A 115343-nucleotide genomic window follows, 5' to 3' on the forward strand; every position below is an offset into this window, starting at 1 on the left:
GCACGGCCTTGTTGAACTCGTCCACGTGCCGGAACCCCGACGCCGCCAGGTCGTCGTAGCGCCGGTCCATCTCGCCCACGACCCATTCGAGGGCCTCGGCGGCCTTCTTCGGGTTCGTGATGATGGGGGTGATGAGGTGGGGGATGCCCTCGTACACGCTGAGCTCGACGCGCTTGGGGTCGACCAGCACCATGCGCACCTCGTCGGGGGTGGCGCGCATCAGGATGGACGTGATCAGGCCGTTGACGCAGACCGACTTACCGGCGCCGGTGGCGCCCGCGATGAGCAGGTGGGGCATCTTGGCGAGGTTCGCGACGATGGTGCGGCCCTCGACGTCCTTGCCCAGGCCGACGATCATCGGGTGGTGGTCGGCCTGCGCCACCTGGGAGCGCAGCACGTCGCCGAGCGCCACCAGGTCCTTGTCCGCGTTCGGGATCTCCACCCCGATCGCCGACTTGCCGGGGATCGGGGACAAGATGCGGACATCTGCGGATTTGACGGCGTAGGCGATGTTCTTGGTGAGCGCGGTGACCTTCTCCACCTTCACCGCCGGCCCGAGCTCGATCTCGTAGCGGGTGACCGTCGGGCCCCGGGTGAACCCGATCACCTGCGCGTCGATGGCGAACTGCTCCAGCACGCTGGTCAGCGCGTTCACCACGGTCGTGTTGGCCTTGGTCTGCGGCTTCGGCGCGGTGCCCGGCTTGAGGTACTGCAGGTCGGGCAGGCTGTACGGGCCCGCCTGCGGAGACAGGACGAGCTGCTCGACCTTCCGTGGCGCGGGCGTCGGCTCCGGCGGCTCAGGACGCCTCTCAGCCTCGGGAGCGGGCGCCTCCTCCTCGTCGGCCAGCCCGGGCACGATCTCCGGCGAATGATCGCTCTTCTTGTCCTTCTCCGCGATCACCGGGGTGTCGTACGGCTTGACGCTGTCTTCGCCCTCTTCCGGCTTCTTCGCCCTGACCCGCTTCCTGGCGGCGGGCTTGGCCGCGGCGTCCGTCTCGGAGTGCCGCTCGAACAGCATGTGCTTCAGCTCGGACAGCCGCTCGGGGATCCGGTGCACGGGCGTGGCCGTGATCACCAGCACCCCGAACCCGGACAGGAGCAGCAGCAGCGGGATCGTCACCCACGGCGGCAGGATGCTCATCGGCGGCGCCGACACGATGAACCCGACCATGCCGCCGGCCTGCGACACCTTGTCCATGCCCTGGCCCTCACCGGCCGGGTACGGCGTGCCGTTGGCCACGTGGATCACCCCGAGCACGCCCACCATCAGCGCCGCCCAGCCGATCACCATCCGCCCCGTGTCGGCGTTCTGGTCGGGATGGCGCAGGTAACGCCAGGCCAGCAGCCCGAGCAGCAGCGGCAGCGCCCACGCCAGCGAGCCGAACACGCCGCGCACGGTGGCGTTGACCACGCCGGCCACCGCCCCCTCGGAGTTGCGCCACGTCATGGCCGCCAGCACGATCGCGCCCGCCAGCACCGTCAGGCCCACCCCGTCGCGCCGGTGCGCCGGATCGAGCTCCTTGGCGTTCTTGCCCAGGGCCCGCGCCGCGCTGCCGACGCCGTTGGCGAACAACATCCACAGCCCGACGATCAGTCTGCCGATCATGGTGAAGACCCAGCTGATCGGGTCCTGGTGGGTCATCGAGGGCTTGCGGCCGGAGGCGGCTCCCTTCGCCCTGGGTCGTCCCGCCGACGCGGCCCCGCGCTTGGCGGGGGTCGAACGGGACGAGGTCGACCGCTTCGCCGGCCCCTTCGATGCGCTTTTCGGCGTACGGGTGGCCATGATGCCAAAGGTACGACGGAGACACCGCGGTACGCGCGGAGGCTCGCCGATGTCCTGACGGACGGGAGGGTCATTCCCTGGCGCGGACCGTCGAGACCGCCTCGAAGGCGGTCTGCATGGCCGCCACCCGGTCGGTCAGGTCCTTGACCGCCTCCCGCACCCCCTCGTCCCCGGCGGCGCCCTCCGACAGCCCGTCCAGGCGCGCCTCGACCGCCCCCAGCCGCCGCGCGAACCCGGACAGGGCCTCGTTGTCGCTGACGAGCTGGGCCAGCAGCGCCGCCTGCTCCATCAGCACCGCGCTCTTCCTGAACAGCTCCATGAACACCGCCACCTTCGAGCGCAGCACCCACGGGTCGAACGGCTTGGTGAGATAGTCGACGGCGCCCACCGCGTACCCGCGGAAGGCCGCGCCCGAGTTGGGCTCGGTGCCCGTCAGGAAGATGATCGGCACGTCGCGGGTCTGGTCGAGCCGCTTGATGTGGGTGGCGGTCTCGAAGCCGTCCATGCCGGGCATGAGCACGTCGAGCAGGACGACCGCGAAGTCGTGGCGCAGCATCAGCTTCATCGCCTCCGGCCCCGACCTGGCCTTGAACAGCAGCTGCTGCAGCGGCCGCAGCACCGCCTCCAGCGCGACCAGGCTCTCGTCGTTGTCGTCCACCAGCAGGATCTTGACCTGTCGGTTCATCCGTCCCCCTTCCGTTCGCCCGCGAGCCACCCGCGCATCACCTCCAGGAGCTGGTCGAGGTCCACGGGTTTGGGCACGTAGTCGGACGCGCCGCAGGAGATCGTCTTCTCTCGGTCCCCCGGCATCGCCTTGGCCGTGAGCGCGATGATCGGCAGGTCGGCGAAGCGCGGCAGCTGCCGGACGGCGACGAGGGTCTCGTAGCCATCCATCTCGGGCATCATCACGTCCATGAGGACCAGCGCGATGTCCTCCTCCCGCTCCAGCGCCTCGAGGCCCTCCCTGCCGTTCTCGGCGTAGACGATCTCCATGCCGAGCCGGCCGAGCACGTGGGTCAGGGCGTAGACGTTGCGGATGTCGTCGTCCACGATGAGCACCCGCCGGCCCGCCAACGCCGCGCCGAGCGGGCCCTGCCTGAGCCTGCTCAGCTTGGAGGAGGAGTGCCACGGGTCTTCGCCGTCGGCCTGCCAGCCGGGCGGCGGCGTGCTGGGCTCGGCGGGCTCGGGCGGCGGCTGCTCAGGGCCGCTGGCGGCGCATCCGCCCGGCACGTACAGGGTGAACGTGCTGCCCTGGCCGGGGGTGCTGATGGCGTGGATCTCGCCGCCGAGCAGGCGGGCGATCTCGCTGCTGATCGACAGGCCCAGGCCGGTGCCGCCGTACTTGCGGCTGGTGGTGCCGTCGGCCTGCTGGAAGGCGCCGAAGATGACCGGGAGCTTGTCGGCCGCGATGCCGATGCCGGTGTCGTGCACCGCGAAGCAGAGCATCGGCCGGCCGTCGGGGTCGGGCCTGTCCTCGGCGACGGAGACCGTCAGGCGCACCTCGCCCACGGAGGTGAACTTGACCGCGTTCGACAGCAGGTTGCGCAGGATCTGCTGGAGCCTGCGCTCGTCGTTGAACAGCTCGCGGGGCGTGCCGGGGGCGACCTCGATCTCGAACGTCAGCCCCCGGTCCACGGTGAGCGGGCGGAAGGTGGCATCGACGTAGTCGAGCAGCTTGCTCAGCGGCAGCTTCTCCGGGCGGACGTCCATCCGCCCGGCCTCGATCTTGGACAGGTCGAGGATGTCGTTGATGAGCTGGAGCAGGTCGCTGCCCGCGTTGTGGATCGTGCTGGCGAACTCGACCTCCTGCTCCGACAGGTTCCCCTCGGGGTTGTCGGCCAGCAGCCTGGCCAGGATGAGCAGGCTGTTGAGCGGCGTGCGCAGCTCGTGCGACATGTTGGCCAGGAACTCCGACTTGTAGCGGGAGGAGGTGGCCAGCAGGTGGGCCTTCTCCTCCAGCGCGGCATTGGACTTGCGCAGCTCGGCCTGCTGGCGCTGCAGCTCGTCGGAGCGGCCCTGGAGCTGCTGCGCCAGGCGCTGCGACTCCGACAGCAGCGCCTCGGTGCGGGCGTTGGCGATGATGGTGTTGATCGCCACGCCGATGGTGACCACGAACTGGTCGAAGAAGGCCAGGTGCACGTCGCTGAACCGGCTGAACGAGGCCAGCTCGATCACGCCCAGCACCTTGTCCTCGAAGACGATGGGCAGCACCACCACGCTGGCGGGCGCGGCCTCGCCCAGCCCCGAGTGCACGGTGATGTAGCCGGGCGGCACGTCCTCCAGCAGGATGCGCTTGCGCTCCAGCGCGGCCTGCCTGATCAGGCCCGGCCCCGGGGTGGCGGGGCCGGGCAGCACGTCGTGGGCGGCGCCGTAGCCGGCGATGTAGGCCAGCGAGCCGTCGACCGAGTCGGCGTCGGCCAGGAAGAAGGCGCCGTACTGGGCGCTGACCAGCGGCGTCAGCTCGCGCAGGATCAGGTCGGCGACCTCGACGAGGTTGCGGTGGCCCTGCATGAGCCCGGCGATGCGGGCCAGGTTGCTCTCCAGCCAGTCCTTGGCGCGGGTGGTCTCGCGCAGGTTGGCCACCATGAGGTTGACGTTGTTCTTCAGCTCGGCCACCTCGCCCTTGGCCTCGACGCTGATGGCCCGGCTCAGGTCGCCCTGGGCGACGGCGCTGGCGACCTCGGCGATGGCGCGCACCTGGGTGGTGAGGTTGCCCGCGAGCTGGTTGACGTTCTTGGTGAGGCGCTCCCAGGTGCCGTAGACGCCCTCGACCTCGGCCTGGCCGCCCAGCCTGCCCTCCGAGCCGACCTCGCGGGCCACCCTGGTCACCTCGGAGGAGAACGACGAGAGCGTGTCGACCATGGTGTTGATCGTGGTCTTGAGCTCCAGGATCTCGCCCCGGGCGTCCACGTCGATCTTCTTGGACAGGTCGCCGTTGGCCACGGCGGTGGCGACCTGGGCGATGTTGCGGACCTGGCTGGTGAGGTTGGAGGCCATGAAGTTCACGTTGTCGGTCAGGTCCTTCCACACCCCCGACGCACCCCGCACCTGCGCCTGGCCACCCAGCCGCCCCTCCGTGCCCACCTCACGGGCGACCCTGGTCACCTCGTCGGCGAACGCGGACAGCTTGTCCACGGTGGTGTTGATGGTGTCCTTGAGCTGCAGGATCTCCCCGCGCGCGTCCACGGTGATCTTCTTGGACAGGTCGCCGTTGGCGATGGCGGTGGTGACCATGGCGATCGAGCGCACCTGGCTGGTGAGGTTGGAGGCCATGAAGTTCACGTTGTCGGTCAGGTCCTTCCACACCCCCGACACCCCCCGCACCTGCGCCTGACCACCCAGCCGCCCCTCCGTACCCACCTCGCGCGCCACCCGCGTCACCTCGTCGGCGAACGCCGAGAGCTGGCCCACCATCGTGTTGACGGTGTCCTTGAGCTGCAGGATCTCGCCCTTGACGTCCACGCTGATCTTGCGGCTGAGGTCTCCCTGGGCGACGGCGGTGGCGACCTGGGCGATGTCGCGTACCTGCTCGGTGAGGTTGGAGGCCATGAAGTTCACGTTGTCGGTCAGGTCCTTCCACACCCCCGACACCCCCCGCACCTGCGCCTGGCCACCCAGCCGCCCCTCCGTACCCACCTCGCGCGCCACCCGCGTCACCTCGTCGGCGAACGCCGAGAGCTGGCCCACCATCGTGTTGATGGTGTCCTTGAGCTGCAGGATCTCCCCGCGCGCGTCCACGGTGATCTTCTTGGACAGGTCGCCGTTGGCCACCGCGGTCGTCACCTGGGCGATCGAGCGCACCTGGGTGGTGAGGTTGGAGGCCATGAAGTTGACGTTGTCGGTCAGGTCCTTCCAGGTGCCGAGCACACCCTTGACCTCGGCCCGGCCGCCGAGCTGGCCCTCGGTGCCGACCTCGCGCGCCACCCGGGTCACCTCGCTGGCGAACGACGAGAGCTGGTCCACCATGGTGTTGACCGTCAGCTTCAGCTCCAGCAGCTCGCCGGTGGCCTCGACCGTCACCTGCCTGGTCAGGTCGCCCCTGGCCACGGCGGTGGTGACGACCGCGATGTCGCGTACCTGCGCGGTCAGCCGCCCGGCCATGGCGTTGACCGCCTCGGTCACGTCGCGCCAGCTGCCCGACATGCCCTGCACCTTGGCCCGCCCGCCGAGCCGCCCCTCGGTGCCGACCTCGCGCGCCACCCTGGTCACCTCGCCGGAGAAGAGCGCGAGCTGGTCCACCATGCGGTTGACCGCCTTGCCCATCAGGCGCAGCCCGCCACGCAGCGGCCGGTCGTCCTCCTGCAGGTCCACCCGCTTGGACAGGTCGCCGTCGGCGACCGCGTTGAGCACCCTGGTGGCCTTGGCCATCGGGATGACCAGCGCGTCGACGATGGAGTTGACGGCGGCCACGTTGACCGCCCAGCCGCCCGTGCCGGGGCTGGGGTCGAGCCGCTCGTCGAGCCGCCCCCGCCTGGCGACCTCGGTGCGCAGGCGGGTCAGCTCGTTCGACAGGTGCTCGTTGCGGTCGACGACCTGGTTGAAGACGATCGCCAGCTCGGCGAGGAACGGGTCGTCGGGCGGATCGAGCCTGCTGCGGAAGTTGCCGTCGCGCAGCCCCTGCAGGGCCACGAGCAGCGGACGGAGCTCCGCGGGGTGGAGCGATCCAGCACGGTGGGGGGAGTCCAACTGCGCGACCATGGCGGCCTTCTTCACAACTGGAGGTATCAACGGCATCAGTCTGCCACCCTGAGAGTGACCGAACTGCCACATCGAGTGATGTTCTAGGACGCAGAGTGGACACGACCAGGGTGTCGAGCACGGCCTTCGACGGCACTCCCCATGCACCGGCGCACGCGCGCAAGTTCGTCCGGCAGGTGCTCGGCGAATGGCGCCTGAGCCATCTCACCGAGGACGCCGTGCTGCTGACCAGCGAACTCGTCACCAACGCCGTGGTGCACGCCGGCACCGGCGTCGAGCTGACCTGCCGCCTGGACATGGACGCGAGCCCGCCCAAACTCGAGATCGAGGTCGACGACCACCACCCCACGCGCGCCCTGCCGACCGGCGAGCCCGCGCCCGCCGACGGCTCGCTGCCCACCTCGGGCCGCGGGCTGGCGCTGGCCGGCATGCTGGCCGACGCCTGGGGCGTCACCTACACCAGGACCACCAAGCGCGTCTGGGTGCGCATGGAGCTGGGCGAGGGCTGCGACATGCAGGACCACGTGTCGTGCCCGCCCTGCCTGGTCCCTGGACCTGTCGCGCCGCCCCTGGAGACCCTGCACGTCGGCGTGGTGATCTGTGACCTCGACGGGGTCGTGGAGTCGTGGAACCCCGAGGCGGAGCGGCTCCTCGGCTGGCGGGCCGAGCAGGCCGTCGGCCGGTCGCTGAAGGAGCTGGTGGCCTGGCGCGGCCACGGCCCGTACGCGCTGTCGCTGACCGACACGCTCAGCCTGGGCCGCTGGCGGGGCGAGGCGCGCATGAGGCACCGCGACGGCTCGCTCGTCCCCGTCTACGTCTCCCAGCTGCGCGCACGCGGGCACGCGGGCGAGCGCCGGGCGATCTGGATGGTGGTCTCCAGCGACCACCGCTACGTGCTGACACCGCCGTCGGCGCCGCTGCGCAGGGAGGCGGGCCGGCGCATCAAGGACCTGCTCGACCGGGACATGCCGCTCACCGAGCTGCTGGCCACGATCGCGCAGATCGTCCAGGTGTCCAGCGGCGGCGACGCCGCGTACGTGCTGCTGGCCACGGAGGGCGGCAGCCGGTTCGGCGTGGCGGCGGGCGTGGGCGCGACGGCGGGGCTGGTGGGCGTGCTGGCCACCGGCGTGTTCGGCGCCGACAGGAGGTCCCCGATGATGATCGAGGATCTGCTGGCCGGCGACGTCGAGCTGGCCCAGCAGCTACGGGCCAGGTCCTTGGCGTGCGCGCCGCTGCTCGTGGCGGGCGAGGTGGTGGGCTATCTCGTGGTCACCGACGCCCAGCCGAGCCGGTTCGACCAGGAGCTGACGGTCAGCCTGCAGCACATCGCCGACCAGGTGGCGGTGACCGTGCAGCGCGAGCGGCTGGCCGAGCAGGACCGGGCGCACCGGGGGCGGCTGTCGTTCCTGGCGGAGGCGGGCGAGCTGCTGGCGGGCGTGCACGACGAGGAGCTGATCGCGGCGCTGACCGCGCAGCTCGTGGTGCCCAAGATCGCCACGTGGGCGGCCGTCTACCTGACCGATCTGGCCGGCATGACGAGGCTCGCCCACGTCTGGCACAGCGAGGAGCGCCACAACGCCGACCTGCGCAAGTCGCTGCCCGCCATCCCCCGCACGGCGCTGACCGAGGTGAGCTGGCCGGTCGGCCAGGAGAACGTGCTGGCCTTCCCGCTGCTGACGCAGGGCAGGTCGCACGGCGCGCTGGTGATCGGCCGGTCCGAGCCGACGCTGCCGCTGGAGCTGGCCGACCTGCTGGCGGACCTGTGCCGCCTGGTGGCGCTCAACCTGCACACGGCCATGCTCTACACCCGGCAGGCCACCACCTCCCGGGTGCTGCAGCGCAGCCTGCTGCCCATGCGGGTGGCGCCCATGCCGGGCCTGGAGTCCGCAGTGGTCTACGAGCCCGCCGAGGAGGGCGCGGACGTCGGCGGCGACTTCTACGACCTGTTCACGGTGGCCGACCACTGGTGCTTCGCGCTGGGCGACGTGTGCGGCAGCGGCCCCGAGGCGGCGGCCGTCACGGGGCTGGCCAGGCACGCCGTCCGCCTGCTGGCCAAGGAGCACTACACCGTGGCCGACATCTTCGACCGGCTCAACCACGCGCTGCTGGAGGAGGGCGAGGAGGGCAGGTTCCTCAGCCTGCTGTGCGGGGAGCTGACCCCGCTCCCGCAGGGCGGCGCGCTGTGCACGATCGCCTCGGCCGGCCATCCGCCGCCCCTGCTGCTGCGGCCCGGCGGCGAGGTCCAGGCCGTGGCCACGCCGCAACTGCTGCTCGGCATCGAGTCCGGCGCCAGGTTCTACGTGGAGTCGTTCGAGCTGGCGCCGGAGGAGGTGCTGCTGTGCGTCACCGACGGCGTGACCGAGCGGCGCGACGGCGACCGGCTGCTGGACGACGGCGACGGGCTGTCGAAGCTGCTGTCCACCTGTACGGGGCTGAGCGCCCACGCGGTGGCCGAGCGGGTACGGCACGCCGTCGAGACGTTCGCCGCCGAGCCGTCGCAGGACGACGTGGCCCTGCTGGTGATCAAGGCCAACGCCGGGCTGCGGACGGTCAGATGAACCTGTACGTGGTGGTGGACGTGCGGCGCTCGCCGGGGCGCAGCACCGTGGAGGGGAACTGCGGCTGGTTCGGCGCGTCGGGGTAGTGCTGCGTCTCCAGGCACAGGCCGGCGAACGGCCCGTACGGCGTCGCGACCCCGTCCAGCATGCCACCGGCGTAGAACTGCACGCCCGGCTCGGTGGTGGTGACCTCCATGGTCAGCCCGCCCGCCGTCACCTTGACGGCGCCGCCGTCGAGGACGAAGCAGTGGTCGTAGGCGCCGTCGTACCGCTCGCCCACCGCGTGCGGCTCGGTGAAGTCGAACGGCGTGCCCTTGACCGGCGCGGGCTCGCCCGTGGGGATCTTGTCGTCGTCCACCGGCAGGTAGTGCTCGGCGTCCATCTGGACGACGTGGTCGAGCACGTCGCCGCCGCCCTTGAGGTTGAAGTAGGAGTGGTTGGTCAGGTTGACCACGGTCGGCGCGTCGGCCTCGGCGGTGTAGTCGATGCGCAGGGCGTCGTCGGCCAGCGTGTAGGTGACCGAGGCGGTCAGCGCGCCGGGGAAGCCTTGGTCGCCGTCGGGGCTGGTCAGCGTGAGCGTCACCGACGAGCCGGTGCGCTCGGCGATCGTCCACACCTTGCTGTCGAAGCCCTCGACGCCGCCGTGCAGGCAGTTGGGGCCGTTGTTGGCCGGCAGGGTGAACTCGACGCCGTCCAGGGTGAAGCGGGCGTTCGCGATGCGGTTGCCGTACCTGCCGACGACGGCGCCGAAGTAGCGGCTGCGGGTGCGGTAGTCGTCGAGCGTGTCCAGCCCGAGCACGACGTTGACCCCGGACACCTCCAGCGTGCGGATGATGGCGCCGTAGGTGAGCACCTCGGCGCGCAGCCGTCCTGACGACAGCTCTACGCGCTCGACCTGCTGGCCCGATGGCAGCGTTCCGAAGATCATGTCTGTGCCCTTCCCGTGGACTCGCGGACAATGAGGGCGGTGTCGAGGGTCACTGTCGCGCCCTCGCCTCCCGACTGCAGCAGCAGATCGACGGCCATCCTCCCCGCCTGCACGGCCGGCATGGCCACCGTGGTCAGCTTGGGCCGGTTGAGCCGCCCCGGCAGGATGTCGTCGAACCCGATCACACTTATCTGGTCTGGTACCCCTATCTCCATCGCCGCCAGCCCCTCGACGAGGCCGAGTGCGACGAGGTCGTTGTAGGCGAGCACCGCGGTCGCGCCGCAGGCGGCCACCTCGGGGGCCACGGCCAGGCCGCCTGACTCCGTGGGCTGGTTCGGGCCGAAGAAGACCAGGTCGAGCCCCGCCGCCTCGGCGGCCACGCCCTGCATCTCGTTGCTGGTCCACGAGCCGATCGGCCCGGACACGAGCGCGATCCTGCGGTGGCCGAGCCCTGCCAGGTGGTCGAGGGCGAGCCTGGCGCCCTGTGCGACGTTCATGAGCACGGCGGGCATGCCCTTGATGCGCCGGTTGACCACCACGAAGGGCACGTCCTCCGCCAGCCGCTCGATCATCTTGTTCGACAGGCGCGGGCTGCACAGCAGGACGCCGTCCACCTGCTTGGTGAGCGTCCTGATGAGCTCTTCCTCGACCCGCGGGTCCTCGTCGGTGTCGGCCACGAACACGTGGTAGTCCCGCCCCCTGGCCTGCGCCTGCGCGGCCTTGATGAGGGGCGGGAAGAACGGGTTGGAGATGTCGGCCACGATCAGGCCCATGTTGAACGTGCGTCCGGTGGTCAGCGCCCTGGCCGCCCGGTTGGGCCGGTAGCCGAGATCGTCGGCCGCGGCGAGCACGCGGCTCCTGGTGGCAGGATTGACCAGGTGCGGTGCGGAGAAGGTACGGGACACGGTGGACACATGCACGCCGCAGGCGCGCGCCACGTCCTTGATCGTCGCCGCCATCGCCGCCCTCCCTTGCAAACGGTTGCCAGACTAAACCTTGACCTTCGGGGGTCGTGCCGTCAAGGTTCTTGCAACCGGTTGCCGAGGGTTCAGCTCACCATTTCCCGCCGAGTTCGTTCAGCGTGAACACCCCGCCGGCGCGGTCGTGCAGCGGCTGCGACAGGTCGGGCTCGCCCTGCTCCGCGATGAGGGCGGCGGCGAAGGGCTCGGAGGAGTCGCGCGAGTCGTACCCGATGGACTTGGCCTCCTCCAGCGACCACCAGCGGCGCGGGCTGTCGGAGACGCCCCAGACGACGTGGTAGCCGGTCGCCGCGAGCCCGGCCTCGACCAGGCGGGTCAGGTCGTCGGCGGAGATCCACGTGGCCAGCCCGCGCGTGTCGGCCGGGCCCTCGTTGCAGGTGCCGAGCCGGATGACGGTGACGTCCATGCCGAACCGGTCGTGGTAGAGGCTGCCGAGCGCCTCCATGACGACCTTGCTGACCCCGTAGAACGTGTCGGGGCGCGGGAAGGCGTAGTCGGGCAGGTCCGCGCCGCCCTCGGGCCTGGTGTGGAAGCCGGCCGCGTGGTGGCTGCCCATGAGCACGACGTGCTGGACACCCTCCTTGTACGCCGCCTCCATCAGCACCTGGGTCCCGTTGATGTTGGCGTGCACGATGTCGGCCCACGGATGTTCCCGGCTCTGGCCGCCGAGGTGCAGCACGGCGTCCACGCCCTTCATCGCCTCGGCCATGGCGTCGGGATCGGCCAGATCGGCCGTCACCCACTCCTCGCCCGGCCCGGGATCGACCGGATGAATATCGGAGAGCCGCAGCGTACGGCCCTCCTGTGCGAGACGCGGGCGAAGCAGCGTCCCGACCTTTCCCGAGGCCCCTGTCATGAGAATGCGCATGCATCATGATGTACACGAATCTGGGCGACTTTCACATCCTTGAATATTGACCGTGAGCCATGCCACTCGTTACGTTCGCAGGCACACATCCAAGTCTTCGACTCACGTCCATGTATGTGAACAGGAGGCGGTCTGATGTCACGTCGTCTGCTGGGAGTCGCGATCATGACGACTCTGGCCGTTGGACTGACAGGCTGCGGTTCCGGTGATTCATCAAGTTCGGACAACACTCTGGAGATCTGGATCAGGCAGGCGCCCGATTCCGACTCCGCCAAGACCGCCAAGAAGCTCGCTGACGCCTTTACCAAGGCCAGCGGGGTGCCGACGAAAGTTGTAGCACTTTTCGACGACTTCGAAACCAAACTGAACCAGCAGGCGGCACAGAAACAGCTTCCTGACATCGTCATCAACGACACCGCCCAGCTCGGCAACATGCAGACGCAGGGCTGGCTCCAGGAAGTCGACAAGGCTTCCCTGGCCGGCGGCGACGCGCTGGCCGAGACCGCGTGGAAGGCCGCCACGGGCAGCGACGGCAAGTACTACGCCGCGCCGTTCTCCGCCCAGGCGTTCGCGCTGATCGTCCGCAAGGACTGGCGCGAGAAGGTGAAGATGGAGCCGCCCGCCACCTGGGAGGACCTGTCCAAGCTGGCCGTCGCGTTCACCGAGCAGGACCCCGACGGCAACGGCCAGAAGGACACCGCCGGCTTCGTCGCCCCCGCAGGCACCAAGCGCGGCTACGCCTCCTGGTACGCCTCCTCGCTCATCTACGCCAACGGCGGCGACTTCATCAAGGCCGCCGGAGGCGGCAAGTACACCGCCACCGTCAACGACCCCAAGACCGTCGAGGCCGTGCAGTACCTGCAGGACCAGTTCTGCAAGACCAAGACCGTCAACCCCGGCGCCGTCAGCAACGACACGACCGTCACGCACGAGGTGTTCGAGAAGGGCCAGGGCGGCATCTACCTGGTCGGTCCGTACGTGCTGGCCCGCTTCGTCAACAGCATCGGCGCCGACAAGATCGAGGTCCTGCCCGTGCCCAAGGGCCCGTCCGGCGGTCCCGGCACGCTCGGCGAGGGCGAGAACGTCTACCTCATGGCCGGGTCGCAGAACAAGGACGCGCAGAAGAAGTTCGCCGAGTACGCGATCTCGCCGGAAGGCCAGCGGATCGGCATGAACAAGGACGCCAACGGCGCCATCGTCCGCCTGCCCGTGAACACCACGGTGGACATGTCCGCCGAGCGCCAGGACCCGCGCTGGAAGGTGTTCCAGGAGTCGTACGCGCACGCCGTCTACGCCCCGCCGGTGCCCAACTGGGCGCCCATCCGCCAGACCTCCGCCGACACCATCAACGCCGTCTGGGCCGACTGCACCGCCAACGTCAAGACGGCGATGGATGAGCTCAACACCAAGCTCACCCAGGAACTGCAGAGCCAGAAAGCGTCATGACCTCCACCCTCGCCCCGGCGTCGCGCCGGACGGCGTCCCCCGGCCACCCGCCGAAATCGGTGCGGTGGCGGGGGCCGCTGATCGCCTGGCTGTTCCTGGCGCCAGCGCTGCTGCTCTTCCTGTACTTCAAGTTCATCCCGATGTTCGTCGGGTTGTGGAAGAGCCTGTTCAAGGTCCAGACGTTCCTCGGTGACGAGTGGGTCGGGTTCCAGAACTACGAGACGATCATCTCCGACTCCGAGTTCGGCGCCGCCATCTGGCACAGCATCGTGCTGGCCCTGGGCACCACGGTCGGCTCCATCGTGCTCGGCCTCGCCCTGGCGCTGCTCATCGAGGGCCCCGCCCGCTACCTGTGGTTCGTCAGGACCGCGGCCTTCCTGCCGGTCGTCACCACGATGGCGGCCGTGGCCGAGGTGTGGCGCATCATGTTCCACCCGGCCGACAACGGCATGCTCAACATCGTCATCGGCTGGGTCGGCGTCGATCCCCAGCCCTGGCTGGCCAGCGAGAACTCCTCGCTGTGGTCGATCATGCTGATGAGCATCTGGCGCGGCACCCCGTACGACATGATGATCTTCCTTGCCGGGCTGGTGGGCGTGGATCGCACCCTGTACGAGGCCGCCGCCGTGGACGGGGCCTCGACCTGGCGGCGGCTGCGGCACATCACGCTGCCGGCGCTGCGGCCGGTGTTCTGGATCCTGTTCACGCTGGCCGCCATCCGCGGGCTGCGGGTGTTCGTCGAGGTGTACGTGCTCACGAACGGCGGGCCGAACGGGTCGTCCGAGGTCCTGATGACGTTGATCTACAAGCTCGGCTTCCAGAAGAACGAGCTCGGGGTGGCTTCGGCGGGCGGCATCGTGCTGTTCCTGGCCACGCTGGCGCTCACGGTGATCGTGCAGGTGCTGCGGAAGAGGCAGGCGTCATGAGGTTCGACAGCGCCCTGGGCCTGGAGTCACGGCGCGGCCCGCTGGCGACCACCGGAAAAATCATCATTTATGGCCTCATGGTGGTCGTCTTCACCGGTCCCCTGGTCGGCCTCCTCATGAGCGCCTTCAACAAGACCCTGGACCCGACCTCCTTCTCGCTGTGGCCGGACGAGTTCACCCTGGAGAACTTCGTCCAGGCCAAGGACAAGAACGTCTACCTCTACCTGCTCAACTCCTTCATCGTCGTGGGCTTCGGCCTCCTGCTGCAGATGCTGGTGAGCGTCTTCGCGGCCTACTCGCTGGCCCGCAAGAAGTTCCGCGGCATGACGTTCGTGATGCTGCTCATGCTCACCACGATGATGCTCCCCGAGGAGATCATCGCGATCCCCCTCTCCCTCGTCCTGGCCGACCTGCCGGTGCTGCACCTCAACCTCATCGGCACCTACGCCGGCATGATCCTGCCGGTCGGGGCCTGGGGCTTCTCGATCCTCGTCATGACGGAGTTCATGAAGGAGGTGCCGGTCGAGCTGGAGGAGGCGGCCCGCATCGACGGCGCCGGCGAGCTGCGCATCTTCGCCACGATCATCGTGCCCCTGTGCCGCCCGGCCCTCGGCGTGATCGGCGTCTTCGGGTTCACCATGATCTGGGACCAGTACCTGCTCCCCTTGATCGTCGCCCCGGAGTCGGACATGTGGACGCTGCCCATCGCGCTACGCTCGCTCCGGTCGGACGAGGAGGTCGGCATCGGCGTCCTGCTGGCGGCCTCGCTGCTGGCGCTGCTGCCGTCGATCATCGCCTTCCTGGCGTTCCAGCGGCAGTTCATGCGCGGCCTGACAAGCGGCGCGGTCAAGGGTTAGGCGTCCATGTATCTGGACGGTATCCCATATCCTGGATCATCGAAGCCGCCGAAGGATACGAGATGGGATGAGCATGGAGCAGCCCCCGCTGGTCAAGTCCGCGGAGCGGACCGTACGCATCCTGGAGACGCTCGCCGAGTCGCACGACCATCTGACCCTGTCGGAGCTCCAGCAACGGACCGGCTTCCCCCGCAGCAGCCTGCACGCCCTCATGCGCACGCTGGTCGAGCTCAACTGGGTGGAGACCGACTCGGCCAGGTCGGCGTTCGGCATCGGGCCGCACGCGTTGCTGACCGGCACGGCGTACCTCGACAAGGACCCCGCGCTCCCCTTCGCCCAGGACTGCCTCGAGGACCTGCGGGACGAGATCGGGCAGACCGTACATTTCGCTCGGCGCGACGGCGCGCACGTGCTCTACCTGGCCACCAGGGAGTCGCGCGAGGCCGACCACATCATCCCCCGGGTGGGCCGGCGCCTGCCCGCCCACGTCACCGCGCTCGGGCAGGTCCTGCTCGCCCAGCTCACCGACGACGAGGTGGAGGCGCTGCTGCCCGCGCCACTGTCGGCGCTCACCGAGCACACCATCACCGACCTCACCAAGCTGACAGGCGAGCTGGACCAGGTACGCACCCGCGGCTGGTCCTACGAGCGGGAGCAGGGCACGCCGGGCGTGGCCTGCGTGGCCGTGGCGGTCGACTACCGCATCCCGGCCACCGACGCGATCAGCTGCTCGATGCCGGCGGCACTCGCCCCGGCCGACATCGAGCCGATCACCGAAGCGATCATCAAACACACCCGAAAGCTGGCTGCCACGCTCCGCAGGGAGGGCATCCGCTAGGAAGGATCCGTTGATGCGGCTAGACGGCGTTCTCTTCTTCCCGGTCACCCCGTTCGGCCCCGATGGCGGCCTCGCCGAGCCCACCCTCGCCCGCCACGTCGCGCAGGGGGTCGCGGCCGGGGCGGGAGGAGTGTTCACCGCGTGCGGCACCGGCGAGTTCAACGCCCTCGACCCCGAGGAGTACACCCGGGTGGTGTCGACCGCGGTCACGGCCACCGCCGGCCGGGTCCCCGTCGTCGCCGGCGCCGGCGGCCCCCTGCCGACCGCCAGGGCCCTCGCCCGCGCCGCGGCCGCCGAGGGCGCCGACGGCCTGCTGGTGATGCCTCCCTACCTGGTCACCGGCCCCGCCTCCGGCCTGGTGCAGTACGTCCGCGAGGTCGCGGAGGCCGGCGGCCTGCCCGTCATCGTCTACCAGCGCGGCACCGCCCGCTTCACCCCCGAAGCGGTGGCCGAGCTGGCCGCCCAGGTGCCGAACGTCGTGGGCTTCAAGGACGGCCTGGGCGACTTCGACCTCCTGCAACGCATCATCCTCACCGTCCGCGCCACCACCGGCAAGGACTTCACCTTCTTCAACGGCCTGCCCACCGCCGAGCTGACCGTCCCCGCGTACCGCGGCCTCGGGGTGAACCTGTACTCCAGCGCCGTCTTCGCCTTCTCCCCAGAGATCTCCCTCGCCTTCTACAAGGCGGTCACCGGCGGGGACGAGGTGCTGACCCAGCGCCTGCTCACCGACTTCTACCTCCCGCTGGTGCGGCTGCGCGACCTCGTCCCCGGCTATGCGGTGTCGCTGGTCAAGGCCGCCGTACGCATGCGGGGGCTGGACGTGGGCGGCGTCCGCGCGCCGCTGGTCGACCCGGCCCCCGAGCACCTGCGAACGCTGGAGCGCCTCATCGGCACCGGCCTGGAGATCGCCGGCACCTGACTCCGGCGGCCGGCGCGCCGCCGGAGTGCGGGATCAGGCCGGTTCGGCCACCTTCTTCAGGCTTTCCGGCCAGGCCGTCAGCGCGGCGTCCAGCGCGGCGCCCCTGTTCCCGGCGCCGGCGCGGACGGGCTCGCCGTCCCAGGCCCTCTTCGGTGCGCACGTGCAGCCTCGGTATCACCAACAGCACGCGCTCCCCCACCAGGCCGGCATCAGCACCAGCGCGGGCCACGTCACCCAAGACCCCGCGCCCCCTGCACGATGCCCTTCCATTCACCCGCATGGCCACCAACAGCAGGAGACCAGGCCCGCTCAATCCACCCACGGCACGATCCCGAGCCCGCTCACCCAAGGCATCGCCGGCCTGGCCCACGGCGACCGGTCAACCCGTCCAGCATCACCGTGTCACCGCATCCCCAGGCCGGCGACCCCCCTCTCGGCTCGGATAACCCGTCGTTCAGTCGCTCACGCCTGGAGCCGACCGTCCACCCTCTGCGGAATGGACAACGGGTTCGCGTCCTTGAGCTCCTCCGGCAGCAGCTCCTCCGGCCAGTCCTGGTACGCAGTCGGCGCCAGCCACCGCCCGATCGCCGTAGCCCCCACGGACGTGTAGCTCGTCGTGGCAGCGGGCCACGGCCCACCGTGATGCATGGCCCAGCACACGGCCACCCCGGTCGGCCACCCGTTCCAGATGAGCCGCCCGGCCCTCCTGCCCAGCACCTCGGCGACCTCGCCGGCCTCTCCCGGCTCGGTGCCGTGGACGGTCGCGGTCAACGACCCTTCGAGCCGCTCGAGCACCGGCCGCAGGTCCGAGACGTCCCGGTACGTCACCACGATCGACGCCGGCCCGAAGCACTCCTCACCGATCTGCGGCAGCTTCGACGCGAACGTCTCGAGATCGGCGGTGAACACCTTGGGCGTGACCGCCAGGCTTCCCTGCCCGGGCTTGCCCTCGGCGAGCAGCTGCAGCTGCCCCAGCCGCTCGACGCCGCCGAGGTACCCGTCCCTGATCCGCTCGGCGAGCATGGGCCCGCCGGCGGTCCCCTCGACGGCCTCCACGAGAGCCTTGCGCAGCTCGTCGCCTTCGGGCACGAACATGAGCCCCGGGTTGGTGCAGAACTGCCCGACCCCGAGCGTCAGGGAAGCGGCGAACCCGGTCGCCACCTCCTTCACCGGCGCGGACGGCAGCACGACGACGGGGTTGACGCTTCCGAGCTCGCCGTAGAACGGGATCGGCACCTCCCGCTCGTCGATCAGCTTCTGGATCGCCTTGCCGCCGGCCACGGACCCGGTGAACCCGGCCGCCACCACGCTCGGGTGCTGCACCAGGTCGACACCGGCCTGCATGCCCTGGACCAGCCCGAGCAGGTCAGGGTAGGGCAGCGCCTCCCGTACGATCTTCGCCACCCGCTCGGAGGTGTTCGGGTGCCCGGGGTGCGCCTTCACGACCACGGGGCAGCCGGCCGCGAGCGCGGAGGCGGTGTCGCCGCCGGCCACGGAGAACGCGAACGGGAAGTTGCTGGCCGCGAACACGGCCACGACACCCTGCAGCGCATGCTTCATCCGGCGCACGTCCGGCCTCGGCGGCGTGAGGGAAGGGTCAGCGTGATCGATGATGGCTTCCAGGTAACCGCCGTCCCTGATCACCTCGGCGAAGAGCCGGAACTGCCCCGCCGTACGCGCCACCTCGCCCCGCAGCCGCACCTCGCCGAGCGCGGTCTCCTGGTCGGCGAGCTGCCACAGCTCGTCCACGTGCGCGCTCAGCGCATCGGCAACGGCTTCCAGCGCGACGGCTCGCTCGGCGGCCGGGGTCGCCCGCCAGGCCGCGCCGGCGGCGGCCGCGGCAGAGACGATCATGTCGACCCCGGCGCTGTCGGTCTCGGGCAGGGCGGCGCCCACGGTCTCGCCGGTCCTGGGGTCGTGTCCGTAGATCATCGAATGGCCCTTCGGAGTCTTGACACTTCTTCAATCTGATTCTTACAGTTGCGGCTACTTGTCCACAAATCTGGCTATCGTTCACATATATGGACGGCATGCGATGATCATCAGGCAGATCCACGTCACACCTGTCGCCTTCCGGGATCCGCCTCTTCTGAACGCCGCCGGCGTCCACGAGCCCTGGGCCCTCCGTACCATTGTCGAGGTCGTCACAGACGAAGGCCTGACCGGGTTGGGTGAGACCTACGGCGATCTGGAACACCTCGGCAAAGTACGCGAATGCGCCCAGGCCCTGATCGGCCTCGACGTCCACGCCCTGAACACGATGTACGCCCGGATAGCCGCGCTCGTCGGCGGAACGATGCACGACCTGCACGGCCTCACCGGCGCCGCCACCACGGAGAAGAGCATCGACCGCGTCTTCTCCGCCTTCGAGGTGGCCTGCCTGGACATCCGCGGCAAGGCGGCCGGCGTCCCGGTATCCGACCTCCTGGGCGGCAAGGTCAGGGACGCGGTCCCGTACAGCGCGTATCTCTTCTACAAGTGGGCCGGCCACCCGGGCGAGGACCCGGACAGGTTCGGCGCCGCACTCGACGAGGCCGGCCTCATCGAGCAGGCGAAACTCCTGATCAACGAGTACGGCTTCCAGTCCGTCAAGCTCAAGGGCGGCGTCTTCCCGCCCGACCAGGAGATCGCCGCGATCCGAGCCCTGCACGAGGCGTTCCCGGACACGCCGCTCCGCCTCGACCCGAACGCCGCCTGGTCGATCGCCACCTCGATCCGCGTCGGCAGAGAACTCGAGGGCATCCTCCAGTACCTCGAGGACCCGACATCCGGCATCGACGGCATGGCAGAGGTGGCGGCCGACGTCCCCATGCCGCTCGCCACCAACATGTGCGTGGTCACCCCTGAACACTTCCCCCCGGCGATGGCCTCCCGAGCCATCGGCGTCCTCCTCCTGGACCACCACTACTGGGGCGGTCTCGTACGCTCTTCGCACATCGCCGCCATGTGCGACACCTTCGGCCTGGGCATGTCCATGCACTCCAACTCCCACCTCGGAATCAGCCTGGCCGCCATGACGCACCTCGCCGCCGCCACGCCGAACCTCACGTTCGCCTGCGACACGCACACCCCCTGGCAGGACGGCCAGGACGTGGTCCTGCCCGGCGCCCTCCGCTTCGTGAACGGCGCCGTCCCGGTGCCCACCACCCCGGGCCTCGGCGTGGAGCTGGACAGGGACGCCCTGGCAGTGATGCACGAGCAGTACGAGAAGTGCGGCATCCGCTCTCGCGATGACACGTCGTACATGCAACGCTTCGACCCCTCCTTCTCACCGGACAAACCCCGCTGGTGAACGCCACCCATCCACGCCGCCGCCGAATGCGGCAACCAGGAACTTCGCCCGGCGGCGTGAAAGGGGCGGTGGCGTGAAGGGGCCGGCGGCGCGGTTGGCCCCTCGGCGTGGCTGGCCCCGCGGCGTGAAAGGGCCGGCAGCGTGAAAGGGGCGACGGCGTGAAAGGGTCGGCGGCGTGGCTGGCCCCTCGGCGTGAAAGGGCGGCAGCGTGAAAGGGCGGCAGCGTGAAGGGGCCGGCAGCGTGAAAGGGCCGGCAGCGTGAAAGGGCCGGCAGCGTGAAAGGGCCGGCAGCGTGAAAGGGCCGGCAGCGTGAAAGGGCCGGCAGCGTGAAAGGGCCGGCAGCGTGGATGGCCCCGCGGGCGAGGACCTGCATGACCGGCAGCGCCCCCGGCCAACCTCAGCGCAGAATCCCCGAGCCGGAGGGCTATCAGACGAACACCTGCAGCCATCCACCCATCACCGCCCAACTTCAGAACAGCGACCCACCCCACACCCCCACAAACGAACCAGTCTCGCCCGCAAGCCCTCTGATCAGCCCACCCCTGGGCGCTCCCGGCAAACACCGACCAGGAGACTTGCGGTAACACCTCAACACGACAGCTCGCTGGTAAATGCCGGCGAGACGACCTACTGATGACCATCGGCAAGGAGACCCCGTTGATGAACGTCGCCTACCTCTACCCCTGGGACGTGGTCGGAGACCCATCAGCCCCCGGCCGCTTGGCAGACCTCGGCGTCCAGACGGTCGCCCTGGCAGCCATGTATCACTCAACGAGGGCAGCCACGCCGTACCATCCCGCTCATCGCGTCCTCGACGTCCCGTACCCGGCCTTCTACCTTCCGATCCGCCCGTCGTCCTGGTCTCGCCTGGTTCCCGCCTCCCCCACGTGGACCCCTGCCGATGCCTATCTCCAGGCCAGGGACGCCCTGAAGGCCGTCGGCCTCCAGGTGCACGCCTGGACCGTCCTCACGCACAACTCGCACCTGGGCTCGGCCAACCCCGACCTCGTCGTACGCAACGCCTTCGGCGACCCGTACCCCTACGCCCTGTGCCCGGCCCACGAGGACGTCATCGAGTACTGCGAACGCCTGGTCCAGGAGATCCTTGAGGTAGGCGAGCCCGACGGCCTGATCCTGGAGGCCTGCGGCCCCATGGGCTTCGGCCACCAGACCGTCCACGAGAAGACGGCCGGCGCGGACTGGACCCCCGCAGACATCGACCTCCTCTCCCTCTGTTTCTGCACGAACTGCACCCCCCGCTACCCAGAACCGACAAGGGCCGCTGTCCGCGCCGCCATAGACCGCACCGCCGCGACGCCCACCACCACGGGCACTTCCCACGCCCCCAGCACCATCGAAGAGGCCCTCGGCTCACTCGCCGACGAGGTACGCACCATCCGCGTCGCCCAATCGACGACCCTCCGCCAGCGCCTCATCTCCGTCGCCAGAAGCACCGCCGCCAACACCCCCATCACTCTGCACGCCAACCCGGACCCCTGGGCCACGGGCGCCTTCGCCCCACTTCCATCGGGCGAGCCGGGAGCAGACGTCCTGGTGGCCAACTGCTGGGGCGACCCGGCCACGGACGCCACCCGCCTGGCCCGCCTCAAGGACCTGTCGACCCCTGGCCAGCGAATCGGCGCCTACGTCCTGGCCCTCCCGCCCCGTCCCGCCGACCCGGACGTCCTGGCGGACCAGCTCAGCACCTATTCCAAGGCCGGCGCATCGGAATTCCACCTCTACCACCCAGGCCTGGCCTCCCCCCAACGCCTGGCCGCCCTCACCAAGGCCCTCCGCCTCCACGGCTAATTGGCCATCGAGCCCAACGCCTCCGCCGCGAACCCAACCCACTTGCCGCAGACCCCAACGCCCCCAACTGAGCAAGCCCTGCTCCCGGGTCCCAACCCAACGAGCCGGGGGCCGTGCCACGGGCCCTGAACCCAACGGGCCGTGCCCCACCACGCTCACAATCTCCGCCTCACCGGTCCGACGGATACCTACGCGCTCTCCGCAAGCCAATCCAGCCAACCGGTGAGGCCCTCTGAGCCTCTCAACGCACCTTCCACCAACCGGCGAGCCCTCCCTCCGCCAACACGCCCACCTAACCGGTCCAACGAGCCCACCACCCCACTCATCAGCCCAACCCCACCGCACCACCGCACCACCGCACCGCCGCAAACCGCCGCACCGACCAGGTACTCACAACGCCACACGTGCTCATCGCCCCGACCACAGGCACCGCCACCTCAGACCTCGTGCCTCGTCACACCCCGAAGGGTCGCAAGCCACCGCACGAGCCCGCGCCAGCGACCTGGCCAGCCCCCATCGCCAGCCCTGCGTGTGACAACCATCCAGCATGGATAGGTTTATTCATATGACTGATGTGCGAATCGTCTTCAGAAAATACGGCGGCGCATTGCACTGGAACCATCCCGCTCGGCTACTTGGTGAGGACGAGCACGGCGTCTGGGTCGAAGTCCCCGGTGGGACGGTCGCCCGGAAGGGCGAAGGCCCGCCTGTCAGGTGGGAAACGACCGCGATCATGCTGTTCCCCCGGGATGCCTGGTGGACAGCATCCTTCAACACTCCACCCCACAAGAGCGAAATCTACGTCGACGTCACTACCATTCCGGAATGGAAAGACGATGAGGTCACCATGCTCGACCTCGACCTAGACGTGATCCGCATGAGAGATGGACGACTCATCCTGGACGATGTAGACGAATTCGCAGAACATCAGATCTTGCTGCGTTATCCACCCGAATTAGTCACACAAGCAGAAGAAACCGCACAATGGCTACTCGACGCAGTAGGTCAAGGAATAGGCCCGTTCGGCGGCGCACACTTGGACTGGCTATCAAAGACGTTCTAAACTCAACATAAACTCTAGCACAAAGTCAACCGGCAGCAAGTTGAACTAGTGAGCGCCATCACGCGGCAGCCGAAACCAGCCCACTCTCATACGCCACAATAACAAGCTGAGCCCGATCCCGGGCCTCCAATTTTGCCAGCAGTCGCGTGATGTGCGTCTTCACCGTAGCCATGCTGACCTGCAGATGCGCAGCGATCTCGCGATTCGACAGTCCGCGCGCAATCAACAGCAACACTTCCCGTTCCCGCTCCGTGACGCCCTCCAACCCCTTCACCTGAGGCAGAACGGGGGTCCGCGTGAACTCTTCGATCAGTCTACGCGTCACAGTGGGCGCCAACAGCGCCTCTCCTTCAGCGACCACTCGTATGGCAGCGAGCAGATCGGCAGGCGGAGTATCTTTCAACAAGAATCCACTTGCTCCGGCCCGAAGCGCATCATAAACATAGGCATCGAGATCGAACATCGTCACCACGAGAACCCGAGCAATATCCCTGATATGGCGGGTGGCCTCTATCCCATCCATGCCGGGCATTCGCACATCCATGAGCACCACATCCGGCCGCCGCTCCAATACGACCTCAACAGCCTCGGCCCCGGTCCCCGCCTCTCCCACCACCTCCAAATCGGGCTCGGAGTCGACCAGCACCTTGAAGCTCCCCCTGAGCAACGCCTGATCATCGGCGATGACCACTCGGATCACGGCACCTCCTCGTAAGGCAACTTGGCGAACACTCGAAAACCCCGCCCAGGCAGGCTCCCGGCCTCGAACGCACCGCCGTACATCACGACCCGCTCCCGCATGCCGATCAGACCGTGCCCAGCACCATCACCCGGCAACGTACGCCGCCCCGGCCCGTCGTCGACCACCTCGATCCGTACCTCCTCGCCGTCGTCCACGACGGACACACGGCAGCGAGCAGGCGCAGCATGCTTGACCACGTTGGTGAGCGCCTCCTGCACGATGCGGTAGGCCGCCAACCCCACACCCTCAGGAAGCCGCCCCCAGGCGTCTTCCTCTTCTTGTCGCGCGGTTCCTCCTCCCAGCGGCATGTCCCCCGGCGGCTCTGCCCCTGCCCGCCGCAAGGCTTCCGCCCCTCCCGGCGCCACACCTCCCCGCGTCGCATCCGCACGTACGGGGGGCGCCCCTTCTCGCACCGCCTCAGCTTGTCCTAGCACTGCCCCTTCAGACGGCAAGGCTTCCGCGCACCTCAGCACTGCCTCTTCTCGGAGAATCTCCGTTCTTCTCCCCGCCTCCCTCTCCTGCGGCGCCGCCCCGGGTCCTCTCTCATCACCGCTCCCCACGCGAAGATCGAGCTCCACCTCCACCCCAGCCATCCGAGCCTGCCCCACCAGGCCTTGGAGCCCCACCAGGCCGGGTGTAGGCACACGGTCAGGCACAGTCGTCGACCTGAGCACACCGAGCAGGTGCCGCATCTCGACCAGTGCGCTGCGGCTGGCAGTCTCGATCACGCGCAAGGCGTCGTGCGCCTCTTCGGGTTTGGTCGCCATGACATGATTGGCGACCCCGGCCTTGACCGCGATCAGCCCCACGCTGTGCGTGACCACGTCATGCAGCTCCCGAGCGATCCTCAACCGCTCCTCGGCCACCGCCTGCGCCGCCAGCCGCTCGGCGTCACGCACGGCGTAGGATCTGCGTTCCTGTACGGCCCGCCCGATCGTCCAGGCTCCTCCCAGCGCCGCGATACCCATGAGCGGCTGATCGAGGTGCAAGAGCCAGTCGGGGGCCCGGTCACGAGGTGTACCCGCCACGGTCATGCCCACGACGGTCACCAAGCTCACCAAGCCGATGGCCGATGTCGGGATCGCCGGGCCTCGTCTGTCGGACAGCGCGACGATGTACAGGGCGTACGCGGGCGCGAGGTACACGAGCCCCACGGCGCCCACCAGCGCGGTGTAGACGGCGAGCAGAAGCGTGAAACAGAAGACGGGCACCGGCCAGAGCCTGCGCAGCGCCAGCGGCAGCCCCAGGCCGGCAGGAAGGGCGAGCCGCATCCACGGCGGCAGCGGCTCGGCATGGACCGTCACCGTGAAGAAGACGAATGCCGCACACACTCCGGCAGCCACATCGAGCATGACCAACTCGTGGCGGCTCATGCGTCTGGCGAAGAAGGGGTGCGTGTCGTTCACGCGTTGAACCGTAGCCGCTGCGGCGGGCTGAGCACGTCAACCCAGGGTCTGACCTTGAAGTTCGAACCGTGGTCCGACGCGCCGCCGCCCGACCACCCCGCATCCTTTACGGCGTGATCGAACTCCACCACCTCACCAAGCGCTACGGCACTACTATCGCCGTGGACGGCCTCTCCTTCAGGGTCGAGCCTGGCCATGTGACCGGGTTCCTCGGCCCCAACGGAGCCGGCAAATCCACCACGATGCGCCTGATCCTCGGCCTCGACGCGCCGACGTCCGGCCAGGCACTGGTCAACGGCCGGCGATACACCTCACTGCGTGAGCCGATGCGCGAGGTCGGCGCGCTCCTGGACGCGAGCGCCGTCCACGGCGGCCGCAGTGCCTACAATCATCTGCTCTGCCTGGCCCGCACCAACGGCATCGGCCCCACCCGCGTCGCCGAGGTGCTCGAGCAGGTCGGCCTGGCGGGCGTGGCACGCAAACGAGTGGGCGGGTTCTCTCTGGGCATGAAACAGCGGCTCGGCATTGCGGCCGCGCTGCTCGGGGATCCCGGCATCTTGATGTTCGACGAGCCGGTCAACGGCCTCGACCCCGATGGTGTGCGCTGGATCCGCGACCTCATGCGCTCGCTGGCCGCCGAGGGCCGGACGATCCTGCTCTCCAGCCATCTCATGAGCGAGATGGCCCTCACCGCGGAGCGCATCGTCATCGTCGGCCGTGGCCGCCTCATAGCTGAGGCCACCGTCGCCGAGCTGACCGCCCGCCATCCAACCCTTGAAGACGCGTACATGGCCTTGACCGCCGACAGCGTGCAATACGGAGCGGCCCGATGAAGACGGTCCTGTCTTCCGAATGGCTGAAGCTCCGCTCGGTGAATTCGACGTACCACGCAATCGGCGCAGCGGCCCTGACGGTGGTCCTCGGCATCGCGTGGACCCTCTATGTGGCCGCTCTCGCCGACGAGCGCGGGACGCTACGCGCAGCCGCCCCCGAACAGGGCTTCCTGCCGCTCGTCCAGATGAGCCTGGCAGTGCTCGGCGTGCTGACGATCACTTCGGAGTACGCCACGGGCATGGTCCGTACCACCCTGGTCGCCGTTCCGAAGCGGAGTACCTTACTCCTGGCCAAGGCAGGGATCATCGGCATGGCCACGTTCGTGGCCGCCAACGCGATCCTCCTGCTCACGTACGCCACGAGCCGCCTGATCGCGAACGGCCGCCACCTGGGCTTCAATCAGGTTTCGTTCACCGACGACCTGCCGATGCTGCTCGCCTCGGGCCTGTCGGTGACCGCCCTGGCGCTGGTGGGTGCCGGGCTGGGCACGGCCATCCGGTCCACAGCCGGCGCCATCATGTCGGTGGTCGCCTTGTTGTTCGTGCTCCCTGGTGTGGTCACCTATCTGCCGGCCCCGTGGAACACCCGCGTCGCCACCCTCCTCTTGCCGAATCTCGTCCCGCAGATGGCAGGCGAACGGCTCTCGTCCCGTCTGGGCGACGGCTTCCTACCGCCCTGGGCAGCACTGGCCGTGCTGCTCGCCTATCCACTCGTCGCCCTCGCGGTCGGGTACTACGAGCTCAGGCGAAGAGACGCATGACCGTACGCGCTTCCAGCCGTCCGATCCCTACGGGCACGACGATGCAACCTGACGTGGCGCGCCGGATTCGGACGTGACACCGCCCCACTCAGGCACGGCGCCTCACCCAGGCCGGGCGCATCCGCACAACCCCTCCCCACCCGGCCGTGCGCATCCCGCACAACCTCTCCTCATCCGGGCCGGACGCATCCGCAGAACTTCTCCTCTCCCCCGCCGTACGCATCCATCCACCCCCACTGACCGAGCGTTCGAACCTCTCTCTGCCCCACCGGCGCCGTACGTGCGACGAAGCCTCTTGCCCCACACATGTACCTGGCCGTATTTCTTGCCCGGAAGGACTCAGGCATGACCGTCCTCACCTCCGAGTGGCTGAAGATCCGCTCGGTCCGTTCGACCTACCTGGTCCTCGGGCTCAGTATCAGCACCGTCTTCCTGGGCCTTGCCCTCGCCGCGGCGGCGGCCGGCATGTACGATGCCGCTCCTCCCGAACAACAAGCACGCGCCAGGATCGCGGACTTGGAGGAGGTCTTCACGATCATCCCTCAGCTCTGCATGGGCATCCTGGGCGCCTTGACCATAACGTCCGAGTACACAACGGGCTTGATCAGAACGAGCCTGGCCCTCGTTCCGCGTCGCTGGCCCGTCCTCGCCGCCAAGGCCGTGATCATCGGTGGCCTGGGTCTGCTCGTCGGCGCCATATCGGTCTTCGGCACCTACTTCGCGGCCCGCGCTGTGCTCGGCGACCGCTTCTCCGGCGCCTACACCGCCGCCTTCGGTGACCGGGTGCCGCTTCTGATCGCGCTCAGCCTCACTGTGCCGGTGTTCGCGCTGCTCGGCGTGGGTGTCGGCGCGATTCTGAGATCGGTGGCGGGCACCACGGCCGTCATCGTCGGCCTCGCCTACGTGCTTCCCATGATCATCGGCAATCTCCCCGAGCCATGGAGCGAACGCCTCGGCTCGCTGATGATCGGCGCCCTACCTCGCGAGATGACCGGCGACACCATCACCACCTCGGTGTACGGCTCGCTCCTGTCGCCCGCAGCTGCCGGCGCAGTCATGATCGCGTACGCGGCCGTTCCCGTATGCACCGCCATGTGGCTGCTACGCCGAAGGAACGTCTGACATGCAGCATCTGGAGATCGCACCGCCCCCACTCCATCAGCGCCACGCTGTAGTCCACCGAGGCACCGCCGTTCGACTCCAGCAAGGCCAGCAGTTCGTCCCCCGGCGGTGGGCAGCGGAACGGGACAACACGCAACCGGCCAGGGCGGCGTCGTCGCACCCCATGGGGAGCGGAGCGGAGACATTTGCCGATCATGAGAATGCCCAGCCGAATCGTCAGTCCCGCTGGCGGGAGACGGCAGATGCACAGCGGCACGGGGAGGTGACAACATCCGTGACGGCCATCCGCGCGATCACCATCGCACGCACAGGCATGATCACTGTCACGTGCAGGTACAAGATCACCGTAATCGGCGATCGTAAGAACAGCCTCGCCCGCACACGCGCGAGCACCCTTGTGTGTACCGTCGCGGGCCACGAGCACCACAAAACACTCCGGGTGGTACAGCAGGCCAAGCCACCTGCCGTACCACCCGAAGGCTCAGACCTCGAGCACCACAGGGATGATCATCGGTCGGCGGCGATAGGTGTCGCTCACCCAGCGCCCCACCGTCCGACGTACGACCCTGCGGATCTCCTGCATGTCCACCACACCGTCCGCGGCCTTCTCCTGCAAGGCCCGCTCGATCTGCGGGATGAACTCCTCGAACTGGAGAGGATCGATGCCGGATCCGCGGGCGTGGATCTCCGGGCCGGCCGTGAGCTTGCCCGTGTTCGAGTCGACCACGATGACGACGGAGATGAATCCCTCGTCCCCGAGAATTCTGCGGTCCTTCAGGGAGGTGTCGGTGATCTCACCCACCGACGAGCCGTCGACGTAGACGTACCCGGCGTGGACCGCACCGACAATCCGCGCACGGCCGTCGACCAGGTCCACCACGACGCCGTCCTCGGCGATCACGATGTGGTCTTCTGGCACGCCGGTGAGGGCGGCCAGCTTGGCGTGGGCGCGAAGGTGGCGCCATTCTCCGTGCACGGGCATGAAGTTCGAGGGGCGCGTCAGGTTGAGGACGTACAGGAGCTCGCCCGCGGCCGCGTGTCCAGAGACGTGCACCTTGGCGTTGCCCTTGTGCACGACTCGGGCGCCCCACCTGGTCAGGCCGTTGATGACCTTGTTGACCGCGGTCTCGTTGCCCGGCACCAGCGACGATGCCAGCAGGACGGTGTCGCCCTCGGCGATGCGGATCGGATGATCGCGGTTGGCCATCCTCGACAGCGCCGCCATCGGCTCGCCCTGGGAGCCGGTGCAGACCAGCACCACGTCCTGAGGCGGCCACTCCTCGATGTCACGCGAGTCGACCATCAACTCCGGCGGCACCTTCAGGTAACCCAGGTCCCGGGCCACCCCCATGTTCCGCACCATGGAGCGGCCGACCAGGGCCACCTTGCGGCCGTGCTTGGCTGCGGCGTCCAAGACCTGCTGGATGCGGTGGACGTGCGAGGCAAAGCTCGCCACGATGACACGCTGTTCGGAGGTGCGGATCACCTCGTCGATGACCGGCCCGATCTCCCGCTCGCTGGTGACGAATCCCGGCACCTCGGCGTTGGTGGAGTCGGACATCAGCAGGTCGACGCCCTCGGTACCGAGCCTGGCGAAGCCGCCGAGGTCGGTGAGGCGGCCGTCGCTCGGCAACTGGTCCATCCGGAAGTCACCGGTGTGCAGGACTATGCCCGCCGGCGTCCGGATGGCGACAGCCAAGGCGTCGGGGATGGAGTGGTTGACCGCGAGGAACTCGCAGTCGAAAGGCCCGAATACGTGCCTTTCTCCCTCGACGACCTCGTGCTTGGTCGGTTGGATCCTGTGCTCGGTCAGCTTGGCCTCGATCAAGGCAAGCGTGAGCTTGGAGCCGATGAGCGGAATATTGCGCCGCTCGCGCAGAAGGTACGGCACCGCCCCGATATGGTCTTCGTGGGCGTGCGTCAGTACCACGGCTTCGATGTCGTCGAGCCGGTCCCTGATGTATTCGAAGTCGGGCAGGATGAGGTCGACACCCGGCTGGTCGGGCTCGGGGAACAGTACCCCGCAGTCGACGACCAGCAGGCGACCGTCATATTCGAAGACGGCCATGTTCCTGCCGATTTCCCCCAACCCGCCCAGCGCGACGATGCGCAGGCCGCCTTCAGGCAGCACCGGCGGGGGGCCAAGCTCAGGATGCGGATGGCTCATGCCTGGCCCCCACGGTCAGATCTTGTTCTCAAAACTCCCGGTTCCTCCCCGTTCCTATGCGTCTGTCAACTTCACCCCGCCGGCTACCAGGCAAGCACGCAGCTCGGCGATTTGCTTCTCTGTGGCGTCCACCAGTGGCAGCCGTACTGGACCGACCGGCACCCCCACCATGCTCAACGCGGCCTTCGCCATGATCGCGCCGCCCGCACGCAGCATGATCCCGTCCACCACGGGGGCCACCTGGCTGTGTACGGCCAGGGCCTGGGCGACGTCGCCGTTCTTGTGCAGGTGGATCATGCGTGCCAGCTCGGCACCTACGACATGTCCGACGACGCTGACGAACCCGGCCGCGCCGAGAGAGAGCCAGGCCAGGTTGAGCAGGTCGTCGCCGGAGTAGAAGGCGAGATCGGTCGCGGCCATCACCTGGCTGGCTGCGAACAGATCGCCCTTGGCATCCTTCACGGCCACGATGCGCTCGTGCTGCGCCAGCCGGAGCAGGGTCTCGGTCTTGATCGGTACGCCGCTACGTCCGGGAATGTCGTACAGCATCACCGGAAGGTCGGTTGCATCGGCCACCGCGGTGAAGTGCTGGTACAGCCCTTCCTGCGGAGGCTTGTTGTAGTAAGGCGTCACCACCAGCAGGCCATGGGCACCGGCACGTGCCGCCTGCTTCGCGAGCTCGACGCTGTGGCGGGTGTCGTTGGTGCCGGCCCCGGCCACCACGGTCGCGCGGTCGCCGACCGCATCGAGGACGGCGCTGACGATGCGCTGCTTCTCCTCGTCCGAGGTGGTGGGCGACTCGCCGGTCGTCCCGTTGACGATCAGTCCGTCATTGCGCTGCTCGTCCACCAGATAGGTGGCAAGACGCCGCACAGCCACATAATCGACCTCGCCGTCGGATGTGAACGGCGTGACCATCGCGGTCAGCATACGGCCGAAGGGTGCGTCGGTGGTTCCAGTTGGCGATGCCATAGTGCGAACGCTACCTGGATTCGGAAATCCGTTGGACGTCGCCACCCCGCTTCGCCTGCCTGGAGCCGCTTTTTGCCCGCCTCCACCAGTCTCCGGATGCCCGGCCGGACCACACGAACCGACTCGCGTGAGCTGGATGGATCAAGCCGATGCGGGTGTCGTCGGCCCGATGGGGCGATCGGTTTCGGCTTCAGGGACGCCTCGCATGGCCCAGACGCCCGAATTCCTTGTCGCCGAGGTCACATAAACCCCACGGGTTCGACTCGGATGCGGCCGAGACCGGCTCGGCCGCCTCCGGAGCCCATCGAGCGCCACCTGGCGATCCCGGTTAGCGCAGTTCGATCTGGTAACGGATGAAGCCACGGTTCTCCGCGACCTTGTCGTAGAGCTGCCGTGCCGTGCTGTTCGACTCGTGGGTGTTCCAGTACACGCGCGAGCAGCCGCGCTCCCCGGCCCAGTCGGCGACGGCCGCGATCAACGCGCGCCCGACACCCTTGCCCCGGACGTCCGGAGCGGCGAACAGATCTTGCAGGTAGCAGACATCGGTATCGGGCGCGGAAGTGCTCCCGTGGGTCAGGAAGTGGGTGATGCCGACCAGCCGGCCGTCCAGCCTCGCCCCCAGAGCGTGCAAGCGGGTATCCGCCTGGAATTCCTGCCACGCCCGGTCGTACATCTCGTCCGGCTCGACGCGCTCGTAGAAGTCGATGTACGCGCGGAACAAGCCCTCCCATGCGTTCCGGTCAGTGGGGAGGAGCTTGCCGATGTCGATCATGGTGTCCTCTTGGTGGTGCATCCCGGCCCGACACGAGACAGGCCTGGACTTGTACGGAATGGCAGGGATCTGGTCTGGCGGGCGGGAGGAACGGGGTCGAGGTCACAACTTAGGGAGGGATGGCTGGACGAGGTACGGCCACTCGGCTGCGATATCAGGTGACCACTTGCGCGCCTCGCGCACTGCCGGTGTTGGCCAGGGGCGTCGCAGAGGGCAGAGACATCAGGAGACGGGAGCTTGGTGTTGATCACAGGCGGTTTCCGACCGGGAACAGCGCGCCCAGGAACGTGCTGCGATCCGAGGATCGGATATTGATCACGAGCGTTGTCACGCGACCGCAGCGGCCGCTCACAGTGGCGAGGCCAGGGGCTACGCGACTGATGCGGAGGCATGGCGCCGCAAGGAGCGAGGCGACGGTACGGAGAACCGGCGGCGCCAGGGCAAGGCCGCAGCGCGTGGCGCCACCAGGACGAGGCGACGATGCGGAAGCCGGCAGGGCTCTACCGGGTGGTGACTGAAGGGAAAGCGCGACAGGGCCAGAACGAGGCGACTGGCCGCAGCGCGTGGCGCCACCGGCAAGCGGCGACGATGCGGAAGCCAGCAGGGCCAGAGCGGGGGTGACTGACGGGAGAGTGCGGCGGAGGGACGGGGCGAAGCGGCTGGTGGCGGTGTGGTTCGCACTTGAGGATGCTTCGGATTCCTCAGCGAACCGGGCCTCCGACCTGGGCCTTCAGAGCCGTCGCAGGCGGCGGTCCAGGTGGGCGGACGTGGAAGAGGTCGCCGATATGTGCTCGGGGGTACACACATCGACGACCTCTACCGGAGAATCGCCACCCCTTACATCGGCGTTACAAGGTTTCTCCGATAATTTTCCGCCATCGCAAAGTTGGGGCTCCAGCGGTCATCGATGACGGTCGGTTACCTGCCGAATACGGCAACATGGGGCAACGCCTCACACGAACCCCCAGGGATGGACTAGTGGCCACCTCAGATCCGGTCTACCTGCGTGTCGTCGAAGACATCCGGCGTCAGATCACCGACGGCACCCTTCCCCCCGGCGCGCCTATCCCCTCACGCGCGCAGCTGACCCGCAAGTATCAGGTCGGCGAGACCGCCGCCCGCCACGCGCTACGCGTGCTCGCGGGCGAAGGCCTCATCATCGGCCGCGTGGGCTCGGGCCATTACGTCAGGGAACGCCCCGACCTAACACCGCTGCACCGATGGCGTTTTCTCGATCACCCTGCCCCGTTCGCCGCCGACCTGCAATCCCAAGGCAGGCGAGTGACATGGGACTGGCACAGCGAGCCCACCGAAGCAGGCCCCGACATCGGCAGACGGCTGCGGCTGCCCGAGTCGGCCACGCTGACCAAGACGCATTACGTCTTCCGCGGGGACGGCAGGCCGCTCCAACTCGCCACGTCCTATGAGCTGCGGGAGTTCACTCCTCACACGGAGGAGGAGCGGCGGAGCCTGGTGGCGCGCATGTACGCGCACGGCATAAAGATCACGGAGATCGTGGAGAGCGTTCACACTCGCATCCCCCGGCCGGTGGAGAGCGATGCGTTGGATCTGGCGGCGGGTGTGCACGTTCTGCATGTGGAACGTACTCATTGGGCGGGCGATCGCCCGGTGGAGACCAGCGACATCGTGATCCCGGGCGACCGCTTCCGGATCATGTACAGCATGCCCGTCTAGGGCGGAAAGCTCCGGGTGAGCACAACTTGCCCGGAGCTTCCCAGCCCGACGAACCCGTACCGTTCGAGGTGTGGAAACTGGCCGCTCGGGCTTGGTGATGGGTGTGCGCGGCCACCTCGTCTCACCCGGCGGCGCGTAGGGCTCCGAGACCATCCGGGTCGCGTTCAACGGCACACATCCTCACCGGATTTTCCGATGCCGTCCAGCGACGTGCACGTTCACGAGACCGCCCCTGTCGCGCCCGGGGACGGGCACGTGACGGGGCCGCCCTCCTCTTCACGCACGAGTGGGCACGCCTGATCAGGCCCCCATCGCGCACGACGAACACACCCCACCGGAGCCACCTTCTCTGGTGCGCACACCGCGCCCCTCGCGGCGCCGTTCCGCACGATCGCGACGATGCCTTACCGCGACGCTTCTGCGGGAGAGATCCCGCTACGCCCGGCCAGCGTCGCCGAGACGATGACAGCGACCTATGGGATCGGGCAACGTGCCATCGATTATGTGTGCGTGATTGTCGGAAGTGCGAACTACGAACCCCAGCACTCCTCGAAACCGCGCCTGGCGCGCGTATGCTCGCTGAACTGGCTGCGCCAGGAGCTCACGTACCCGCCGGGAGAGACCTACTGGCCCGCGACGCCGGCCCTCGCTCAGCCCGCCGCAATCCGCCACAGCTCACGGCACGCATCGCCCGCACTTGAGGCGCCTCGTTTGAACTGACCACCTGTGTTCGTCAGGTCACCAGGCCGCCGTGCTGATCCGCGTCTCCGCCAGACTGGGCATGCCTCGATCGGCCCCCGGCCGCACTGGCTCACGCGACCCGCCATGGTTTCGCGCTCCGCCGACCCATCGGCTTGCCGACTGGCCAGACATCATCGCGGAAGATTGCCGGAACATGACGATTCACCGGCTACATCAGACATCTCTCCCTCTCTTTCTGCTGCCCTCTCCCGACTCAACACAAAGGGAGCACCTAACGTCCTTTATGGCAACTTCCGGAAATTAGTCATATACGACCGCAAAGAAACGAGCGAGTGCACCACGAATCTGCAAGTCGAAGATTGTCGGTGCGCGTTGATACAACGGTTGCGGAGGTTGCCGATGCGAGTCAAAGACCTGTCCGAACGTGACCGGCCGCGCGAACGGCTCATGTCCAACGGTGCCGCCGCACTGGCGGACCGGGAACTGCTGGCCGTGCTGCTCGGCTCGGGATTTCGTGGGGCCAGCGCCCTCGACCTGGCCACACAGGTGATCGAGACCTGTGGAGACCTCGATGGTCTCGGCCGTTGCGACCCGCACCGGTTACTCACCATGCGCGGCATCGGTCCCGCCAAGGCCGCTCGGGTTGCCGCGGCCTTCCATCTCGTACGCCGTGCGGAGGCCTGGCCCGAGCGGGAACGCATCACCAGCACGTCGGATCTGGCCCATGCGTGCGCTCCGCTGCTGCGCGACCGGAAGCACGAGCGGCTGGTCATGGTGGTGTGCGACACCCGCGGGCGGATCCTGAAGCGTGCGGTGCTGACCGAGGGCGGAAGCGATCACACCGTGATGCCCATCCGGGAGGTGATCACTGAAGTGCTCACCGCCGGCGGGGCGATGTTCGGCCTTGCCCACAACCACCCCGGCGGGTCCCTCGACCCCAGCCAGGAGGACCTGGAGGCGACGGCCAAGCTCCTCGAGGCCGCACAGACGGTCGAGTTGCGGCTGCTCGATCACCTCATCATCGCGAACGAGTCCTGGAGGCGGATTCCCCTGTAAATCCATTCCATGGCGGATCATGAACGCGGCGACCTACAAAGGGCATCATCCCGCCTATAGCGCCGAACAGCAGTTTTCCAAGAGACGGCCATGAGAACCTAATGCCCGCGGGTAGGCCGTTACGGACGTCAGCCGGCCACTACTCGTCGTGACGTGGCCCCATGCCTCGTGGAAGCAAGGGGCCACGTCCATGGTCTCGCGCAGGTTCCGGGTGCAGCCCATGCCTTGTATCGAGGCTTGGGCAGGCGCGTCGCTCGGAGTTCTGCGCGAACGCAGGGTGCGTTGATCGTACTTACCCTGATCGTGCCGTCGCCAGCGGTGTCCGGTTCGCATAAGCGGTGGCATGGCGCGAACAGGACGTTCGACGCACCTTGTCGCCGGGCGGGAGGCGACACCCGTCCGGCGACAGCGCGTTCCCTCCTTCGCTAGGGAGTGTCTTCGGCGAAAGTCGGAGCCACCGGTCATGAAGCACTTCACTGAGCGGAGTGCGGGCGTCACAATGTTACTTGCGGCCATCGCGCTCGGTGTCCTCCAGAACTGCGTCTTCGGAGGACCGCGATGGCCGTCACCATTTCTCGTGGCTGAGTTTCTCTTCGCAGCATGCGCCTGTTCCGGGTATGTCGATGACGTTCGGCGGTTTCGGGTAGCTTCACTTACCCCTTGATGACCCTGGCCGTCTGGGCAAATGCCTTGTTTGCAATACCAGGAAGCCTGTGCGTCTGCAGTTACGCACACTTGGTGGTGTTTGGGCCGCGTCGACCAATGACGGCGCATGTTTTTTCGTCATCCTGCTGGATCTGCTGCGCCGGACCCTCTACAGGCAGCAGACTTAGGCCTGCGGCCGCCGCCATTCTCCTTCACCTGGAATCGTTGCTCGAAGGGGAGTGCGCGGTGGCCGCATCGGCACAGACCCGGTGGGGCTTGCCTGCGAGGGTGTGACCGGATCGGGCGCCTGTGGTAGCGGCACTGCAGGCGCCCGCGTCATTCACGGAAGTCGCGTGCACGGACGCATGGTGACGGCCATCGCGCTTCTCTTCGAGGGCCTGGTCGAGATCGAAGAAGAAGCCAAACGATGGCCGCAGGATCGATTCTGACGCCTGGGACCAGGGTTGGCAGGGGAATGCGGCATCGGGGACTCCGACTTTCATGACGGCCCCTCCATAGAGGACGCAACTCGTGCTCCTCGGCCGAGCCCGGGCTGCGGGACGGCCGGGGCGCGGGCTTCGTGGAGGCCAGAGCTTGGGAGGCGTGGAGCGTGGCGTGCGCGGCGGGGACAGCCGGCGCGGCGTGGGCAACATGCGGCCAGAGCCTGCAAGGCGTGGAGTGCAGCGAGCGTGGCGCGCGGCCTGCACGGCTTGTCGCCTGCGTCGTGGGCGGTGTGGGCGAAATGTGCGGCGTGGGAAGCGTTGAGGCCACCACGTGGCTGGCGCGGGGCACAACGTGGTGCAGGGCAGCGGGATCGGGTGTGCGCGGTTTGCGCGGCAGGCGTGGCGTGTGCGGCGTGGATGCCACGATGTGGCTCGAGTGGAGCTGTATGCGTGTCTGCTGGTCTATAGGCCGTGTCTAGACACTCGTTATGCGTGCAGGCGGGTGCGGGGTTCCTCTAGAATCCCGGCGTGCTACATCGCGAGGGCCCTGTGCCCCTCTACAAGCAGGTCGCCGATCTGGTCCGCGATCAGATCGCACGCGGTGAGCTCAAGGCCGGCGATCCCCTGCCCAGCGAGGCGACCTTCGAGAAGACGTACGAGATCGCCCGGACCACTGCCCGACGGGTGGCGCGGGACCTGCGGGCGCAGGGGCTGGTGTACACGATTCAGGGTGAGGGCTCATACGTGGGGTCGCTTGGGACGCCTCGGTCGCCCAGAAAGGTGCCCATTTATCAGAAGATCGCCGCAGAGGTCATCGAACGCATCCAGCGCGGCGAGATCCCGCCGAACAAGCCTATCCCCGGCGAGAAAGCGATGATGCGGCAATATGGCGTTGCAAAGGTAACCGCGCGGCAGGCTGTTGCTCATCTCAGGGAGCTGGGATGGGTGTTCACGGTGCCATATCGGGGCACATACGTAACCGACCGCGAAAAATGGCCCATAAATCCGGGTTCTTGATTTCCCTTCCTTTGACCGCACCGTTGGATATCCTTGGGGCGTGCTGAATCGCGAGGGCGACACCTACCTTTATCTCCAGATCAGTGAGGTCCTCAGATCACGTATCGCCGCAGAGCTTTCGCCGGGAGATCCCGTGATCAGCGAGGCGGAGATCCAGCGGGAGTTCAAGGTCGCGCGTACGACTGCGCGCCGGGCGATCCGGGTGCTGCGAAACCAAGGGCTGGTCCATACGCGGCAGGGAGAGGGAACGTTTGTCAACGCTCCCGGGCAGCCAGGGCCCTTGGGGCGGCAGGCGCCGTTCTACCGGCACATCGCCGGCGAAATCCGGGAGCGGATAAGGCGGCACGAGTTCGTGTCACGGCAGCAGATCCCGAGTGAGGTCGAGTTGGTGCGTGAGTACGGCGCTGCCCGCGAGACCGTGCGGCGCGCCATCGCGCTGCTGCGCGAGGAGGGGTGGGTGTACAGCATCCCGCATCGAGGGAGTTATGTCTCACCCGAGGAGCAATGGCCTGTTTGAGGCGGCTCACGGCAAGGACTGAAATGCCGGGGCAAGGTTCTGTTCGTGGGAGCGCGTGGGGGCCAAGGCCCTGCTCATGGAAGCGCGCGGAGACACAGGTCCCGGTCGTGGGAGCGCGTGGAGGCCAAGGCCCTGCTCATGGGAGCGTGCGGAGGCCAAGGGCCCCTTTGTGAGGGCGGGCGGGCAGAGTTCCGCGAGCGGGATCGGGCGGGGCGACGGTTCAGGGCGGCGAAGGTGGCGGCCGTGGCGAGGTGGGCTCGTTCCTGGACGGGTTCCGTTCGCGGGCCGGCCGGTGAGCTGCGGTGCGGGAGAGGTCGCGGCGGCGACGCTGGATGTGCTCGATGCGCCGGATGGGTGATGGCGCCGGCGGCGTTGCGGTGCTGGTGGCGGTGCCGCCGTGGTCAGGAAGTTGTCGGGGTGGGTGGCACGAGGCGGAACCAGAGGCAGACCACCGTCGTGCTCTCCTCGACCTCGTACCCCAGCTCCGCCCAATAACGCCGATGCGTTTCCCGCCACTCAGCCGTTGATTTGTATCCCTCCCCTTCCGCCTCGGCGAACTCCCAGCCGACTTGCGCGAACGGCGTCAGCTCCACCCGGGTTATTTCTATTTCCGCCACCCGGGCACCGGCATCGTCCACGAGAACGAGATGTTCGCCGACGTGCTCCACTTCCTCGCCCTCGGGCTCGTAATCGAGCGGCAATATACCGGCCGTGGCTCTTTTCGCGCCCGACAGCGCCAGGCCGGTGAGCAAGGTGCGGACCCTGCCAGGGGTGCCGAGTTCCAGAACCCTGAGTCCGTCGATGCGTGGCCACATGGTGCCATGTTAGAAGACCGGAATGATTTCCTCGGGGTCGATGAAGTCGACGGGCACACCCTCCAGATCCAGCTCGGGAATGGCCGGGAACGCGATCCCCCAGCGCTCCACGATGGCGCGGATGTGGGCCATCGCCACGCGCCAGTTCTCCGCCTGTTCCTCGTAGGAGAGCACGCCGAGGCCGGCCTGCCTGGCGTGGTCCATGAGGACGCGGTGGTTGTTCAGGAAGTACGGCGGAAGCTCCCAGAAGCCCTCGGGCGGCTCCCAGAGAATCATGCTGAGGAAGACGAAGCCGGCCCTGAGCTGGCGGGTGATGAGGGCACGGGTCTCGTCCGTGAGGCCCGGCCATTCGTTCTCGAGGATCGTCATGCAGATCTTCAGGTGGCGCGCCTCGTCGCGGCCGATGCGCTCGAACATCTTGCTGAAGACCGGATGCTCCGTGCCCGACGACATGCCCCTGAACAGGGTCGACGCGGCCATCTCGCCCATCATGAAGCTGGTGAACAGCACCGGTAGCGAGTATCTGCCGACGGCCGCGTTGTAGCCGTTCCAGTAGCGGCCGCCGTTGTGGTAGAGCCAGCCGATGTTGTTGTGGGCGGCCGATTCGAGATCGTCGGCCGGGGTCCAGTCGAGCGGGCCGCCCGGCCAGAGCTTGGCGATGGTGCGCTGGCAACATTCCTCGTGGTTCATCTCGTCACGGGTGATCGAGAAGAAGCACTTCCTGACCGGGTCCTCTTCGTGCTTCTCGAAGGCCTGGATGGTGGCGCGGGCGAACACCGCCGGCCCCGAGGCGTCGAAGTTCGCCAGCACCGCGAACCAGTACATGATGCCCAGGCGCTGTTCCCTGGTGAAGTCGTCCGGGTCGAGGCCGTCCCAGGGCAGGTCGGCCGGGTTCCAGAGCTCGCGCTTGGACTTCTCGTAGATGGTGGCGAGTTTCTCCGTCTCCACGCGCCATTCCATCGGATAGATATTGGGCAGCGGGATCTCCGGCGCAGGCCAGAAGCCGCCCTCTGGGATCGTGAGGTCCGCCATGGTTGTGACACCTCCTCTGCCATCCTGCGCGGCGGCGTCACGGCTTTCAAGTACGGGCACGCTGGGTGACGGCCACGCACACCAGTACGGCCAGCGCCGCCACCACTGTCGACGGCCCGAACCGCTCGCCCATCAGCACCCAGGCCCAGGTGAGGGTCAGGAGGGGCTGGGTGAGCTGGGTCTGGCCGGCTCTGGCGATCCCGCCCCTGGCGAGGCCCGCGTACCACGGGATGAAACCGACGAACATCGAGATCACCGACACGTACGCGAAGCCCGCCACGGCTTCGCCGGTGAGGGTGATCGGGGTGGTGAGGGCGAGGAACGCCGTGATGGGGACCGTCAGGGGGAGGGAGAGGACGAGGGCGTGGGAGATGACCCGCCAGCCCGGGGTGTGCCTGGCGAGGCGGCCGCCCTCCGTGTAGCCGATCGCCGCCGAGAGGAGGGCGCCGAGGAGGAGCAGGTCGGGCCAGGAGGGTTTGCCCTGGTGCTGGATGAGGGTGAAGGTGGTGATGGCGGCGGCGCCGGCCGTACAGGCTGCCCAGAAGAGGGGACGCGGGCGCTCCGAGGCTCGCAGGACGGCGCAGACGGCCGTGGCGGCCGGGAGCAGGCCGACGATCACTGCTGAGTGGGCGGCGCTGGCGCCCAGGGCGAGGGCGAGGCTGCTGAAGACGGGGAAGCCGATGACCACGCCCAGGACGATCAGGGCGTAGGCGGGCCACTCCGATCGTGGCGGGAGGAGGGGGTGTCTGGCGGCCTTCAGGCAGATCAGGGCGATGGCGCCCGCGATGGTGGCGCGGCCCACGGCCACCAGCCACGGGTCGAAGCCTCGTATCGCGTACACGGTGGCGGGGATGGAGCCGGAGAACGCCAGGACGCCGAGGAACGCCAGGCCTGTCCCCCCGCCGCCCGTGCCACGGTCGCGCCATCCCCGAAGGCGTCCTCGGCGGGAGCGTGCCTGCTCGCCCACCCGAAGGCGTCCTCGGCGGGAGCGTGCCTGCTCGCCCACCCGAAGGCGTCCTCGCCGGAAGCGTGCCTGTTCGCCCACCCGATGACGGCCGTCCCGGGGCGCGCCGCCGCGGAGATTGTTGTCGTGAAGGTGGCTGTCGCCACGCGCACCGCCGAGAAGGGCGCTGTCCTGAAGCTCGCCACCGGCAGGGGCGCTGTCCCGTTGCGCGCCGCGGGAAAGCTCGCCACCGCGAACGTCTCCGTCCCCGAGCGCGCCACCGCGGCGGTTGATCGGCGCGGGGTGATGGTGGCCGTCTGGCTGGTGCTGCCGTCCGGGCTGGTAGCCGGTTTCCGGCGGGACCGCTACTCCCCCGACCTCAGTAGCGCTATTCTTACCTTTCATGGATAACGATAGCAGTATCGCCCAGATCGCCGCGATACTGCGCAAAGAGGCCGACCGTCTGGGCCCAGGCGCCCGCCTCCCCTCCAGCCGCGAGCTGATGCGCCGCCACAACGTCAGCCCCGTCACCGTCTCCAGAGCCATCGGCCAGCTCGCGGCCGAGGGCCGGGTGGTCACGAAGCCGGGCAGCGGAGCCTTCGTGACCCAACGGTCGAGCCACGCCCAGGACGCCCCCGACCTGTCCTGGCAGACCGTCGCCCTGGGCGACCGGGTGGTGGACGAGGGCCCCGTGTCGGCGCTGCTGGCATCGCCCCCCGAGGGTGTGGTGCCGCTGACCGGCGGATACCTGCGGCCGGGCCTGCGCCCGGACAAGCAGCTCGCCGCCGCCGCGGCGCGGGCCGTGCGGAGGCCGGACGCCTGGGCCATGCCGCCGCTGACGGGCCTGCGGGAGCTGCGGCGGTGGTTCGCGACGCAGGCGGGCAGCGACGTGACGGAGGCCGACGCGCTGGTCGTGAGCGGCGGCCAGGCGGCGCTCACGCACGCGTTCAGGGCGCTGGCGGCCCCGGGGACGCCCATCCTGGTCGAGACGCCCACGTACCCGGGCGCGCTGGCGGCGGCCAAGGCGGCCGGGCTGCGGGCCACGGCCGTGCCGATGGACCGCGAAGGCGTACGTCCCGACCTGCTGGCCGAGGCGTTCGCGGTCACCGGGGCGCGGGTGTTCTTCTGCCAGCCCACCCTGCACAACCCCACGGGTGCCACCCTGCCGCCGGAGCGCAGGAAGCAGGTGCTGGAGGTGGCCAGGGCGGCGGGGGCGTTCGTGGTGGAGGACGACTTCGCCCGGTACCTGACCCCGCAGCCGCCCCCGTCCCTGGCCTCGATGGACCGGCACGGCACCGTGGTGCACATCGTCTCGCTGACGAAGATCCTGTCGCCGAGCATGCGGGTGGCGGCCGTCATCGCCAGGGGGCCGGCCGCGCACCGGCTGCGGGCCGCCCAGCTCGTGGAGTCGTTCTTCGTGGCGCGGCCCCTGCAGGAGACGGCGCTGGAGTTCGTGGGCTCGCCGGCCTGGCGGCGGCATCTGGCGGCGGTGCACGCCGAGATCGCGACCCGCCGCGACGCGCTGGCGGCGGCCCTGGCCGAGCGCATGCCGGACGCCGAGCCGCACCTGCTGCCGGCGGGCGGGATGCACCTGTGGGTACGGCTGCCCGCCGGCGTGGACGAGGCCGCCCTGGTGGAGACCGCCAGGCGGAACGGGGTGCTGGTCAGCCCCGGCCGGCTGTACTACCCGTCGGAGCCGCCGGGGCCGCGGATCAGGGTGACGCACATGGCCGCCGCCCACGTGGCGGAGCTGCGGGAGGGCGTGCGGAGGCTCGCCGAGGCACTGGCGATCATCGGCCAGTAGAGTGACGGCATGCCGTTCCCCGCGGAGCTCGTACGAGACTTCGTGAACACCTTCGACGTCGAAGCGCAGTCGGACGAGCTGTCCTCCCCCGCCGAGCTGGCGGTGTGGCTGCGCGAGCGCGACCTCATCGGTCCTCGCGACCGCGCCACCGACGACGACCTGCAGACCGCGCACGCCCTGCGCGAGGGCCTGCGGGCCGCGCTCAGGCGCGAGCGGGTGGACCTGCCGGACCTGCCGCTGCGGGTCGAGGTGCGGGAGGAGGGGCCCGAGCTGGTCCCTGCCGTGGACGGCGTGCGCGGCGGGCTGGCGCGGGTCGCGGCGGCGGCCCTGGGCGCGTCGTGGGACCGGCTCAAGGTGTGCGCGGAGGGAACCTGTCAGTGGGCGTTCATCGATCTGTCGAAGAACCGTTCCCGCTCGTGGTGTTCCATGCGGGTATGCGGCAACCGCACCAAGACACGGGCTTACCGGGCGAGGAAGCGGGGTTCGCGTCATCTGCAAGGCTCAAACACCGATACGGTGTAACTCGTGCCTTGTGGCATGAACGGCAGGCGAAGGAGCGGGCCGAGATGGCAGACGTAGGCGTCCGGGCGGCCCGGCGCGAGGATGTTCTCCAGGTTGCGAATTGTCAGATCCGCGCCTGGCGCTACGGCTACCGGGACTTCCTCCCGGAAGGCCCACTCGAGCAGATGACCGGCGCGGCGGCCGAGAAGATGTGGCTGCGCCAGTGGGACGAGGCGATCGTCGCCCCGCCCAGCCCCATGCACCGGGTGCTGGTGGCGGTGGAGACCATCCTCGACACCGAGGGCTTTCCCGCCCTCGGCGCGGGCGGCAGCGCCGCCCTGGTCACACCGCGCGGCGGGGAGCGCGTGGTCGGGCTCGTCTCGCACGCGCCCGCCGAGGACCCCGATCTCGACCCCGGCCGGGTGGCCGAGATGCTGACGCTGCTGGTCGATCCCGACTTCGTCCGCCGGGGCCACGGCAGCCGCCTGCTCAACGCCACCGTCGACTACATGCGCGAGGACGGCTTCCGCCAGATCGTCACCTGGGTGTTCGCGGAGAACTACGCGATGCTCGGGTTCCTGGAGTCGGCGGGCTGGGGCGAGGACATGGCCGAGCGCGTCCTCGACATGGGCCGTCCGGTCCGGATGATCAGGCTCACGACCGACATCAGCTAGAGGTAGAACGACAACATGGCAACTCCCGCCCAGTGGATCGCCGGAGCCCGCCCGCGCACGCTGCCCAACGCCGTCGTGCCCGTCATGGTGGGCACCGGCGTGGCGATCGGCGAAGGCGGCTTCGTGTGGTGGCGGGCGGTCCTGGCACTGCTCGTGGCGCTGTCGCTGCAGATCGGCGTCAACTACGCCAACGACTACAGCGACGGCATCCGCGGCACCGACGACCAGCGGGTCGGCCCGATGCGGCTGGTCGGCTCGCGCGTGGCCACGCCGCGCGAGGTGCTGACGGCGGCCCTGGCCTGCTTCGCGCTCGCCGCGGTGCTGGGCCTGGTCCTGGTGCTGGTCACGCAGGCGTGGTGGGTGCTGCTGGTGGGCGCGGCGGCGATCGCGGCCGCGTGGTTCTACACCGGCGGCAAGCACCCGTACGGTTACCGCGGCCTGGGCGAGGTGGCCGTGTTCGTGTTCTTCGGGGTCGTGCCCGTGGTCGGCACGGCGTACGTGCAGACGGAGCAGCTGAGCTGGGCGGCGCTGCTGGCCTCGGTCCCGGTGGGGCTGCTGTCGTGCTCGATGCTGGTGGTCAACAACCTGCGCGACGTCGGCACGGACGGCCGGTCGGGCAAGCGCACGCTGGCGGTGCTGCTGGGGGCCGAGCGCACTCGTACGCTGTACGTGGCCTGCCAGGTGGTGCCGTTCGCGGTGGCGCTGGCGATGGTGCCGATCACGCCGTGGGCGGCGCTGGTGCTGCTGGCCGCGCCGCTGGCGATCGCCCCCATCAGGGCGGTGCTGGGCAAGGCCGTGGGCCCCGCGCTGATCGCGGTGCTGCAGCAGACGGGCAAGCTGCAGATGGCCTACGGCACTCTCTTCGCGGTGGGCCTGGCGATCATCTTCTAGGGTGAGACGGTGAAGGATTTCATCGCCGGTCTGCCCAAGTGCGAGCTGCACCTGCACATCGAGGGCACGCTGGAGCCCGAGCTCAAGTTCGAGCTGGCCGCGCGCAACGGTCTGGAGCTGCCCTACGCGAGCGTGGCGGAGATGCGGGCCGCCTACACCTTCGACAGCCTGTCCTCCTTCCTCACGATCTACTACGAGGGCATGAAGGTGCTGCGCACCGAGCCCGACTTCTACGACCTCGCCATGGCCTACCTGCGCAAGGCCGCCGAGCAGAACGTGCGTTACGCGGAGATCTTCTTCGACCCGCAGGCGCACACCTCGCGCGGGGTGCCGTTCGACGTCGTGGTCAGGGGGCTGCGGCGGGCGCTGATGGACGCGCACGCGCAGCTCGGGGTGCGGGCCCAGCTCATCATGTGCTTCCTGCGCGACTTCCAGGCCGAGTACGCGATGGCGACGCTGCTGGAGTCGCTGCCGTACAAGGAGTGGATCGCCGGCGTCGGGCTCGACTCCGACGAGAAGGGCAACCCGCCGCGCAAGTTCGCGGCCGTCTACGAGCGGGCCAGGCAGGAGGGTTACCTGCTGACCATGCACTGCGACGTCGACCAGGACGACGCCATCGAGCACATCCGGCAGGCCATCGAGGAGATCGGCGTCGACCGGATCGACCACGGCGTCAACATCCTGGAGGACCAGCGGCTGGTCGAGGTGGTGCTGGCGCGCGGCACGGGGCTGACCTGCTGCCCGATCTCCAACGGCTTCGTCACCGAGTCGATGAAGGCCGAGGGCATCCGCAAGCTGATGGACCTGGGCGTGCGGGTGACGATCAACTCCGACGACCCGGCCTACTTCGACGGCTACGTGCAGGAGAACCTCCTCGCCCTGCAGGAGGCGCTCCAGCTCACCCGCGAGGAGCTGGCCCGGCTCCAGCGCAACGCCTTCGAGATCACCTGGCTGCCCAGGCACCTCAAGGATGCCTATCTGGCCGAGATCGACGCTTACATCTCGTGACGGCGTCGCCGAGCGGCTAGCCTGAAGGGAACCAGCAGCGATCGCGAGGGATCGTGGTGAACCGGCCGAGCATTCCGACGGACATCGAGGAGTTCGAACGGGCGCTCACTGACTGTGTCACCATCGCCGGGCAGGCGATGCCCGACTGCGCGATGGTCAGCATCGCCCTGTGCGGGGATGACGACATCCACACTGCCGCCTGCTCGCATGCGCGGGCCGAGCTGCTCGACGGGCTGCAGCAGGCCACCGGGCAGGGTCCGTTGCTCGACGCGATCGACACCGGGAGGCCGGTGACGGTCTCCGACCTGGCCGCCGACTCGCGGTGGCCGCGCTTCACGGCCGGGGCTCCCGAGGTGCGCGGGGTGCACTGCGAGCCACTGGAGTACGAGGACGTGCTGCTCGGCGTGCTGACCGTCTACTCCGGCCGCGCCGCGGGCTTGCCCGAGGAGGCGTGGGTGGCCTTACGCATCACGGCCGCGCACGTTCCCGTGCTGTTCCGTACGGCGCTGGACGCGGCCCGCATGCGGGAGGTCGCGGTGCAGCTCAAGGAGGCGCTCACCACCCGCGCGATCATCGATCAGGCGCTCGGCATCGTCATGGCGCAGCGGCGGTGCACGGCGCGGGAGGCGTTCGAGACTCTCCGGCAGGTCTCCCAGGACAGGAACGTCAAGCTGCACCAGCTCGCGGCCTCCATCGTGGAGAAGGTCAGCGGCCGGCCGCCCCAGCGCTCCCGCTTCGAGGAACCGCCGCAACGTACCTCCAGCCGCAGGCCGTAATGGCCCCTGCGCCCGGCTCAGGGCGCCGCTGCGGGCCTCGCCCGCACTGTCGCGCCTGAATGCATGGACGGCCCAGGTGAGGGCCGCAGCGGGCAGCATGGAGTGAGTGGACCCGAGGAAGGGCCTGCCGCACGTGGTCCGGTGGTGTCACGGGGCGCGGTGCATCACGACGCGGGGCGCGACCTCGATCCCCAGGTCACGCTCGTGCCGCACGAGCGCCCGCAGCTCCGGCCCCCACTCCGCCTCCCCCATCGCGGAGAACCCGTGCCGCTCGTACCACGGCGCGTTCCAGGGCACATCGCGGAAGGTCGTCAGCGTCACGGCGGGAGCCCCGGCGGCTGCGGCGTGGTCGATCACGGCTGCCATCAGCCGCCCGCCGACCCCCTGCCGCATGTTGTCCGGCCGCACGGCGAGCTGTTCCAGGTGAAGGTTCCCGTCCACCCAGCCGACCAGCGCGAACCCGACCGGCGGCTCGCCCTCGACCAGCACCGCCCCGGGGTCGTCCACCTCTTCGATCTGCGTGGTGCCGGGCGGGAAGACGATGCCCACCTGTTCGAACAGGCCATCGGCGGCCAGCTCGATGGCGACCAGCCCCGGCAGCTCGTTCTTCTCGGCCCATCGCACCATGGCGACACGATCTCACGTGCCGGGCGGATCCCGCCTCACGTTATTAGGGTTGATGATCGTAGGCCCGGCTGTGCGGAGCCGGGACCCTCTCCTCACGACGTGCCCACGCCCGCGCGGGTGTGGGCACGTCGTGTGCGGTTTCAGAGGTCGAGCAGCGGCTCGAGGCCGACCGTGAGGCCGGGCAGCTCGCCCACCCTGCGCACGCCGAGCAGCACGCCGGGGGTGAACGCCGCCCTGCTCATCGTGTCGTGCCTGATCGTGAGGATCTCGCCGTCGCCGCCGAGCAGCACCTCCTGGTGCGCGATCAGCCCGGACAGGCGCACCGCGTGCACGTGCACGCCGCCGACGTCGGCCCCGCGGGAGCCGTCGAGCGCGGTGGTGGTCGCGTCGGGCATGGCGCCGAGCCCCGCCTTGGCGCGGGCCTGCGACACCAGCTCGGCCGTGCGCCGGGCGGTGCCGGACGGCGCGTCGGCCTTGTTGGGGTGGTGCAGCTCCACGATCTCGACGGACTCGAAGTGCCGGGCCGCCTGCTGCGCGAAGTGCATCATGAGCACGGCCGCGATGCCGAAGTTGGGGGCGATCAGGCAGTTGGTGCCCGGGCTGCCGGCCAGCCAGCCGCGTACGGTCTCCAGGCGCCCCTCGTCGAACCCGGTCGTGCCCACCACGGGGTGGACACCGTGGCCGATGGCCCATTCGAGGTTGCCCATGACCACGTCGGGATGGGTGAAGTCGACCACCACCTCGGCGCCTTCCAGGCCCTCGATGGGGTCGTCCTTGTCGAGCGCGGCCACCAGCTCCATGTCGCCGGCCGCCTCGACCGCCTTGCACACCTCGACGCCCACGCGCCCCCGGGCGCCGAGCACACCTACCCTGATCACAGGCTGAGCCTATCGTGCTGCCGCACCGGCGGGCCCGGGCGGCAGCACGACTCAGCGGATGGCGTCGCTGAAATCCTTGTCGCCGTACGGCCCGATCACGGCCAGCGTGAGCGGCCGGTTGAGCACGTCGTGCGCGACCTCGGAGATCTCGTCGGGCGTGACGGACTCGATGCGCGCCAGCACCTCGTCCACCGACATGAGCTCGTCGTAGACCAGCTCGTTCTTGCCGATGCGGGACATGCGGGAGCCGGTGTCCTCCAGGCCGAGCACGAGCCCGCCCCGCATCTGGCCCTTGCCCCGCATGATCTCGTCGGCGCTGAGGCCCTCGGCGACCACCCTGGACACCTCGTCCCGGCAGATCTTGAGCACGTCGTCGATCTTCGACGGCAGGCAGCCCACGTAGATGCCGAACTGCCCGGTGTCGGCGTAGGCCGAGGTGTAGCTGTAGGCAGAGTAGGCCAGGCCGCGCTTCTCCCTGATCTCCTGGAAGAGCCTGGACGACATGCCGCCGCCCAGCGCCGCGTTGAGCACGCCGAGCGCGAACCTGCGCTCGTCCGTACGGGCCAGGCCGGTCGTGCCGAGCACCAGGTTGGCCTGCTCGGTGGGCCGGTCGAGCACCGCGACGCCGGAGCGCGACTCGGCGCCGGGGCCGCTGGTGCGCGGGGGCGCGAACTCGGCGGGGCCGCTCAGCGCGCCCGCCCGCTCGTACGCCCTGGCCACCAGCTCGACGACCTCCTCGTGCCGGACGTTGCCCGCGACGGACACGACCGTGGTGCGGGGCCGGTAGTAGCGGTGGTAGTACTCCGCGATCCGCTCCTGCCCGAGGGCGTTGATCGAATCGACCGTTCCCAGGATGGGCCGGCCGATCGGCGAGTCGCCGTAGAGCGCGGCGGCGAACTGCTCGTGCACCACGTCGGACGGGTCGTCGTCGTGCATGGCGATCTCTTCGAGGATCACGCCCCGCTCGGACTCGACGTCGTCCTCGGTCACCAGCGAGCTGGTCACCACGTCGGCGAGCACGTCGACCGCGATCGGCAGGTCCTCGTCGAGGACCCGCGCGTAGTAGCAGGTGTACTCCTTGGCGGTGAAGGCGTTGATCTCACCGCCGATGCCCTCGATCGAGGCGGAGATCTCCATCGCGTCCCGCGTGGGCGTGCCCTTGAACAGCAGGTGTTCGAGGAAATGGGTGGCCCCCATGTGCTCGGGGGCCTCGTCACGCGAGCCGATGCCGACCCACATGCCGACCGCGACGCTCCGCACGGTCGGCATGGTCTCGGTCACCACGCGCAGCCCACCCGGGAGGACGGTGCGCCTTACCACCCCGGCTCCGTCCTTGCCGGGGTGCAGCGTGGTCGTGGTCACGAGTTCCGGTCGTCTCCCTCGGAGGAGCCGCGGGTGCGCACGCGGGTGCGGGTGCGACGGGGCCGCTCGGGCCTGTCCTCGTCGCCGGGGGCGGCGGACTCGGGCTGCTCGGAAGCCTCGGCCGGAGCCGTCTCTCCCGCGGCGGCCTTCTCCGCGGCCTCCTTCTCGATGACCTCGACGGGCACCAGGGAGAGCTTGCCGCGGCCGTCGATCTCGGCGATCTCGACCTGGATCTTCTCGCCGACGCTCATGACGTCCTCGACGTTCTCGATGCGCTTGCCGCCGTGCAGCTTGCGGATCTGGGAGACGTGCAGCAGGCCGTCCTTGCCGGGCATGAGCGAGATGAACGCGCCGAAGGCCGCGATCTTGACGACCGTGCCCAGGTAACGCTCGCCCACCTCAGGCATGTGCGGGTTGGCGATGGCGTTGATCGCCGAGCGGGCGGCCTCGGCGGAGGGCCCGTCGGTGGCGCCGATGTAGATCGTGCCGTCGTCCTCGATGGTGATCTCGGCGCCCGTGTCGTCCTGGATCTGGTTGATCATCTTGCCCTTCGGGCCGATGACCTCGCCGATCTTGTCGACCGGGACCTTGATGGTGATGATGCGCGGCGCCGTCGGGTTCATCTCCGCCGGGGAGTTGATGGCCTCCTGCATCACGTCGAGGATCGCCAGGCGGGCGCCCTTGGCCTGCTTGAGCGCGCCGGCCAGCACGCTGGCGGGGATGCCGTCGAGCTTGGTGTCGAGCTGCAGGGCGGTGATGACGTCCTTGGTGCCGGCGACCTTGAAGTCCATGTCGCCCATGGCGTCCTCGGCGCCGAGGATGTCGGTCAGGGTGACGTACGTGTCGCCCTCGCCGATCAGGCCCATCGCGATGCCCGCGACCATCTCCTTGAGCGGCACACCGGCGTCGAGCAGCGCCATCGTGGAGGCGCAGACCGAGCCCATCGAGGTGGAGCCGTTGGAGCCGAGGGCCTCGGAGACCTGCCGGATCGCGTACGGGAACTCCTCGCGCGTGGGCAGCACGGGGATCAGCGCCCGCTCGGCCAGCGCGCCGTGACCGATCTCGCGGCGCTTGGGCGAGCCCACCCGGCCGGTCTCACCGGTGGAGTAGGGCGGGAAGTTGTAGTTGTGCATGTAGCGCTTGGTCCGCTCGGGGTTGAGCGTGTCGATGACCTGCTCCATGCGCAGCATGTTCAGGGTCGTGATGCCGAGGATCTGGGTCTCGCCGCGCTCGAACAGCGCCGAGCCGTGCACCCGGGGCACCACGTGCACCTCGGCCGACAGGGCGCGGATGTCCTTGGTGCCGCGGCCGTCGATGCGGATGCCCTCGTTGACGACCCGCTCGCGCATGAGCTTCTTCATGACCGAGCGGAACGCGGCGCTGATCTCCTTCTCGCGCCCCTCGAACTCGGGCAGGAGCTTCTCGGCGGCCAGCGCCTTGACCTTCTCCAGCTCGTTCTCGCGCTCCTGCTTGCCGGCGATGGTCAGCGCGCCGGCCAGCTCGGTCTTGATCGCGGCCTCGACGGCGGCGTAGACGTCGTCCTGGTAGTCGAGGAAGACCGGGTACTCGGCCGTCTCCTTGGCCGCGACCCGCGCGATGCGCGACTGCGCCTCGCACAGCACCTTGATGAAGGGCTTGGCGGCCTCCAGGCCCTGCGCGACCGTCTCCTCGGTCGGCGCGACGGCGCCCTCGGCGACCAGCTTCAGCGTGTCCTTGGTGGACTCGGCCTCGACCATCATGATCGCGACGTCGCCGTCGTCGAGCACGCGGCCCGCCACGACCATGTCGAACGTGGCGCGCTCCAGCTCGGGGTGCGTCGGGAAGGCGACCCACTGGCCGTCGATCAGCGCCACCCGCACGCCGCCGATCGGCCCGGAGAAGGGCAGGCCGGCGAGCTGGGTGGACAGCGACGCGGCGTTGATGGCGACCACGTCGTAGAGGTGCTCGGGGTTGAGCGCCATGATCGTGGCGACGACCTGGATCTCGTTGCGCAGCCCCTTGACGAACGACGGGCGCAGCGGCCGGTCGATCAGGCGGCAGGTGAGGATGGCGTCCTCGGAGGGACGGCCCTCGCGCCGGAAGAACGAGCCGGGGATGCGGCCCGCGGCGTACATGCGCTCCTCGACGTCCACCGTCAGCGGGAAGAAGTCGAACTGTTCCTTCGGCGTCTTCGAGGCCGTCGTGGCCGAGAGCACCATCGTGTCGTTGTCGAGATAGGCGACGGCGGAACCCGCCGCCTGGCGCGCGAGACGACCGGTCTCGAACCGGATCGTACGCGTGCCGAAAGAGCCGTTGTCTATGACGGCTTCAGCAGTGTGGACACCCTCCACGGGGGACCTCCTTGTGGTCGGTCTCCCGCGCCCTTTTCTCACCGGCACCCTCGTTAGGTGCAGCGCCGGTCTTCGATCGAAGCGCCCGGTCAAGTGCGTTCTTACCGGAAGCCACTACCGAGGACCGGCCCGCAGGCGTCGCGGGTCGCATGGTGCTGAGCGGACGCGGGGGCTGTGTGTCTCGGAATATTAAGTTTTACGTCAGGCGCGGGGGCGATTCACGCCGCCACGCGTCCGACCGTATGGGGTCCTACCCCATATGAGAAGGGAGCGGCGCGGACGCCGCTCCCTTTCATGCTATCGGCGCAGGCCGAGCCGCTCGATGAGCGAACGGTAGCGCTGGATGTCGACCTTCTGCAGGTACTTCAGCAGGCGGCGCCGGCGACCGACGAGCAGCAGCAGACCACGACGGCTGTGGTGGTCGTGCTTGTGCGTCTTCAGGTGCTCGGTGAGCTCGCTGATGCGCTTGCTGAGCAGCGCGATCTGCACCTCGGGCGAACCGGTGTCGCCCTCGGTCGTCGCGTACTCGCTGATGATGGTCTTCTTGGCAGCGGTGTCGAGGGACACGGCTCTCCTTCAATCTACGGACACGCGCGAATGAGATCGGGAGCGCGAACGACCGTGCGTGCCTACAGTCGCCGCGTGAAGGCCGTCATGGGCAGCGCGCAGCGCCGCCGCTACAGAGCCGACATGCAAGGTTACCACCTCATGTCCAATGCGCGGACTCACGCCGAAACGTGGTCGCCCGCGAACTCGCCGGACGGCGGGATGGGCGTGATGACGTCCACCAGCACGCCGTTGGGGTCGGCGACGATGAAGTGGCGCTGCCCGAAGTCCTCGTCGCGCAGGGTCAGTTCGGGGACCAGCCCTTCGCCTTCCACCAGTCTGCCCCATTCCGCGTCCACGTCGTCCACCTCGAAGTTGAGCAGCAGGCCCGTGACCGGCCTGCGGTAGGCGGCGGGCAGGGTCGGGTGCGCGTGGTCGAGCAGGGCCAGCTCGTGGGGGCCGCGGCGCAGGCTCACGTACCAGTCGGCCTCGAACGTCACCTCGAACCCGAACAGCCGCACGTAGAAGTCCTTGGATTCGGCGACCTTGGCGGTGCAGATCACCGGATAGAAGCTGCTCAGCCGCATGCGCTCTCCTTTTCACATACCAACGGTATGCGAAGGTAGGCTAGTTCGCCTACCATCGGTATGTCAAAGGGAGGCACGGTTGGGCAGGGCCGAGCAGAAGGAACGCACCAGGCAGGCGCTCGTGGCGACGAGCAGGCGGCTGTTCGCGTCCCGGGGTTACGCGGGGGTGGGCCTGGCGGAGATCGTGCGCGAGTCAGGGGTGACCAAGGGGGCCCTCTACCACCACTTCGAGGGCGGCAAGACGGCGCTGTTCCGCGCGGTGCTGGAGGAGGTGCAGCAGGAGGTGGCCGCGCGGGTGGTGGCCGCGGCGGAGGCGGCCGGCGACCCGTGGCAGCGGCTCAAGGCGGGCTGCGCGGCGTTCGTCGAGGCGAGCGCGGGCCCGGAGGCGCAGCGCATCATGCTGATCGACGGCCCGGCGGTGCTGGGCTGGGCCGAGTGGCGCGCCATCGACGAGGCCGCCTCGGCTTCCCACCTGGCGGAGGCGCTGGCGGAGCTGGTGGACGGCGGCGTGATCCCGCCGCGGCCGGTGGCGCCGCTCACCCGGCTGCTGTCGGGCGCGATGAACGAGGCGGCCCTGTGGCTGGCCCAGTCCACCGCCCCGGCCGACCTGCCCGACACGCTGTCCGCGCTGTCAGCCCTGCTGGAAGGGCTCCGGCAGGAAGAGCCCAGGCGGGAAGGGCTCGGGCAGGAAGGGCTCAGCTCGTGAGGCGGCGGGTCGCGGCCACGTCGGCGTGGATCTGGGCGATGAGCGCGTCGATCGAGTCGAAGCGCGTGTTGCCGCGCAGCCGCGCCGCGAACTCCACCGCCACGTGCACCCCGTACAGCTCCAGGTCATCACGGTCCAGCGCGTACGCCTCGACCGTGCGCGGCACCCCCTCGAACGTCGGGTTCGTGCCCACCGAGATCGCGGCCGGCCACCGCTCCCCCGCGTACACGGCGGGCAGGTTGGCCACCGGCACGCACTCCATCCATCCCGCGTAGACCCCGTCCGCCGGGATCGCGGTGTACTGCGGCGTCTCGACGTTGGCGGTGGGGAAGCCGAGCTGGCGCCCGCGCTGGTAGCCGCGCACGACCACGCCCTCCACCCGGTGCGGCCGGCCGAGCAGCTCCCTGGCCCGCGCCGCGTCCCCCTCGGCCAGCAGCTCCCGGACCAGGGTCGAGGAGACGCCGTCGAGGAGGGGCACGGCCTCCACCTCGAAGCCGTACACCTCGCCCAGCGTCCGCAAGGTCTCGACGTCGCCCTTGGCGCCCTGCCCGAACGCGAAGTTCTCCCCCACCACCACGACCGCGGCCCGCAGCCGCTCGGCCAGCACGCCGTGCGCGAACTCCTCGGGCGTCGAACGCGACAGCCCCAGCGTGAACTCCACCACGTCGACCTCGTCCACCCCGAGCCCCGCCAGCAGCTCGCTCCTGCGCCGCGCGCTGCCCAGCCGGTACGGATGCGACCCGGGCCGCACCACCTCGTCGGGATGCGGCTCGAACGTCACGGCCACGCTGCGCAGCCCCCGCTCACGGGCGACGGCCACGGCGCGCTCGACCACCCGCTGGTGCCCGCGGTGGACCCCGTCGTACACGCCGATGGTGACGACAGACCTCTCCGAACCCTGCACGCCAGGCCCCATTCGCTCGTCATGTGCTCGTCCAGGAACAACCCGTACAAGCCTGCCATGCGCCGCGGCCTTCCCTCCAATCGAGGGGACTATCATCGGGCATCATGCCTCGTTACGCGCTTCTGATCCTGCCTGCCTTCAACCGGGTCTACGGTGAGAGCTCCATCCGGCTGACCCGCCATGAGCTGGCCGTCTTCAGCGCGCGGGCCCTCGACGGCGAGATCCTGGGCAGCGAGGAGACGCGCATCGGCGGCGTTCCGTACGTGACGTTCGAGACGGCGAGCCCGCTGAGCGAGCCCGACGTTCACCTGCTGTCGAACCTGTCCTCCGTCTACGCGGTGTTCGGCCTCGAAGGCGACCTGTTCAGGCCCCTCGGCATGCGCTCGCGCGACAGGCTGAGCAGCGACCTGATCACGATCCAGAAGTACGCGGGCAAGACCAACGAGCACTTCACCAAGCTCCTGCTCAACGTCACCGCGCTGGCGGGCGACAAGGGGCTGGGCGACGGGCTGCAGGTGTTCGACCCGATGTGCGGCCGCGGCACCACCCTCAACCAGGCCCTCATGTACGGCTACGACGCCTACGGCATGGACGTGGACGGCAAGGACTTCGAGGCCTACACCGGCTTCATCAAGACCTGGCTGCGCAACAAGCGGCTCAAGCACACCGCCGAGACCGTGCCGGTGCGCCGCGAGCGGGCCCTGATCGGGCGGCGGCTCAACGTCACGTTCGGCCTGTCGAAGGAGGCCGTCAAGGCCGGCGACGTGCAGCACCTGACCGTGGTGAACGCCGACACGCTCAGGAGCCGCGAGTTCTTCAAGCCGCGCTCGTTCGACGTCCTGGCCACCGACGCCCCCTACGGCGTCCAGCACGGCAGCAAGGGCGGCGCCGGCCTGTCCCGCAGCCCACTGGAGCTGCTGGCCGAGGCCGTGCCCGGCTGGGCCGAGCTGCTGCGCCCGGGTGGCGCCATGGGCATCGCCTGGAACACCTACGGCGGCAAGAGCACGGAGCTGGCCAGGATCCTCACGGACGCCGGCCTCCAGGTGATGGACTACCCCGACTTCGAGCACTGGGTGGACCAGGCGATCGTCCGCGACATCATCGTGGCCAGGAAGCCCCGCTAGCGCTCCCGCCGCGCCGAGCCGGCCGGCTGGCCGCGGCCGGATACAGGCCCGGATACAGGCCCGGTTACAGGGCCGGATGCGGCTAGCCGACGAAGACGGCGATGGGCTTGGCCACCCGGCCCTGCTCCTCCACCAGCGCCAGCAGCTCACCCTCCGGCCCGAACACCCCGATCGGCCCCGTGCCGAGCCCCGCGGACGGCAGCCGCCCGCCGTGCCCGATGACGCGGGCCTCCTCGGCCGTGACGTCCCTGCGCGGGAACGCGGCGGCGACGGCCTGCCCGATCGGCAGGATCACGCACTCCTCGGCGAGCTGCTCGATGCTCCTGGCCAGCGACAGGTCGTACGGCCCCACCCGGGTGCGCCGGAGGCTCGTCAGGTGGCCGCCGACCCCGAGCGCGGCGCCCAGGTCACGGGCCAGCGACCGGATGTAGGTGCCGCTGGAGCAGGTCACGACCGCGTCCACGTCCACGACGTCGCCGCCGGCCCGGATGCCGAGCACGTCGAACTGCCGCACCGTGACCGGCCTGGCCACCAGCGCGACCTCCTCGCCGGCGCGGGCCTTCTTGTAGGCCCGTTCACCGTTCACCTTGATCGCGCTGACCTGCGGCGGGACCTGCATGATCTCCCCGGTCAGCGCCGCGACGCCCTTGTGGACCTCGGCCGCGGTGACGCCGGCCGCCGAGGCGGTGGCGACGACCTCGCCCTCGGCGTCGTCGGTGTTGGTGCTCACGCCGAGCCGAATCGTGGTCTCGTACACCTTCTCGGTCAGCGTCAGGTGCCCCAGCAGCCTGGTCGCCTTCTCCACGCCGACCACCAGCACGCCCGTCGCCATCGGGTCGAGCGTGCCCGCGTGCCCCACCCGGCGGGTGCCCGCGATGCGCCGCATCTTGGCCACCACGTCGTGGGAGGTCCACTCGCCGGGCTTGTCGACGATGATCAGACCGCTCTCGGCCATCTAGGAAACCCTCCGCAGCTCGCGCCGGAACTTCGCCATGGTCTCCTCCACGGTCTCGTACGAGGTGTAGCCGGCCGCGTTGTGATGGCCGCCGCCGCCCAGCGCCGCGCACACGGCCGCCACGTCCACGGTGCCCTTCGACCTGGTCGAGACCTGCCAGTCGCCGTGGTCGTCCTCCTTGAGCACGACCGCCACCTCGGCCTCGTCGGCGCGGCGCACGATGTCGATGATGCCTTCGAGCTCGGAGTACGGCAGCCCGTACGCGGCCCGGTCCACCCGCGACACGTACGTCCACACCAGCTCGCCCTCCAGCGTCACCCGCTCCAGCGCGTGCGCCAGCACCTTGAGGTAGCCGAACGGCGAGCGGTCCCACAGCTCGCGGGCGATCTCGTCGGTACGCAGCCCGGTCGCCACGAGCCTGGCCGCCATCTGGTGCACGGCAGGCGTGGTCGAGGAGTACCGGAACGAGCCGGTGTCGGTCACCAGCCCCGCGTACAGGCAGGTGGCGATGTCGCGGTCGAGCCGCCCGCCGAGCCGGTGGACGAGCTGCTCGGCCAGCATGGCCGTGGCCGCCGCCTTGGCGTCGATCAGGTCGAGCGTGCCGAACCCCGTGTTCGACGGGTGGTGGTCCACCACGATGACCTCGCGCGCCGAGGCGGCGTTGGCGCCCAGCAGCCCCACCCGCTCGAACGTCGAGCAGTCGAACACGATCATCAGCTCGGGCGCGGGCGGATACTCCTCCGGCGGCACCAGCATCTCCTGCCCGGGCAGGAACCTCAGCAGTCTCGGCACCGCGAAATGCCGGTCGCCGAACGAGGCCACGACGCGCTTGCCCAACGAGCGCAGCACGAACGCCACGGCCAGCATCGACCCGAGCGCGTCGCCGTCGGGGTTCACGTGGCAGGCCAGCGCGATCTCGTCGTGCCGGCCGATCAGCCGCAACGCCCGATCCCACGAGGCCTCGGGGATCGGGCAGCCCTCCGCAGGAAGCCGCTCCAGGCTCGCCGGGCGGTCCGTCCTGTCGCGTACGTCGGGCGTCACGCCTGATCGTCCCTGACGACCTCGGAGTCTTCCTCCTCTTCGGGCTTGCGGTAGGGATCGGCCTCGCCGGCGTACGAGGCGGTCTGCGCCTGCCGCGCCACCTCGGCGTCGCGTGCCCTGGCGGCGTTGATCAGGTCGTCCAGGTGGCGCGCGTTGTCGGGCAGCGGATCGTGCTTGAACGTCAGCGTCGGGGCGAACCGCACCCCGGTCTGGCGGCCCACCTCGGAGCGGATGATCCCCTTGGCGCTTTCGAGGGCGGCGGCGCTGTCGGCCCGCTCGGCTTCGGAGCCGAACACCGTGTAGAACACCGTGGCGTCGCGCAGGTCAGCGGTGACGCGCGTGTCGGTCACGGTGACGAAGCCCAGGCGCGGATCCTTGATCCGGCGCTCCAGCATCTCGGCGACGATCTGCTGGATGCGGTCGGCGAGCTTACGCGCTCGTGCGGCATCCACCATGTTTGCCCCCCTCATCCACGACCGGCGTGGCCGTGCAGTCGTTCAATCTTCGTCGTTGTAGAGCCGCTGCCGGGCCGACAGCAGCTCGATCTCGGGGCGGAAGGCCACCATGCGCTCGCAGGCGTCCAGCACCTCCTTGCAGTTACCCGAGGAGGCGGAGACCACCGCCACACCGACCTCCGCTCTGCGATGCAGATCGAGATGGCCGGTCTCAGCCACCGCGATGCTGGGATAACGGCGCTGCAGCTCGGCGATCAGCGGCCGTACGACAGAGCGCTTCTGCTTCAGCGATCTGACGTCGCCGAGCAGGATGTCCAGGGTCAGAGCACCCACATACATCGTTGGCAACCACCGCTTGACCTGGTGTCAGAGCACGACCGGCCTGCTGCGGTGGAAACCAGGCCAGGGCGTGCGAGAGGCGCCCCGCGGATGTCCCGCCGGGCGCCCGGCCGCGCGTCACACGCGCGGCTTCTCCCGCATCTCGAACGTCTCGATGACGTCGTCGATCCTGATGTCGTTGTAGCCGACACCGATACCGCACTCGAAGCCCTCGCGGACCTCGGTCGCGTCATCCTTGAAGCGACGCAGGGACGAGACGGTCAGGTTGTCCGCGATGACGACGCCGTCGCGGATGACCCTGGCCTTGCTGTTGCGGACGATCAGGCCGGAGCGGACCAGCGAACCGGCGACGTTGCCGATCTTCGGCACCTTGAAGACCTCGCGGACTTCGGCGGTGCCCATCTGGACCTCTTCGAACTCGGGCTTGAGCATGCCCTTGAGCGCCGCTTCGATCTCCTCGATCGCCTGGTAGATGACCGAGTAGTAGCGGATGTCGACGCCCTCGCGCTCGGCCAGGTCGCGTGCCCGGGGCTCGGGACGGACGTTGAAGCCGATGATGACCGCGTTGTCGTCGGCGACGGCCAGGTTGACGTCGTACTCGGTGATCGCGCCGACCGCGCGGTGCAGGACACGGAGCCTGACCTCGTCGCCGACATCGATCTTGAGCAGGGCGTCTTCCAGAGCCTCCACCGAACCGGACACGTCACCCTTGATGATGAGCTTGAGCTCGTCGACGCGACCCTTCTCAAGGTCGCTGAACAGCTCCTCGAGGGTGCGGCGACGGCTCGACTTCGCCATGTCGGCGCTGCGCTTGCGCGCCGCGCGCTGCTGGGCGATCTGCCGGGCCATCCGGTCGTCGGTGACCACGATGAAGTTGTCACCGGCGCTCGGCACCGCGGTCAGACCCATCACCAGGACCGGACGCGACGGCGTGGCCTCCTCGACCGGCTCGCCGTTGTCGTCGAGCATCGCGCGGACGCGGCCGAAGGCCTCGCCACACACGATGGAGTCGCCGACGCGCAGCGTGCCGCGCTGGACCAGGACGGTCGCGACGGGGCCGCGGCCGCGGTCGAGGTGCGCCTCGATCGCGATGCCCTGGGCGTCCATCGTCGGGTTGGCGCGCAGGTCGAGCTCGGCGTCCGCGGTCAGCAGGATGGCCTCGAGGAGGTTGTCGATGCCCGTGCCGTTCTTCGCCGAGATGTCGACGAACAGCGTCGAGCCGCCGTACTCCTCCGCCACCAGGCCGTACTCGGTGAGCTGGGCCCGGACCTTGTTCGGGTCGGCGCCCTCCTTGTCGACCTTGTTGACCGCGACCACGACCGGAACCTCGGCCGCCTGGGCGTGGTTGAGCGCCTCGATCGTCTGCGGCTTCACACCGTCGTCGGCCGCGACCACCAGCACCGCGATGTCGGTGGACTTGGCGCCTCGGGCACGCATGGCGGTGAACGCCTCGTGACCCGGGGTGTCGATGAAGGTGATCTTCCGGTCTTCGCCCTCGTGCTCGGCGGCGACCTGGTAAGCGCCGATGTGCTGGGTGATGCCACCCGCCTCGCGCGCCACCACGTTGGTCTTGCGGATGGCGTCGAGCAGCTTGGTCTTACCGTGGTCGACGTGACCCATGACGGTCACGACCGGCGGACGCGCGGCCAGGTCGGCCTCGTCGCCGTCGTTCTCGCCGAACTCGATGTCGAAGGCCTCGAGAAGCTCGCGGTCCTCCTCCTCCGGGCTGACGACCTGGATGTCGTAGTCGAGCTCCTGGCCGAGGATCTGCAGCGTGTCCTCGCTCACCGACTGCGTCGCGGTCACCATCTCGCCCAGGTGCAGCATGATCTGCACGAGCGAGGCGGGGTTCGCGCCGATGCGGTCGGCGAAGTCGGACAGCGACGCGCCGCGCGGCAGGCGGATCGTCGCGCCGTTGCCGCGAGCGACCTGCACACCGCCGATCGCCGGCGCCGACATGTTGTCGAACTCCTGGCGCCTCTGACGCTTCGACTTGCGGCCACGCGCGGGACGGCCGCCGGGACGCCCGAAGGCTCCCGCGGTGCCGCCGCCGCGGCCACGGCCGCCGCCACCGGGACGGCCGCCGAAGCCACCGCCGCCGCCACCGGGACCACCGGTGCCGGTGCGCTGGCCGGTGCCGCCGCCACCCGGGCGACCGGCGAAACCGCCGCCGCCACCACCGGGACGACCACCGCCGCCACCACCACCGGGACGGCCACCGCCGCCACCGCCGGGACGACCGCCGCCGCCACCGCCACCCGGACGGCCACCGCCGCCGGGGCCGGCAGGGCGACCCTGCGGCATCATCATCGGGTTGGGACGCGGGCCGCCCGGACGGGGACCGCCCGCACCGCCACCGGCGCCGGGACCCGGACGCGGGCCGCCGGGCGGCGGGCCGGGACGCGGGCCTGGCGTGGGCCTGTCGCCACCGGGACGAGCCTGCGGCGGACGCGGCATCCCGCCGTCACGCGGCGGACCGTCACGACGCTCGCGCTGGCCGGGACCGCCGCCGTCGCCGCGGTTGCCGCCCGGACGCGGCGGCCGGGACTGGCCCATGCCGCTGGCGTTGGACGAGAACGGGTTGTTGCCCGGACGCGGGCCACGCGGGCCCGGCCTCGGACCGGGGCCGGGACGCGGGCCGCCACCGGCCGGCGCGCCGGGGCGCGGCGCCTGCGTGGAACCACCGCGCTCGCCACGGTCACCACGGTCACCACGGTCGCCGCGCTCACCACCGCGCTCGCCACCGGCGGGGCCGGGACGAGGGCCGGGCTTGGGACCGGGACCCGGACGCGGGCCGCCACCGGCGGGGCCGGGACGCGGGCCAGGGGCCGCCGGACGAGCGGGCGCGCCGCTCTCGAAACGTGCCTGCGGGGCACCAGAGGTCTCACCGCGCGCAGCCTCGGGCTGCTGCGGCGCCTGGTGCGGCATCGGCACCGGCGGGCGCGGCTGGCCGCCGCCCGCGGGGCCGGGACGCGGACCGGGCTTGGGGCCCGGACGCGGTGGAACCGGAGCCGGCGCCTGGGCGCCGTTACCGGCCTGGCCTTCAGCCGGCCGGGGCGCAGCCCTCGGCGGCTGCGGCTTGTTGGACGGCTGACCGCCGCCCCTGGAGGGGCCACCCTTGGATGCCCCCAGCGCTTCGGTGAGCCTGCGGACCACCGGCGCCTCGATGGTGGAGGACGCCGAACGGACGAACTCCCCCATCTCTTGGAGCTTGGCCATGACGACCTTGCTCTCGACGCCGAACTCCTTAGCGAGCTCGTATACCCGGACCTTCGCCACTGCACTCCCTTACTCGGCCCGGGAGGCTGGCTGTGCCGTCCGGACCGTCGCTACCTTGACGTCTTCATCGCCGCGTGCTCATCAGGCGCTCATAGCAATCTGACTCCGCCCATCAACTCGGCGTCCTACATGACATTTCTTGGTCTCCCTCCAGGTGCGCTCGCACGGGCGAGCTGTCAAGCGGCCCCGGCACGCGGAACGCGCGCGGGAACGCTCGGCGCCGCTCGGCAAGCTCCAGACAGCTCAGGGACGGATGCAGCAATGCACCTCGCCCCGGGAGCCGTCCTCGCAGGTCAGGGACCACTTGGTCCTCGACCCGCACCAGACGGAGCAGCTCGGACTTAGCCTCGCGAGCCCTGCAGCCCACACAGGTGCGCTGCGGGACCGCTTGGCCACCATATTCCAGCTTACCGTGTTGACGCATCTACGGAACCGGCGGCGTCCTCGGCTTGGGTGTCAGGCCGGATGTCGATCCGCCATCCCGTGAGTCGCGCGGCAAGCCGGGCGTTCTGTCCCTCTTTGCCGATGGCCAGCGAGAGCTGGTAGTCGGGCACCGTGACCCGCGCGACACGACCTTCGAGGTCGAGAACCTCGACGTGGGAAACGCGCGCGGGCGACAGGGCATTCCCCACGAACTCGTCCGGCTCCTCCGACCAGTCGATGATGTCGATCTTCTCGCCGTGCAACTCGGTCATCACGTTGCGGACGCGCGAGCCCATCGGCCCGATGCACGCGCCCTTGGCGTTCACGCCCTGCTTACGCGACCTGACGGCGATCTTCGTCCGGTGGCCCGCCTCGCGCGCCACCGCCGCGATCTCCACGGTGCCGTCGGCGATCTCCGGCACCTCCAGCGCGAAGAGCTTCTTGACCAGCCCGGGATGCGTGCGCGAGAGGGTGACCGAGGGGCCCTTGTGGCCCTTCTTCACCTGCACCACGTAGGCGCGGATGCGCTCGCCGTGCACGTACTCCTCGCCGGGCACCTGCTCGGCGTGGGGCAGCACGGCCTCGATCTTGCCCAGGTCGACCAGCACCACGCGCGGGTCCTTGCCCTGCTGGATCACGCCGGAGACCAGCTCGCCCTCGCGGCTGGCGAACTCACCGAAGTTGATCTCGTCCTCGGCGTCGCGCAACTGCTGCAGGATGACCTGCTTGGCGGTGGTCGCGGCGATCCTGCTGAAGTTGCTGGGCGTGTCGTCGTACTCCCTGACGACCTCGCCCTCCTCGTCGAGCTCGGCCGCCCAGATCGTGACGTGACCGCTACCGCGGTCGAGCTCCGCCCGCGCCTTGGAGGCCGCGCCGTCGGTGCGGAAGTACGCGATCAGCAGCGCGTCTTCGATCGCCTTGACGACCAGGTCGAAGGAGATGTCCTTCTCCCGCTCCAGGCTGCGCAGGACGCTCATGTCGATGTCCACGACGGCTCCCCCTTAGCCTTCGTCGCCGTCGACGTCGTCGAAGCGGCGGAATTCCACCTGCACCCTTCCGCGGGTGAGGTCCTCGTAACCAAGCCTGCGCGGCGCGCCCGAGACGTCGAGGTCGACGCCGCTCTCATCGGCGGCCGTGACGCGGCCCTCCACCACGGATCCGTCCTTCAGCTCCGCCTTCACCAGCCGCTTGGCCGCACGGCGCCAGTGGCGCGGCTCGGTGAGCGGGCGATCGACGCCCGGCGAGGACACCTCCAGCGTGTAAGCGGCCTGGCCCATCGCGTCGTCGTCGTCCAGCGCCGTGGAGACGGCCTGGCTCACATCGGCGACGTCGTCGAGGCTCACACCGCCGTCGCGATCGACGATCACGCGCAACAGCCGTCTCTTGCCCGCCTGGGTGACCGTGATGTCCTCCAGGTCGAGGCCCTCCGCGCTGACCACGGGCTCCAGGAGCTTCAGCAGGTGGTCGCGGGGTGATGCGCTGCCCATATCGACCTCCCCTATTGTCATGTCTCAGCCGGGCGGACCTCGCCTCTGGCTCTCCCGCCGTCTGGCCGCTCAGCCAGCGACGACAGTTGACACCCTATCCGTATGGGGGCACGGAAAGAGCGCCACTCGTCACGGTCGAATGGCGGAGCGTCGCCGGACGGCGATCCCGGGCACTGGCCGTACGATGCTACCGAGGCCCCACCGAGGCCGGTGACACCAGGAGGTTCGAGTCCGTGCGCGCGCGTCAGCTGTCCCGTCGGACCTTTCTGGCGGGCGGGGGAGCCTTGCTGGCGAGCGGGACGGCCGCGCTGAGCGCCTGCACCGCCTCCGGGCCGCCGCAGCCGCCCGCCGCGCCCCCTTCCGACTCGCCCGAGACCGTCCTGCTGAAGGGTCTCATCGCGGAGAAGGAGCGCACGATCGCGCTCTACTCGTCGCTGATCGCCGGCGGGGCCGAGAAGCTGGCGCCGTTCCGCGACCGCCACCAGGCCCATCTGGACGAGCTGCGCAAGCACGTTCCCGCCGCTTCGGCGCCGCCGTCACCCAGCCCGTCGTCCAGCTCGTCGCCCACGGCTTCGGCGGGCAAGGCGTCGCTGTCGCGGCTGCGCGAGCTCGAGCGCGAGGCCGCCGCCGAGCGGCCACGCCAGCTCGACGGCGTCTCGCCCGGGGTGGCCCAGCTCATCGCCAGCATCGGCGCGTGCGAGGCCGCCCACGCCATCGCCCTTCCGAGGTCCCTATGAGGTCCCTGTGGGTGCCTGTGAGGTGCTTGTGAGTTCCGCCGACGACATCGAGAAGCTGCGCAAGGCGCTGGCCGCCGAGCACGCGGCGCTGTTCGCGTACGGGCTGCTGGCGGCGCGCACGTCGGGGACGGTGCGGCGGCGGATGAGCGAGGCCTTCGAGGCGCACCGGGCGCACCGTGACCAGCTCCGCACGCTCATCACGGCGCGGGGCGGACGGCCGGCCGAGCCCGACGCGTCGTACGCGCTGCCGTTCTTCCCCTCCAACGCGACGCTGGCCGTCAAGCTGGCGGTGCAGCTGGAGAGCGGGGTGGCGGCGGCCTACCTGGAGCTGGTGTCTGCGCAGGACCAGAAGCTGCGGGAGCACGCGGCGCTGGCCATGCAGGAGGCCGTGAAGCGGTCGTACGCGTTCCGGCCCGATCCGCCGGCGGCGTTCCCCGGCATGCCCGCCGCCGTGGCGTCCTCGCCGGCCTCGCCCTCGGCGGGGCAGGCGGGCGGCTGACGCCCGTCCGGCGCGTCACCGTGCCGCCGTACTCCGGCTGGGCCCTTCTCGGAGGGGAAGGCAGCGAGCAAGGCCGGCCTGCGGCGGCCGGACCGCCGTGCCCGGGGCTGCGCCGGCCACACGGACCAGGGCCTGCCCGTGGCGGCTGAGCCGCCCGAACCGCCCCTGGCATGCCTGTGACGGGCTGGGCTGCCCGGACCGACCAGGGCATGCCCATGGCGCGCTGGGTCGCCCGAACGGGCACCGGGGCGGCCCGTGGCGGGGCCTGGGCCGTCCGAACGGGTCGAGGCCGGCCTGTGGCGGGCTGGCCGGGCGTGCGGGCGGGTGCCCGGGGCAGGACGGCGCCGCCCGGGGCCCGGTCGGCGGAGGTGGGGAGGAGCCCGCCCTGGGAGGGAGGGCTCCGCTCTCAGGCGTTGACGGCGGCCACGACGCGGTCGGCGGCCTCGGCGAGGGGGATCTCCGACTTCTCGCCGGAGACCCGGTCGCGCAGCTCCACGACGCCCTGCGACAGCCCGCGCCCGACGACCACGATCGTCGGCAGGCCGAGCAGCTCGGCGTCCTTGAACTTCACGCCGGGCGAGACCTGCGGCCGGTCGTCCACCAGGACCCGCAGGCCGCGCGACTCCAGCTCGGCCCCCAGCTCCAGGGCGGCCTCCACCTGGTTCTCCTTGCCGGTGCCGACGATGTGCACGTCGGCGGGCGCGACCTCGCGCGGCCACACCAGCCCCAGCTTGTCGTGGGCCTGCTCGGCGATGACCGCGACCGCGCGGGACACGCCGATGCCGTAGGAGCCCATGGTGATGCGGATGGGCTTGCCGTCGGGGCCGAGCGCGTCGAGGCCGGCGGCGTCGGCGTACTTGCGGCCGAGCTGGAAGATGTGGCCGATCTCGATGCCGCGGTCGATGGACAGCTCGGCGCCGCAGCGGGGGCAGGGGTCGCCGGCGCGCACCTCGGCGGCCTCGATGGTGCCGTCGGGGGTGAAGTCGCGGCCCGCGACCACGTTGGCGGCGTGCTTGCCGGGCTCGTTGGCGCCCGTGACCCAGGACGTGCCGTCGACGACGCGGGGGTCGACGAGGTAGCGGATGCCGAGCTCGCGCAGGATCTGCGGGCCGATGTAGCCGCGGACGAGGCCGGGGTGCTTGGCGAAGTCGGCGGCCTCGAAGATGGCGGGCTCGCCGGGCGCCAGCGACGCCTCCAGGCGCTTGAAGTCGACCTCGCGGTCGCCGGGCACGCCGACGATCAGGGTCTCGACCTTGTCGGAGCCCGGCGTGGTCACCTTGACGACGACGTTCTTGAGCGTGTCGGCGGCGGTGACGGACAGGCCGTGGTGCTCGTTGACGTACGACACCAGCGACTCGATGGTCGGGGTGTCGGGGGTGTCGAGCACCTGCAGCGCGGGCAGGTCGCCGGTCGGACGCGCGGCGGGGGCGGGCGTGACGACGGCCTCGGCGTTGGCCGCGTAACCGCAGGAGTGGCAGGCCACGAACGTGTCCTCGCCGGTGGGCGTGGGGGCCAGGAACTCCTCCGACGCGGAGCCGCCCATCGCGCCCGACGTCGCGAACACGATCTTGTACTTGATGCCGAGGCGGTCGAAGGTCCTGATGTAGGTCTCGCGGTGCTGCTCGTAGGAGCGCTTGAGGCCGTCGTCGTCGAGGTCGAAGGAGTAGGAGTCCTTCATCAGGAACTCGCGGCCCCGCAGGATGCCGGCCCTGGGCCGCGCCTCGTCGCGGTATTTGGTCTGGATTTGGTAAAGGGTGACCGGATAGTCCTTGTAGGAGGAGTATTCGCCCTTGACCATGTCGGTGAAGAGCTCCTCGTGCGTGGGACCGAGGAGGTAGTCGGCGCCCTTGCGGTCCTGCAGCCGGAAGAGGGTGTCGCCGTATTCCGTCCAGCGGCCGGTCGCCTCGTAGTATTCGCGGGGCAGCAGGGCGGGGAAGAGCACTTCCTGGCCGCCCATGCGGTTCATTTCCTCGCGGACGATCTTTGCGACGTTCTCCAGGACCATTTTGCCGAGGGGGAGCCAGGAGTAGATGCCGGGCGCGACCCGGCGGACGTAGCCGGCGCGGACGAGGAGCTTGTGGCTCGGCACTTCCGCGTCTGCCGGGTCGTCCCGCAGGGTGCGAAGAAACAACGACGACATGCGCAGCAACACGGCTACTCCTTGCTCGAACCCGGATGTGGAGGCCTGCAGAGGACTACAGAGGTCTACAGGCTATCGAGTCGGAGGAGCACCGCGCTCGGGCTTATTCCGGCGGCTCAGACGGCCAGCGGGATCCAGCCCGCGACGAAGGCGGCCAGGCAGACCGTGAACAGGCCGGCGAACACCGCCGACATCGCCAGCGCGCGCACCCGCCCGCGCGCGCTCCTGCGCAGCGCCAGCACCAGGGCCACGGACGCCAGGCCGACCACCATCGCGGGCCACGGCCAGAACGACTGCTCGCTGTCGATGAACCCGGGGGTCGCCCGGTCCACCACGTCGGCGATCAGCGCCGCGCCGACCGCGCCCGCCGCCACGTCGCCCCAGCCGTCCTGCCTGCGGGTGGCGTACGCCAGCAGGCCCAGGCCCACGAGCAGGGCGAGCGTCCAGTTGAGCCCGGCGGGACTGCCGCCGATCACGTCGAAGGCCTCGTCGCCGGTCAGCGCGCTCGCGCCCAGCGCGGAGACGAGCGTGGACACCGCCGCCAGGAACGTCGTCACCAGCGCCCATCCGAACCCCGACGCGGTGGCGCCGACGGTCAGCGAGAGGGCGAGATAGGCGTACGGGTCGTAGATCTGGCCGAGCCAGCCGGGGCCGTTTCCGGAAATGAGCATGCCGATCAGGCCGACGGCCAGTCCACCCAGGAAGGCCGCCACCAAATGGCGTTCGATGGCGCGCTGACGCCGGTCGTATTCGGCGAAGTCGGCGTAGTCGATGGTGATGTTGTTCATGTCCATTTCCCTGGTCAACCCCTCCCCCGGAATGGTCTGGGGATGACCACATCCAGATTATGTGACCCTACAAAAAAGGCAAATTTCGGTCATGTCCATACTAAAACAAGCAATCGCTTGGTTATGATCGGTCGCGTGTCACTCGCCGATGAGCTTCGCGCCACCGTCCGCGACTATCTGGCCGGGCGTCCCGGCGCGTCGTGGCAGGCGTTCGCGCGGGACGTGGGGATCGCCGGGCTGCTCGTGCCCGGCAAGCACGGCGGCGCGGGATGCGGGCCCGCCGAGATGGCGGCCGTGGCGGAGGAGCTGGGGCGGGTCCTGTCACCCCACCCCTTCCTCCAGTCGGCGGTCATGGCGGTCGAGGCGGCCACGGCCTGCGGGGCGGACGAGCTGCTGGAGGCTCTGGCGGGCGGGGTGAGCGCGACCGTGGTGCTGCCGGGTGACGGGGAGCTGCGCCTCGACGGGGAGCGGCTCACGGGGGTGGCGCCGTACGCGCTGGAGGGGGAGCTGGTGCTGGTCTACGCCGGCGGCGCGCTGGTGGAGGCCGTGCCCTCGCGGCGGGTGAGGCACGTGACGATGGACGAGAGCCGGCCGTTGCAGCGGCTCGACTTCGACGGCGTCCCGGTGCGGCGGCTGGGCGACGGGGCGGGGTGGGCACGCGTGCGGGACCTCGGGATCGCCGCGCTGGCGGCCGAGCAGGCGGGCGGGGCGCAGCGGTGCCTGGAGATGGCGGTGGAGCACGCCAAGCGGCGGCACCAGTTCGGGCGGCCGATCGGGGCGTTCCAGGCGATCAAGCACAAGCTGGCGGATCTGCTGCTGCTCGTGGAGTCGGCCAGGTCCGCGGCGGGGGCGGCGGCGGAGGACGCGGTGGCGGCGGCGGTCGCGGGGTCGTACTGCACGGAGGCGTATCTGGCGGCGGCCGGGGAGAACATCCAGGTGCACGGGGGGATCGGGATCACGTGGGAGCATCCCGCGCACCGGTACTTCAAGCGGGCCACCTCGGACGCGCAGCTCTTCGGGCCGCCGCAAGCCCATCGCGCCCGGCTCGCCACGCACGTCCTCGGCACGGGCTGAGATCCGCACGCTTCCCGGGGAGGGCGGGGTGCGGGTCAGCCGCCGAGGAGTTCTTCCCAGGGGTGGCGGGTGTTGGTGCGGCGGGTGGTGTCGAGGGCTTCGGCCAGGCGCCAGAAGCCCGGACGGGCACGGACGGTGGCCCGCCCGATCGGGTCGATCGCGCGCAGCTCGAAGCGCACGCCCATCACGTCGAGCACCGCCGAGCCGCCGTCGCCCGGACCGGCCTGGGTGACGAGGGAGCCGTCGTAGTCGGGGTCGCGGACCTGCTCGGCCAGCAGGGTGGCCACCTCCGACGCGTACGGCCCGTCGCGCCACTCGACGTGCCAGCTGTGGTCGGACCCGCGCCACCACGTCAGGTCGCGGCACGACTCGATGAAGTCGGCCTCGGAGGCCAGCGCGGCCATCACCCGGCCGAACGCCTCGTACCGGCGGGCGCTGGTGAGCGAGAGTTCGCCGCCTTGGTCCGGAGACGCGCCGCTCTTCGGCCGCCGCAACGCGTGCTTTCGCTTCACAGGCATCCACTCTGATCGCCGCCGCGCCCTTCCCGCAAGTCTTTGCCGCTGATACGCTCTACCAAGCGAGCGCTTGGTTTCCTATTACGCCGGAGGCGCGATGACGTCGTCCCTACGGATCAGCCTGGGGTATGAGCTGGAGGTCCGCGGTCGCACCCGCGAGGTCGAGCAGCAGGCGTTCCAGAACGTGATCGACCAGGTCGTCCTGGGCGACCGGCTGGGCTGCGAGGCCGCCTGGTTCGTGGAGCACCACTTCACCAGGGGCTTCTCCCATTCCTCAGCACCCGACCTGGTCCTGGCCGCCATCTCGCAGCGCACCGAACGCATCCGCCTGGGGCTCGGGGTGGTGCTGCTGCCGTTCCAGTCCCCGATCCGTACGGCGGAACGCGTCGCCACGCTCGACATCCTGAGCGGCGGCCGGGTCGAGTTCGGCACGGGGCGGGGCGCGTCGCCGCTGGAGTACCAGGCGTTCCAGCGGCCGTTCGAGAAGTCGCGGCAGATCTGGGAGGACTCGCTGGAGGCCACGCTGGCCATCTGGCAGGCCGACGGAGAGCCGGTCAGCCGGTCGAACGAGTTCTTCGAGATCCCCGACGTGGCCGTCTACCCGCGCCCGGCCCAGCGGCCGCACCCTCCGGTCTGGGTGGCCTCGACCTCCCTGGAGGGCTATCTGGCCGCCGCCAGGCACGGGTACAACCTGCTCGGCATGACCATGCTCAAGGGCATCGACGACGTCGCCGCCGACATCGCGAGATATCGGGAATGTCTGAGCGAGCATGGCTTCGACCCCGCCACCCGGCGCGTCGCGCTGATGATCCCCTGGTACGTCGCCCCCACCCGCGACGAGGCCAACGTCACGGCCGCCGATCCGGTTCTGTGGTACATCCGCCGCCAGGTCAACCTCGTCACCCCGCCCGACTACTACGACGCCCGCCACGCCACCCACCGCGTGCTCGGGCAGCTCGCCGCCGGGCTGCCGCCCGAGGAGGCCATGGCCACGCTCCGCGAGCACCTGATGGTCGTCGTGGACGACGTGGAGGGCTCGCGCAAGGCCCTGGCCAGGATCGCCGAGGCGGGCGCGACGGACCTGATCATCCAGGCGCAGGTGGGCGGCCTGGCGCACGAGCGGGTGTGCGAGTCGATCTCCCTGTTCATGAAGGACGTGATGCGTTGATGGCGCGCTGGCTGACCCGGGACGACCTGGGGGCCGCGGCGGGCTCCGCCACCGGGCTGCTGCTGGTCTCCCCCGACGTGTCCAGCGTCTTCCCGCTGACCCCCGAGGACCGTACGGCCGCGGCGGGGCTGACGGGGGCGGCGCTGCGGGAGTCGGGGGTCGGCGAGCACGACCGCGTCGTGGTGGCCCTGGCGGAGCCGGCCGGCGCGCTGTGGGCGTCGGCGGCGGCGGACGTGGCGCAGGCGGCGGCCTGCGTGGGCCCGCGCGGCCGGATGCGCCTGCACCACGCGCTGAGCGCGCTGAAGGCCACCACGCTGGTCGCGACCCCCACGGGCGCGATGGACCTTTTGGCCCGCCTGCACCTGGAGTTCCTGCTGGACCCGCTGGACCTCGGGCTCAGGACCATCGTGCTGACCGGCGAGATCGCCTCCAAGCGCACGCTCGGGCACCTGGCCGGCGAGTTCGGGGCCACGGTCACGGAGGTGCTGGCCAGCCCGTTCAGCGGTGGCGCGCTGGCCTGGCGAGCGGCCGAGCACGATCCGCTCCGGCCGCTCGCGGACGGTGTGCTGGGGCTGGCGGCGCTGGACAAGGACGTCCCCGCCACGGCGGACGGACCGGCCGAGCTGGTCGTCACCCCGTCCGCGCACTCGGCGCTCGGCGACGCCGTGCTCAGGACCGGCCTGGTCGCCAGGACCGCGGGAGGCGGGGACATCCCCGCGCCCGCCCACACGGTGGGCGAGCACGTGCTGGTCAGGGGCGTGTGGCTGGCGCTGCCGCGGATCGAGAGGGCGCTGTCGCGGATCGACGGCGTGGCGGGGTGGGAGCTGGCGGTCAGCCGGCAGGGGACGCTGGACACGGCGGCGCTCAAGGTCACGTTCGCCAGGCAGAGCCTGATCGGCAACCCCATGTGGAAGGGGCGGATCGAGCAGGCCGTCCGGGCGCTGACGCCCGTGTCGGTGACCGTGGAGATCGTCCAGGAGGTCTCCGAGACCCCCGCGCCCTGCACCGTGAACGACCTGCGCGGCCACCACCTCGGAAGGGACAGAGCGCTCATCACCTGAAGGGGCAGCCGATGGGATCGATGCCGGACTGGGGGACGCTCCCCCGCATGCTTCGTGACCAGGCCGAACGCCATCCCGACGAGCTCGTCGTGGCCGATCCCGCGGGCCCGCGGCTGACGCTGGCCGGGCTGCGCGAGGCGGCGTCCGGGGTCGCGCGCGGGCTCGTCGCGCTCGGCGTGCGGCCGGGTGACCGGGTGGCGATGTGGGGGGTGAACTCGGCCCGCTGGGTGACCCACGCGTTCGGGATCTGGGACGCGGGGGCGGCGATCGTGCCGCTGTCGCCCCGGTGCAAGGGCATCGAGGCCGCCCAGCTCATCGAGAAGACGGGCGCGCAGGTGCTGATCGCCGAAAGCTCCCTGGCCGGGCTGCTGCCGCCGCTGCCCGGCCTGCGGCACGCCGTGCCCGGGGTGCCCGCCGCCGCGGAGGTGCCCGTGCGGGAGGCCGAGGAGCGGGCGCTCGCCGTACGGCCCGGCGACCTGTGCGAGATCATGTCCACCTCCGGCACCACCGGCACGCCCAAGGGCGTGATGATCGACCACTCCCAGGTGCTGCGCGGCTACTGGGACTGGTCGGAGATCGTCACGCTGGACGAGCACGACCGCTATCCGGTGATCGCGCCGTTCAGCCACGGGTTCGGGCTCAACGCCGGGCTCGTCGCCTGCGTGCTGCGCCGGGCCACGATGATCCCGGTCGCGGTCTTCACGCCGGACGCGCTGATGTCGCTGATCGCCGAGGAGCGGGTAACGGTGCTGGCCGGGCCGCCCACGCTGTTCCACCGGCTGCTGGACGAGCTCGACCGCGGGGCCTGGGACGTGTCGTCGCTGCGGGTGGCCATCTGCGGGGCCGCCGCCGTGCCGGCCGGCCTGATCACGCGGCTGGTCGAGCGGGTCGGCCTGGAGCGCATGATCAACGCGTACGGGCTCATGGAGGGCACGGTCGTCTCCATGACCAGGGCGGGCGACCCCATCGACGTGATCGCGAACACCACCGGCAGGCCCGTGCCCGGCATCGAGGTGAAGGTGGTGGACGACGACGGCGAGCCGGTCGCGGCCGGCGAGCGCGGCGAGATCCTGCAGCGCGGCTACGGCGTGATGCGCGGCTACTGGGGCGAGCCCGCACGGACGGCCGAGGTGATCGACGCGGACGGCTGGCTGCACACCGGCGACGTCGGCGTGCTGGACGAGGCGGGCAACCTGGCCATCGTGGACCGCAAGAAGGACCTGTACATCGTCAACGGGTTCAACGTCTCCCCCGCCGAGGTCGAGTCGCTGCTGCTGCGGGAGGGCTCGCTGGCGCAGGCCGCGGTCGTGGGCGTGCCCGATCCGGTCTCCGGGGAGTCGGGGCTGGCCTACGTCGTGCCCCGCCCGGGGATGGCGGCCGATCCCGAGGCCCTGGCCGCGTGGGCGCGCGCCAACATGTCCGGCTACAAGGTGCCCAAGCGGATCGTCGTGGTGGACGCCCTGCCGACCAACGCCAACGGCAAGGTGGACAAGGTGGCCCTGCGCCATCGCCCGGCGTAGCGGAGTAGCGTGGAGGCACGCGCCTCCGCTCAGAAGCCGTCATGAGCGGTTACGTTGGCAGGAGCACCGATCATGCGGTATTCGCCAGGGACGGGTTCATCCGCACCGGCGACCGGGGATACATCGATCACACTGGCCGGTCGCGTCCAGTGGGACGTGTCGCACGTGGACCGGCGTAGGGAGGCGGCGTGACGTTGCACGTGGCGGTCATCGGGTCGGGCCCTGCCGGGATCTACACGGCCGAGGCACTGGTCAAGCAGTCGGCCGAGCCGGTCGGGGTCGATGTGATCGAGCGGTTGCCGACCCCGTACGGGCTGGTCCGGTACGGCGTGGCGCCCGACCACACCTCGATCAAGTCCATCGCGAACTACCTGCGCAAGGTGCTGGAGCTGCCCCAGGTGCGCTTCCTCGGCGGCGTCACGCTCGGCTCCGACGTGTCGGTCGAGGACCTGCTGGGCGTCTACGACGCGGTGGTCTACTGCACGGGCGCGATGGTCGACAGGAAGCTCGGCATCCCGGGCGAGGACCTGCCGGGCAGCGTGGCCGCGACCGACTTCGTGAACTGGTACTGCGGGCACCCCGACGTCGACCCCGGCCGGTTCACGCTCGACACCTCCGAGGTCGCCGTGATCGGGGTCGGGAACGTCGCCGTGGACGTCGTCCGCGTCCTGGCCAAGACCGCCGAGGAGCTGCGCGCCACCGACGTGCCGCACGAGGTGCTGCACCGGCTCGGCGAGAGCGAGGTGAAGGCCATCCACATGGTCGGGCGGCGCGGGCCCGAGCACGCCAAGTTCACCCTGAAGGAGCTGCGCGAGCTGGGCGAGCTGGCCAACGCCGACGTGTGCGTGCGCCCGGACGAGGCCGTCGTCCTGGGCGGCGACTTCCCGCGCCAGGTGCAGGGCAACATCAAGGTCCTGCAGGGGTGGGCGGACCGCGAGCCGGTGGGCCGCCCGCGCCGCCTCGACGTGCGCTTCTGGCTGCGGCCCGTCGAGATCCTCGGCACGGAGCGGGTGGAGGGGCTCAGGCTCGAGCGCACCCGGCTGTCGGAGGAGGGGCGCGTGGTCGGCACCGGCGAGTACGAGACCCTGCCGGTCGGCATGGTGCTGCGCTCGGTCGGCTACCAGAGCGTCCCGCTGCCCGGGGTGCCGTTCTCGGACCGGACCATGACCGTGCCGAACGAGGCCGGGCGGGTGCGCGATCGCGAATACGTGGCAGGCTGGCTCAAACGCGGGCCCACCGGGGTGATCGGCACCAACAAGTCCGACGCGGCGGAGACCGTCCGCACGCTGCTGGCCGACCTCGAGGGCGGCGCTCGCGTGGGCTCGGGCGGCATCGACCTGCTGCTGGCCGGGCGCGGGGTGCGGCCGGTCACGTACGCGGAGTGGCTGGCCATCGAGGCGGCCGAGGCGGAGCTCGCCCAGTCGCTCAACCGTGGCGAACGCGTCAAGCTCGTCGGGCTGGAGGCCATGCTCCGTGCCTGCCGTCCCTGAGGGTTTCGCCGGGACGTACCGGCAGCAGCAGGCCCGCTACACCGAGGCGCGCCCCGGCTGGCAGCCCGTCCACACCGTGTACGTGCCGGCCGACCGCTTCTCGCCCCGCACCGTCGCCGAGTGGGGCGAGCGGGCTCTGTCACTGCTCAAGGCTCACCTGGCGGGCCCCGACGAGGTGGCCGAGGTCTTCGGCGTGCCCTCCGGGCTCGCCGCCGTCGTGCACGAGATGTTACTGCGCAAGCTGTCCACCGAGCCGGTCGAGGACCTGCGCGTCGACTTCGAGGACGGGTACGGCGTGCGGCCCGGCCCCGTCGAGGACGGCCACGTGAGGCAGGCCGTCGAGGCGGTCGCCGCGATGCACGCGGCCGGAGCGCTGCCCCGGCGGTGGGGTCCCCGGGTGAAGTCGTTCGCCGACGGGGATCCCGATCGGTCGGTGCGCACGCTGCGCGGCTTCGTGACCGGGGTGGTGGAGCGGGCCGGTGAGCTGCCGGGCGGGTTCACGGTGACCTTTCCCAAGGTGCTGATGGAGGCCTACCTCGGGCAGTTCGCGGGCGTGCTGGCGGAGCTGGAGGCGGAGCTCGGGGTGCGGCTGCGGTTCGAGATGCAGGTGGAGGCGCCGCAGACGCTGCCGTTCCTGCGCGGCGAGCTGAACGAGTCGCTGGGCGGGCGGCTGGCGGCGGCGCACTTCGGGGTCTTCGACTACACGGCCGCGCTGGGGCTGCCGCCGCACGAGCAGCGGCTCGACCATCCGGCCTGCGACCACGCGCGGCACGTCATGCAGACGGCGTTCGCGGGGACGGGGGTGGAGCTGTCGGACGGCTCGCTGGCCGCCTCGCCCGCCTCCGACCGCGCGGGGGACGTGCACGGGCTGTGGCGGCGGCACGCCGAGCTGGTCCGCCACTCGCTGCGGCACGGCTTCTACCAGGGATGGGACATGCACCCGTCCCACCTGGTGAGCCGGTTCGCCACCGTCTACGCCTTCCACCTGGCCCGCTACGACTCCTACCGGGAGCGGGTGCTGGCCTGGGAGGAGCGGCGCTCGGCCGGGGGTGGCGTGATGGACGAGCCAGCCACGATCCGCACCCTGGCGGCCGCCCTGCGCCGCGCCGACATGGCCCTGCCGTGAACCTCCGGGAGGGTGGTCAGTCGCGCTCGACCAGGGCCCGCCACTGGCGTACCAGGCGCCACTCGACCGGGTCCGACCAGCTCGACCGCACGGCCGAGCCGACGTGGAAGGCGCGGATGCCGTAGTCGAGCAGGGCGGGCACGTGCGCGGGCCGCAGACCGCCGCCGGCCAGCACGATCGAGCCGTCGCCGGCGTCGGCGCGCGCCTTGAGCACGGGCAGCCCGTCCCCCACGCCGGTGGGCGCGCCGGAGCTGAGCACGGTGGCCAGGTTCGGCAGCAGCCGCACGGCGCGCCAGGCCGCGTGGACGTCGGCGGCGTGGTCGACGGCGCGGTGGAACGTCCACGGCAGCGGCGAGACCGCGTGGATGAGCGCCTCGGTGGCGGTCAGGTCGACGGCTCCCGCGCCGTCGAGGAACCCGAACACGAACCCGGCCGCCCCGGCCTGCTTGAGTGCCTTGGCGTCGCGGCTGAGCCGCTCGACGACGTCGGGGTCGGCGGCGAAGCTCGCGTCGCAGCGCAGCATCACCATCTGCGGGAGCGGGCACTCGGCGGCGATCGCGGCGACCGTCTCCGGCGAGGGGGTCAGCCCGTCGGCCGCCATGTCGGCCACGACCTCGAGTCGGTCGGCTCCGCCTTGTTCGGCGGCGACGGCGTCGCGCACGTTGAGCGCGATCACCTCAAGGAGGGATCCGGTCATGGGGAGAGGTTATATGGCGCTTTGCGCCCTTGTGCCAGAAGGTTGACCCTGGCCCTCGGCCCGGGACCGACCCGGAGCGTCAGCGGGCCGGCACCCCTGGACGGGGGCACCGGCCGGCGTGGAGACGGCGCCTACATGGCGGCTACCGGCGTCTTCTCCAGCCATGCCTCCTTCCACGTGTCCTCGTCGACCTTGCCGGTCACCGGCAGGCCCTCGAACTCCTGGAACTCCTTGCAGATCCGCTCCGTCTGGTCGCCGAAGTCGCCGTCGACCTTGAGCTCAGGCCAGCCGCGGTTGTTGACCTGCCGCTGCCACTTCCGGACGTCCTCGCCGGTGTCGCCCTTCTTCAGGATGCGGCCGGGCGTCGGCTGCGGCTTCGTGCTGCCGGCCTCCCAGGTGGCGTCCCACGTGGCCTTGTCGACGTCGCCGTTCGAGGTCAGGCCGTGCTCCATCTCGAAGTTGGCGCACAGACGCCTGCTCTCCTTGCCGTAGATGCCGTCGACCTCGATGTGCCAGCCACGGTTCCTGAGCTGTTGCTGCCACTTCTTGACGAGCTCGGGCCTGTCGTCCCCGATGTCCAGAGGAGGGGGGCGGTATTCCGGAGCCTTCATGGCTACCTCCTGATGCCGATGAGGGTGGATCCCACGATCGTGGGCCGTCCATTTGTGCGGGCACCTGTAGTGGTGCCCACGTCTCCAGGACATCACAGAAAATCCGGAAAGACGCCCTACCTAGATGCCTTTTGGGCAGCCTGTTTAACACATTTGGGGTTAAAAACCTAAGCCCTTCAAAAAAGCGACAATACCCAATTTTTCGGACAGGGGTCGGTAGGCAAGAGGGCGCGCCGGGCAGCGGCCGGCGCGCCCTCCCGATGAACGGCCTACAGGTAGTAGTACACGTCTACCGTGCCGTCAGCGCAGTTGGAGAAGACAGCCTCTCCCGGGCCCTGCGCAGGCTCATAGTTGACGAACTGCGCAGCCTCGTCACGAGTCGGATAATTGGTTACGTTCCAGATCTTTGTGGTCTGGTCCAGACCTTGTTCCCTTTTTGCATTGTTCGCCTGGGAACGCTTGTCGACAGCAGTGGTGAATGACATATACGGAACCTCTCCTTTTTCTTACATGAATGCGCGGGCCCGCCTTCTACGGAGCCCGCACCAGACCCACGCCCCGGTCGGCCACGTCGACGCCGGACGCCAGCGGGCTGACCGCGGCGCCGGCGAGCAGGCGCGCGATGACCGTGGACGAGGCCGCCGGCAGCGGCGACTTCATCACGTCCTCCCACCACAGCGCCGCCACGCCCGCGACGTGCGGCGTGGCCATGCTCGTACCGCTCAGGGAGCGCAGGCCGCCCCCGCTCCGCGCGGAGACCACGCCCACCCCCGGGGCGCTGATCTGCGGGAAGGTATTGGAGAAGGGCGCGACGACCAGGCCGTTGCCCGTGGGCGACTGTGCCAGCGCGCCGACCGCGATGACGCCCTCCGCGGCGGCGGGCAGCGACACGGCGATCTCGAAATCCGGCCCGTGCTGGCGCTCGCTCTCGTTGCCGGCCGCCGCCACGACGACGGTGCCGGGGCCGACCGCCCCCCGGGCGGCCACCATCCGCATGAGCGCGTCGAAGAGCCGCAGGTTCGCCCGGTACGCCTCCAGGGCGAGCGACGTGGCGAACCTCGGCTGCCGTCCCATGTCCACCAGCCGCTGCACCATGCCGGGGAAGTCGAACCCCAGGGACATCGAGATCACCTGGGCGCCCTGGTGCAGCGCCCATTCCATGCCGCGCAGCAGCCCTTCGGTGTCGCCGCTGCCGTCGTCGGCGAGCACCTTGGCGATCAGCGCCCGGCTCACGCCGGGCGCGACGCCGATCCGCGTGCCCTCGACCGGCCGGCCGAAGATCGTACCGGCGCAGTGCGTGCCGTGCCCCTGCTTGTCGCCCACGCCTGAGCCGCTGAAGTCCTCCTGGATGAGGGTCACCCCGGTGAAGGCGGGGTGGGTGGCGTCGATGCCGGTGTCGAGGACGGCCACGACGGTGTCCGCTCCCGTCCGCGTCGTGACGTCGGCGCCCACGGCCTTGACGCCCCACGTGGCCGCGGCGGCGGTCGCCTCGGCCTCCGCCCGCCCGTCGGCCCCGTCCTCGATCGGCTGGATGAGCGTGGTCGGCATGACCGGCGCCACCGCCCGCACCTCCGGGTCGCGTGACACGTCGCGCAGCTCGCGCTTGCCGAGCTCCACCACTTCCACGTGCGGTTCGCTGCCCACACCGAGCGCCGGCGGCGGCACCGGACCGCCCGCCCGCGCCGACTCCAGCGGACTCGCCGTGCGCACGCCGCTCATGTCGCGCAACACGCTGTATCTCTCACCCATGGCCTTCAGCCCCCGCTCGACGCCGTCCTCCGGACGTGGCGCCGGTCCTCCGGCCCCACGGGAACATGCCCCCGACCGGTTCCGCTGGTTGCCAAGCCACGCTGAAATGCCGCCCAACAGGGCGCGCCCTTCCGCCACCCCCCGTTCAAGTGAGCGGAGTGGGCTCCCGGTGCCTGCTCTTCTTCGCCGCCAGCTCGCGGGCGAGGTGTTGCTGGAGCTCGACGTGCCGGAACTGGTAGTACGGCCCCTCCGTGCGCAGCAGGCCCAGGCGGTGGGCGTCGTCGAGGAAGTTCATCGCCCGCAGCGGCAGGCTGCCCCTGGTGGCCAGGCGGGGAACGGTCAGGTTGTAGGCGAGCCAGGCGTGGTGGCTGCCCAGCATGAGCCCGAACAGCAGCCCCAGCAGCCCGACGACGATGCCCATGCTCCAGCTGAGCTGTGCCTTCCACGCGATGGTCGCGCCGATCGCCCCGAGAACGAGCCCGCTCACGATGCGGATCACGGTCAGGTTGCGGTCGGCCTGCCAGGTCGAGCGCGGGGACCGCGCACTGGCGTCCGTGGCCGGACGCTCGACCCACCGCACGAGGCCGAACACGAAAATGAAGCCGATGCCCGACAGCAGCCCGACCTGTACGGCGGCCGCCACGCCGACCGCCGTGCTGCCCATGAACACGGCGCCTGTCACCCAGCCGACGAGCGCCCCCAGGGCACCGAAGAGGAGCGCGGCACCCATCATCCGGACCAGATCAGACAGCCTGCCGCGCAGCCGGAAGTCCGCGTGCCCCGGTGCCTCGGTGAACCAGGAACCGGTCATGAACACGATCGCGAGCGTGGCCAGCACGCCGACCGCGGCACCGGCAATCAGATCGCCGCCCGCGAAGGCGAAGAGCCCGCATATCACCGCCCCGGCCCCGATGCCGCTCCACCACCGCACCGATCGGTTGGGGGCATGGCGAGCCAGGTGCCACCATGCCAGGTCCCGCGTGTCCTCCTCGTTCTTCGCGAGCTGGCGGCACAGGTACGTCAGCCACCGGTTGACCTGCTCCGGCGTCCACGCGTGCTGCGGGCGGAAGAGCTGGGCCGGCGCGTCGGCCGGTGGACGCGTGCTGACCAGGGCGGGGATCAGCTCGTCGCACAGGTGGTCCTGCAAGGCGGCGGCGCTGCCCCGCCCCAGCTCCAGCAGCGGCGCAGGATCCGCGCGCGTGGCGATGTAGGTGGCGCGGACCAGCCATAGCCCCAAGGACGTCGAGGTCACCTCGGCCAAGGCGGGGGCGGTCCCCGTACGCAGCGACTCCAGCACCTCGGACCAGGCCGGCCGCGGCACCGAGGGCAGGCATGCCTGCAGGTAGTCGGCCGCGGCGGCGGGACACATGGGCTGCGGCTCGATGACCGCCGCGCCCCTGAGGACGTCGCCGAGCTCATCGACCGATTCAGCGAACTGCTCCGTACGGCAGGTGAGGATGAGCTGGTCGTTCTCGCACATCGAACGGTTCAGCGCGCGCAGCATGTCGATGCGGGCGTGTTCGGGCAGCTCGTCGAGCCCGTCGATCACGGGCAGCAGCTCGCCACGGGACACCAGCGCCTCGGGGATGCCGGGGCCGAGCGCTTCCGCGCGCAACGCTGGATAGTCCGTCGCCACACTCGATGCCAGCCAGTCCTGCACCCGTGGATGGACGCGGTCGTCCCAGCGGGCGGCCGACACCAGCACCGGCACGTGCTCCTCCGGCTGCCGCGTACGGAGCAGTTCGAGCACCAGTTGCACGGCCAACGTCGTCTTCCCCGTCCCCGGGCCTCCTAGGATGACCAGCCGCCTGCAGTTCAGGGCCCTGAAGTTGCGCGCCATGTCCTCGATGTGCATCCCCAGACCGGGGAAGGCCACGGTGCCCTTGGCGATGATCTCGGGACGATCGACGAGCTCACGCCGCTCGGTCGATCGCCAGGGCAACGGCATGGGCTCCGGATCGCACAGCGAGCGCAGGACCGGTTCCTCACGCCACTGCTGGGCCACCAGGCCGGCGAGGATGTCCTTCGCGGTGTCGATGTCGGCGGAGGTCGGCGCACGCCTGGGCGCACGGCTCGTACGCCACGAGGACCACAGCTGCACCAGGCCGTTCCCCAGCATGATCACGCTGCTGACCGCCGCGAGCATCTGGAGGAACGGCGCTGCCCCGCCGGACGCACCGGGCTGGTCCGCCGCGATGGTGACGAGCGCGAAACCTACGGCCAAGACCACGCCGCCCCAGAGGAGCGCCCACCCGGCCACACGATTCCGCGGCCAGAAATTACCAGACATAAGTCCATTATCTTCGCCATACAGCTAGAAATGGGACTGATAAATTCATGCCCGAGGTCGATTGATCGGAAAAACGAGCGGGGTCATTCAGTGAAATTCCCATCGCGCGGCAGCGATCCGGAAACATCACCACACGGGTGAAAGGCCATGGCGTGTCCCTCTCGCCGCCTCCCTGCCCCTGGGCCCGGGGACGACGAGGTTTCCGTCCGTGACGAGCATGAATCGCTCCAGGCCCGGCACCATCACGTGCACGGCGACCACACCTCCCGGCAGGGCGCGCACCGGCCGGGCGTAGGCCCTGAAGCCCCGTGCCGCCAGCGTCGCGGACACCGTCCGCAGTTGCGTGGCGGGCGTTCCCAGCACCGGCTCGGCGGCGGGGAAGGGCACCACGCGCGCCTGGCGCAGGGCCTCGGTGAGCTCGAACCGCCCGCAGGCGGCCAGAGCCGGATGCGCGTCCAGCGCGGCAGGATGGCGGCGGGCACCGCCTGCCAGCTCCTCGCCCAGCGTGGTCTGGACGAGCTCGGTGAGGGCGCGCCAGGCGGCATGGGCCGGGCTCAGCGAGGTGCCCGTGCCGCGCCGGTGCGGCTGGCGGGAGCTGGGCGCCGTGTACGCCAGCATGGTCGGCACCCCGAGATCGCTGGTGATGTCCAGCAGGTGTACCGGGGATCCGGTCAGCTCCCCGGCCACCGCGTGCGCCCGGGCGGCGTCGGGCGGCAGCGTCCCCGGGTCGATGAGCGTGAGCCGGAACCGGCGCCCGCCGAGGAAGGCCCGTACCAGCAGCAGGGACAGGGCATCGCGCTCGATCGCCTCGTTGAGGGCGTGCAGCACCGCCTCGGCGGCGGTGACGCCGACGGCCGAGCCGCTGTTGCAGCTGTAACGCATGAGGTGGGTGTAGTCGCTGTCGTCGCCGGCCCGCTCGCGCAGGGGCGCGGCCTCCGTCTCCAGGTACCAGGGCGCGGACAGGAACAGCGGCACGAGCGCGTCGCCCGCGCCGGCGAGGGCGCGGTAACGCCGGCAGGCCATCCGGCGTCCGGGCATGGGGGCCAGCAGCGGCGCGCAGGCATCCGAGCGCAGCGGCCCCGCGGCGATCGCGGCGGGGGCGGCGGGCTCCACGGCGCCCGGGTCGAATCCGGCGGGTCCCGTCAGGTGATGCTCGACGGCCTCGAAGAGCGCGCCCAGCCGGGCCTCGTCCGGGCCGCCCTTGCCCATCCCGCACGCGACCGGCGCTGGGCCCGCCCGGCTCACGAGCCCGCACCACCAGGCGGCCGGATCACGCCCCCCGCCCACGTCGGCGAGCTCGGCCCGCAGGCCCAGCGCGGCAAGTGCCGCCACCGAGCGCCGTCCGGCCTCGGCGAGCGGCACCTCCCGCTCCGTCGGACAGCGCGCGGGACGGACGGATCTACTCCTCGTCATCCCCGGCCGCCGCCGTCAGCTCCTCCAGACGGTCGAGCTCGGCCTCGGTGAGGTGCTGGCTGCGCCTGTCCAGGGACGCGACAGAGACGTAGTCGACGACGTTACCCATGAGGCTCCCCTTTCTCCTCGCTTCTCACGGTAGCCATGACCCGCCGGAAGACCAGAAAAGAAGAAATAAGCCATCTCAATGACATTTTTAATGACCTAACTTGACTTCCCGGAAGCGACGGACACGGGCACCGGATGCCGAAAGATGGGTCAACAAGCGGTCAATTACCTGCCGGACATCTGGACGGCCGCGCGACCCGGCGCACACATTCGAGATGAGATGCCTGCTTTATATGGGAGCGGCGGACGATTATGGAAATATCCACGGAAGTCAGCGAAAGCAGGGTGCGGCAGACCAGGGCCGCCGCCGAACGGTACCGCTGGAGCGGTGCCGAACGCGACGAGGCCTGGCGCAGGCACGAACGGGGCGAGGCCTTCCCCGACTCCCCGGAGATGCTGGCCGCCCGTACCGCCCGCCTCATCCAGCGCAACGGCCTCCCGGTCGAAGCGGCGCTGGAGGCCACCAGGACCGACGCCCTCGACCAGCCCCAGATGTACGAGCGCATCCTCGGGGTGGCCAAGGACCTGCAGTCGTGGAGTTTCCTGCCCCGCGGGGCGCGGGCCGCGCGCACGGTCGCCCGGATCTGCGTCGCCGAGAACGGCCGCGAGCTCCCGATCGGCACCGGCTTCCTGGTCTCCCCCCGGCTCCTGCTCACCAACCATCACGTGCTGCCCGACGCCACGGCGGCCGGCGCGGTGATCGTGGAGTTCGACGCCCAGGTCACCGTGGACAACATCCCCGAGGTCTCCCGGCGGTTCACCCTGGCGCCCGACGCGTTCTTCGTCGCCGACGCCGCCCTCGACTTCGCCCTCGTCCTCGTGAGCCCCGACGCCGACGGCCGCCAGGCCGGGCAGACGTTCGGCTGGAACCGGCTCAGCGTCCAGACGGGCAAGCTGGTCATCGGCGAGCCGGTCAACATCGTCGGTCATCCCAGCGGCCGGTTGAAGGAGATCTCCATCCGGGAGAACCGGCTGGAGGCGCGCCTGGACGACTTCCTGCAGTACCAGACCGACACCGAGCCGGGCAGCTCCGGGTCCCCGGTGTTCAACGACCAGTGGGAGGTCACGGCGCTGCACCACAGCGGCGTGCCCAGAACCGACGACCAGGGACGTATCCTGCGCCGCGACGGGCAGCCCTGGCGGGAGGGAGACGGCGACGACGCCGTCGACTGGGTCTCCAACGAGGGCGTGCGGATCAGCGTCATCCTCAAGCACCTCGCCGCCCTGCCCCTGGACGAGGCCCGGCGGGCGTACCTGACGGAGATGGGGCCGGAGTCCGGCCTCGGGGACGCCACCGCCCCGCGGGTGGCCGTCACCGTCCCGCCGCCTGCCTCTCCGGTGGACGGGCTGGTCATCGAGACGGACGCGCGGGGCACGCCGCTCCGCGCCGGCGTGCCCGCCGCACCCGGCGCCTTCGGCGGGTCCAGGCACGTGGTCTTCCTCCATGGCCGCGGCCAGGAGGAGGAAGATCCCGAGCAGTTGCGCCGGTACTGGGCCGCCGGGCTGAACGGCGGGCTCACCCGGGCGGGGCTGGCCACGATCACGCCGGGTGACGTGTGCTTCCCCTTCTACGCCAGGCAGCTCCTGCTGGCCATGCAGCCGATGGAGGCCCTGTCGCGTTCACCGCGCGGGGCCGTCGAGGCGGTGGCGCCGGGCCCGGGCTCCACGCGGCAGCTGTACGAACAGCTGATCATCGAGGCGGCGGGCCGGGCCGGCATGCCGGGGGCACGGCCCGGGAGCAGGGAAGGGCTGGGCGACTCCGTGCGCCGCGGCCTGAGCTGGCTCGCCGACACCACCGACCTGGATCGGCTGCTCATCGCCGCGATCTTCGCGGACGTGGCCGCCTACCTCGACGACCGGCAGGTCCGCGAGGCCGTGCTGGGCTGCGTGCTCCAGGAGATGCCGCGCGCCGGCCGGCTGGTGCTGGTCAGCCACAGCCTCGGCACGGTGGTGGCCATGGACCTGCTCACCCGGCTCGACCCGGCGGTGGAGGTCGAGTTGCTCGTCACCGCGGGAAGCCCGCTCGGGCTCGACAGCGTGCACCGGCGCCTGCTCGCCGGCGGGCCGCACCGTCCTGACCGGGTGGCGCGCTGGTTCAACGCCTGGTGTCCCCTCGACCCGGTCGCCATCGGGTGCCCGCTGAGCGGCCACTGGGCCGGCGGTCCTGACGAGGTCGCCGTCGCCAATCCGGTGGGCAAGGCCCACGACATCGAGGAGTACCTCGCCCATCCCGAGGTGGCCCAGCCGATCGGGGCCGCGCTGGCCGCGGCGGTCCCGGCGCCGGCCTGACGGACGGCGCGGAACGCCGGCACCACGCCGTGGCGGCCGCCGTCAGGGAGCGGTGGCCGCGTACTGAGGCCGAGTCGAGCGCCTGAGGCAGAGTCCCGCACCTGAGGCCGGACTTCCTCAACCGGGGCCGCGCAGGCGGTCTTCGAGGGTCTCCACCAGGCCGGCGATCACTCCGTGGGGCGAGGGGCTGTAGTGCGGGACCGCCCACCGCGTGATCCTGGCGTCGATCACCGTGGGGCGGTCCGAGCCCAGCGCCGCCCGGAAGGCGTCCTCGAACTCCTCGATCGTCTCCACCCGGTACCCGTCCGCCCCGCACGCGCGGGCGTAGGCGGCGAAGTCCGGGTTCCGGAACTCGACCAGGCCGGTCTCCAGGTACTCCGAGAGCTGGTAGAGCTTGATCAGCTTGAACTCCTGGTCGTCGAAGATGATCCAGATGACGGGGATGCCGTGCTCGACGGCGGTCATCAGCTCGAAGCCGGACAACGAGTAGCACCCGTCGCCGCAGCCGACCACGACCGTTCGATCGGGCTGGGCGACCTTCAGCCCGATCGCGCCGTTGACGTGCCCGGCCATCGGCCCGAACGAGCCGGCCTTGCGGAAGTTCTGGCCCTCCTCGACGTCCACGTAGTAGCCGAGCCACGCCAGATGCGCGCCCGCGTCGGCCAGGAGGACGGCACGCGCCGGCAGCAGCCGGCCGATCGCCTGCGCGAGCTCCCCTGGGTGGATCTTGCCGGTCAGGTGGGTGATGTGCCTGGCCTCGTAGTCCTTGCCGGTCACCTCGGCGGCCGGTACGTCACCGACCTTCCGCTCCAGCGCCTCGGCCAGCGCGGCGACGGCCGGGCGCGCGTCGGACAGGAGCGTGTAATCGGCCTTGTACGCCTTGCGGAACTCGATCTCGCTGATGTTCACGTGGATGAGCACCTTGCCGTCGAACAGGTCCCGGCGATAGTTGAAGGTGGCGTGCTGGTTCAGGGAATTGCCGACGCACAGGACGACGTCGGCCTCCCGGAACGCCTTCCAGGCGCTCGCGTGACCGCTGTCGGAGAAGACTCCCAGCGCGAGGGGGTGCTTCTCCGACACGATCCCCTTGCCGTCGAGCGTGGTCAGCAGCGGGATCCGGAACCGTTCGATCAAGTGCCTGATCTGCGGGCCGGCTCCGCTGCGGACCGCGCCGAACCCGGCGAGCACGACGATCCGCCGGCGCTCCCGCAGGGCGTCCGCCAGCACCGACGCGATCTCCTCGACGCGTGCCGGGTCGGGCTGGGCCGGCGCGGCGTCGAGCCGGACGGGCCGCGTTCTGCCGACCTCGACGCCGCGTTCGGTCAGGTCGAGGGGGACGTGGATGTGCACGGGGCCCGGCCGCCCCTCGAAGGCGATCTTGACGGCCTCCTCGAGCACGTCGAAGGTGTCGTCGGCGGATTCCAGCAGGAAGGACCTCTTGGTCGTGGCGGCGAACATGGCCTGGGAGTCGGGCGTCCCGCCGAGGCCGGAGGTCTCGTTCAGCGAGCCCCATCCCTGCCACTTCCTGGGCGCGTATCCCGAGACGGCCAGGACCGGGTAGGAGTCGGACATCGCCATGGCCAGCCCGGAGAACAGGTTGAACGCGCCGGGCCCGGCCGTGGCGAAGCAGAAGCCCAGCTTCCCGCTGAACATCGCATACCCGCAGGCCATGAAGGAGGCCGCCTGCTCGTGGCGGGTGATGATCGGCCGGATCCGCCGCGAGTGCTTCAGCGCCAGCATCAGGCCTGCCGCGTTCTCCCCCGCTCCCCCGAAGGCGGCCTCGACCCCGACGTCCTCCAGCCCGGCGACGATGGCCTCGTAGACCTTCATGGGCGCGTCCCCTCCGCGTGCCAGCGGGCGGCGTGCCGCCGATGCGCGTCGGTCGTCCCGTTCGCGAAGAACCGCTCGTAGTACTCGGTCTCGACGTGATGGATCTGCAGCCAGATGCCGGGCACGTGGATGGCGTCGGCGTGGGCGGGGAAGCGGCCGTGCGTCCGGTGGATGTAGACGCAGACGTCCCGCGCGCAGTCGATCACCGCCTGCTCGTACGCGCTCGCCTCGGCCAGGTAACGCCGCCCGTAGTCGCCCTTGTAGATGTGGGCGAAGGTCTTCTCGTCGGTGTAGATGCCGCCGGGGCCGAACTTCGCCCGTACGACGCTGTCCACGGCCGCCTCCATCGAGGGGAAGTTGGGCGGGCAGGCGGCCTTGATGAGCTGCTCCCCGTCCACCCGCAGGCCCACCGGGTGGGAGCGCAGTGCGGCGTACTTCGGCAGCGGCACGTGCCAGCGCAGGACGTCGGCGAGGCGGAAGCGCGGCGTGACGAAGTCGAAGCCGAGCATCCGGCCGTAGGCGCGGGAGAACTTCGGGTCGCCCAGCATGATCTGCGGGTGGATCGTGCCGTGGATCCAGGCGCCCAGCCCCATCGCGTCGGCGGCCAGCATCAGGTTCTGCACGAGCAGGTCCGCCTCGATCTGGGTGCGCATCGTCCCCATGGCGCCGAGCGGCACCTTGACGTCCGCGTTGAGGAATCCGTTCTTGACCCACTTGGCCACGCCCGCCAGGCGATAGAAGTTGCGGTCGTCGACGAACGCCGGCCTGGCCCCCTCCGGCTGGGTGAGCAGGAACATCAGGCAGTTGATGTACTGGTGGGAGAGGTCCACCACGGGCAGGAAGATCGTGGTGCCGGGGAGGTTGGACAGGAACCGGTTCGAGTCGAGGTAGGCGGGGAAGTCCCGCCGCCCCTCGGCCACGTCGAGGCGGCGGTCGAGGACCCGCACCTTGGCCTGGCGGGCCCGTTCGATCAGCGCTTCGGCGGTGAAGGGCAGGTCCGCGGCGGGCGGGAGCTTCCTCAGGTAGTACGTGCCGGTGTCGTTGATCATGAAGAAGTGGGTGCCCTGGGCGTTGTCGGGGCTGCCCGCGGTCCGGCCGGCCATGGTGAGGTTGGGCTTGGCCATGATGGGGTCGCCGTCCCGCGGATCCTCGAACGGCCGGTCGGGCATGGTCAGGCCGGAGCAGCCGGTGAGCGCGATGAGCAGCGCCTCCTCCAGCTCGGTCAGCGGCATCGGCGGGTGCGGTGACCGGTAGCTCATCGAACCCGCCGGGACGGACGCGCCACGGCTGACGCGGTGCGTGCGGCGTTTCCAGATGGTCTCCAGCAGCGGCCGGGACAGGAGCGCTTCCAGCCCTTCCTGCCTGGTGGCGGGCTTGACGTCCATGATCGGGCTCGCTTTCAGTCGTGCGTGACGCCGGTGTTCGCCTCGGGTCTGGCCGGGCGCCATGGCGCGAAGGCGCTCGTGGTGCGGGGCAGGACCGCCGCCAGTTCGGGGCAGTGCCGCAGGATGACGCTCGTCATGCCGTTGCGGGCGATCCAGTCCATCCCCAGCGGGGTGTAGATCTCGGGCCTGAAGTCGACGGTGAGGAAGCGGTCGCTCTGCAGCCGCCGGCTGGCCATGAGGATGAAGACGCGGAACGCCGTGTCGCTGAAGCCGAAGCGCTCGGGCGGGTTCTCCGCGAAGAGCCCGACCATCGTGTCGATGTCGTCGACCGAACGGTAGACGTCCCGCAGCCGGGCCAGGCAGTCGGGGTCGGAGGTGAGGTCCTCGAAGCGCCGCAGGCGCGGCCGGTGCAGGCCGGCGCGGAAGTCGTTGTAGCGCGGCACGGCGCGGCGGCGGGTGCGGACCAGGTCGACCACGGACAGGTCGATGATCTCGCCGTCCCGCTCGAACGCCTGCAGCGCGCGCGGGAAGTTGCGCAGCGTGATGGCCCCGGGATGGGCGATGCCGAGCGAGTACAGCGAGTTCGCCAGGCCCGCCCGGCGCATGACCGGCTCGGTGGCGGCGCCCTGCACGTCGTTGAAGCCGAGGCTCTCCAGCCGCCGCCCGCTCCGGTGGTCGGCGAGCTCGTAGTCGTCCGGGATCAGCGGGTGCATGCGGTAGACGGTGACGAAGTCCTCGGTGAGCGAGTACGGCGCGCCGTGATGGTCGGGCAGGGTCCGCGGGATGCCGGTGAGCGCGTGCGTGTCGGCCAGCCACAGCCCGAGATGGGTCAGCCAGCTCTTCGGCGGCCCCTGCCAGTTGGCCGTCAGCCCGATGTCGATCAGTTCGGTGGCGAGGATGGCGGGGGTCCACTCCACTGTGTGGATCTTGGCGATGAGGGCGGAGACGACGAGCCTGGCCGTGTGGTACACGGACTCCTCGTCCATGCCGGGATACTCCTCGCGCAGGGCCCGGCACACGGCGTTGTGCTCGCGGGCGAAGAGGGTGTGCATGACGCTGAGCCCGAGCCACCAGTTGTCGCGGAAGCCCGTGATCGGGATGCCGTCCGGCCCCGGCACCAGGTGGCCGTCCTCCAGGTGCAGCGACGCGCCGCCGTCCGGCTCGCGCAGGGATCTGGCGACGGTCTCGTCGCCGCCGTAGACCTCCGAGCCGTCCCACCAGTGGGAGGCCGCGTTGGCGGACAGGATCGGCGGGCCCGTGCCGCCGGCCGGGCGCAGGTCGGCGTTCTCGGCGAAGCGCATCACGTGCTCGGGCGCGCCTCCCGGGGTGTTGGTCCACGTCATGCCGTACGGGAGCGGCACCTCGACGCTCGCCGTCCCGGGCGGGCAGCGCTTGTGGTTCACCCAGTCGTGCACCTGGAACTGGATCCAGGCGGCGGCGATCACGTTCAGCGACCGTGCCGGGATGAAGCTGTCGCGGTGGAGCAGCTCCCTGCTGACGATCACCGGGTTCGGCTCGTCGAACAGGTCCGGCCGGTAGACGGGCTGGAGGTTACGGCCGAAGGGCGAGCCGAGCGCTCCCATGGCGGGGTCGGACAGGTCGTTGTAGGTGCCGTCGTAGGTGCGCCTGACGAGCAGGCTGTCGTCGAGGGGCGGGGGCACCGGATGCGCCTGGGGCGGGGCCTGCCGCGTCCCGGTGTCGATCAGGTTGTCGCGGCGCAGCACCTGCCGGATGGTCGCGACGTTGAGCAGGCCGATCCAGGTCGGCAGCCTGTGCCAGGGGACGTACCGGTTGAGCAGGCCGAACGCGCCGCGCAGCAGGGTGCCGACGACGAGGTTGCGCCGCGGTGCGGGCGTGAGGAAGCGGCGGCCGCGGCGATGGGCGCTGCCGGCCTCGTAGGCGGCCTTGCGCGCGCGGTTCAGGTTGCCGAGGGGGCGGAACTCGTCGGTGGTGTTCCACGGGTCGAAGGCGAGCTGGTCGATGCGGGCCTCGGCGGCGCGCGCGGCCGCGGTGTCGAGATCCTGGCGCGGGATCGTCAGCGTGGCGACCGGGACGACGGGCACGTCCGCGTCCGGCCAGTCGGCGGCGCCGTCCTCGACGGGCGTGAGGCGGGCGTCCTCGTAGCGCTGCACGCACAGGTCGAAGACGATGTCCCGCCTGGCCAGCCGGGCCGCGAGCTCGTGCGACAGGTAGTCGGCGTCCTCTCGCGGCGGAGAGGGCGCCGCCGGGGTCCCGGAGGCGGGCCGGAGCCGGTAGCGGACGGGGCCGGCCTGGCCCCAGAGGATGGAACCCCGGCTCCAGTACGTCTCCAGAGCGAGGCTGCGTACCTCGCGCCGGGTTCCGGCGAGCACGTTGCGCCGCATGCGGGCGGCGGTGGACCAGCCCAGGGCCCACGGCAGCCTGGCGTAGAGGGCAACGGCCTTGCGCAGGTTGGTGTTCGCGCCCGCCATGACCTGCGCGAACACCACGAACTCGCGTGCGTTGCCCGCGTGGGAGACCGGATGGTTCGTCATGAGGAGGTCGTGGGTCTCCTCCGCCCCCACCTGGATCCGCAGGGCCGCGCCCCGCAGGTCGGGGGCGGAGTCGGGCTGGCGGACGCCGCTCGCGTTCGACAACCGGACGATGACGGGATACTCGGCACCGGGCTGCGCGAAGCCGGTCCTCAGGTCCTCGGGCAGGCCGTCGTGGAACCGCAAGGTGGCGTTCTCGACGCCGAGGATCGCCTTCGCGTGGAAGGCGCGGTCGATCCCGGGTGCGTGGCCACGCTCCTTGAGCTTGAGCTGGACCCGCATGAGATCGCGGGCGAGCTTGTCGAAGATCACCCGTTCCCTCTCGGGGGAACCTCCGACATATCGCTCGTACTGCTCGGCCACGGGCGATTCACGCATCGCCGGAGGCTCGCCGACAAGGTGCTCCTGCTGCTTGGCCATGCGCACTCCCCCGAGATGCGGCCGCGTCGGTCACGGGTGGCCGACGCGCGAGAATCCTTGTCCGCTATTCCCCCGGCCAGACTGGACAATGCGCCCCTTTCCCCCAGCGCTGCCCATTCTTGGGAGAACGGCTATCTTCCCCGGTCAGTCGGCACGTTGCGGCTCGGCGGCCTGGTCCACGCCGCGCGAGGAGTCGCGCACGTTGTGGAGAACATGCTGGCCCTGCTCGTCCACCAGCCGGGTGATGAGCTGCTGCGCGGCGCCGAAGAGAGCCGCCCAGCCGAGGATCTGCGCGCTGGAGTCAAGATCGGTCAGCCCCGGGACGAAGCGCGCCTGGATCAGCATCAGCCCGATGACCGCCGACACCGCTCCGGCCGGGAGCTTCAACAGCGCCAGCACGATGGGAAGGGTGTAGGGGGCCGAGGTCCCGTGGATGTGGCGCAGGCCGACCGCGCCCACCAGCGCGGCCGCGGACAGGCCGACGAGCTCCACGATGGCGACGTCCCAGGTGGTCGGGGTGAGCCCGATGGGGCACGCGGGCCCGGCCTTGGGATCGTCGAAGCAGAGGTTGATCGCATGGGGGTGGAGGGCCCCCACCACGAACAGGGCCACGGCGACGACGGCCAGGACGAAGGTGGAGACCAGGATCGTGTTGCGGAAGCTGCGCAGCCGCACCTTCTCCTGCTGCGCCGCGATGTTGGACGCCTGGAGCGTGATCACCGCCAGGGTACGGTCCTGCGGCGACAGCCTGCCGTCCTGGCCGCGAAGGCGTTCCTCCAGCTTGGCCCGGCGCGGGTCCTGCGGCCCCAGGTGCTGCAACGCCCGCGCCAGCACGTCGCTGCCCCACCACGGAAGCTCCGCTTCGGGCAGCAGTTTCAGCAGGGCCACCTCCACCTTGCCGATGTTCGCCCAGGTGCGGTCCACGGCGAGCCCGGACCAGGCGCCCTTCAGGCTGGCTCTGCCCGCCGCCGCCTCACGCGCCGCGTCGAGATGCCGCTGCGCGCCCCTGGCCTGCGCTGATCCGTCGCCGTAACCGTCCAGCTGGCTCTGCAGCTCGGCGATGTACGCCAACGCGCGCTGCCGCCACGAGAACGCCTTCTCACCGGCCACATCCTGCATCGCTGTGCATCTCTCCGCGTGCGAACCCGCTGTCTACCGACGAGTTGCCCGGTACGGCACGCGGAGGAACGATCACCTGTTCAACCACGGGGAAACCCGGGCCCGTTGTTGACCTTCCCGCGCTCCCGCGCCCGATGACGGGCCCGGCCCCGCCGCGGGCGGGGCCGGGCCTCACCTGTACCGGATCTAGGCGCTGATCAGCTCGGCGACCGTGAGGTCGCGGAAGACCGTGGTCTGCACGTCCTCCGACCGGCGCTGGAAGAGCGCCCCCGACGATCGGTGCGGCAGGTCCACCGTGCGTACGTGGCGGAAGCCGCGGTTGCGGTAGTAGCCCTGCAGCCGCGGGTTGGCCTTGGCGCAGTCGAGGCGGACCCAGGGCAGGCCGGCCGAGAAGGCCGTGGCGCAGGCCCAGTCGAGCAGGGCGTCCCCCAGGCCGGAGCCCGACCAGGGGCGGGCGACGGCCAGCTTGTGGATGTAGAGCGCCGCCCCCGGGTCGTCGGCGCGGGTCCAGAACTCGGGGTCCGCGTGGTCGTCGAGGGCGATGGTGGCCACCGGCGGGGCCGACGCATCGGGGTCGAGGTATCTGAGCTCGTCGTCCAGCAGGAACAGCACGCGTTCCTCGATGAGCGGCTCGATCCGCTCGGGGCCGAACCCTGCGCGGGGCCATTGCCGCACCCCCTGCGCGTGCAGCCACTCAGCGGTGTCCGCGAGCAGCGTGAGTACGCCGGGAAGGTCCGCGGGTTCCGCTCTGCGGAGGGAGAGCGGATGAAGCAGGGTGTTTGTGTGCATAGTAGTACCCTTCGTTGCGTTGGGTGTCCGCACCAGCGCATAGCGTGATGACGCAATGTCGCATAGGGGCGAAATGGGGCCTCAACCCGATATATATGGATAAATGGCGATTTAGGGGAGTATGCACGACTCCCCTAGGCCAGCGAGGCGGCTATTTCTCGCTGCGCCCGGCCGGCGGGATCACCCCTTCACCCACGAGCTCGTCAGCGGCGATCGAGCTCGTATCTGATCAGATGTTTGTCGGCTGGCAAAACCGACACGGCGACACGCACTGGCATGTCTGCCCCGTCGTACCCCACTCGGACATACACCATGACTGGCGTACCCAGCTCGAGTTGAAGGCGTTCGGCTTCCTCCTGGTTGGGCATGCGCGCCCAGATGTCGTCCACGACGCGGACCTGCGCATGGCCCAGCTCTTCCAGCACCCGGTTCGCCCCTCGCGCGATGTCTCCGGGCCTGGCGATCTCGGAGTCGGCAACCAGATCGCGGGGGAAGTAGGAATCGTTGGTGTTGTACGGCTGCCCGTCCACGAAGCGCAGACGGCGTCTCACCACCGCCAATTCCCCGTCGGCCAGCTCCAGCCTGCTGGCGATCTCCTCGACGGGAGACACCGTCAGCACCTCGATGTACTGGCTGGGCGCCCGGCCTTCCTGCCCGACGGCGTAGGCGAACGCCTCGCGCAGTTCCCCGCTGGGTTGCGGCTCCAGCTCCCGCTGCGGATAGATCAGCAGCGGTCTGCGGTCCCTGACCACGGTGCCGCGCCGCGGCGTGCGCGTGACCAGCCCCTCATTGACGAGTTCGCCGAGGGCCAGCCTCACCGTGTTCCTGCTCACCCCATGGTCTTCCATGAGCTGCGCCTCGGTCGGCAGCTGTGCCCCGGGGCCGAGGACACCCGAGTAGATGGCTCGTCGCAACTCCGAAGCCACCTGCTGATACAGCACCGACCTTGCCACTTTCACCCCTTTTGTTCCAACAATTTAGACGATCTGGTTCTAGCAGGCCACAACCCCTTGACCGAACCGCCTCCCCCGGCCCATCATCCATTCGTTGGTACAAATCCATCTAAAGGCCGGTGAGGGGGTGAAGGCCAGTGTTGCCAGTCCGCACGGGTACGCCATACCTGCCCTGGCATGACCCTCGCGAAGCAACACGTTTACTGCGTTACGCGTTGACTCGCCACGGGTTAACCCACACCTACCAGAGCGTTGGCGATGGCATGCCCGCGCCATCGGTGCTGACTGAGCTGACCGTGTGCTGCGACGACGGATCCTTAGTCGGGAACAAGGAGGGTGGCGCCCCCGTCACGCATCACATCGATGACCCGGTTGGTGCAGCTCGACGCATCGCCGCACGTCGCCGGCGACAGGGGCCTTCGCGCTCCCCCATCGACTCCGTGTGCGAGCCAACGGTCTAGGACTCCATCCCTCGCCGGAGTCCTGGCGCCGTCGCACGCGGGGCAGGAAGCGCGTCCTGGCGGGTCCCCCACGCCCGCCAGGACGCGCTTTCCTCCGAGAACCGGCCAGCGCCTACGGCCTCCATCTCCCGATGGGGGCTTTTTCTCTGCCCGCGGGCGGGCCGCGCGACCTCCCGGCCACGCCCGCTGTCGGTTCCGTACCGCTCACGTCTGCCGCCAAGTCCGGGTCGTCCTCCTCGACGACGCCTGCTGCCCCAATCATCGGTCCTCGGAGACCGGCCCGGGGGCAGCTTCGTGATGGTGGGACTGGTGGGATTTACCGGTACCAATCGAATTTCCGGCGCGAGGTCAGTCAGCGGAAGAATTTTCACCGGCCTGGTGGGGGATGCAAGTTTCCGGCATCCAGTCGAGCACGATCAACTCCTCGTCCACCTGCGTGAACACCCCGCGGACCCGCTCCCCCGCCTCCGGCGGGCGCTCCGCGCGCCAGTTCCCGTACACCAGACCGCCCGGTACGGCCTTCAAACGAACCATTACCACTAGGTATGGATCGGGCGGCCCCGGCACGAAGGGCCGGCGGTTGACGATCCAACTCTCAACCTTTCCCTCGGGCGCCACCTCCCGCCAGCGCCACCCTTCCGTACGGCAGGCCGCGCAGAACGCCCGCGGCGGGAACCGGAGAGTGCCGCAGGCGTCGCATTCCTGCACCGCGAACTCCCTCCTGGCCACCCGCTCCCACCACGCGCGCGAGTCACGGTCGGGCTCGGGACGGTAACCGGGCATCACGCCCTCCTCAGGATCAGAGCGGAGGTGGCGGGCAGGATGTAGCCGGGCTGCGCCGTGGAGAGCGCCACCTCGGCGCCCGGCACCTGGCGGTCCCCCGCCTCGCCCCTGAGCTGGGAGACCGCCTCGGCGATGTGGTTGATCCCGTGGACGTAGCCCTCCGACAGGAAACCTCCGTGCGTGTTGACCGGGAGCGTGCCGTCCAGCGCGGTGGCCCCCGAGGCCACGTACGGGCCGCCCTCGCCCTTGGGGCAGAAGCCGTAGTCCTCGAGCTGCACGATCACCGAGTACGTGAAGCAGTCGTACAGCTCGGCCACGTCGATGTCTCCCGGCCCGAGGCCCGCCTGCGCGTACAGGCGGGGCGCCAGGCCGGCGGCGGCCGTCACCGTGGGGTCGTCGCACGAGAGGTGGGAGGTGCCACCGCCCCAGGCCGCGGCCGAGACCAGGACCGGAGGGCGGCGCAGGGAGCGGGCGCGCTCGGCCGTGGTGACGACCACGGCGCAGGCGCCGTCCGTCTCCAGGCAGCAGTCCAGGAGGCGGAACGGCTCGGCGATCCACCGGCTGGCCAGGTAGTCGTCCAGGGTGATGGGGTCGCGCATGAGGGCGCGCGGGTTCTTGGCGGCGTTGGCCCGCTGGGTGACCGCCAGGGCGCCGAAGTGCTCGGCCCTGGTGCCGTAGCGCAGCATGTGGGCGCGGGCGTACATGGCGAACTGCTGGGGCGGGGCCACGTATCCGTACGGCGCCTGGTACTGCACCTCGGGGCTCGCGGGCACGCCCCGCCCGGTGCCGCCCATGCGGAACTCCGAGCGCGCGTTGATGGCCCGGTAACAGACGACGGTCTCGGCCAGGCCGGCGGCCACGGCGAGCGCGGCCTGACCGACGACCGCGTGGGAGACGCTGCCGCCGCCGAACTGGTCGAGGTGCCAGGACAGGTCCGTCAGCCCGAGGGCGGGGCCGACCAGGGTGGGCGGGGCCGAGTCGCCGACCCGGTGGGTGGCCAGGCCGTCCACCTCGTCCGGCCTCAGCCCGGCGTCCTCCAGCGCGGCGAGCACGGCGCGGCAGGCCAGCGTGAGGGTGCTGACGCCGGAGTCCTTGGAGAAGGGCGTGTAACCGACCCCGGCGATGGCGGTGAGATCCGAGAATTCAAGCAAGCGCTTGGGCACATGCGTCACGGTAGGCAGGCTCTTTCCAGCCTGTCAACGCAGGTCCGGGAGTGCGACTTGACACCTTCTCCGCGTTCCCCCTACCGTCCAAGCAAGCGCTTGGTAAGATGAATCCAGTCGGCGGATCGAGGAGGCGGACCATGAGCACACACGCTGCCCGGCTCATCACGCCGGACGGCTGTCGCAGCCTTCCGACGCCCCATCAGCGCAGGATTCGCAACGGAGCCGCCATGCCGACGGGGCACCCGCACCCCAGCCAGAACGGCCATCTCGACAGCCGCCGCTTCCGGCAGGTGCTCGGCAGGTTCGCGACCGGCGTGGTGGCGATCACGGCCGTCGACCCCGACGACGGGCAGCCGTGCGGCCTGGCCGCCAATTCCTTCACCTCCGTCTCGCTCGACCCGCCCCTCGTGGCGTTCTGCGTCGCCTACACCAGCACGAGCTGGCCCAGGGTGCGCGGTGCCAAGGCGCTCACCGTGAACGTGCTGGCCGAGAACCAGCAGGCCGTGTGCGCGCAGCTGGCGACCAAGGGCGGCGACAAGTTCGCCGGCCTCGCCTGGACGGTCTCCCCCGGCGGCAGCCCCGTGCTCGAAGGCGCGCTGGCCTGGCTGGACTGCGCCGTCGAGGCCGAGCACCCGGCGGGCGACCACATGATCGTGGTGGCCCGGGTGCTGCAGCTCGACACGCACGCCGAGGGTGGCCCGCTGGTGTTCTTCCGAGGCGGGTACGGGGGGTTCGTTGAGCCTTCGTGAGCAGGCGCGGGCCTGGCTGGAGGAGAACCTCGGCGGCCGGTTCGCCGCCGCCAGGGGGCTGGGCGGCCCCGGGCGCGAGCACGAGGCCGTCGAGCTGAGGCGGGCCTGGGAGCGCCACCTCGGCGAGCACGGATGGACCTGCCTGGGCTGGCCGCGGCGCTACGGCGGCCGCGCCGCCTCCATCGGCGACCAGGTCGCCTTCCACGAGGAGTACGCCAGAGCCGGCGCCCCCGCCCGGCTGGGCCTCATCGGCGAGGGCCTCATCGGCCCGACCATCCTGGAATACGGCACCGACGACCAGAAGGAGCGGTTCCTGCCGCCCATCCAGCGGGGCGAGGAGCTGTGGTGCCAGGGCTACTCCGAGCCCGAGGCCGGCTCCGACCTGGCGAACGTCCAGACCAGGGCCCGCCTCGACGGCGGCGACTGGGTGATCACCGGCCAGAAGGTGTGGACGTCGCTCGCGCAGTGGGCCGACTGGTGCTTCGTGCTCTGCCGGACCGAGGAGGGCTCGCGGCGGCATCGCGGGCTGTCGTACCTGCTGGTCCCCATGCGGCGGCAGGGGGTCGAGGTCCGGCCGATCGTGCAGCTCACCGGCACCTCGGAGTTCAACGAGGTGTTCTTCGACGGCGCGCGCACCGCGGCGGGCAACATCCTCGGCGCCCCCGGCGAGGGGTGGCGGGTCGCCATGGCCACGCTCGGGTACGAGCGCGGCGTGTCCACGCTCGGGCAGCAGATCGGGTTCGGGCGGGAGCTGGCCGAGGTCGTCGAGACGGCCAGGCGCACCGGCGCGATCGACGACCCGGTGCTGCGCGACCGGCTCGTCAGGTCGTGGCTGGAGCTGCGGATCATGCGGCTGAACGCGCTGCGCATGCTCGATTCCGGCCCCGGCGATGGCGGCGGCCCCGGCCCCGAGGCGTCGATCGCCAAGCTGTACTGGTCGGAGTGGCACCGCAGGCTGGGCGAGCTGGCGCAGGCCGTGCAGGGCAGGGCCGGGCTGGTCGCGGACGCGGGCGGCGGGCTCGGCGAGCTGCAACGGCTCTACCTGTTCAGCCGGGCCGACACCATCTACGCCGGCTCCAGCGAGATCCAGCGCACCGTCATCGCCGAGCGCACCCTGGACCTGCCCCGCTGATTGGAGCCGCCGATGCCACCGCCGTACCCGAAGGCCCACGGCCTGCTCGACGGCAAGGTCACGCTGGTCACGGCCGCGGCGGGGGCGGGCATCGGCTACGCCACGGCCAGGCGCTGCGCCGAGGAGGGCGCCACGATCGTCGTCTCGGACAGGCACGAGCGCCGCCTGGCCGCCGCCGCCGAGTCGCTGGCCGAGCTCACCGGTGTCAAGCCGCTCGCCGTCCCGTGCGACGTGACGTCGCAGGCGCAGGTGACGGCGCTGTTCGACGCGGTGATGGAGGCTCACGGGCGGCTGGACGTGCTGGTCAACAACGCCGGCCTCGGCGGTACGGCGCCGCTCGCCGAGATGACCGACGAGCAGTGGCACGCGGTCATCGACGTCACCCTGAACGGCACCATGCGCTGCACCAGGGCGGCGCTGCGGCACATGATCCCCCAGGGCCGCGGCGCCATCGTGAACAACGCCTCCGTGATCGGCTGGCGGGCCCAGCGCGGGCAGGCGCACTACGCGGCGGCCAAGGCCGGGGTGATGGCGCTGACCAGGTGCGTGGCGCTGGAGGTGGCCGAGCACGGGATCCGGGTCAACGCGGTGGCTCCGTCGCTGGCCGTGCATCCGTTCCTGGCGAAGGTGACCAGCGAGGAGCTGCTGGCGGAGCTGGCGGCCAAGGAGGCGTTCGGGCGCTCGGCCGAGCCGTGGGAGGTGGCGAACGTGATCGTCTTCCTGGCCGGCGACTACTCCTCGTACATGACGGGCGAGGTGGTGTCGGTTTCTTCCCAGCACCCCTGACGATATCTTGCGAGACAGGATATCGTGATCCTATGAATATGACGGAGCCCATGTTCCTGGCGCTGACCGCGCTGGTGGACGAGCCCCGGCACGGCTACGGGATCGTCCAGGAGGTCGATCGGCTGTCCGCGGGGCGCGTCCAGCTCAAGATCGGCACGCTCTACGGAGTGCTCGACCGGCTCTCCGCCGCCGGGCTGGTGGCGCTCGACCGGGAGGAGGCGCAGCAGGGGCGGCTGCGGCGCTACTACCGGCTGACGGACGAGGGGGCAGCGGCCCTGCGGGACGAGGCCGCCAGGATGGCCGCCACCGCCGAGACCGCCACCGCCCGCCTGCGCGCCAGGATGGCGGGAGGCGCCACATGAGCCTGCTCGAACGGCGGTATCGCTCCGTCCTGCGCCTGCTGCCCGCCTCCTACCGCGCCGAGCGCGAGGAGGAGATGGTGGACGCGTTCATGGAGATGTCCGGCGACGTGTCCGACGAGCTGAACCCGCGGCCCCGGTGGGGCGAGATCGCCAGCGTGCTGGCGCTCGCGTTGCGGTTGCGGTTCGGCGGCGCGGGCGCCGAGCCCCGGCTGTTCGCCTGGGGCGAGACCGTACGGCTCCTCGCCGTGCTCGGGCTGGCCTTCCACGCCATGGGCGGCGTCTACACGGGCGTGGAGCTGCTGCGCACGCTGGTCTTCCAGGTGGAGCCCGGCCTCGCGGGCGCGCCCGGCTCCTTCGAGCGGCTGGTGGCCGTCGTCGTCTCGCTCGCGTACCTCTGCTCGACGGTCGCGTTCGTCGCGCTCATGCGTGGTCACGTCAGGACAGCCAAGATCACGGCCGTCGTCGGCGCGGCACCGGCGCTGGCCTACACGCTGATCCCGATGATCCTGGCCGGGCCGCTGATGGACCGGCCGCTGTCGGAGCCGGCCACCCTGGTGTTCACGGCGGTGCCGGTGATCGCGGTGCTGCTGGGCTTCCACAGCGACGCCACGCCGCGGCGCCGCCCGTGGGCGCTCGCCCTGTCTCCCCTGGCCGCCGGTCTGGCGGTGCTGGGCTGCACGTGGCTGCTGGTCGCCCTGCGACTGCCCGACGCCGACTGGCTCTATCTGTGGCTCGATCTCGGCACGGCGATCCCGGTGTGGGCCACGGGCGCCGTGGTCGTGCTCACCCGCCGGAGCTCGCCGCCGTGGGCGCTGGCGATGTCGGCCGCCGGGCTGCTCCTGCTGCTGATGCGGGTGCCGCTGCTCGGCAACCTGCCCGACGGCTCCGCGTGGCTGACGGTCTGCGCCCAGTGCGCGCTGCTGTGGAGCCTGGCCGTCGCGCTCGCCTGGGTGGGGGCGCGGAGCCTGCCGGCCGCGCGGCCGGCGCTCCAACCCTGACTCGCCCGGGTCAGGGAAAGATCGGGGTAGGCGGCAGGGGGATCCGGGATCTAGTGTCCGGGACATGGGCACACGCTCCTCCTTCCTGCTGGACGTCCTGATGACGGAGTTCGGCGAGTCGATCAAGCGAGACCCCGCGGCGTTCAGGCGGAAGTTCCGGAAGATGGCGGCCTCGCCGTTCGCCTTCTACCGGGGCAGCGCCTGCCTGTTCTACGCGGACATGGTGGGCACGTACGCCGACGGGTCCTACCTCGACGGCCCGACCAGCAGGGTCTGGATCCACGGCGACCTGCACGCGGAGAACTTCGGCACGTACATGAACGCCTCCGGCGAGCTGGTCTTCAACGTCAACGACTTCGACGAGGCGTACGTGGGCCCGTACACCTGGGACCTCAGGCGGTTCGCGGCCAGCGTGGCCCTGCTCGGGTACGCCAAGGCGCTGTCGGACGACTCGATCAGCATGCTCGTGACCGACTTCGCCGGTGCGTACCTGGTCGAGCTGGCCGCCGTCGCGGCGGGCGGGGACGACGCGATCGGCTCGCTCACGCTCGGCACCACCAGCGGGACGCTGCACCGGGTGCTGCAGCGCGCCCGCCTCAGCACCCGCGTGGCGCTGCTGGACTCCGAGACCGTGATCGACGACTACGACCGGCGCTTCGCGCTCATGGAGGGGCGCGAGGCGGTGGACGCGGCGACCAGGCGGGCGGTGCTGGACGCGTTCGCCGACTACCTGACCACGCTGCCCGTGACGGTCAACCCCGTCGAGCACGTGATCAAGGATGTGGCGCTGCGCAAGGGCGTGGGCATCGGGTCGGCGGGGCTGCCGTCGTACAACCTGCTGCTCGAAGGGCGCTCGCAGGCGCTGGAGAACGACGTCATCCTCTACATGAAGCAGGCGGCGGTGCCGGCGGTGGCGCGGCACGTCACCGACGAGAAGGTGGCCTCCTACTTCCGGCACCAGGGGCACCGCACGGCGGAGAGCCAGCGGGCGCTGCAGGCCTACGCCGACCCCTGGCTGGGCTACACCGCGCTGCACGGGGTGGGGCAGCTCGTGGCCGAGGTGTCGCCGTACTCCGCGGACCTGGACTGGGACGACGTCAACGAGCCGGACGAGCTGCGCTCGATCATCCAGGACCTGGGGCGGGCGGTGGCGCGCATGCACTCGGTGGCCGACGACGAGTCCAGCCACGATCTCGTGGACTTCTCGACGGAGGAGGCGATCGTGGCGGTGATCGGCGACGACAGGTCCGGCTTCATCGGGACGCTGGTGGAGTTCGCCCACCGGTACGGGGCCCAGGCCCGCGACGATCACCAGCGGTTCGTGGACCTGTTCCGCAACGGGCGGCTGCCGGGAGTCTGATCCTGGCAACCGACCGGTCGGTATGGCATGCTCCCAGAACATGAGTCTGTTCTCTGTGGAAGGCAAGACCGTCGTCGTCACGGGCGGGTCGCGTGGCATCGGGCGCATGATCGCCGCCGGGTTCATGGAGGCGGGGGCGACCGTCTACATCTCCGCCCGCAAGGCGGCCGAGGTCGAGAAGACGGCCGCCGAGCTGGGCTGCCTCGCCGTGCCCGCCGACCTGTCCACGCCCGAGGGGCTGGAGCGGCTGGTGTCGGCGGTGGACGGGCCCCTGCACGTGCTGGTGAACAACGCGGGCGCCACCTGGGGCGCCCCGCTGGAGGAGTATCCGGAGCACGCCTTCGACAAGCTCTGGAACATCAACGTCAAGGGCGTCTTCTACCTGACCCAGCGGTTCCTGCCGCGGCTGCGGCAGGCCGCCACCGCGGACGACCCGGCCCGGGTGATCAACGTGGGCTCCATCGACGGCATCAAGGTGCCCGCCCTGGAGAGCTTCGCCTACTCCTCGACGAAGTCCGCCGTGCACATGCTCACCCGGCACCTGGCCAAGCGCCTGGCCAAGGAGCACATCACGGTCAACGCCATCGCCCCCGGGCCCTTCGACTCGAAGATGATGGCGTTCGCGCTCGACGACCCCGCCACCCGGGAGGTCATCGCCTCCAACGTGCCCCTGGGCCGCATCGGCCGCCCCGAGGACATGGCGGGCGCCGCGATCTACCTGTCGTCGCGGGCGGGAGCGTACCTGACCGGCACGGTCATCCCGGTGGACGGCGGCATCTCCTGCTGATCAGAGCAGCTCGCGCAGCGCCGTCGCGAAGCGGGCCGCCGCCTGCGGCTCGTAGTTCAGGAAGAGGTACGGCTCGGTCAGCTCCGCCTCGATGACGGCGGGCCGCCCGTCGGGAAGCCGGACCAGGTCGATCCTGGCGTAGAGAAGGCCATGGGGTATGGCGGTGAGCACCTTCTCGGCGAGTTCGACCTGGTCCGGGGCTGGGGTGCGGAGCTGGGCCCGCGCGTTGTCGGCCTCCGTCGCGCCGGCGGCGAGCATGGCGCTGCGGCGGACGGCGTGGCTGAGGCGGCCGTTGAAGTACAGCAGCGAGGTCTCGCCCTCCGACTCGACCATGTCGAGGTACGGCTGCACCATCGGCGTGCGCCCCGTGGCCTCCAGCTCCGCCGCCAGGCGCGCGGCCTCGGCGCGGCCGGTGGTCCTGGTGGTGTCGCGGGCGCCGCCGGACACGGACGGCTTGACGACGTACTCGGGCCAGTCGGGCAGCTCCCGCGACGACCAGTGCGTGGGCACGATCGGCACGCCCAGGTCGCGCAGGTAGGTCTTGTCGGTGTTGGACTCGAGCACGGCGTACGGGTTCAGCAGCCTCGTGACGGACTCCACGCTCCGCGCCCAGGCGAGGAAATCGTCCCGCCTGAGGATGTAGTCCCAGACGGAGCGGACGACCACGGCGTCGTACGCGCTCCAGTCGACGGTCGCGTCGTCCCACCGCTCGACGCGCCCCTCGATGCCGGCCTCCCGCCAGGCGGCCAGCACCGGCTCGCGCTCGTCGTCCGTATCGAAATCCGCAAAGGTCACATAAGCACAAATAGCCACGCAGCGATATTAATGTGCCGCAAGCCGGGTCATTTCGGACCCGGCTTGCACGCGTCACGGGCGCGCCGCCCTCCGGCGTTCAGCGGCGCCGCGCACCCGCCCGATCAACCGGCCCCGATCAGTCGTGCACGTCGTCGACGACCGTGTCGCTGCCGTTGGTGGCCGTCACGGTGTTGCCGTTGACGTTGTTGACCCCGGTCGCGCCGTGGCCGCTGACGTTGGCGTTGAAGACGTTGCCGAAGTTGTTGCCCGACTGCGAGGAGTCGCGGTTGGAGCTGGAGTTGCCGGCGTTGGTGTCGGCGTGGGCGGGGGCCGACAGCAGGGTCACGCTCGCCGCCGCGGCGACGACGCCGGTCATGCAGAGCCTCTTCATCATGTCGATGTCCTTTCCGAATGCTGAGCTCGGACGTCAGCCGGTCAGTCGAAGATGTACGTCACCGCGATCCCGCCGTTGGTGGCGGTCGTGGCGAAGCCGTTGACGTTGTTGACGTTGGTCGAGCGACCTTCGCCATGGTTACCGGCGAGGACGTCACCGAAGTTGTTGCCTGACTGGGACGAATCGCTGTTGCCACTCCGGTTGGCGGACCAGGTGTCACCGGTCAGGGGACCGGCCCAGTCGTCATCAGCGTGAGCGGGAACCGCAAGCAGTGCGCCACCGGCCACCGCCGCCAGCACGGCCGCGACGGCGCACACCTTTCTGATCACTTCTGCTCCTTCGCCAGTGGGGAAGCCCTCCAGACGGCGGCCGCCGGGCCCGGACGTACCAGCCACCCGTTGGGCTTTCCTTGACCTCAAGGGATCAAGGTCAGTGCGAGCATATAACGTCTCGTGGTCGAACGGTAGCAGTGCGTAGTCAGAATATAGTTCGGACCATACGCTGACAGGGGGTGTCAGTGACCCGCCCCTACCTTCGCCACATGATCTACGAGCTGCGGCGCTACACCATGCGGCCCGGACGGCGGGACACGTTGATCTCGCTGTTCGAGCGGGAGTTCATCGAGGCGCAGGAGGCCACCGGCATGCACGTCACCGGGAGCTTCCGCGAGGTCGGCGAGCCGGACACCTTCCCCTGGCTGCGCGCCTTCCCCGACATGACCAGCAGGAAGAAGGCGCTGGAGACCTTCTACGGCGGCCCCGTGTGGCTGGCCAACCGCGACGCCGCCAACGCCACCATGACGGATTCCGACGACGTGTTGCTGCTGCGCCCGGCGGGGCCGGAGTTCCCCTCCTGGGAGCGGCCACCGGCCGGCGCGACTCCCCCGTCGTCACTCTACGTAGCCACCATCTACCACGTGGACGGGGACGACTTCGCCCAGCTCTTCCACCGTGAGGCCGTGCCCGCGCTGGCGGCGGCCGGGGTCACGCCGGTCGCCTGCCTGGAGACCGAGCACGCGGAGAACACCTTCCCGCGACTGCCCGTCAGGACCGGCGTGCAGGTGTTCGTGTGGTTCGCCCGGTTCGCGACGCCGGAGGAGGAGCGCGAGGTGGCGCTGCCCATGCTGGAGCCGCGCTTCACCGCGCCCCCGGAGCGGCTGCGGCTGCGGCCCACCGCCCGGTCGTCCCTGCGCTGACGGGGGCTTAGACCCGCAGCCGCCCGGTCGTCCCCGCGCTGACGGCAGCTCAGACCAGGTGCCGCCAGGCCGGGACCTCGCCGCCGCCGTCCACCCGCACCTCGGCGCCGGTCACGTAGCCGGGCGCGGCCAGCCACAGGCACGCGGCGGCCACGTCGGCGGGCGTGGCCATGCGACCGGCCGGGATGGCCCGGCCGTCGAGGTCGGAGCGGCCGCCGTAGTGGTCCGCGGCGTCCCGGGTGGCGGCCAGGCCCACGACGACGGTGTTGACCCGTACCAGCGGGGCCCACTCCGCGGCCAGGCAGCGGGCCAGGTGGTGCAGGCCGGCCTTGGCGGCGCCGTACGCGGACGTGCCGGGCGAGGGGCGGGCGCCGCTCGCGCTGCCGATCATCACCACGGCCCCGCCCGAGGCGGCGAGCAGCGGGTACGCGCGCTGCGAGACCAGCAGCGGAGCCGTCAGGTTGAGCTCGATGACGCGGGCGTGCAGGCGCGGCGAGGTGCCCTCCACCGGGGCGTGCGGCGAGCCGCCCGCGTTGTTGACCACCACGTCGAGCCGGTCGAACCCGCCGATCAGCCGATCGACCTGCTCCGGGTCGCGCACGTCGGCCTGCGCGAACCGGTGCCCGGGCCGCTCGGGCCGGGTGCGGGCGCAGACGGTCACGTCGGCGCCCGCCGCGTGGAAGGCCGCGGCGATGCCGGCCCCGATGCCTCTCGTGCCCCCCGTCACCAGGACGGACTTGCCCGCGTAGTCGTAAGTCACGGTCACGGGTGCTACCGTACCAAGCAAGCGTTAGGGAGGTACATTGGGCATCTCACTACGGGAAGGGCCGATCGCCGAAGTGGTCGTGGACGTGCCGCCGGTGAACGCGCTGCCGGTGCGGGCCTGGGAGGAGCTGGCCGGGGCGGTGCGGGCGGCCGGCGACGACCCCGCGACCAGGGTGGTCGTGCTGCGGGCCGAGGGGCGCGGCTTCAACGCCGGGGTGGACATCAAGGAGATGCGGGAGACCGAGGGCTTCACCGCCCTCGTCGGGGCCAACCGGGCGTGTTACGCGGCCTTCGCCGCCGTGTACGAGTGCGCCGTCCCCGTGATCGCGGCCGTGCACGGCTACTGCCTGGGCGGCGGCATCGGGCTGGCGGGCAACGCCGACATCGTGGTGGCCGCCGAGGCGGCCTACTTCGGGCTGCCCGAGGTGGACAGGGGCGCGCTGGGCGCGGCCACGCACCTGGCCCGGCTGGTGCCGCGGCACCTGGTGCGGGCGATGGTCTACACGTGCAGGAATGTCACCGCCGCCGAGCTGCACGCGTTCGGTTCGGTGCTGGAGGTGGTGCCGCAGGACAAGCTGCGGGAGACGGCCATGCAGGTGGCCGAGCAGATCGCGGCCAAGGACCCGTACGTGATCCGCCGCGCCAAGGAGTCGCTCAACGGCATCGACCCGGTCGACGTCAACCGCAGCTACCGCTTCGAGCAGGGCTTCACCTTCGAGCTGAACCTCATGGGCATCGGCGACGAGCACCGGGAGCGCTTCAGGTGACGAGCAAGGTGATGACGGCCGAGCGGGTGGCCGCCTCGGTGGAGAGCGGGATGACGGTGGGCATCGGCGGCTGGGGCTCGCGCCGCAAGCCGATGGCCCTCGTGCGGGCCCTCGTCGCGTCCCCGGCGCGCGAGCTCACGATCGTCTCGTACGGCGGCCCCGACGTCGGCATGCTCTGCGCGGCCGGGAAGGTGCGCAAGGTCGTGGCCCCGTTCGTCACGCTCGACTCCATCCCCCTGGAGCCCAACTTCAGGCGGGCCCGGCAGGCGGGCGAGATCGAGTTCGCCGAGTACGACGAGGGCATGTTCATGTTCGGGCTGCTGGCCGCGGCGCACCGGCTGCCGTTCCTGCCGACGCGGGCGGGGCTGGGCTCGGACGTGCTGCGGGTCAACCCGGAGCTGCGGACGGTGCGCTCGCCCTACGGGGACGGGGAGGAGCTGGTGGCGGTGCCCGCGCTGACCATGGACGTGGCGCTGGTGCACCTCAACCGGGCCGACGCCCGGGGCAACGCCCAGTACCTGGGGCCCGATCCGTACTTCGACGACCTGTACGCCAAGGCGGCCGGGCGGTGCTACGTCTCGTGCGAGCGGGTGGTGGACACGGCGGATCTGCTCAAGGAGGGGCCCGTGCAGTCGTTGCTGATCAGCCGGTCGATGGTGGCGGGCGTGGTGGAGGCGCCCGGCGGGGCCGGGTTCACCTCGTGCGAGCCGGACTACGGGCGTGACGAGGCGGCACAGCGGCGGTACGTGGAGGAAGCCTCGTGAGCAGGGCCGATGTCTGCGTGGTGGCGTGCGCGGAGGCGTTCAGGGGCGACGGGGAGATCCTGGCGGCCGGGATCGGCGGCGCGATCACGGTGCTGGCGGCGCGGCTGGCGCGGCTGACGTTCGAGCCGGACCTGCTCACGCACGACGGGGTCTGCCTGCTCACCGGCGACGTGCCGGCGCTCGGGCAGGCGCCCGAGGTGGTGGAGGGGTGGCTGCCGTTCCGCGAGCACCTGTGGCTGGTGCTGAACGGGCGGCGGCACGTCATGCTCGGGGCCGGCCAGATCGACCGGTACGGCAACACGAACATCTCCTGCATCGGCGACTGGGCGCGGCCCAGGGCTCAGCTGCTGGGCGTGCGCGGCGCGCCGGGCAACACCCGCTGCGATCCGACGAGCTACTGGATCCCCCGGCATTCGAGGCGGACGTTCGTTCCCGAGGTGGACATGGTGAGCGGGCTCGGCACGGACCGGGGCGCGTTCGAGCTGCGGCGGGTGGTGACGGATCTGGCCGTGCTGGACTTCGGGACGGCTGACGGGTCGATGCGGCTGGTGTCCGTGCATCCCGGGGTGAGCGTGGACGACGTGGTGGCGGCCACGGGCTTCGAGCTGGACACCGTTTCCGGAAATGTCCCCCAGACCCGGGAGCCGACCAGCGAGGAGTTGCGCGTCCTGGACCGGCTCGACCCCGGCCGCCTGCGCGACCGGGAGGTGCCGGCGTGAGGACCGCGCTGACCTCGCTCGTCGGATGCCGGCACCCGATCGTGCAGACCGGCATGGGGTACGTCGCGGGCGCCCGGCTGGCGGCGGCCACCTCCCAGGCGGGCGGGCTGGGCGTGATCGGCGCGGCCACCATGTCGGTGACCGAGATGCGGGCGGCGATCCGGCGGGTGAAGGAGCGCACGGACGCCCCGTTCGGCGTGAACCTGCGGGCCGACGCCGACGACGCCGCCGAGCGGGTGGAGGTGCTGGTCGCCGAGGGCGTGCGGGTGGCGTCGTTCGCGCTGGCGCCGCGGCGGGAGCTGATCGCCCGGCTCAAGGACGCCGGCGTCGTGGTCATCCCGTCGGTGGGGGCGCGGCGGCACGCGGAGAAGGTGGCCGGGTGGGGCGCGGACGCGGTGATCGTGCAGGGCGGCGAGGGCGGCGGGCACACCGGGCCGGTCGCGACCACGCTGCTGCTGCCGCAGGTGGTGGACGCGGTGGACATCCCGGTGGTCGCGGCGGGCGGCTTCTTCGACGGCCGGGGGCTGGTGGCGGCGCTGGCGTACGGGGCCTGCGGGATCGCGATGGGCACCCGCTTCCTGCTGACCAGCGACTCGCCGGTGCCGGACGAGGTGAAGAAGTTCTACCTGGCGGCCCGCGAGACGGTGGTGACCAGGAACGTGGACGGCGTGCCGCACCGGGTGCTGAGCACGCCGTTCGTGGCCTCGCTCGAACGCGCGCGGCTGGTGAGGGCGGTGGTGAACGGGGCTCGCTTCAAGCGCCTGTCGGGGCTGTCGTGGCGCTCGCTGCTCCGCGAGGGGCGCCGGATGCGGCGCGGGCGGGAGCTGACCTGGGCCCAGGTGCTCCAGGCGGCGAACACGCCGGTGCTGCTGCGGGCGGCCATGGTGGAGGGGCGGGTGGACCTGGGCGTGATGGCCTCGGGTCAGGTGGTGACGGTGCTCGACGACCTGCCGTCCTGCCGGGAGCTGATCGAGCGCGTCATGGCCGAGGCGGAGACGGCCCTGGCCCGCCTGCCCGTCACAGGACGGTGATGCCGCGGGCGGCGAGGATGGCGTTGGCCTGCGCCTGGTTGATGATCGCGCCCGCGAACGCGCGCAGCTTGTCGTCGTCGGGCTCCCCGAGGTCCGCCCCGCGCAGGTCGGCCTTGGCGAACTTCGTGTTCAGCAGCCGGGTGCCGCGCAACCGGCAGTCGCTCAGCGTGGCCTCGGTGAAGTCGCAGCCCGACAGGTCCGCGTCGTCGAAGCGCACGCCCTCGACGTGCTCCTTGCGCAGCGAGCAGCCCCCGAGGTTGGCCAGCGTCAGGTTGGAGCGGCTCAGCTTGAAGCCGGTGCCGCGCGACCCGGTGAGGGAGGCGCCGATCATGCGGCAGCCCGTGAACGACACGTCCGTCAGCAGCGCGCCCGCGAACTGCGCCGACGACAGGTCCACGTCCGTGAAGGCCGCGTCGATGAGGTCGGCGTCGTTGAACCTCGTGCGCATCCCGCCGCCGCCCCTGAACACCGCCCCGTCGAGGTCGGCCTTGCGGAAGTCGGTCTGCTCCAGCACGCACGACTCGAAGCGCGCGCCCGCCAGCGAGGCGCCCCACAGGTCGGTCTCGGTGAGGTCGCACTCGCGGAACACGTGGGTCTCCCCCGGCGGGAGCCGGTCGCCCAGCGCTTTGCGGGACAGGTCCTCGCCGTCGAAGTTCACGGGCTAGAGCTTACCGGTCAGCGCCTCCGCGGCCGCCTGCCCGCAGACGCCGGCCGACCCGTACGTGGCGATGTGCACCGCGCCCAGGTCCGATCGGGCGGGCAGGCCCATCTCCACCACCACGGCGTCCGTGCGGGCGCTGAGCAGGTGCCGCAGGGCCTCGGACTGCCAGGCGTAGCGGTGCACGTCCCTGACCACCACGACGAGCGGCCGCCCGGCGGCCAGGCCGATCAGCCGCTCCAGCTCCGGCCCCGTGGCCTCACCGGCGGACAGGCGGGCGACCTCGGTGCCGGGCAGCAGGCGGCCGAGCGGCTCGCCGACGCCCCACGGGGTGCTCCTGTCGATCGCCAGGTTCATCACCGGGGCCAGCTCCACCACGTACGGCGCCCCCTCGATGGGCAGCACGGGCGTGGTGGAGCGGCGGGTGACGCGGATCGCCCGGCGGGCCGCGGCCAGGCCGATCCGGCCGTCGGCGGGTGCCGGGCTGCCCGAGGAGGCGGCCCATGAGGCCAGCTCGCGGACCCTTCGAGCGGCGTCGGCCAGGCGCTCCTCGGGCAGCAGTCCTTCGGCCACCGCCGCCGCGATCGCGTCGCGGATCCCGGCGGCGGTGGCCTCGTCGGCACGCTCGCCGCCGACGCAGATCGCGTCGGCGCCGGCGGCGATGGCGCGGGCGGAGGCGCCCCCGATGCCGTACGCCCCCGACACCGCGGCCATCTCGATGCCGTCAGTGATGATCAGCCCGTCGAACCCGAGCTCCTCCCGCAGCAGCCCGGTCAGCACCTTGGGGCTGAGCGTGGCGGGCCGCTCGGCGTCGTAGGAGGGCACGAGCAGGTGCCCGGTCATGATGACCTTGACCCCCTCGTCGATCGCCTCGCGGAAAGGGTGCAGCGCGTCCTCGATCCCGCTCTCGGCGACGACGGGCACGCCGTGGTGGGAGTCGACGGCGGTGTCCCCGTGCCCGGGGAAGTGCTTGGCGCAGGCGGCCACCCCGGCCGACTGGAGCCCGCGCACGAACGCCCTGGCGTGCCGGGCGACCAGAGCCGGGTCGGCGCCGAACGCGCGCAGGCCGATGACCGGGTTGTCCGGGTTGGAGTTCACGTCGGCGGAGGGGGCGAAGTCGATCGTGATGCCGGCCCTGGCCAGGTCGCCCCCGAGGTCCCTGGCCAGCGACTCGGTGAGCGCCACGTCGTCCACGACGCCCAGCGCGTACGCGCCGGGCCGGCTGCTGCCGGTCGCCACCTCCAGCCTGGTGACCTCGCCCGACTCCTCGTCGGTCCCGACCAGCACCGACGGGTGCTCCGCGCGCAGCGCCGCGGTGAGCTGGGCCACCTGGCCGGGGCCGGCGATGTTGCGCGAGAACAGCACGACGCCGGCCAGCCCGTCGCCGAGCCGGCGGCGCAGCCAGTCGGGGGGCGTGTGGCCGATGAAGCCGGGGAAGAGCACGGCGTCGGCAAGGCGAAGCAGGTCACCGCTCAGGGGCATGACCCGAAATCTAATAGGAAAGTTTCCTATTTGCTAGAGGTATTTTCTGATGTCAGCCCGCTCCCCTTCGTGACGAACTCCCCCACCGTACGCACCGGCGCCCCCTGGCGATCCACGAAGTCCACCGCGCGGAACGCCACCCGCAGCTCCTCGGGGCCGGCGGTGCACGACAGGTAACCGCGCCGCTCGTCGAAGAACTTCAGGTGCGGGTTGGCCGCCAGCACGGCCGGCCCGTCGGTCTCCGGGGGCATGCTGGTGATCGAGCTGCCCACGAACTCGACCCCGACCGTGGCCGAATCCGGATCCAGGAAGTCGGCCTTCAGCTCGCCCGCCCAGGCGTTGTGCACGTCCCCGCTGAACACGGCCAGCCCCGGGGCGTTCACCGCCAGGATGCGCCCGCGCTGCGCCGGATGGCCGTCCCAGGAGTCGGGGCGCAGGTTCGGGGCGGGGCCGGGCACGAAGCGGCGGGCGAAGAACAGCGGCTGCACCAGCACCCGCCACCTGACCGGGCTGGTGACCAGGCGCGAGACCAGCCACTGCTCCTGCGCGGCCCCGAGCATGGTGGAGGCGTCGCGGTACTGCCGCACGTCGAGCACCATGAAGTCCGCCACGGTCCCGTACGTGCGCCTGCGGTACATCTGCAGGCCCCCGTCCTCGGGGCGCACCCTGATCGGCTGGTTCTCGTAGTACGCCTGGTACGCCGCGCCCCTGCGGCGCAGGAACGCCGCCGACCCGTCACCCCGGCCCCGGTAGTTGTCGAGCACCTCGTGGTCGTCCCAGGTCGGCACCCAGGGCGCGGCGGCGTGCGCGGCCTGCAGGTCGGGGTCGGTCTTGTAGCGGGCGTAGCGCTGGCGGTACTCGTGCAGCCGGCTCGTCTCGCCCGGCAGCGGCCCGAGCGCCCGCACGACGCGGGCCGACTGGCGCGACTCGTAGATGTAGTCGCCCACGTGGAAGACGACGTCGGGCCGCTCGTCCGCGAGATGCCGGTAGGCGGTGTAGAAGCCGTGCTCGTAACGCTGACAGCTAGCCACCGCGAACCGCACGGGCCGCGCCGACTCCGGGTCGTCGGCCGTCCTGGTGCGCCCCACCGCGCTCTGCCGGCTGCCCGCCTTGAAGCGGTAGAAGTACTCGGTGCCCGCCCTGAGCCCGGCGACCCTGACGTGCACGCTGTGCGCCCAGACCGGCAGCGCCTGCTCGGTGCCCTGGCGCAGGCCACGCGTGAAGCGATCGTCCTCGGCGAGCTGCCAGCTCACCTCGACGGCCCTGGGCGCCATCCCGCCGGGCCGCCGGGGGTCGGTGCCGAGGGGGTCGGCGGCTAATCGGGTCCAGAGCACCACGCCGTCGGGCAGCGGCTCGCCGGAGGCGACGCCGAGGGTGAACGGGTTCGCCATACCTTCATGGTGCGGGAGCCAGGCGCTCGATGACGGTGACGTTCGCCTGTCCTCCGCCCTCGCACATGGTCTGCAGGCCGTACCTGCCGCCCGTGCGCTCCAGCTCGTGCAGCAGCTTGACCGCCAGCACGGCGCCGGTCGCGCCGAGCGGATGGCCGAGCGCGATGGCGCCGCCGTTCGGGTTGACCCTGGCCGGGTCCGCGCCGGTCTCCTTGATCCAGGCCAGCACGACCGGGGCGAACGCCTCGTTGATCTCGATGGCGTCGAAGTCCTCGATGGACATGCCGGTCATGCCGAGCGCGTGCACGGTCGCCGGGATCGGGGCGGAGAGCATCATGATCGGGTCGCCGCCGCGTACCGACAGGTGGTGCACGCGGGCGCGCGGGGTCAGGCCGTGCTCGCGTACGGCACGGGGGGATGCGATGAGCAGGGCGGCGGCGCCGTCGGAGATCTGGGAGGCCAGGGCGGCGGTCAGGGTGCCGCCGTCGGCGAGCGGCCTGAGCGCGGCCATCTTCTCGCGGGTGGTGTCCCTGCGCGGGCCCTCGTCGGTGGTGACGCCCTCGTAGGGGGCGATCTCGCGGCGGAAGCGCCCGGCGTCGATGGCGCGCAGCGCCCTGCGGTGCGACTCGTACGCGAACGCCTCCATCTCCTCCCGGGAGATGCCCCACCGGGCGGCGATCATCTCGGCGCCGGCGAACTGGGAGACCTCCTGGGTGCCGTACCGCTCCGTCCAGCCCTTGGAGCCGGAGAAGGGGCTGTCGTGGCCGAGCGGGCGGCCCGCGAGCATCGCCGAGGAGATGGGGATCATGCTCATGTTCTGCACTCCCCCGGCCACCACCAGGTCGTTCGTGCCGGACAGCACGGCCTGGGCGGCGAAGTGCAGCGCCTGCTGCGAGGAGCCACACTGGCGGTCGATCGTGACGCCGGGCACCTCCTCCGGCAGCCCGGCGGCCAGCCAGCAGGTGCGGGCGACGTCCCCGGCCTGCGGGCCGATCGTGTCCACGCAGCCGAAGATCACGTCCTCGACGGCGGAGGGATCGGCGTCGGCGCGGAACATCAGCTCCTTGAGCACGTGCGCGCCGAGGTCGGCGGGGTGGGCTCCGGCCAGGCCGCCGTTCCTGCGCCCCACGGGGGTGCGGACGGCGCCGACGATGTACGCCTCGCTCATCCACGCATCGTAGCAAGCGCTTGGTCTAGTCGGGAACGCCGTATGAGCAGGCGCAGTTAGGCGAACAAGCGATTGTCTGAGGGCCCATAATGGGAACGTGACCACGCGAAAGAACTCCGGCACGACCACCACCCCGGCGAAGCGCCAGCGCACGACCTCGTCGGGGTCGGCGTCCGAGCGCCGTGACCACCTCGTCAAGCTCGCCGCGGAGCTCTTCGCGCGCAAGGGCTTCCAAGCCACGACAGTACGCGAGATCGCCGACGAGGCCGGCATCCTCTCAGGAAGTCTCTACCACCACTTCGACTCCAAGGAGACGATCGTCGACGAGGTGCTGTCCACCTTCCTCGACGACCTGATCGCCCGCTACCGCGCCGCGCTCGAGTCCGGCTCCGACGCCCGCACGGTGCTGTCGGAGATGGTCCGCATCGGCTTCGGCACGCTGGAGCCGCACCGCGCCGCGATCACGGTGATGCAGAACGACTGGAACTACCTGCGCCAGTTCGAGCGCTTCAACTACCTCGTCAAGGCCGAGGACGAGGTCGAGCAGATCTGGGTCTCACAGATCAAGGCCGGCCAGGCCGCCGGGCTGTTCAGGTCCGACGTCGACCCGAAGCTGACCTACCGGATGATCCGCGACACGATCTGGGTGGCGGTGCGCTGGTTCCGCCCCGGCGGCAGGCTCAACACCACGGCGCTGGCCGAGCACTACATCACGGTGCTCTTCGACGGGCTCGCGACGGGCGAGCGCACCACCCACAAGGGATGAGCCTCGGCAAGGCGGTGCGGCTGGCACTGCAGGAGGCGGCCGAGCCCGGCAAGGCCGAGGCCATGCAGGCCTACATGAAGTCGACGATGCCGTTCCTGGGCGTGCAGGCCGTGCCCAGGCGCGCGGCGCTGCGGCGCGTCTTCGCCGGGCACCGGCTGGAGAGCGCGCCGGAGTGGCGGCGGGCGGTGCTGACGCTGTGGCGGGAGGCCGAGTACCGCGAGGAGCGTTACGCCGCCGTCGAGCTGTCCGGCTACCACCTGTACCGCGAGTTCCAGACCCTCTACACGGTGCCGATGTACGAGGAGATGATCGTCTCGGGCGCCTGGTGGGATCTGGTGGACGAGCTCGCCACGCACCGCGTCGGCGGGCTGCTCGCCGCCTACCCCGACACGATGCGCCCGCTCATGCTGGAGTGGGCGCACGACGGCGACCTGTGGAAGCGGCGCACCGCGATCCTGTGCCAGAACCGCTTCAAGTCGCGCACGGACACCGCGCTGCTGTACGCGTGCATCGAGCCCAGCCTGTCCGACAACGACTTCTTCGCCCGCAAGGCGATCGGGTGGGCGTTACGCGAATACGCCAAGACCAACCCCGGCGAGGTCGTCCGGTACGTCAAGGCGAAGGGCATCTCGGGGCTCAGCCGCCGTGAGGCGCTGAAGAACATCCCCGTCACCTAGTCCACAGGGCGTCCTGCACGGCCTGCACCAGGGCCATCAGCTCCGGGGTGACGCGCTCCCTCGACCACGCCAGCGCGTACGTGATGCGCAGGTCCCCCGCCTCCAGCGGCACGAACCGCACGTCGTCCCGCCTGATGGTCCTGGCCAGGAGCTGCGGGATGGGCAGCAGCCCGGCGCCCGCCGCCACCAGGTCGAGCGCGGCGCCGAAGTCGTCGTCGGCCACCAGCCGGGAGCGGCCCGGCAGCCCCGGCCAGGGGCGGGTGCCCGGGGCGAGGAGCACGTGGCCGCCCAGCTCGTCCGCCGTCACCCGGGGGCGCGAGTCCAGCCGGTGCCCGGCGGGGACGGCCAGGTGATCGACCGTGACGTGGAACCTGGCCGCCGTGACGAACTGCGCGGGCGCCGGCGTGGCCAGGATCGCCGCCGACACCTCCCCGTCCGACAGCGCCCGCGCCGCCGCGCTCCGGCCGGCCGCGCGCAGCTCCACCCCGATCGCCGGGGTGCGGCCCGCCAGCCGCCTGACGATCCGCGCCGCCAGCACGCCCACGAGGGGTGGATAAGCCAGGTGAATGGTCGGCCTGGCCAGCCGGGCCGCCTCCGCGCC

At 70.4% G+C, this 115343-nt stretch carries 106 protein-coding genes and 1 pseudogene (2 of these 107 cut by a window edge); 50 read left to right on the top strand and 57 right to left on the bottom strand.

Annotation, left to right across the window (positions count from 1 at the left end; genetic code table 11):
* Positions 1-1606 carry the 5' portion of a DNA translocase FtsK gene (locus ACBJ32_RS25305; RefSeq protein WP_357870316.1) on the bottom strand. It extends 725 nt beyond the left edge of the window, so only the first 1606 of its 2331 coding nucleotides appear in the window; its start codon is at positions 1604-1606; its stop codon lies beyond the left edge, outside the window.
* On the opposite strand from ACBJ32_RS25305, the gene ACBJ32_RS25310 reads away from it, so the two are divergent.
* Positions 1605-1841, top strand: coding sequence for a hypothetical protein (locus ACBJ32_RS25310; protein WP_375128793.1), 237 nt, complete (start codon positions 1605-1607; stop codon positions 1839-1841). The genes ACBJ32_RS25305 and ACBJ32_RS25310 overlap by 2 nt on opposite strands.
* A 12-nt stretch (positions 1842-1853) precedes the next feature.
* On the opposite strand, the gene ACBJ32_RS25315 is transcribed toward ACBJ32_RS25310, so the two are convergent.
* Positions 1854-2468, bottom strand: coding sequence for a response regulator (locus ACBJ32_RS25315; RefSeq protein ID WP_357870311.1), 615 nt, complete (start codon positions 2466-2468; stop codon positions 1854-1856).
* Positions 2465-6481: a HAMP domain-containing protein gene (locus ACBJ32_RS25320; protein ID WP_375128794.1), complete on the bottom strand. Its 4017-nt coding sequence runs from the start codon at positions 6479-6481 to the stop codon at positions 2465-2467. Before ACBJ32_RS25320 ends, ACBJ32_RS25315 begins: the two co-directional genes overlap by 4 nt.
* Before the next feature lie 95 nt (positions 6482-6576).
* Between ACBJ32_RS25320 and ACBJ32_RS25325 the strand changes: the two genes are divergently transcribed.
* Positions 6577-9039 (top strand): SpoIIE family protein phosphatase, encoded by a 2463-nt coding sequence (locus ACBJ32_RS25325; RefSeq protein ID WP_375128795.1) that lies wholly within the window; start codon positions 6577-6579, stop codon positions 9037-9039.
* Here ACBJ32_RS25325 and ACBJ32_RS25330 read toward each other — a convergent pair.
* From ACBJ32_RS25330 to ACBJ32_RS25340, 3 genes are all read right to left on the bottom strand, one after another.
* On the bottom strand, positions 9032-9967 hold the full coding sequence (locus tag ACBJ32_RS25330; protein ID WP_357870305.1) for an aldose epimerase family protein: 936 nt from the start codon (positions 9965-9967) through the stop codon (positions 9032-9034). The two genes, ACBJ32_RS25325 and ACBJ32_RS25330, sit on opposite strands and share 8 nt — an antisense overlap.
* Complete coding sequence (locus tag ACBJ32_RS25335) at positions 9964-10926, bottom strand: LacI family DNA-binding transcriptional regulator (RefSeq protein ID WP_357870303.1); 963 nt, start codon at positions 10924-10926, stop codon at positions 9964-9966. The genes ACBJ32_RS25330 and ACBJ32_RS25335 overlap by 4 nt, the downstream gene beginning before the upstream one ends.
* 94 nt (positions 10927-11020) lie before the next feature.
* Entirely contained in the window at positions 11021-11815 is a 795-nt protein-coding gene (locus tag ACBJ32_RS25340) for an NAD-dependent epimerase/dehydratase family protein (protein ID WP_375128796.1), read from the bottom strand.
* A 135-nt stretch (positions 11816-11950) separates the two neighbouring features.
* On the opposite strand from ACBJ32_RS25340, the gene ACBJ32_RS25345 reads away from it, so the two are divergent.
* The 5 genes from ACBJ32_RS25345 (at position 11951) to ACBJ32_RS25365 (ending at position 16804) form a co-directional block, all read left to right on the top strand.
* Entirely contained in the window at positions 11951-13261 is a 1311-nt protein-coding gene (locus ACBJ32_RS25345; RefSeq protein WP_375128797.1) for an extracellular solute-binding protein, read from the top strand.
* Positions 13258-14187 (top strand): sugar ABC transporter permease, encoded by a 930-nt coding sequence (locus ACBJ32_RS25350; protein ID WP_357870295.1) that lies wholly within the window; start codon positions 13258-13260, stop codon positions 14185-14187. The genes ACBJ32_RS25345 and ACBJ32_RS25350 overlap by 4 nt, the downstream gene beginning before the upstream one ends.
* Positions 14184-15044, top strand: a complete 861-nt coding sequence (locus ACBJ32_RS25355) for a carbohydrate ABC transporter permease (RefSeq protein WP_357870293.1) — start codon at positions 14184-14186, stop codon at positions 15042-15044. Before ACBJ32_RS25350 ends, ACBJ32_RS25355 begins: the two co-directional genes overlap by 4 nt.
* Positions 15045-15111: 67 nt before the next feature.
* On the top strand, positions 15112-15882 hold the full coding sequence (locus tag ACBJ32_RS25360; RefSeq protein ID WP_375128798.1) for an IclR family transcriptional regulator: 771 nt from the start codon (positions 15112-15114) through the stop codon (positions 15880-15882).
* Between the two features lie 13 nt (positions 15883-15895).
* Entirely contained in the window at positions 15896-16804 is a 909-nt protein-coding gene (locus tag ACBJ32_RS25365) for a 5-dehydro-4-deoxyglucarate dehydratase (protein ID WP_375128799.1), read from the top strand.
* Between the two features lie 462 nt (positions 16805-17266).
* On the opposite strand, the gene ACBJ32_RS25370 is transcribed toward ACBJ32_RS25365, so the two are convergent.
* Positions 17267-18736: an aldehyde dehydrogenase (NADP(+)) gene (locus ACBJ32_RS25370; protein ID WP_375128801.1), complete on the bottom strand. Its 1470-nt coding sequence runs from the start codon at positions 18734-18736 to the stop codon at positions 17267-17269.
* Positions 18737-18839: 103 nt separating this feature from the next.
* On the opposite strand from ACBJ32_RS25370, the gene ACBJ32_RS25375 reads away from it, so the two are divergent.
* The 3 genes from ACBJ32_RS25375 to ACBJ32_RS25385 all read left to right on the top strand — a co-directional run bounded on the left by ACBJ32_RS25375 (position 18840) and on the right by ACBJ32_RS25385 (position 22968).
* Positions 18840-20096: a glucarate dehydratase family protein gene (locus tag ACBJ32_RS25375; RefSeq protein ID WP_357870281.1), complete on the top strand. Its 1257-nt coding sequence runs from the start codon at positions 18840-18842 to the stop codon at positions 20094-20096.
* A 633-nt stretch (positions 20097-20729) separates the two neighbouring features.
* Entirely contained in the window at positions 20730-21905 is a 1176-nt protein-coding gene (locus tag ACBJ32_RS25380) for a hypothetical protein (RefSeq protein WP_375128803.1), read from the top strand.
* Positions 21906-22470: 565 nt separating this feature from the next.
* On the top strand, positions 22471-22968 hold the full coding sequence (locus tag ACBJ32_RS25385) for a DUF402 domain-containing protein (protein ID WP_375128804.1): 498 nt from the start codon (positions 22471-22473) through the stop codon (positions 22966-22968).
* A 58-nt stretch (positions 22969-23026) separates the two neighbouring features.
* Here the strand turns inward: ACBJ32_RS25385 and ACBJ32_RS25390 are convergent, their stop codons facing one another.
* On the bottom strand, positions 23027-23668 hold the full coding sequence (locus ACBJ32_RS25390) for a response regulator (protein ID WP_375128805.1): 642 nt from the start codon (positions 23666-23668) through the stop codon (positions 23027-23029).
* Positions 23665-25116 carry a sensor histidine kinase gene (locus ACBJ32_RS25395; RefSeq protein WP_375128806.1) on the bottom strand — a complete coding sequence of 484 codons (1452 nt, stop codon included), beginning with the start codon at positions 25114-25116 and terminating at the stop codon, positions 23665-23667. The genes ACBJ32_RS25390 and ACBJ32_RS25395 overlap by 4 nt, the downstream gene beginning before the upstream one ends.
* Positions 25117-25229: 113 nt before the next feature.
* Here ACBJ32_RS25395 and ACBJ32_RS25400 point away from each other — a divergent pair.
* From ACBJ32_RS25400 to ACBJ32_RS25410, 3 genes and pseudogenes are all read left to right on the top strand, one after another.
* Positions 25230-25880, top strand: a pseudogene (locus ACBJ32_RS25400) (ABC transporter ATP-binding protein); the annotation flags it as partial.
* A 65-nt stretch (positions 25881-25945) separates the two neighbouring features.
* Positions 25946-26710, top strand: a complete 765-nt coding sequence (locus ACBJ32_RS25405) for an ABC transporter permease subunit (protein WP_375128807.1) — start codon at positions 25946-25948, stop codon at positions 26708-26710.
* Between the two features lie 345 nt (positions 26711-27055).
* The gene (locus tag ACBJ32_RS25410; protein WP_375128808.1) at positions 27056-27832 is read left to right on the top strand and encodes an ABC transporter permease; all 777 of its coding nucleotides are present in this window, start codon (positions 27056-27058) and stop codon (positions 27830-27832) included.
* A 481-nt stretch (positions 27833-28313) separates the two neighbouring features.
* Here the strand turns inward: ACBJ32_RS25410 and ACBJ32_RS25415 are convergent, their stop codons facing one another.
* The 3 genes from ACBJ32_RS25415 to ACBJ32_RS25425 form a co-directional block, all read right to left on the bottom strand.
* Entirely contained in the window at positions 28314-29999 is a 1686-nt protein-coding gene (locus ACBJ32_RS25415) for a ribonuclease J (RefSeq protein ID WP_375128809.1), read from the bottom strand.
* Positions 30000-30053: 54 nt separating this feature from the next.
* Positions 30054-30971, bottom strand: coding sequence for a 4-hydroxy-tetrahydrodipicolinate synthase (gene dapA, locus ACBJ32_RS25420; protein ID WP_375128810.1), 918 nt, complete (start codon positions 30969-30971; stop codon positions 30054-30056).
* A 328-nt stretch (positions 30972-31299) separates the two neighbouring features.
* Entirely contained in the window at positions 31300-31743 is a 444-nt protein-coding gene (locus ACBJ32_RS25425; protein WP_375128811.1) for a GNAT family N-acetyltransferase, read from the bottom strand.
* 978 nt (positions 31744-32721) lie between these two features.
* Between ACBJ32_RS25425 and ACBJ32_RS25430 the strand changes: the two genes are divergently transcribed.
* The 5 genes from ACBJ32_RS25430 (at position 32722) to ACBJ32_RS25450 (ending at position 37818) form a co-directional block, all read left to right on the top strand.
* On the top strand, positions 32722-33438 hold the full coding sequence (locus ACBJ32_RS25430) for a GntR family transcriptional regulator (protein ID WP_168018127.1): 717 nt from the start codon (positions 32722-32724) through the stop codon (positions 33436-33438).
* A 399-nt stretch (positions 33439-33837) separates the two neighbouring features.
* Positions 33838-34158, top strand: coding sequence for a hypothetical protein (locus ACBJ32_RS25435; protein ID WP_375128812.1), 321 nt, complete (start codon positions 33838-33840; stop codon positions 34156-34158).
* Positions 34159-34539: 381 nt separating this feature from the next.
* Positions 34540-35196: a DNA repair protein RadC gene (radC, locus tag ACBJ32_RS25440; protein ID WP_375128813.1), complete on the top strand. Its 657-nt coding sequence runs from the start codon at positions 34540-34542 to the stop codon at positions 35194-35196.
* A 1616-nt stretch (positions 35197-36812) separates the two neighbouring features.
* Positions 36813-37301 (top strand): GntR family transcriptional regulator, encoded by a 489-nt coding sequence (locus ACBJ32_RS25445; RefSeq protein ID WP_375128814.1) that lies wholly within the window; start codon positions 36813-36815, stop codon positions 37299-37301.
* Between the two features lie 40 nt (positions 37302-37341).
* Positions 37342-37818 carry a GntR family transcriptional regulator gene (locus ACBJ32_RS25450; protein ID WP_357870242.1) on the top strand — a complete coding sequence of 159 codons (477 nt, stop codon included), beginning with the start codon at positions 37342-37344 and terminating at the stop codon, positions 37816-37818.
* A gap of 401 nt (positions 37819-38219) precedes the next feature.
* Here ACBJ32_RS25450 and ACBJ32_RS25455 read toward each other — a convergent pair whose 3' ends face one another.
* The 3 genes from ACBJ32_RS25455 to ACBJ32_RS25465 are packed head-to-tail and all read right to left on the bottom strand — an operon-like array spanning position 38220 to position 40632.
* A complete protein-coding gene (locus ACBJ32_RS25455; protein WP_375128815.1) occupies positions 38220-38633 on the bottom strand; it encodes an ASCH domain-containing protein in 414 nt (137 codons plus the stop codon).
* 9 nt (positions 38634-38642) lie between these two features.
* Complete coding sequence (locus tag ACBJ32_RS25460) at positions 38643-39665, bottom strand: hypothetical protein (RefSeq protein WP_375128816.1); 1023 nt, start codon at positions 39663-39665, stop codon at positions 38643-38645.
* 46 nt (positions 39666-39711) lie between these two features.
* On the bottom strand, positions 39712-40632 hold the full coding sequence (locus tag ACBJ32_RS25465; RefSeq protein ID WP_375128817.1) for a DMT family transporter: 921 nt from the start codon (positions 40630-40632) through the stop codon (positions 39712-39714).
* Positions 40633-40755: 123 nt separating this feature from the next.
* Between ACBJ32_RS25465 and ACBJ32_RS25470 the strand changes: the two genes are divergently transcribed.
* From ACBJ32_RS25470 to ACBJ32_RS25500, 7 genes are read left to right on the top strand one after another with little or no spacing between them, the layout of a single operon-like run.
* On the top strand, positions 40756-41019 hold the full coding sequence (locus ACBJ32_RS25470; protein WP_375128818.1) for a hypothetical protein: 264 nt from the start codon (positions 40756-40758) through the stop codon (positions 41017-41019).
* Positions 41012-42412: a PLP-dependent aminotransferase family protein gene (locus tag ACBJ32_RS25475; RefSeq protein ID WP_375128819.1), complete on the top strand. Its 1401-nt coding sequence runs from the start codon at positions 41012-41014 to the stop codon at positions 42410-42412. The genes ACBJ32_RS25470 and ACBJ32_RS25475 overlap by 8 nt, the downstream gene beginning before the upstream one ends.
* A gap of 9 nt (positions 42413-42421) precedes the next feature.
* On the top strand, positions 42422-42934 hold the full coding sequence (locus ACBJ32_RS25480) for a CGNR zinc finger domain-containing protein (RefSeq protein WP_357870232.1): 513 nt from the start codon (positions 42422-42424) through the stop codon (positions 42932-42934).
* 44 nt (positions 42935-42978) lie between these two features.
* Positions 42979-43587 (top strand): GNAT family N-acetyltransferase, encoded by a 609-nt coding sequence (locus ACBJ32_RS25485; RefSeq protein WP_168018118.1) that lies wholly within the window; start codon positions 42979-42981, stop codon positions 43585-43587.
* A 15-nt stretch (positions 43588-43602) separates the two neighbouring features.
* Positions 43603-44478, top strand: coding sequence for a 1,4-dihydroxy-2-naphthoate polyprenyltransferase (locus tag ACBJ32_RS25490; protein WP_357870229.1), 876 nt, complete (start codon positions 43603-43605; stop codon positions 44476-44478).
* A gap of 9 nt (positions 44479-44487) precedes the next feature.
* Positions 44488-45486, top strand: coding sequence for an adenosine deaminase (locus tag ACBJ32_RS25495; protein ID WP_375128820.1), 999 nt, complete (start codon positions 44488-44490; stop codon positions 45484-45486).
* Between the two features lie 56 nt (positions 45487-45542).
* Positions 45543-46262 carry a GAF and ANTAR domain-containing protein gene (locus ACBJ32_RS25500; RefSeq protein ID WP_375128821.1) on the top strand — a complete coding sequence of 240 codons (720 nt, stop codon included), beginning with the start codon at positions 45543-45545 and terminating at the stop codon, positions 46260-46262.
* Between the two features lie 147 nt (positions 46263-46409).
* Here ACBJ32_RS25500 and ACBJ32_RS25505 read toward each other — a convergent pair whose 3' ends face one another.
* The 6 genes from ACBJ32_RS25505 to ACBJ32_RS25530 form a co-directional block, all read right to left on the bottom strand.
* Positions 46410-46889 (bottom strand): GNAT family N-acetyltransferase, encoded by a 480-nt coding sequence (locus tag ACBJ32_RS25505; RefSeq protein ID WP_375128822.1) that lies wholly within the window; start codon positions 46887-46889, stop codon positions 46410-46412.
* A 140-nt stretch (positions 46890-47029) separates the two neighbouring features.
* Positions 47030-47767 (bottom strand): 4-hydroxy-tetrahydrodipicolinate reductase, encoded by a 738-nt coding sequence (dapB, locus tag ACBJ32_RS25510; protein ID WP_375128823.1) that lies wholly within the window; start codon positions 47765-47767, stop codon positions 47030-47032.
* Positions 47768-47818: 51 nt separating this feature from the next.
* A complete protein-coding gene (locus tag ACBJ32_RS25515) occupies positions 47819-49129 on the bottom strand; it encodes a M16 family metallopeptidase (protein WP_375128824.1) in 1311 nt (436 codons plus the stop codon).
* A complete protein-coding gene (locus tag ACBJ32_RS25520) occupies positions 49126-51459 on the bottom strand; it encodes a polyribonucleotide nucleotidyltransferase (RefSeq protein WP_375128825.1) in 2334 nt (777 codons plus the stop codon). Before ACBJ32_RS25520 ends, ACBJ32_RS25515 begins: the two co-directional genes overlap by 4 nt.
* A gap of 297 nt (positions 51460-51756) precedes the next feature.
* A complete protein-coding gene (rpsO, locus tag ACBJ32_RS25525) occupies positions 51757-52026 on the bottom strand; it encodes a 30S ribosomal protein S15 (protein ID WP_043640874.1) in 270 nt (89 codons plus the stop codon).
* Positions 52027-52184: 158 nt separating this feature from the next.
* Positions 52185-52592, bottom strand: coding sequence for a VOC family protein (locus tag ACBJ32_RS25530; protein ID WP_375128826.1), 408 nt, complete (start codon positions 52590-52592; stop codon positions 52185-52187).
* Between the two features lie 79 nt (positions 52593-52671).
* On the opposite strand from ACBJ32_RS25530, the gene ACBJ32_RS25535 reads away from it, so the two are divergent.
* Complete coding sequence (locus ACBJ32_RS25535; protein WP_375128827.1) at positions 52672-53298, top strand: TetR/AcrR family transcriptional regulator; 627 nt, start codon at positions 52672-52674, stop codon at positions 53296-53298.
* On the opposite strand, the gene ACBJ32_RS25540 is transcribed toward ACBJ32_RS25535, so the two are convergent.
* A complete protein-coding gene (locus tag ACBJ32_RS25540) occupies positions 53288-54214 on the bottom strand; it encodes a bifunctional riboflavin kinase/FAD synthetase (RefSeq protein ID WP_375128828.1) in 927 nt (308 codons plus the stop codon). The genes ACBJ32_RS25535 and ACBJ32_RS25540 overlap by 11 nt on opposite strands.
* A gap of 92 nt (positions 54215-54306) precedes the next feature.
* Between ACBJ32_RS25540 and ACBJ32_RS25545 the strand changes: the two genes are divergently transcribed.
* Complete coding sequence (locus ACBJ32_RS25545) at positions 54307-55326, top strand: TRM11 family SAM-dependent methyltransferase (protein WP_375128829.1); 1020 nt, start codon at positions 54307-54309, stop codon at positions 55324-55326.
* Positions 55327-55408: 82 nt separating this feature from the next.
* Here ACBJ32_RS25545 and truB read toward each other — a convergent pair whose 3' ends face one another.
* The 8 genes from truB to rimP form a co-directional block, all read right to left on the bottom strand.
* Positions 55409-56281, bottom strand: coding sequence for a tRNA pseudouridine(55) synthase TruB (gene truB, locus ACBJ32_RS25550; RefSeq protein ID WP_375128830.1), 873 nt, complete (start codon positions 56279-56281; stop codon positions 55409-55411).
* Positions 56282-57322, bottom strand: a complete 1041-nt coding sequence (locus ACBJ32_RS25555) for a bifunctional oligoribonuclease/PAP phosphatase NrnA (protein ID WP_375128831.1) — start codon at positions 57320-57322, stop codon at positions 56282-56284. It abuts the gene before it with no gap.
* Positions 57319-57777, bottom strand: coding sequence for a 30S ribosome-binding factor RbfA (gene rbfA / locus ACBJ32_RS25560; protein WP_357870192.1), 459 nt, complete (start codon positions 57775-57777; stop codon positions 57319-57321). Before rbfA ends, ACBJ32_RS25555 begins: the two co-directional genes overlap by 4 nt.
* Before the next feature lie 42 nt (positions 57778-57819).
* Complete coding sequence (locus ACBJ32_RS25565; protein WP_357870189.1) at positions 57820-58116, bottom strand: DUF503 domain-containing protein; 297 nt, start codon at positions 58114-58116, stop codon at positions 57820-57822.
* Positions 58117-58233: 117 nt separating this feature from the next.
* The gene (infB, locus tag ACBJ32_RS25570) at positions 58234-61395 is read right to left on the bottom strand and encodes a translation initiation factor IF-2 (protein WP_375128832.1); all 3162 of its coding nucleotides are present in this window, start codon (positions 61393-61395) and stop codon (positions 58234-58236) included.
* A gap of 112 nt (positions 61396-61507) precedes the next feature.
* Positions 61508-61819: a YlxR family protein gene (locus tag ACBJ32_RS25575; protein ID WP_375128833.1), complete on the bottom strand. Its 312-nt coding sequence runs from the start codon at positions 61817-61819 to the stop codon at positions 61508-61510.
* Positions 61803-62807, bottom strand: coding sequence for a transcription termination factor NusA (gene nusA, locus ACBJ32_RS25580; RefSeq protein WP_357870180.1), 1005 nt, complete (start codon positions 62805-62807; stop codon positions 61803-61805). The genes ACBJ32_RS25575 and nusA overlap by 17 nt, the downstream gene beginning before the upstream one ends.
* A gap of 12 nt (positions 62808-62819) precedes the next feature.
* Positions 62820-63305: a ribosome maturation factor RimP gene (gene rimP, locus ACBJ32_RS25585; protein ID WP_375128834.1), complete on the bottom strand. Its 486-nt coding sequence runs from the start codon at positions 63303-63305 to the stop codon at positions 62820-62822.
* Between the two features lie 233 nt (positions 63306-63538).
* Between rimP and ACBJ32_RS25590 the strand changes: the two genes are divergently transcribed.
* A complete protein-coding gene (locus tag ACBJ32_RS25590) occupies positions 63539-64042 on the top strand; it encodes a hypothetical protein (RefSeq protein WP_375128835.1) in 504 nt (167 codons plus the stop codon).
* Between the two features lie 22 nt (positions 64043-64064).
* Positions 64065-64541 carry a ferritin-like domain-containing protein gene (locus tag ACBJ32_RS25595; protein WP_375128836.1) on the top strand — a complete coding sequence of 159 codons (477 nt, stop codon included), beginning with the start codon at positions 64065-64067 and terminating at the stop codon, positions 64539-64541.
* Positions 64542-64947: 406 nt separating this feature from the next.
* Here the strand turns inward: ACBJ32_RS25595 and ACBJ32_RS25600 are convergent, their stop codons facing one another.
* Positions 64948-66693 carry a proline--tRNA ligase gene (locus tag ACBJ32_RS25600; RefSeq protein WP_375128837.1) on the bottom strand — a complete coding sequence of 582 codons (1746 nt, stop codon included), beginning with the start codon at positions 66691-66693 and terminating at the stop codon, positions 64948-64950.
* 104 nt (positions 66694-66797) lie between these two features.
* Positions 66798-67469, bottom strand: a complete 672-nt coding sequence (locus ACBJ32_RS25605) for a hypothetical protein (protein ID WP_357870167.1) — start codon at positions 67467-67469, stop codon at positions 66798-66800.
* Between the two features lie 135 nt (positions 67470-67604).
* Between ACBJ32_RS25605 and ACBJ32_RS25610 the strand changes: the two genes are divergently transcribed.
* Entirely contained in the window at positions 67605-68543 is a 939-nt protein-coding gene (locus tag ACBJ32_RS25610) for an acyl-CoA dehydrogenase family protein (protein ID WP_375128838.1), read from the top strand.
* Positions 68544-68578: 35 nt separating this feature from the next.
* Here ACBJ32_RS25610 and ACBJ32_RS25615 read toward each other — a convergent pair whose 3' ends face one another.
* Positions 68579-69061: a hypothetical protein gene (locus ACBJ32_RS25615; protein ID WP_375128839.1), complete on the bottom strand. Its 483-nt coding sequence runs from the start codon at positions 69059-69061 to the stop codon at positions 68579-68581.
* 94 nt (positions 69062-69155) lie between these two features.
* Between ACBJ32_RS25615 and ACBJ32_RS25620 the strand changes: the two genes are divergently transcribed.
* The 5 genes from ACBJ32_RS25620 to ACBJ32_RS25640 all read left to right on the top strand — a co-directional run bounded on the left by ACBJ32_RS25620 (position 69156) and on the right by ACBJ32_RS25640 (position 75423).
* A complete protein-coding gene (locus tag ACBJ32_RS25620) occupies positions 69156-70226 on the top strand; it encodes an LLM class flavin-dependent oxidoreductase (protein ID WP_375128840.1) in 1071 nt (356 codons plus the stop codon).
* Entirely contained in the window at positions 70226-71287 is a 1062-nt protein-coding gene (locus ACBJ32_RS25625; protein WP_375128841.1) for a hypothetical protein, read from the top strand. The genes ACBJ32_RS25620 and ACBJ32_RS25625 overlap by 1 nt, the downstream gene beginning before the upstream one ends.
* Before the next feature lie 11 nt (positions 71288-71298).
* Complete coding sequence (locus ACBJ32_RS25630) at positions 71299-72807, top strand: AMP-binding protein (RefSeq protein ID WP_375128842.1); 1509 nt, start codon at positions 71299-71301, stop codon at positions 72805-72807.
* 188 nt (positions 72808-72995) lie between these two features.
* Positions 72996-74297 (top strand): FAD-dependent oxidoreductase, encoded by a 1302-nt coding sequence (locus tag ACBJ32_RS25635; RefSeq protein WP_375128843.1) that lies wholly within the window; start codon positions 72996-72998, stop codon positions 74295-74297.
* Complete coding sequence (locus ACBJ32_RS25640) at positions 74281-75423, top strand: aldolase (protein WP_375128844.1); 1143 nt, start codon at positions 74281-74283, stop codon at positions 75421-75423. Before ACBJ32_RS25635 ends, ACBJ32_RS25640 begins: the two co-directional genes overlap by 17 nt.
* A 16-nt stretch (positions 75424-75439) precedes the next feature.
* Here the strand turns inward: ACBJ32_RS25640 and ACBJ32_RS25645 are convergent, their stop codons facing one another.
* The 7 genes from ACBJ32_RS25645 to ACBJ32_RS25675 form a co-directional block, all read right to left on the bottom strand.
* Positions 75440-76120: a copper homeostasis protein CutC gene (locus tag ACBJ32_RS25645; protein ID WP_357870147.1), complete on the bottom strand. Its 681-nt coding sequence runs from the start codon at positions 76118-76120 to the stop codon at positions 75440-75442.
* A gap of 131 nt (positions 76121-76251) precedes the next feature.
* A complete protein-coding gene (locus ACBJ32_RS25650; protein WP_375128845.1) occupies positions 76252-76731 on the bottom strand; it encodes a peptidoglycan-binding protein in 480 nt (159 codons plus the stop codon).
* A gap of 269 nt (positions 76732-77000) precedes the next feature.
* A complete protein-coding gene (locus ACBJ32_RS25655) occupies positions 77001-77216 on the bottom strand; it encodes a hypothetical protein (RefSeq protein WP_357870143.1) in 216 nt (71 codons plus the stop codon).
* 46 nt (positions 77217-77262) lie between these two features.
* Entirely contained in the window at positions 77263-78480 is a 1218-nt protein-coding gene (locus tag ACBJ32_RS25660; RefSeq protein ID WP_375128846.1) for a S8 family serine peptidase, read from the bottom strand.
* A gap of 145 nt (positions 78481-78625) precedes the next feature.
* A complete protein-coding gene (locus ACBJ32_RS25665) occupies positions 78626-80710 on the bottom strand; it encodes an NACHT domain-containing protein (RefSeq protein WP_375128847.1) in 2085 nt (694 codons plus the stop codon).
* A gap of 186 nt (positions 80711-80896) precedes the next feature.
* Positions 80897-82132, bottom strand: coding sequence for a YcaO-like family protein (locus tag ACBJ32_RS25670; RefSeq protein ID WP_375128848.1), 1236 nt, complete (start codon positions 82130-82132; stop codon positions 80897-80899).
* A gap of 37 nt (positions 82133-82169) precedes the next feature.
* A complete protein-coding gene (locus tag ACBJ32_RS25675; RefSeq protein ID WP_357870134.1) occupies positions 82170-82292 on the bottom strand; it encodes a hypothetical protein in 123 nt (40 codons plus the stop codon).
* 284 nt (positions 82293-82576) lie between these two features.
* Here ACBJ32_RS25675 and ACBJ32_RS25680 point away from each other — a divergent pair, with 284 nt between their 5' ends.
* Complete coding sequence (locus tag ACBJ32_RS25680; protein WP_375128849.1) at positions 82577-84580, top strand: trypsin-like serine peptidase; 2004 nt, start codon at positions 82577-82579, stop codon at positions 84578-84580.
* Between the two features lie 117 nt (positions 84581-84697).
* Here the strand turns inward: ACBJ32_RS25680 and ACBJ32_RS25685 are convergent, their stop codons facing one another.
* From ACBJ32_RS25685 to ACBJ32_RS25720, 8 genes are all read right to left on the bottom strand, one after another.
* Complete coding sequence (locus tag ACBJ32_RS25685; RefSeq protein WP_375128850.1) at positions 84698-86410, bottom strand: thiamine pyrophosphate-binding protein; 1713 nt, start codon at positions 86408-86410, stop codon at positions 84698-84700.
* The gene (locus ACBJ32_RS25690; protein WP_357870126.1) at positions 86407-87795 is read right to left on the bottom strand and encodes a hypothetical protein; all 1389 of its coding nucleotides are present in this window, start codon (positions 87793-87795) and stop codon (positions 86407-86409) included. Before ACBJ32_RS25690 ends, ACBJ32_RS25685 begins: the two co-directional genes overlap by 4 nt.
* Positions 87796-87809: 14 nt before the next feature.
* Positions 87810-90725, bottom strand: a complete 2916-nt coding sequence (locus tag ACBJ32_RS25695; RefSeq protein WP_375128852.1) for a peroxidase family protein — start codon at positions 90723-90725, stop codon at positions 87810-87812.
* 144 nt (positions 90726-90869) lie between these two features.
* On the bottom strand, positions 90870-91844 hold the full coding sequence (locus tag ACBJ32_RS25700; RefSeq protein WP_375128853.1) for a hypothetical protein: 975 nt from the start codon (positions 91842-91844) through the stop codon (positions 90870-90872).
* Positions 91845-92030: 186 nt separating this feature from the next.
* The gene (locus ACBJ32_RS25705; RefSeq protein WP_357870117.1) at positions 92031-92633 is read right to left on the bottom strand and encodes a GNAT family N-acetyltransferase; all 603 of its coding nucleotides are present in this window, start codon (positions 92631-92633) and stop codon (positions 92031-92033) included.
* Positions 92634-92836: 203 nt separating this feature from the next.
* Positions 92837-93586, bottom strand: coding sequence for a GntR family transcriptional regulator (locus tag ACBJ32_RS25710; protein ID WP_185109258.1), 750 nt, complete (start codon positions 93584-93586; stop codon positions 92837-92839).
* An 809-nt stretch (positions 93587-94395) separates the two neighbouring features.
* Complete coding sequence (locus ACBJ32_RS25715; protein WP_375128854.1) at positions 94396-94830, bottom strand: Zn-ribbon domain-containing OB-fold protein; 435 nt, start codon at positions 94828-94830, stop codon at positions 94396-94398.
* A complete protein-coding gene (locus ACBJ32_RS25720) occupies positions 94830-95993 on the bottom strand; it encodes an acetyl-CoA acetyltransferase (protein ID WP_375128855.1) in 1164 nt (387 codons plus the stop codon). The genes ACBJ32_RS25715 and ACBJ32_RS25720 overlap by 1 nt, the downstream gene beginning before the upstream one ends.
* A 230-nt stretch (positions 95994-96223) precedes the next feature.
* On the opposite strand from ACBJ32_RS25720, the gene ACBJ32_RS25725 reads away from it, so the two are divergent.
* The 7 genes from ACBJ32_RS25725 (at position 96224) to ACBJ32_RS25755 (ending at position 102170) form a co-directional block, all read left to right on the top strand.
* Positions 96224-96745, top strand: a complete 522-nt coding sequence (locus ACBJ32_RS25725) for a flavin reductase family protein (protein ID WP_375128856.1) — start codon at positions 96224-96226, stop codon at positions 96743-96745.
* On the top strand, positions 96732-97877 hold the full coding sequence (locus tag ACBJ32_RS25730; protein WP_375128857.1) for an acyl-CoA dehydrogenase family protein: 1146 nt from the start codon (positions 96732-96734) through the stop codon (positions 97875-97877). The genes ACBJ32_RS25725 and ACBJ32_RS25730 overlap by 14 nt, the downstream gene beginning before the upstream one ends.
* A gap of 12 nt (positions 97878-97889) precedes the next feature.
* Entirely contained in the window at positions 97890-98663 is a 774-nt protein-coding gene (locus ACBJ32_RS25735) for an SDR family oxidoreductase (protein ID WP_357870102.1), read from the top strand.
* A gap of 38 nt (positions 98664-98701) precedes the next feature.
* Positions 98702-99025 (top strand): PadR family transcriptional regulator, encoded by a 324-nt coding sequence (locus ACBJ32_RS25740; protein WP_375128858.1) that lies wholly within the window; start codon positions 98702-98704, stop codon positions 99023-99025.
* Positions 99022-100023: a hypothetical protein gene (locus tag ACBJ32_RS25745; protein WP_375128859.1), complete on the top strand. Its 1002-nt coding sequence runs from the start codon at positions 99022-99024 to the stop codon at positions 100021-100023. Before ACBJ32_RS25740 ends, ACBJ32_RS25745 begins: the two co-directional genes overlap by 4 nt.
* Positions 100024-100087: 64 nt before the next feature.
* Positions 100088-101383, top strand: coding sequence for a DUF2252 domain-containing protein (locus tag ACBJ32_RS25750; RefSeq protein ID WP_375128860.1), 1296 nt, complete (start codon positions 100088-100090; stop codon positions 101381-101383).
* A 40-nt stretch (positions 101384-101423) separates the two neighbouring features.
* Positions 101424-102170: an SDR family oxidoreductase gene (locus ACBJ32_RS25755; RefSeq protein WP_357870090.1), complete on the top strand. Its 747-nt coding sequence runs from the start codon at positions 101424-101426 to the stop codon at positions 102168-102170.
* Here the strand turns inward: ACBJ32_RS25755 and ACBJ32_RS25760 are convergent, their stop codons facing one another.
* The 3 genes from ACBJ32_RS25760 to ACBJ32_RS25770 all read right to left on the bottom strand — a co-directional run bounded on the left by ACBJ32_RS25760 (position 102171) and on the right by ACBJ32_RS25770 (position 103688).
* Positions 102171-102965, bottom strand: coding sequence for a hypothetical protein (locus ACBJ32_RS25760; RefSeq protein ID WP_357870087.1), 795 nt, complete (start codon positions 102963-102965; stop codon positions 102171-102173). It abuts the gene before it with no gap.
* Between the two features lie 136 nt (positions 102966-103101).
* Positions 103102-103359 carry a hypothetical protein gene (locus ACBJ32_RS25765; RefSeq protein WP_375128861.1) on the bottom strand — a complete coding sequence of 86 codons (258 nt, stop codon included), beginning with the start codon at positions 103357-103359 and terminating at the stop codon, positions 103102-103104.
* Positions 103360-103400: 41 nt separating this feature from the next.
* Positions 103401-103688: a hypothetical protein gene (locus tag ACBJ32_RS25770; protein ID WP_375128862.1), complete on the bottom strand. Its 288-nt coding sequence runs from the start codon at positions 103686-103688 to the stop codon at positions 103401-103403.
* Positions 103689-103900: 212 nt separating this feature from the next.
* On the opposite strand from ACBJ32_RS25770, the gene ACBJ32_RS25775 reads away from it, so the two are divergent.
* Positions 103901-104554 (top strand): NIPSNAP family protein, encoded by a 654-nt coding sequence (locus ACBJ32_RS25775; RefSeq protein WP_375128863.1) that lies wholly within the window; start codon positions 103901-103903, stop codon positions 104552-104554.
* A gap of 49 nt (positions 104555-104603) precedes the next feature.
* Here the strand turns inward: ACBJ32_RS25775 and ACBJ32_RS25780 are convergent, their stop codons facing one another.
* Complete coding sequence (locus ACBJ32_RS25780; RefSeq protein ID WP_375128864.1) at positions 104604-105320, bottom strand: SDR family oxidoreductase; 717 nt, start codon at positions 105318-105320, stop codon at positions 104604-104606.
* 37 nt (positions 105321-105357) lie between these two features.
* Here ACBJ32_RS25780 and ACBJ32_RS25785 point away from each other — a divergent pair, with 37 nt between their 5' ends.
* Genes ACBJ32_RS25785 through ACBJ32_RS25800 form a run of 4 tightly spaced genes read left to right on the top strand, consistent with a single transcriptional unit; the run spans position 105358 to position 108600 of the window.
* A complete protein-coding gene (locus ACBJ32_RS25785) occupies positions 105358-106086 on the top strand; it encodes an enoyl-CoA hydratase family protein (protein ID WP_375128865.1) in 729 nt (242 codons plus the stop codon).
* A gap of 11 nt (positions 106087-106097) precedes the next feature.
* Entirely contained in the window at positions 106098-106850 is a 753-nt protein-coding gene (locus ACBJ32_RS25790; protein ID WP_375128993.1) for a CoA transferase subunit A, read from the top strand.
* On the top strand, positions 106847-107569 hold the full coding sequence (locus tag ACBJ32_RS25795) for a CoA-transferase subunit beta (protein WP_375128866.1): 723 nt from the start codon (positions 106847-106849) through the stop codon (positions 107567-107569). Before ACBJ32_RS25790 ends, ACBJ32_RS25795 begins: the two co-directional genes overlap by 4 nt.
* Complete coding sequence (locus ACBJ32_RS25800; protein WP_375128867.1) at positions 107566-108600, top strand: NAD(P)H-dependent flavin oxidoreductase; 1035 nt, start codon at positions 107566-107568, stop codon at positions 108598-108600. The genes ACBJ32_RS25795 and ACBJ32_RS25800 overlap by 4 nt, the downstream gene beginning before the upstream one ends.
* Here the strand turns inward: ACBJ32_RS25800 and ACBJ32_RS25805 are convergent.
* The 4 genes from ACBJ32_RS25805 to ACBJ32_RS25820 are packed head-to-tail and all read right to left on the bottom strand — an operon-like array spanning position 108587 to position 113299.
* Positions 108587-109258 (bottom strand): pentapeptide repeat-containing protein, encoded by a 672-nt coding sequence (locus ACBJ32_RS25805; protein WP_375128868.1) that lies wholly within the window; start codon positions 109256-109258, stop codon positions 108587-108589. The two genes, ACBJ32_RS25800 and ACBJ32_RS25805, sit on opposite strands and share 14 nt — an antisense overlap.
* A 3-nt stretch (positions 109259-109261) precedes the next feature.
* Positions 109262-110740 carry a glycoside hydrolase family 3 protein gene (locus tag ACBJ32_RS25810; protein WP_375128869.1) on the bottom strand — a complete coding sequence of 493 codons (1479 nt, stop codon included), beginning with the start codon at positions 110738-110740 and terminating at the stop codon, positions 109262-109264.
* 26 nt (positions 110741-110766) lie between these two features.
* On the bottom strand, positions 110767-112131 hold the full coding sequence (locus tag ACBJ32_RS25815; protein ID WP_375128870.1) for an alkaline phosphatase D family protein: 1365 nt from the start codon (positions 112129-112131) through the stop codon (positions 110767-110769).
* A gap of 4 nt (positions 112132-112135) precedes the next feature.
* Positions 112136-113299, bottom strand: a complete 1164-nt coding sequence (locus ACBJ32_RS25820) for an acetyl-CoA C-acetyltransferase (RefSeq protein WP_375128871.1) — start codon at positions 113297-113299, stop codon at positions 112136-112138.
* Between the two features lie 97 nt (positions 113300-113396).
* On the opposite strand from ACBJ32_RS25820, the gene ACBJ32_RS25825 reads away from it, so the two are divergent.
* Together ACBJ32_RS25825 and ACBJ32_RS25830 are read left to right on the top strand one after the other, a co-directional pair.
* Positions 113397-114065 carry a TetR/AcrR family transcriptional regulator gene (locus ACBJ32_RS25825; RefSeq protein WP_357870048.1) on the top strand — a complete coding sequence of 223 codons (669 nt, stop codon included), beginning with the start codon at positions 113397-113399 and terminating at the stop codon, positions 114063-114065.
* Entirely contained in the window at positions 114062-114742 is a 681-nt protein-coding gene (locus ACBJ32_RS25830; protein ID WP_375128872.1) for a DNA alkylation repair protein, read from the top strand. The genes ACBJ32_RS25825 and ACBJ32_RS25830 overlap by 4 nt, the downstream gene beginning before the upstream one ends.
* Here ACBJ32_RS25830 and ACBJ32_RS25835 read toward each other — a convergent pair.
* Positions 114735-115343 carry the 3' portion of a LysR family transcriptional regulator gene (locus tag ACBJ32_RS25835; RefSeq protein WP_357871622.1) on the bottom strand. 231 nt of this gene lie beyond the right edge of the window, so 609 of the gene's 840 nt are visible here — the last part of the coding sequence; the start codon falls outside the window, past its right edge; the stop codon is at positions 114735-114737. The genes ACBJ32_RS25830 and ACBJ32_RS25835 overlap by 8 nt on opposite strands.

This window comes from Nonomuraea sp. GTA35, from assembly GCF_041950525.1.
In the GTDB taxonomy this organism is placed as follows: domain Bacteria; phylum Actinomycetota; class Actinomycetes; order Streptosporangiales; family Streptosporangiaceae; genus Nonomuraea.

Coding starts and splice junctions, on each gene's coding strand:
- ACBJ32_RS25310 (WP_375128793.1), top strand. CDS start 1,605: ATGGTGAAGACCCAGCTGATCGGGTCCTGGTGGGTCATCGAGGGCTTG.
- ACBJ32_RS25315 (WP_357870311.1), bottom strand. CDS start 2,468: ATGAACCGACAGGTCAAGATCCTGCTGGTGGACGACAACGACGAGAGC.
- ACBJ32_RS25320 (WP_375128794.1), bottom strand. CDS start 6,481: ATGGTCGCGCAGTTGGACTCCCCCCACCGTGCTGGATCGCTCCACCCC.
- ACBJ32_RS25330 (WP_357870305.1), bottom strand. CDS start 9,967: ATGATCTTCGGAACGCTGCCATCGGGCCAGCAGGTCGAGCGCGTAGAG.
- ACBJ32_RS25335 (WP_357870303.1), bottom strand. CDS start 10,926: ATGGCGGCGACGATCAAGGACGTGGCGCGCGCCTGCGGCGTGCATGTG.
- ACBJ32_RS25340 (WP_375128796.1), bottom strand. CDS start 11,815: ATGCGCATTCTCATGACAGGGGCCTCGGGAAAGGTCGGGACGCTGCTT.
- ACBJ32_RS25345 (WP_375128797.1), top strand. CDS start 11,951: ATGTCACGTCGTCTGCTGGGAGTCGCGATCATGACGACTCTGGCCGTT.
- ACBJ32_RS25350 (WP_357870295.1), top strand. CDS start 13,258: ATGACCTCCACCCTCGCCCCGGCGTCGCGCCGGACGGCGTCCCCCGGC.
- ACBJ32_RS25355 (WP_357870293.1), top strand. CDS start 14,184: ATGAGGTTCGACAGCGCCCTGGGCCTGGAGTCACGGCGCGGCCCGCTG.
- ACBJ32_RS25360 (WP_375128798.1), top strand. CDS start 15,112: ATGAGCATGGAGCAGCCCCCGCTGGTCAAGTCCGCGGAGCGGACCGTA.
- ACBJ32_RS25365 (WP_375128799.1), top strand. CDS start 15,896: ATGCGGCTAGACGGCGTTCTCTTCTTCCCGGTCACCCCGTTCGGCCCC.
- ACBJ32_RS25370 (WP_375128801.1), bottom strand. CDS start 18,736: ATGATCTACGGACACGACCCCAGGACCGGCGAGACCGTGGGCGCCGCC.
- ACBJ32_RS25375 (WP_357870281.1), top strand. CDS start 18,840: ATGATCATCAGGCAGATCCACGTCACACCTGTCGCCTTCCGGGATCCG.
- ACBJ32_RS25380 (WP_375128803.1), top strand. CDS start 20,730: ATGACCATCGGCAAGGAGACCCCGTTGATGAACGTCGCCTACCTCTAC.
- ACBJ32_RS25385 (WP_375128804.1), top strand. CDS start 22,471: ATGACTGATGTGCGAATCGTCTTCAGAAAATACGGCGGCGCATTGCAC.
- ACBJ32_RS25405 (WP_375128807.1), top strand. CDS start 25,946: ATGAAGACGGTCCTGTCTTCCGAATGGCTGAAGCTCCGCTCGGTGAAT.
- ACBJ32_RS25410 (WP_375128808.1), top strand. CDS start 27,056: ATGACCGTCCTCACCTCCGAGTGGCTGAAGATCCGCTCGGTCCGTTCG.
- ACBJ32_RS25415 (WP_375128809.1), bottom strand. CDS start 29,999: ATGAGCCATCCGCATCCTGAGCTTGGCCCCCCGCCGGTGCTGCCTGAA.
- dapA (WP_375128810.1), bottom strand. CDS start 30,971: ATGGCATCGCCAACTGGAACCACCGACGCACCCTTCGGCCGTATGCTG.
- ACBJ32_RS25425 (WP_375128811.1), bottom strand. CDS start 31,743: ATGATCGACATCGGCAAGCTCCTCCCCACTGACCGGAACGCATGGGAG.
- ACBJ32_RS25435 (WP_375128812.1), top strand. CDS start 33,838: ATGCCTTACCGCGACGCTTCTGCGGGAGAGATCCCGCTACGCCCGGCC.
- radC (WP_375128813.1), top strand. CDS start 34,540: ATGCGAGTCAAAGACCTGTCCGAACGTGACCGGCCGCGCGAACGGCTC.
- ACBJ32_RS25455 (WP_375128815.1), bottom strand. CDS start 38,633: ATGTGGCCACGCATCGACGGACTCAGGGTTCTGGAACTCGGCACCCCT.
- ACBJ32_RS25460 (WP_375128816.1), bottom strand. CDS start 39,665: ATGGCGGACCTCACGATCCCAGAGGGCGGCTTCTGGCCTGCGCCGGAG.
- ACBJ32_RS25475 (WP_375128819.1), top strand. CDS start 41,012: ATGGATAACGATAGCAGTATCGCCCAGATCGCCGCGATACTGCGCAAA.
- ACBJ32_RS25480 (WP_357870232.1), top strand. CDS start 42,422: ATGCCGTTCCCCGCGGAGCTCGTACGAGACTTCGTGAACACCTTCGAC.
- ACBJ32_RS25485 (WP_168018118.1), top strand. CDS start 42,979: ATGGCAGACGTAGGCGTCCGGGCGGCCCGGCGCGAGGATGTTCTCCAG.
- ACBJ32_RS25490 (WP_357870229.1), top strand. CDS start 43,603: ATGGCAACTCCCGCCCAGTGGATCGCCGGAGCCCGCCCGCGCACGCTG.
- ACBJ32_RS25505 (WP_375128822.1), bottom strand. CDS start 46,889: ATGGTGCGATGGGCCGAGAAGAACGAGCTGCCGGGGCTGGTCGCCATC.
- ACBJ32_RS25530 (WP_375128826.1), bottom strand. CDS start 52,592: ATGCGGCTGAGCAGCTTCTATCCGGTGATCTGCACCGCCAAGGTCGCC.
- ACBJ32_RS25540 (WP_375128828.1), bottom strand. CDS start 54,214: ATGGGGCCTGGCGTGCAGGGTTCGGAGAGGTCTGTCGTCACCATCGGC.
- ACBJ32_RS25545 (WP_375128829.1), top strand. CDS start 54,307: ATGCCTCGTTACGCGCTTCTGATCCTGCCTGCCTTCAACCGGGTCTAC.
- truB (WP_375128830.1), bottom strand. CDS start 56,281: ATGGCCGAGAGCGGTCTGATCATCGTCGACAAGCCCGGCGAGTGGACC.
- rbfA (WP_357870192.1), bottom strand. CDS start 57,777: ATGGTGGATGCCGCACGAGCGCGTAAGCTCGCCGACCGCATCCAGCAG.
- ACBJ32_RS25565 (WP_357870189.1), bottom strand. CDS start 58,116: ATGTATGTGGGTGCTCTGACCCTGGACATCCTGCTCGGCGACGTCAGA.
- ACBJ32_RS25575 (WP_375128833.1), bottom strand. CDS start 61,819: ATGCGTCAACACGGTAAGCTGGAATATGGTGGCCAAGCGGTCCCGCAG.
- rimP (WP_375128834.1), bottom strand. CDS start 63,305: ATGGGCAGCGCATCACCCCGCGACCACCTGCTGAAGCTCCTGGAGCCC.
- ACBJ32_RS25605 (WP_357870167.1), bottom strand. CDS start 67,469: ATGAACAACATCACCATCGACTACGCCGACTTCGCCGAATACGACCGG.
- ACBJ32_RS25615 (WP_375128839.1), bottom strand. CDS start 69,061: ATGCCTGTGAAGCGAAAGCACGCGTTGCGGCGGCCGAAGAGCGGCGCG.
- ACBJ32_RS25620 (WP_375128840.1), top strand. CDS start 69,156: ATGACGTCGTCCCTACGGATCAGCCTGGGGTATGAGCTGGAGGTCCGC.
- ACBJ32_RS25625 (WP_375128841.1), top strand. CDS start 70,226: ATGGCGCGCTGGCTGACCCGGGACGACCTGGGGGCCGCGGCGGGCTCC.
- ACBJ32_RS25630 (WP_375128842.1), top strand. CDS start 71,299: ATGGGATCGATGCCGGACTGGGGGACGCTCCCCCGCATGCTTCGTGAC.
- ACBJ32_RS25645 (WP_357870147.1), bottom strand. CDS start 76,120: ATGACCGGATCCCTCCTTGAGGTGATCGCGCTCAACGTGCGCGACGCC.
- ACBJ32_RS25650 (WP_375128845.1), bottom strand. CDS start 76,731: ATGAAGGCTCCGGAATACCGCCCCCCTCCTCTGGACATCGGGGACGAC.
- ACBJ32_RS25655 (WP_357870143.1), bottom strand. CDS start 77,216: ATGTCATTCACCACTGCTGTCGACAAGCGTTCCCAGGCGAACAATGCA.
- ACBJ32_RS25660 (WP_375128846.1), bottom strand. CDS start 78,480: ATGGGTGAGAGATACAGCGTGTTGCGCGACATGAGCGGCGTGCGCACG.
- ACBJ32_RS25675 (WP_357870134.1), bottom strand. CDS start 82,292: ATGGGTAACGTCGTCGACTACGTCTCTGTCGCGTCCCTGGACAGGCGC.
- ACBJ32_RS25685 (WP_375128850.1), bottom strand. CDS start 86,410: ATGAAGGTCTACGAGGCCATCGTCGCCGGGCTGGAGGACGTCGGGGTC.
- ACBJ32_RS25690 (WP_357870126.1), bottom strand. CDS start 87,795: ATGGACGTCAAGCCCGCCACCAGGCAGGAAGGGCTGGAAGCGCTCCTG.
- ACBJ32_RS25695 (WP_375128852.1), bottom strand. CDS start 90,725: ATGGCCAAGCAGCAGGAGCACCTTGTCGGCGAGCCTCCGGCGATGCGT.
- ACBJ32_RS25700 (WP_375128853.1), bottom strand. CDS start 91,844: ATGCAGGATGTGGCCGGTGAGAAGGCGTTCTCGTGGCGGCAGCGCGCG.
- ACBJ32_RS25705 (WP_357870117.1), bottom strand. CDS start 92,633: ATGCACACAAACACCCTGCTTCATCCGCTCTCCCTCCGCAGAGCGGAA.
- ACBJ32_RS25715 (WP_375128854.1), bottom strand. CDS start 94,830: ATGCCCGGTTACCGTCCCGAGCCCGACCGTGACTCGCGCGCGTGGTGG.
- ACBJ32_RS25725 (WP_375128856.1), top strand. CDS start 96,224: ATGCCGACGGGGCACCCGCACCCCAGCCAGAACGGCCATCTCGACAGC.
- ACBJ32_RS25735 (WP_357870102.1), top strand. CDS start 97,890: ATGCCACCGCCGTACCCGAAGGCCCACGGCCTGCTCGACGGCAAGGTC.
- ACBJ32_RS25740 (WP_375128858.1), top strand. CDS start 98,702: ATGACGGAGCCCATGTTCCTGGCGCTGACCGCGCTGGTGGACGAGCCC.
- ACBJ32_RS25745 (WP_375128859.1), top strand. CDS start 99,022: ATGAGCCTGCTCGAACGGCGGTATCGCTCCGTCCTGCGCCTGCTGCCC.
- ACBJ32_RS25750 (WP_375128860.1), top strand. CDS start 100,088: ATGGGCACACGCTCCTCCTTCCTGCTGGACGTCCTGATGACGGAGTTC.
- ACBJ32_RS25755 (WP_357870090.1), top strand. CDS start 101,424: ATGAGTCTGTTCTCTGTGGAAGGCAAGACCGTCGTCGTCACGGGCGGG.
- ACBJ32_RS25765 (WP_375128861.1), bottom strand. CDS start 103,359: ATGATGAAGAGGCTCTGCATGACCGGCGTCGTCGCCGCGGCGGCGAGC.
- ACBJ32_RS25775 (WP_375128863.1), top strand. CDS start 103,901: ATGATCTACGAGCTGCGGCGCTACACCATGCGGCCCGGACGGCGGGAC.
- ACBJ32_RS25790 (WP_375128993.1), top strand. CDS start 106,098: ATGACGGCCGAGCGGGTGGCCGCCTCGGTGGAGAGCGGGATGACGGTG.
- ACBJ32_RS25810 (WP_375128869.1), bottom strand. CDS start 110,740: ATGCCCCTGAGCGGTGACCTGCTTCGCCTTGCCGACGCCGTGCTCTTC.
- ACBJ32_RS25815 (WP_375128870.1), bottom strand. CDS start 112,131: ATGGCGAACCCGTTCACCCTCGGCGTCGCCTCCGGCGAGCCGCTGCCC.
- ACBJ32_RS25820 (WP_375128871.1), bottom strand. CDS start 113,299: ATGAGCGAGGCGTACATCGTCGGCGCCGTCCGCACCCCCGTGGGGCGC.
- ACBJ32_RS25830 (WP_375128872.1), top strand. CDS start 114,062: ATGAGCCTCGGCAAGGCGGTGCGGCTGGCACTGCAGGAGGCGGCCGAG.